Source organism: Aminobacter sp. MDW-2, from assembly GCF_014250155.1.
GTDB classification, from domain to species: Bacteria; Pseudomonadota; Alphaproteobacteria; order Rhizobiales; family Rhizobiaceae; genus Aminobacter; species Aminobacter ciceronei.
Genome location: NZ_CP060197.1, coordinates 2,635,968 through 2,743,957, shown reverse-complemented (window position 1 = coordinate 2,743,957; position 107,990 = coordinate 2,635,968). Strand labels below are relative to the sequence as shown.

The window sequence follows — 107,990 nt, the reverse complement described above, 5'->3', positions numbered from 1 at the left end:
CACTCCGACAGCGCCCGGCAGGAACCGTAGAGTTTCGTCCACGCCTCGCCTGCTTTGGTTGGTGCGCGGTAGTGAGGGTTTTTGCTGGGTTGCTCCGACACACCGGACGCGCCCTGCTTCGCTGCTTCCAGGACGGACTTGCGAAGCTCGGACACCGCCTTCTTTACGTTCGGCTGGGCGACGACTTCGCGCTGAACTTCGGGAGGCTGGTCAACAATCGCGGCTGCGGCGGAAACACTGACCTTGCCTTGCTCGACAGCTTTGGCGAGTTCCGGGGTTCCCCTTTCTTCGACCCTTCGCGCGAATTTTGCGGTGTCGATGCTGACATTAAGCATCTCTGCTGCCTGTGCCTGCGTGATGGAGGATGGCGAAATTTCGCTATGCTGATTGGCCCCCTTCGGAAGTTTGGCCAATTTCGCCGTGACCATGCCGCGCTGGCTTTCGGTGAGATGCCGACGTGTCAGGTTGTGGCTGATGACGAAGCCGAGCGGGTCGGTGCCCTGATACTCGACCACCGGATACTCAATGCCGAGTTCGCGGGCTGCCATGTAGCGGTTGCGTCCGTCGAGGATCGCACCGTCGAGCATAACGATCGGTTCGAGGACACCGTTCTTGCGAATGTCGTCGACCAGCGCGCGATAGGCATCGCCTTCGATCCAAGGGAAGATGTCCGCGTATTCGTGCCAACGAACGCCTACCGGCGGGCAATATTCGCGGCGTGGCTCGGCTTGCTCTACGTGGATCATGCCGCATGCTCCGAGGCAGGAAGATGGACGCGGACGAGCGCGTCGCTGTCCAACGCAGCGCCGGTTGCCTTCGCGTGCTCGATAAGGCTGGGCCAGTATTTGACTGGGATGGACTGGCGGCGGCGCATTTCAGACGCCGCCGAGTGCTTCACGTTGATGATCCTGGCGACAGCGCCAGTCCCGCCGAAAGTGTCGAAGATGTCGTGCACCGTGTTCATGGGCGACATGTACAACACAATTCATGTCGACATGTCAACATGATTAGTGTTGATCGTTCTGCGAATGTCGCCGCCATGAAAACAATGGGCGAACGACTCAGGGCCGCCAGAGAGGCCAAGTACCCTTCTGCAGCGAAGGCAGCAGTTGCCTTGGGCATCCACGCAAGCACATATCGCGCCCACGAAAACGGACAGAACGAGTTCAACCCAGAGGAAGCAGAACGGTACGGCCGCAAGTTCGGCGTGACTGCCGCCTACCTACTGACCGGTGACGGGACGCCCCCGAAGCCAAGGCTCGTGAATAGCTTTGATCCCGACACAGACGGCGATGACAGCGAAGACACTCCGACAATCGGTCGCGAGACTGGTGCGCGGGGCATCCCCGCAGACGCATCAGCCCAAGTCGATGTCACGGCGGGTCTTGGCGCCGGCGGGCTGACCATGACTGCCGAGGGTGTGCCTGGCCGGCACGGCCTTACTTTCTCAGCTGACGTCATCCGCGACTATTGGCGCTTGCCTCCTGTGTTGCTCGGGGCACTGGGCCTGCGAGCGCACGATGTAACTGTTGTCATGGTTCAGGGCGACTCGATGCACCCGACCCTTAACGAGGGTGACTTCGTATTCGTCGACACTCGGCACCGCGTCCCCTCACCTGACGGGATTTATGCCCTTTCGGATGCGTTCGGCGGGATCGTGGTGAAGCGGCTGGAAGTGGCTGGCGGCCCGGACGAAGACGACATGCGAATTCACGTTATCTCAGACAATCCGCGACATCCGCCGAAGTCTCAATCGCTGGGAGAGACCAACATCATCGGTCGAGTGCTCAGGAAGTTTGGTGTTGTTGGCTAGTAGCCACAAGGGCGATTGAGTGAGGCAATGGGCAAGCCACCTGCTAACCCAAAAATCTATCACATTGTGAATGTTGATCGCTTGCCGTCGATCATCAACACAGGCTGTCTTCTGAGCGACGCTGAGATCGTGAAACTCAAGCTCCCAGGGACCACGATTGGCATGGGAACTATCAAGGCTCGACGTCTGACCCTCCCCGTGACGTGCTACGCAGGAGCTACGGTCGGAGAGTTCGTTCCGTTCTACTTCTGCCCTCGTTCGGTGATGCTGTACGTAATCCATAGAGCTGAGAGCCCCGAATTGACGTACAAGGGCGGGCAAGACCCCATCATCCACCTGCAATGCGATTTGAACAAAGTTATTGCGGAACTAGATAGACGACAGCAGAGTTGGGCATTCAGCGGATCGAACGCTGGCGCAGTTTACACAGACTTCTGGCGTGAGGCGGCGAAGCTCGACCAGCTCGACTGGACTCACATTGGTGCCAAGTATTGGCAGGAACATGCCGTGAAACACGCAAAACAGGCTGAATTCCTGGTGTATAACAATTTCCCATGGGAGTTGGTGGATCGAATTGGCGTGAAGAATCTGGCCACCTTCAACCTCGTGACCAATGCGCTCGCGAAAGCTACGCACAAGCCAACCGTCGCTATTGAATCTAACTGGTATTACTGAGGAGGGGAGAATGGTCGAATTCCGTACCGGCAATATCCTCGACGCAGATGTCGACGCTCTCGTTAACACCGTAAACTGTGTTGGCATCATGGGACGTGGCATCGCCTTGCAGTTCAAACACGCCTATCCCGACAACTTCAAAGCCTACGAAGCGGCATGCAAGGTCAAGCTTGTTCAGCCTGGCAGTATGTTCGTTTTCGAGACTGGTCGGCTCTCCCCTCGGTTCATCATAAACTTCCCTACCAAGCGGCACTGGAAGGGGAAGAGCAGGATCGAGGATATTGCCTCGGGACTCGTCGACTTCGTCAAGGTGATCAAGGACAGAGGTATTAAGTCGGTTGCTATCCCCCCTCTCGGGGCTGGGCTAGGTGGCCTTGCTTGGTCCGAAGTCCGCCCGATGATTGAACAGGCAGTCTCGAATCTTCCTGAGGTGAGAACCCTCATATATGAACCAGCTGGGGCGCCAGACGCTGCAGCATTGGCAAGAAATCGGCCTATCCCAACGATGACCGCGGGGCGGGCTGCACTCGTTGTGCTTCTTCAACGATACCTCAACGGGCTGATGGATCCGTTCGTGTCCTTGCTCGAAGCTCACAAGTTGCTCTTCTTCATGCAAGAGGCCGGTCAGCCACTTAAGCTGCAGTTTTGCAAAGCGAACTACGGCCCCTATGCGGTGAACTTACGTCACGTCCTGAATAACATCGAAGGCCATCTCATCGCAGGCTACGGCGATGGTGGCGACGACCCGACGAAGGCGTTGAGTATCATTCCAGGCGCATATGAGGATGCCAATAGGGTTGTGGCCGAGGATATGGCAACACGGGAGAGGTTCGATCGCGTCGCGAAACTGATCGACGGCTTCGAGACGCCCTATGGCATGGAGCTTCTATCCACTGTCTATTGGGCGGCGCAACAGGACGGAGCTCGCGATTTTGGCGAGGTTGTCGACACTGTCTACGCATGGAATGATCGAAAGCGTCAGTTCTCCCCCGAGCAGATTAAGCTCGCCTATCGGACGCTCATTGAGCGCGATTGGTTGGATGCCAAAAAGCCAGCGCTCAATCTCCCGAGTAACGTGACAAAACCACGAGCAGGCGACCGTCTTGTCGTTTGACGATCCCTTCCGACCCCGGCCTAGCGCCGGGGTATTCGTTTCAGCCAACACCCAACCAATCCTCGAGATCGATCTGCGGCGCCTTCCGTCGCCTTGTGACCCTGGCGCTTGCAGCGTGCTGCTTTGCGTCGTGGCGTAGGTGGCACTGCTGGCACCAGAACTGCAGGTTTTCGTCCGAGTGATCAGTGAGATGGTTGTCGACGTGCGCAACCGTGCAAACGATCTTGATGATCCGGAGAAAGATCGGTTCGCCCTCCCCGCACCACCATTCCTCGCCTGGCTTCGGCCAAACAAGGCGCAGGCCATTGTCGCCTTTTGGCTGGGCCGGCAAGAATTTGCCGCTGCTTCGAAGGCGCCCGCCCAAGGCGTGATTGTCGACGCCGCATTTCTCGCAGCGGTTCCCGGCGCGGCCGCGAATGCGCTCGCGGATTTCTTGCCATTCTGGCGATTTGATTGAGCCGCCCGGGTAGAGCTTCATCTTCTCTGCTGAGATAGGCATTCGCTAAATCCTCAGACTGTTGAACATCTCCAGAAATCTTTGGTTTTGAAGGTTGCGAGAGGGAGGGTTTCGGCCACAGCTTCCCCCTACCCCATGAGCTGAGCCCAAGGAGCGGGAGAGCTATGGCCAAGTCCTGAAGGCCGGAGCCGGGATGGGACACGCGCCAGGACGCCTCTCAGCAATCCGTCCTCACTTTCAGGCAGCACGGTAGGACTTTCGCTTCCCGCGCCTGCGGCTTCACCTGCACGGGAATTGCACCCGGTCGCCGCTGACCGGTGTTGTATGGCGTGAACATAAATCGTGTCAATCAACATTATCCGTGTTGACATGTTTCGTGTTGTAATCCATGTTGGGTCCATCAAGCCAGCACGAAGAAGCCCGCCGGGCCGATCTGCTGGCAGAGGAAACCGAGATGAACGCCCTTACCCGCACCTACGCAGACTTCGCTTCGGCCCTGACCGGCTCGGAAAAGTCGCCCCGCGAAGGCCAGCGCCGGCTGTACGCTGCGATTGCCCTGTATGGGTTCAGCGACAGCGTCAGCGTCGACCATGCCTTCGAAGCCTACTTCGAGGACAAGCCGGCCTACTGGACGACGGCGGACTATCATTCGCAGCGGGCAATTGGCCTGATGGATGACCTGAACCGCGGCTGCGAGTTCGGCATCGCATTGGCCGCCAACTATCCGGCGCATTGCACCAAGTACCGCCCGTCGGCGCTGGACACTCTGGTCCCGCTAAACATCAAGGCCGCGAACGCACTGGTGAAAGCCTATGACGCGCTCGGCATCTGGCGCGAGGCGGACGAGCTCGAACAGCGCCGCGAGCGTGACATGCGGAGGGCTGCGTAATGGAAGCGACCTTCCATCGCGTCTGCGCCGAGCATGATCTGAGGTCGGTTTCGGTCATGCTGTTCACCCAGCACAAGTCCAGCCCGATCACCGTCTACATCCACTGGGACGAGCCGGGCGCCGGGAACTGCGCCAGCGGCAACGGCAATACGTTCGACGAGGCAATCGCAGTCGCACTCGTTCAGATGGCCGAGCGCCGCCAGATCACTGAGGCCGCGTAATGCGCCGCTTCATCAACCACACCCACCCATCGGACCTCGTCTGGCTCGCTTTGGCCTTCTCGATCCTCATGGGTCACATCGCAGAGGTGCTGCCATGAACAACTTCGAAACCCTGGGCGACGCTGCAAAGAGCGTCCTGACCGGCCTCCTCGGCGAACGTCACTGGGACGGCAAGCCGATCATCGCCAACGGCGTCTATGCCGGCGTGCCGATCGATACCTATCACCGTGACCCGGCGCTGTTCGGCGGCAAATTCTCCATCTCGTCGAGCGGGCTTCGCACCCTGCTCCGGCGTCCGGCTGAATACTGGTGGACCTCGCCGTACAATCCCAAAGCTGAGGAACCGGAAGCCAAGCAGGCCCTGGACTTCGGCAAGGCAGCGCACATGTTGCTGCTAGGCGAACACGGCTTCGCTGAACAGTACGCCCTCCGCCCGGAGAAGTACGAGGACGACAAGGGCGCGTGGAAGGCTTGGAATGCCAACGCCAACGCCTGCAAGGAATGGCTGCAGAAGCAGGCCACCGCCGGCAAGACTGTCATCACCGAAACCGAGATCGGCCACATCCGCCACATGGCGGAGGCGCTGCAGGTCAAAGAGCCGGTTCGGCTCGGCATCCTGAAGGGCCGGATCGAACGGTCGATCTTCCTCCTGAACAACAACATCTGGACGAAGGCGCGTCCCGACGTCATGCCGAACGCCAGCGGCGACTATGTGGATCTGAAGACCGCCGCGTCGGTCGATGACGAAAGCCTGTCACGGGCGATCTACGCCAACGGCTACCACGTCCAGGCCGGCATGCTCCGCATGATCGTGCGGGAAGTCCTCGGTGCCGACGCATTCGCATCGTTCACCTTCGTCTTCGTCGAGAAGGCTCCGCCCTACGACGTCCGGGTCATGCAGCTGAAGGACAGCGACATCGACCTCGGCGAGCGCCAGGCGCGCTATGGGCTCAAGATTCTGAGCGACTGCCTGAAGCAGAAGGCTTGGCCCGGCTACGACGGCTTCGACCGTGAAATCTCCTACATCGAAATGCCGCCCTGGGCTCGGACCCGGATCGATGCGGCTCTCAACGCCGAGGCTGCATGATGAACGCGATCACTCCTGTCGACGATAAGCCCAAGCGCCAATTGATCGAGGTCGTCGACCCGATCCCGGTGCTCGACACCAGCCGCTTCGAGCACATGCAGCGCATTGCGAGCGTGATGGCGCAGAGCACACTGATACCGGAGTCGCTGTACAAGGAAGGCACTGGCACCGATAAGCGCGAGCTTCCGCTCTCGCAGATCATTTCGAACTGCTTCTTGGTGGTGAACCAGTCCGTCCGTTGGGGGTTGGACCCCTTCGCGGTTGCCCAGAGCGTCGCCGTTGTCCGCGGCAAGCTCTGCTATGAAGGCAAGCTTGTCGCCGCGGTTCTGGATGCCAAACTCGGGGTGCGGCTGCACCACCATTTCACTGGCGAACCGTCGAAGACCGACTATCGGATTTACGTCTCGGACCAGCCTTGGACCGAGGACATGATTGCTCGGGTGAAGCCTGGGATGACGTATCCCGGCGCCCGGATCGTCGACGGCTCGGTTGCCCAATGGTCGACTGGTGACAAGAGCCCATGGGCTCATTCCAAGAACTACCGTCGCATGCTTGTGTATCGCGGCGCGCGTGACTGGGCTCGCTTCTACGAGCCTGCCGTCCTGCTCGGCGTCTACACTCCCGATGAAATGCTGGATCTTGCCGAGAACGCGCGCGCTTCACGATCTCGCGATGTCGACCAGCCATCAGTCATGCAGCGCCTTCAAGCGCAGCTGCAGCCACAGGACGCCACACAGCCGCGCGAAGGCTTCGACGTGGACTTCGTGACCCGCGAGACGGCCGCGCTGTCCAGCGAGGCTGCAATCGATCAAGAACCGTCCGACGCTTCCCCCCCGTCGTCGGGCGCTGGCAGCGGAGCCGCTATCCCCCTCGACGGCTCCGCTGTCGACCAGACCGCCGGTGACGGCGAAGCGGAGGCTGGCGAGAGTGAAGCGCAGGATCGTCCTGACGCGTCGCCGGCCTCCGATCTCACTCAGGAGGATCGCGACTGGCTCAAGCAGACCGCAAAGATGCTTTGGGCGGCGACCGGGCCCGGCGAGGCCGAGGTGCTGACGAACCAGTTCGCCGGCATCCGTGACAACCTCACCCCGGCGACGGTTACAAAGGCTGCTCGAGATAAGGGCATGTCGATCCTGCGGAACTGCTCGGCAGTCTGCGACGGCACCCAGGACATGGCCGACACCCTCGAACTGATCGCCGGCATTGCCGGTATCGAGCCGCGGGAGATTGCGTGATGCCGATCTCTGCCGAACGCATGAAGCTCTACCCGGGCGGCTCGATCAAGTCGAAGGAATGGCTTGGCTTCCGCGCCAGCATCATCGAGCGCGCCGAGAACCGTTGTGAAGGCACGCCGCAGCATCCGCATTGCCGCGCCGAGAATGGGCAGGCTCACCCTGAGACTGGCGGCAAGGTCGTTTTGACGATCGCGCACATGGATCATGACGAGAGCCACGCTGACCCTGACCGGTGCCGGGCACTCTGCCAGCGCTGTCACAATAAATGGGATGCCCCGCACCGCAAGGTGAACGCGGCGCGCACCCGGCGTTCGAAATCCCCGCAACTCGACATGGAGGATTTCGTCTAATGCGCGGCTTCTATCTCGTTGGTACTGGCTGTGGGTCTGGCGTTGGGTCCGGCCCTGGCGGCGTCGGCGGAATTGGGTCGGGGAACGGCTTTGGCGGCGTCCCCGCATGCAAAGGCGGCATTGGATTTTCGTCGGGGTTCGGAAGCGGTTCCTCGTCCGGCAGGCGATCCGGGTCCGGCTCGTCGATCGGTTGCGGGTCGCGTCCCGGCTGCTGGTTCGGCGGCTCTTCGCCGGGCATGGGTCTTCTCGGGTCAGGCATCGCGCGTGCTCCTCGTTGGTTCATAGCCAAACTGGTCACCGCCGGCATCGTTCCCTGCGAACTGGTCGAGGTGGCGTGATGTTCCAGATCGCCCGCCCTTCGACGGCCTTCTCGCTGGACAAATCGTCCAAGGCCACCAAGCGCATGGAAGACCTTGCGCATCTGGCGTTCATCAGGAAGTTGCCGAGTGTCCTCTCTGGACTGTTCGGCTGCGAAGCCTGCCACATCCGCATCGGCAGCGCCGTGCATCGAAAGAAGCACACCGGCATGCAGCAGAAGCCCGACGACAGTTGGACGCTCCCCCTGACGACGGCAGAGCACAAGCAACAGCATTCGGAAAACGAACTGCTGTTCTGGCGCTCGCACGGGATCGACCCGTTCGAATTGGCAATCAAGCTCTATGAAATCAGCGGAGACATTGAGGCTGGCAAGCGCATCGTTCTCGCCTCGCGCCGCTCCCCGGCTGTGGGGGAGAGCGACCGATGAGCACTCTTGCCAATCGATTGGACGAGGCACGTGCAGTGGTCGCCCGCTTAGAGCGAGAAGCCGCACGTGCAACCTGCCGGGAGCTCGGTCGGCACACATGGGTTTCGATAGGTGGTTGCAACGCCGGCTGCAGTCCCGATTGCGGCTGTTCCGTCCCCGTCCTCCAATGCCACGTTTGCGGAGACTGCGACTACGGCGACAACAAGGAGGCCGATGAAACCAGACGCCGCTGTGCCGCTCTCGTCGCCCCTAGTGCCAGCGCGCAAGGGGGTGAGCTGCCATGAGGTTCCTCAGCCTTTGCAGCGGCATCGAGGCGGCATCGGTCGCATTTGCTCCGCTCGGCTGGGAGGCCGCTGCCTTTGCCGAGATCGAGGCCTTCCGGTCAGCCGTCCTCGCTCACCATTATCCGGACGTTCCCAAGCTGGGCGACATCACCAGACGGCGCTTGCAGGCGCAGTCCTGCTGGTCCTGTGCCCTTGCATAAGAGGATATTTGTATGACGCGCTTAGGTCATAGATGTGCCCTTCGCTTGGGCAGCGAAGCTAAATACACTAGACGGTCTCGCGCCGGCAAATGCCTGCGAGGGATTGCCTTCAGCAACCACCTCGATTGCGTGCTCTGTCCGAAAGGTCTTGTCTGCGGAAAAGACAGTACTGTAGTCAACCGTGAAACGGTAGAACAGCCGGTAGCCGGGGCCCAAGCGTTTAGCATCATTGAGCGGCACAGTGAGCGTTGCCACAGCCACATCGATTCCGCTTCCGAGCGCGATCTGGGCATCCTCGCCAACAAGGCTGTGGCCCCAATCGAGCGTTTCGGGTCGGCCGTCCTCTACGATCCTGGTTTGAACAATCGTCTTACGAACCAGAGCGGGTGTTTGCCCGGAATTCACAAACGTCGGCTTAAACACAAAGATCTGCTTTCCTGCGCCGTCGTAAGCAGTCGAGATGTCCATATGCTGAAATTGGACGTATGCGCGCGCCTGAATCTCACCCAGTCGTTCGGAAACACTTATTGCATCTCTGGCGGCGGTGAGTTGGTCCCTGCTTGCCTGCCAAAGCCTGTTGGTCGACCACCAAAGCGTGCCCGTAAATACGGCAGTCAACGCAGTCCCAAGCATGGCAATAGTTGCGGACAGCGATTGCAGCGCGCACCCAGACCTGACTGCCAATTGAAGCAACCACCGAATAGGATGCAATCGCTCGACAACGGAGTCGCAGTTTTCATCGATAGTTTCTGTCAGGTCGAAGTAGTCGACCCCGCCAATGATGATCGCGGCAACTACCGCCAGCGCGCTCAAACCGACCCACATGGCATTCGAACGCAACCAACCCATCATGATGATCCCCCCGGGCCTGTTCTGCAATTTGCGGCTGATTTCTGTCACCGGCAAGTAGCCGGCCATCAACGCGCCTGCTGCGAGGAGGGCGGCGTATGACCGAGCGCCCCGAAGGACGCCCAACGACCTCGCTCCGAGCCCTGACGCGGGGAGACCTTGCACCATATTGGCCGCGGGGCCTCTGTCGCGAGGAGGCCGCTCGCTACGTGGGTGTCGGCGCGACCAAGTTCGATCAGCTTGTGGCCGAAAAGCGCATGCCAAAGCCGAAGCGGATCGATGGCCGCGTCGTGTGGGACCGCATCAAGCTTGATGCCGCGTTCACCGATCTTCCGGGTGATGACGAAGAAAACATCGTCGACTTCCTCTTGCAGGGCAGGCACCGGAAAGCTTAGCGTCCGGGCCATGAACATCAGCGACTATCCAGGCCTTTCGAGCTACGAGGACCGCCACGGGAAAACCCGCTGGCGGTATCGTCACAAGGGCCGGAATGTCGTCATGCCCTCACCCAGCGATCCTGCATTCGAGGAGGCATACCAAGCCGCCGTTGAAGGGCGAGCGCCCAAGAAGGCTGCTGTCGTGCAGATGCCGGGTGCTGCATTGCCTGCCACCTTTGGCGCGGCTTACCGGCTGCTGAAGTTGACCGCAAAATGGATTGCCTTCGACGAAGCTACGCGATCGATGAATGGTCGGCTGATCGAGGAATTTCTGGCGACGCGCATCGTCGATGACAACCCGCTCTCCTGGCGCGATGTTCAGGTGAAGGATTTGCGCCGCGGCCACGTCGAAGAAATCCTTGGCACCTACGTAGCGACGCCGCACAAGGCCAAGCACCTACTGGTAGCCATTCGTAAACTGATCAGGGTCGCAGCCCGAGAGGACTGGATCGAAGCAGACCCAACACATCTGGTTGAATGGCGCCCGGCCTATACAGGCTGGAAGGCATGGCCGCAGGAAGCCATGACGAAGTACGAAGAGCGTTGGCCTCTCGGGTCGGCCGCGCGCACCTGCTATGGGCTCGCCTTGTGGCTCGGCAACCGGCGGGGCGATGTCGCCGGCCTGCGCAAGGACCAGCGGGTTCAAAAGAGGATCATCATTGACGGCGAAGAACGCATCGTCGACGGCTTCGATATTGTTCAAGGCAAGAGCGCCAAGAAGACGGGTGGCAAGCGTATATTCGTCCCGATCACGCCAATGCTGGCCGAGATCCTCGATGCGCTCGACCACGACGGCGAGACGATCTTGGTGACCGCCTATGGCAAACCGTTTTCGGCCAAGTCTCTGACTGGCGCTATGGCCCATTGGACGAAACTGGCAGGTTTGCCGGCGGGCCTCACGCTGCACGGGCTACGGAAGTCGCTGGGCGTTTATCTCGCCGAAGCAGAGGCTTCCACCCGTCAGTTGATGGAGGTGCTTGGCCACGACAATATCGAGCATGCAGAGCTGTATTCGCGCGAAGCTTCGCAAGTTCGGCTTGCAGTCCAGGGCATGGACAGAGTCGCCCGGATGGTGCGCAAGAAATAGCCTTGGCGAACCGGCTGGCTAACCCTTGTGGCTAACCGCCAAATAAGCGATTGATTTCATTAAATATTTGGTGGGCCCGGAGGGACTCGAACCCCCAACCAAGCGGTTATGAGCCGCCGGCTCTGACCATTGAGCTACAGGCCCCACATGCGGGCTGGATAGTCAGTTTTGCGCGCTGGCACAAGCCATCTTCGCGCATCTGTTGCGCGCTGCCGCAATCCACCCATAATCCGCCCCTATCTGACACTCCCGAAGGGCTCAGGACAACGGAGATTATATTATGAATCGCAAATACATGGCGCTTGCACTTGCAGCGGCACTGACACTTCCCGCCGCTGCCGCCCGCGCCGATAACGAACCGTCGCCACGCATCGTCGTGACGGGGGAAGGCGAAGCCTCGGTGGCACCCGATCTGGCTCTGTTGTCGCTGTCAGTGATGCGCGAGGCCAAGACCGCCCGCGAGGCGCTGGACGCCAACAACGAAGCAATGGCTGCCGTGATCGCCGCGATGAAGGCAGCGGGTGTCGCCGAGCGCGACCTGCAGACCGCCGGCATCCAGATCCAGCCGCGCTACAACTACACCAACAAGCCCGATGGCTCGCAGGATGCCGAGCTCGTCGCCTACCAAGTGATCAACACCTTGTCGGTGCGCGTCCGCGACATCGCCAAGACAGGCGAGGTTCTCGACAAGGCCGTCTCCCTCGGCGTCAACCAGGGCGGCGGCATCACCTTTACCAACGAGAAGCCGGAAGGCGTTATCACCGAGGCGCGCAAGCTTGCGGTGGCCGACGCCATCGCCAAGGCGAAGGTGCTGGCCGAGGCCGCCGGCGTCAAAGTCGGCAAGGTGCTCGAGATCACGGACCAGTCCTATGCCCCGCCGCCAATGCCGATGCAGGCCAAGTCGTTCGACCGCGCAGCCGGCGCAGCACCGGTCGAGGCCGGCGAAAACGCCTACCGCGTCCAGGTCAACGTCACCTTCGAACTGAAGAACTGACGATCTGACATCGGGCGCCCTGCCGCGCGTTCGGAAGCGCGGCAGGATCGGGCAAACGGATCGCATCCAGGCAGTCCGACACCCCAACAGCTGGAAAGAATATGAAAAACCCCGGAGGCAAGGCCTCCGGGGTTTTGTTTGGAGCCACCACCCTTCCCCGAGAGGAAAGGGGCTCCCGCTACTGCGATCGGGCTTACCCGACGCTGTTCAGGTCGCGTTTCGACTTACCAGCGGACGACCGGGCAGTTCGGGGCGCGGGCGAAGGTGATCGCGACGCGCTCGCCATATTTGCGGCCGCTCACCGTGATCGAGCGACGGTTGACATCGACGATGCGGGCGCGGCGCAGGCCCATGCGCTCGGCCTTGTCGACAGCACGGTCAGGCGAGCAGGCGCGGTCCCAGCGGCCACCGGGGCGACCCCAGCGATTGTCGTGGCGGTTGTCCCAGCGGTTGTCGCGGCGGCCGTCGCGGTCCTGGATGTAGACGCCGACATTCGGCGAGCCCTGGCCAAGATTGAGATAAAGGCCGTCGGCCTGTGCGGTCGCAGGAATGGCGGCCAGCGTGCTGAAGCCGATGACGGCAGAAAGGGCCGCGATCTTGATCTTGTCGAACATTGTGTCTTCTCCTTGAACCCGAGGCGTCAGGCCATCTCTGCCTGAGCGATGACCAGACAATGCGCCACCCAAGCTGAACCGTTTTCGAACCACGCATTCATTTTCGGTTCATGTATCAAATATTTGATTCTGCTAAGTATTTTTTACGCACTGCAACAATGCGTGAGCCGTCGCGCAGATGGAAGACAGCCACCAGAAGGGCCTTGGCCGTCCACCCGAAGGGCCTTGACCGTATTGTGTCGGGCGAGTTTGGCGCTTACGGCTCTTCGTCCAGCATGTGGTCGAAATAGTCTTCCGGCTCGGCCATATCATCCTCGGAGGCGGTCAGCTTGCCGCGCACCGATACGCCGGCCTCGTGCACCGTCTCGCGGCTGCCCGAAACAAGATGGTGCCACCAATAGAGATCATGGCCCTCACCGACGAGGCGATAGGCGCATGTGCTGGGAAGCCAGGAAATCGTGCGCACGTTCTCAGGCGTCAGCCCGACACAGTCCGGCACGCGCGCAAGGCGATTGGCATAGTCGGCGCAGCGGCAGGTCGCGCCGTCGAACAGCCGGCAGCCAACGCTGGTCCAATAGATCTCGCCGGTATCCTCGTCCTCGAGCTTGGACAGGCAGCATTTGCCGCAGCCGTCGCAGAGTTGTTCCCACTGGCTCGGACTCATTGCCTCCAGCGGCGTCGTTTTCCAATAGGCATCGTCCATGGCTGGCATTTGGCCCCGAAAGGGGGGCGCGTCAAGCCGCCCTTCTCATTCATCGCCAGTTCAGCGAAACCACGATATTGCCATGTTGCCGTCGGGCAATCGCCCCGATGCGATGCGACTGCCACGACAAGCGGAACCATTAACGGTTCCATCTGTTTGGGCCGGGACGGGACCAAACTTCACTTCGAGGAGATTTCCAACGATGAAACGCCAACCACGGATTCTCGCAGGCACGGCAATCGGCCTGTTCATGGCATCCGCGCCGTTGGGCGCCATGCCGTTGCCGAACGGCGCGCTGAACGAAGCGGGGGCTGCGCTGCCGCTGATCCGCGTTCAGTCGGACTGCCAGGAAGGCGAATCGGCGGAAGCTTGTGCAGCACGCCAGGGTGGTGGCCAGCAGGCCCCTGCCCCGGAGGCGCAACCGGAACCGTCCCCGCAGCCTGAGCCTCAGCCCGAACCGCAGCCACAGCCGGAACCCGCGCCGCAGCCGCAGGCAGAGCAGCCGGCACCGCAGGCCGAAGAACCAGCGCCCGAGCCACGCCGCAAGAAGCGCGAGGCGCCGGCGGAAGAACCAGCACCTCAGCAAGATGTCGCACCGCAGGCTGAACCCGAGCCGCAGGCAGAGCCTCAGCCGCAGGCGGAAGAACCCGCCCCCAAGCGTAAGAAGCGCGAGCCCGCCGCCGAACAGCAGCAGCCCCAGGCAGAACAGCCTGCCGCCGAGCCGGAGGCAGCGCCTCAACCGGAACCACAGGCCGAAGAGCCGGCCCAGACGCCTGAGGTGGCACCGCAGCCCGAGGCCCAGCCCGAGCAGAAGCCCCAGGCCGAACAGCCTGCCGAGCAACCGGCGGAGAAGCCTGCAGAAGCGACCCCGGAACAGGTTCCCACCCCTGCTCCGGCGCCCGAAACCACCGCACCCGCAGGTGAAGCGCCAGCGCAGGGCGAACAGCCTGCCGCGCAGCAGCCTTCGACCGAGCAGCCCGCGACTGGCGAGCAGCCGGCGACCGGCGAGCAACCGGCAACTGGTGAACAGCCACAACAGCCTGCCCAGCAGGGCGAAGCACCTGCAAACCAGCCACCGGTGAACCCCAACGAGGCGCCGATGCTTGACAGCCAGAAGGAAGCGCCACCCGCCGAGGCTGGTGGCCGGCAGCCGGCTGCCGAAGGCCAGCCCGCTCAGCCCGCGCCCGAGGGCCAGACTGGCGAGCAGGCGGCGCAGCCGGTACCGGTGCCCGTCGATCCGGGGCCGCCGCCGGTTGACGACAAGACGGCCACCGAGGCAGCCCAGCCTGTCGAGATCCAGGCCGTCACTGCCGAAAAGGGCACCCGCATCGAAAAGATGCCCGAGGTAGACCTGCGCCGCAGGCCGCGACCTGAAGGCAGCGAGTTCCTGCGCGAGATCGGCGATCGGGTGATCATCCAGATCAACAATGAGATCATCGTCGAGAGCAACGACCGGCCGCGTATCACGCGTGATGCGCAGGACGTCTATTACGAGGAACTGCCGCGCGGCCGTACTCGCGAAGTCATCGTTCGCGACAATGGCAACCAGATCATCACCATCCGCAACCGATATGGCGACATCGTGCAGCGCTCGCGCATCACCCCCGATGGCCGCGAATATGTGCTGAGCTATGTCGACGACCAGTATTACGAGGGTATGGACGAGTGGCGCGATCCGGGTCTCGACCTGCCGCCCCTACAGCTCAATATTCCGCGCAACGAGTACATTCTCGACGCGCAATATGTCGAGGATGACGACGCCTATTACGACTTCCTCGAACGTCCTCCTGTGGAACGCGTCAAGCGGCTCTATTCGGTCGACGAGGTCAAGCGTTCGGCCCGTGTCCGCGACATCGCCCGGCGCGTCGATCTCGACACGCTGAGCTTCGAGTTCGGCTCGGCCTCGATCCCCGAGAGCGAGATCGCCAAGCTCGAGGGCGTCGCCAACGCGATGGAGAAGCTGCTCAAGAAGAACCCGGCCGAAACCTTCCTCATCGAGGGCCACACCGACGCCGTCGGTTCCGATGTCGCCAATCTGGCGCTGTCGGATCGCCGCGCCGAGGCCGTGGCGGACGCGCTTACAAACGTCTTCGGCATCCAGCCGGAGAACCTGTCGACGCAGGGTTACGGCGAGCGCTACCTCAAGGTGAAGTCACAGAAGCCGGAGCGTGAGAACCGCCGCGTCGCAATCCGCCGCATCACCCCGCTGGTGGCACCGATCGCCAGCGCCAACTAGCGGCTGAAGACACTGAAACGAAACCCGCCCCGCGCACTGCAGGGCGGGTTTTTGCCGCCAAAGCATCCTTTTCGGACATGAAATCGCCGGTAACAATCACGCGATCACCCGGCTTTGGCCATTGAATCGCTGGATTTTGATGCCACCTTGTGGATGACGTGGTTCCCTGCCCCGTCCCATCTCCGGCGTTCAAGGAGATCAGGCCCGGCCGAATCCCCCTCCAGCGGCCGGGCCTTGTTTTATCCGCCAAGCTGTTGCATTCGTCGGCACCGCCTCATTTTCCAATCGCCATTTTCGGACGTCTCATGAAACGCCTCGAACACGCCGTCGAATCCATCATTCTCGCCTCGCGCTGGCTGCTCGTGGTGTTCTACCTCGGCCTCGCCGTGGCGCTCGGCATCTACGCGCTGTCCTTCGTCAAGAAGCTCTACGAGTTCGTCATGAAGGTGATGGTGCTCGACGACACCGACACCATCCTCAAGGTGCTCGGCCTGATCGACGCGGCCCTTGTCGCCTCGCTGGTGGTGATGGTCATCATCTCGGGCTACGAGAACTTTGTCAGCCGCTTCGACAATCATGACGGCGAGGTCCATTGGCTCGGCACGATCGACATCAGCTCGCTCAAGATCAAGGTTGCCTCGACAATCGTCGCAATCTCGTCGATCCACCTGCTGCAGGTCTTCCTCAACGCCCAGCAATATACCTCCGACCAGCTGATGTGGCTGACCATCATTCACCTGGCCTTCGTGCTGTCGGCGCTGCTGCTTGCCTATATCGACCGCCTGACCGGCCTCTCCAAAGGCGACAAGAAGGCCGCCGGCGAGGACGGCCCGAGCCTCTAGGAGGGAACGTCGGCCGGATTCATTTTCTCAACCGCACCGGCCAAGCCACTGGATTGACTCACCTTCGGCCGTTAGGGCGCCGATTGACATCAATGGACGGAGGTGCTGCACAGGCGCCTCCGTTTTTGTTTGCGCAGGAGGCTCTGCTGCGGCTGTTGGGATATGCACTGCTCGTCCTGGGCGTCCTGGTCTGTTCGGCGACCTTCGGCGGCTGGATCTGGCTGAACGCCCATGGCTGCGGCACCGGCTGCAACGATTTCCGCCTGCGCTGGGAAGACACCGAGGCGCTCGCCGTATTCATCCCGCCCTTCATTGCCGGCGCCGTGCTGACGCTGGCCGGCGCCGGCACGATCCTTTCCCATCGCAGGAAGTAGCCGGACAATACCGGCGCCGCGCGGGACGGCAGTTACAGGCCTGCGATCGTCCCTGGCACCATCGAACAACCGACCATGGCAGTACTGAACATCTGGCACGGTTCTTAATCTTGCTTCCGAAGCGAGGACCATCTCCCCCATCTGGGACGCTTTTTCGGAACGGGCCGAAATCCCACGGGGGCTAATATGCGCACCACTCTTGATCGTGTTCGCCACGCCATCAGCTTCGAACTGATCGGGCTGGCGCTGGTCACGCCGCTTGGCGCCTGGGCTTTCCATATGCCGATGGGCGACATCGGCGCCGTCGCCATCGTCAGCGCGACGATCGCAACGATCTGGAACTACCTGTTCAATCTCGGCTTCGACCACCTGCTTCTGGCGATCAAAGGCAGCGTCCGGAAATCGCTGCCTGTGCGTGTCGCTCACTCTGTCCTGTTCGAGGTCGGGCTTCTCGCCGTCCTGATGCCGTTCATTGCCTGGTATCTCGGCGTGAGCCTTCTTCAGGCGCTGCTGATGGATGCGTCCTTTGCGGGTTTCTACATGGCCTACGCATTCGTCTTCAACCTAGCCTACGACCGGGTCTATCCGGTGCAGGAGCGCCCGGCCAAGGCCTAGATCAGGCGCTGCCAATGGTTCTGGCCTCGCGAAACTGGAAACAGCATGCTCGAGCAGATTGGAATCCCTGCCGCACGCGTTCGCCTCACCTGGTTTGGTGGCGACCCTGAACCGACAGATGGGGTCTATTCAACCACTGCAAGGTTTGAAGAAGACGTGGACTGGCCATCCGGAGAGATCTGGAGCGTCGTGCTCGCGTTCGACAGGGGTAATGTGAGCGCCTATTTCCTGTCAGTTTTGGCGCCACACCAGCGCCTTCGCGCCGGACGGCAGTTTGAAATGTACGAAGGTACGCGGCGCACGGCGCTGGTGGAGGTATTGGGATGATTTTGGCCGTTGTCGAGCGAGGTAGCGTCCGCTGCTCACCAGAGCCCCGCAAGTGGACAAGGCAAGGGTGATAGCCGGTTTTCTGCTGGCAGCTTTTGCGTGGGCATCTTGTCTGGCCGGGCGCCGAACCTTTCTTCAAAACGCCGCATTCATCTTACGTTCAAGCCATGCTCGCTAAGGTCGAGGCCTCCAACGTTTCGAGGACTTCTATCGTGTCAATCGCCCAAACCCTTACGATGCGAACGGCCTTCGCATCGATCTGCGTCGCCGGACTGGCGGCAACCGTCTCCGCCGTCACCCCCACCCCTGCAGAGGCTCAACGGCTGATCCGCTGCGCATCGGAAGGCGGCACCTGCCGCCTGCCCTATCCGGCAGAAGTCGTCTATGGCGCGCAAGGCAGGACCACCTCGCGCTTCATCGACGCGCCCGCGGTCCGCTGCTCGAACCGCAGCTTCGGCGATCCGGCACCGGGCCTGCGCAAGGAATGCTACATCGTCGAGCGCGGCCGGCGCAGCCGCGACTATGGCGATGGCGGCTATGGCGAACCGCGCCGCAAGCGCTGGGTGGCCTGCGCCAGCGAGAACGACTATTGCGATTTCTACGGCCGCAAGCGAGTGCGCTACGGCACGATGAGCCAGTTCGAGGAAGGCGTCTTCCGCGACGGCGTCGATTGCGACAACGAGACCTTCGGCGATCCGGCGCCCGGCATGCGCAAGCGTTGCTACATCCAGGACTGAGCCTGCCGGCCAGGTTGAAGCCATAGTGATAAAGTGACGGAGGCGCCTCGCGGCGCCTCCGTTTTCGTTTGCGTTCAGGCGTCAACCGTACCCGGCGCATACAGCGCCAGAAACTCGGGGCTCGGCGGGATCGGCGTGATGACGTCGATCAACACGCCATTGGGGTCCCTGGTGATGAAGTGGCGCTGCCCGAAGTCTTCGTCGCGCAGCGACCGCAGGATCGGCAGCCCTTCCGCGACGACCCGCGCATGCACGGCATCGACATCCTTGACCTCGAAATTGATCAGCAGGCCGGCAACCCGCCCGCGCCCCTCCTCGGGGATCGTCTCGTGGTCGCCCTGGACGATGGCGAGATTGACGTCCCTGTCTTCCGCCGACCGCAGGTGGACATACCAGCCGGCATCAAACTGTGACTCGAAGCGGAAGTGCTTGACGTAGAAAGCGGCGGTGCCGGCGACGTCGCCGGTCATGATCACGGGATAGTAGCTGGTCGTTTTCATGGCTTTCCTTCTCTCCTCAATCAACATACAGTCTGCATGTAAATTCGAATTAACATACAGGCTGAATGTATGCAAGTGAAAACCGAGCGCCGTTCCAACCGTGACCGCACCGAGGCGACGCGCGGCGACCTGATCGCTGCCGCGCGCAGGCTGTTCACCGAAAAATCCTATGCCGAAACCGGCACGCCGGAGATCGTGGCTGCGGCCGGCGTCACGCGCGGCGCGCTCTATCACCACTTCAGCGACAAGCAGGCGCTGTTTGCGGCAGTCGTCGAGCAGGAGGCGCATGCGGTTGCCGAAGAGATCGAACGCGCGGCACTCGTCTCCCTTGGCGCCCGCGAAGCGCTTCTTGTCGGTACCGAAGCCTATCTCCGGGCGATGCAGATGCCGGGACGGACGCGGCTTTTGCTGCTCGACGGACCCGCGGTGCTCGGCCGTCCAGGCATGGACGCCATCGACGACCGCCATGGCAACCGCACGCTGCGCGAAGGCCTCGCAGCGGCCATGCGTGCCGGCGCAATGCGCAAGCTACCGCTGACCACCCTTACCAGCCTGCTCGCAGCCACCTTCGATCGCGCCGCGCTGGCGATCGATACGGGCGCGCCCTTCGCCGACCAGATGGCGGTCATCTCGGCGCTGATCGACGGGTTGATGACGGCCGCGCAGCCGGCCTGACGCTCACGCCATGCCGGTCGCTGTCTGGCGCTGCGGCTCGAACTCGTTGAAACAGCCAAGCTCGCGCTTGAACTGCTCGATCAGCCAGGCCGCCGCCGGCTTTGGCGTGCTGTCGGCGCGGTGCATGGCAAACAGCGGCGAGCGCTGCTCGCTGTAAGGCTCGAGATTGAGCTCGACCAGGCGGCCATTGGCCAGATCGTCGGCGATCAGCCAGCGCGGCAGACCGCCCCAGCCGAGCCCCTCGCGCATGAGCGCATGTTTGGTGCGCATGTCGGTCAGCCGCCAGGTGCGATAGGCGAACACGCCGAAATCGCGTCCGCGCGTCCGGTCCGACTGGTCCGACACGACAAGCTGGATGTGCTCGCGCATTTCCTCCAGCGGCACCGGTCCTAAAATCTGCGCCAGCGGGTGATCGGGAGCAGCTGCCGGCACCATGGACATGAAGCCAAGGCGAACAAGTTGCACCTCGGCCTCGCCAGTTATGCCGCCCACTCCGAGATCGGCCTGCCCGGTCATGACCTGATCGACGATCAGCCCGAGCGAGCCGACATGCAGGCGCAGCGCCACGGTCGGGAATCGCTCCTCGAACGCCTTCAGCACCGGGACCAGCACCGGCGACGGCAAGGCGACCTCGACCGACATCGCGACCTCCGCCTCGAGTCCCTGCTGATGGCCGCTGGCCCGCGAGCGGATCCGCTGCAGCACGCCGATCATGCGGCGCGCATCTTCCAGCATCGTCTTGCCGACGTCGGTCAGCTGCGGCTCGCGCGTGCCTTCGCGCTCGAACAGCCTGAGACCCAACTGCGCCTCGAGATTGGCAATGGCATAGCTGATGACCGACTGCGCACGGTTGAGCTTGCGGCCGGCGGCGGAAAAACTTCCGGTTTCCGCCACGACGACAAAGACCTGTAGCTGGTCGAGGGTGGGATTGGGCTGCATCTATCCATCCAGATTATCGATGGATAATATATAAAATATGCCAGTTTTTCAAATGGGTTGGCTCGACCATATTCAACGCATCGAACAATCCAACCCCAGGAGAAACCGCCATGTCCGTCCTGCTTGTCACGTCCAGCCCCCGCGGTGCCGCCTCGCATTCGACCCGCATCGCTACCGAATTTGCCCACAAGCTGGTGGCCGCCTATCCCGCGGCCACTCTCGTCGTCCGCGACCTCGTCGCCAACCCGCTGCCGCATATCGATACCGACTACGCCACGGGTATCTACACGCCGGCTGAAGCCCGGACCAAGCGCCAGGCCGAGGTCGTCGGCGTGTCCGACGCCGTGCTCGACGAGTTGTTTGCCGCCGACACCGTCATCCTCGCCACCGGCTTCATCAACTTCAACATCTCGTCGACGCTGAAATCGTGGGTCGACCACGTCGCCCGCTCGGGCAAGACCTTCGCTTATGGCGAAAACGGCCCCAAAGGCCTGGTCACCGGCAAGAAGGTCTATATCGTGCTGGCCTCAGGCGGCATCTATTCGGAAGGTGCTGCCGTCCAGATGGACCACGCCATCCCCTATCTGCGCAGCGTGCTCGGCTTCATCGGCATGACCGACGTCGAGGTCGTCCGTATCGAGGGCGTCGGCATGGGCCCGGACGCAGTCACGGCAGCCCTCGCCAAGGCAACGGCCAAGGTCGATGCGCTGGTTGCATCCTCAGTCCATACGGCCATTGCCGCATAGCACCCTTACGATCGCCACGATTGCCATCGGGCGGACGCAGTCAGCGCTCGCCCGATTCTTATTGTCGGTGCGTGCCGGCACCGTGCTTGCCCACCCTCGTTGATCCAGTTGTCTTTCGATGCCGGACCAGCATCCGCCTCCAATGTCGCAGGCACAGGACGAAGCAAGCGACGACAGGCGAAAAACACCGCCGCTGCAGGCGCAGAGGGCATCACTTTCCCATACTCCCGCCGTCGGCGCCTCACCATAGGTAAGCACCTTCTCAATTACATAAACTTACTTGAGTTATTTTATCTTGCTGGCCATAGTCTGCTTGCTGGCTCCATTGGCCAGCGCAGGCGCCCACGGGAGGGGAGCTGCCACCTCACGGCGCCGCCTGATTACGAGAGGAGATTTCCATGTCCACGATGACCCGGCGATTGTTCATCGCCTCGTTGCCGCCTGCCCTTCTGGCCATGCGCACCGCTGCGCACTCCACGCCCGCCACCGACCTCGAACTGATCGCCAGGCAGAAGCTTGAGCCGGCAATCGTGACCCTGCACCGCCGCCTGGAGCGCCTCACCTCGACGCTCACATTCATGACCACAGGCGCCCATCCCGATGATGAGCCAAGCGGCCTGCTCGCCGCCCTGCGCCACGTCTACGGCATCCGCCCGGTGCTCTACTGCATCACGCGCGGCGAAGGCGGCCAGAACAGCATCGGCGCCGAGCGCGGTTCGGTGCTTGGCGTGCTTCGCACACGCGAAATGCAGTAAGCCTCGCGCTCACTTGACGCTTCGCTCGCCTTCGGCGGCCGCGGCCACTCCGATTCGGTGCACGATTTCGGCTTCTCCAAGGATCCCAACGCCACCATCGACCGCTGGGGCCGCGACCGTGTCGTCGAGCGAATGACCTGGGCGTTCCGCCAGTACAAGCCCGACATCGTCATGAACTGCTTCCTCGACGTGCCTGGCCAGCACGGCCAGCACCGCGCCGCCGTCGTTGCTACCTTCATCTCCGCCGACATTTCGGGCGACGCCAAGGAGTATCCCGAACAGCTCGCCGCCGGCCTCGACCCATGGAACGTGCCCAAGATCTATTCACCGGCCTATGGCGGTGGTGGCGGCGTCTATGACGATGAAACGCCCCCGCCCCCGACCACTCTGACCGTCACTGCGCCCGAGCGCGACAAGATCTCGGGAGCCACCTTCCCGCAGATGGGCGAGTGGTCGCGCTCCTGCCACCTGACCCAGGGCATGGGCAAATGGCGGGAAGAGCCGCAGACCGAGTGGCAGCTGCATCTCGCCCGCGTCGCCAAGGGTGAGCCGGCAAAGACCGAAGGTGACATCCGCGAGGGCCTGATCGCCACCGTCGGCGACATCGCCAAGCTCGACGGCATGCCGGCCTCCTCGGCGGACGCCCTGCGCAACGCCCAGGGCCTGATCGACGAGGCCATCGCCGACTATGGCGACCCCGTCGTGGTGACCGCCAAGGCCGTCGAGATTGCCAAGGCCATATCAGAGGCCCGCAAGCAGCTGCCGCAGGAGCTGCGCGCCGAGGTTGCCCATCGCCTCGACCGCAAGGCGCGCGAAATCGACCTGGTTCTGGCAACCGCCGCAGGCATGCATGTCAGAGCGTTCACCTCAGGCGAAGACCTCAAGCCGGGCGACAGTATCACCATCAAGACCTTGGTCGAAGCCCCTGAAAACGTTGTCGTTGAATCGGCCGAGATCATCGCCCGCAAGGGCCTGACGGCGAGCAATGACCAGCTTTCCGTCGCAGCCGACGCCGAGCTCACCAATCCGCTTACCGAGCAGTTCGACCCGCTCGGCGGCAACGGCGATGCCTTCGTGCGCCTGACTGCCAACATCGGCGGCCATTCGGCGGTGCTCGACGTCGACCTCGAGGACGCGCTCCGGGTGGTGCCCGCGGCATCGCTCGAGCTGAAGCCGGACGCGGTGGTGTTCAATACCGCTGCCGACTTGGCACCCGTCGCCATGACCGCCACCGTCACCAACGCCAAGGTCGGCGACCTCAAGATCGATCTGCCGGAAGGCTGGGCACTCAACCCGTCGGGTGAGGCGTCTGGCAACTCAGGCACCTTCGACCTGCAGCCGCCGGCGAAACCCGGCGAAACCCGCTTTGCCATCGAACCCCAGCTGCTCGGCAAGGACGCCTATGCCATCAACACCTTCACCTACCCACATATCGGCCGCTCCGTCGTGCCGACCAGGGTGTCGGTTCCGGTACAGACGGTGGGCGCCGAGCTGACCGGCCTGAAGGTCGGCTACATCGGCGGCGGCAGCGACAAGGTCGGCCTGTGGATGAAGCGCCTCGGCATCGATGTCGTCGAGCTCAGCCCGGCCGAAGTCGGACAGGGTGCATATCGCGACCTCAAGACCATCGTCGTCGGCATCTTCGCTTTCGGCAAGCGCAAGGACCTCGCCAAAGCCGTGCCCGAACTGCACAAGTGGGTGCAGGATGGCGGCCATCTGGTCACGCTCTACCACCGCCCCAGCGACGGCTGGGATGCCGAGAAAGTGCCACCGCTGTTCCTCAAGATCGGCTCGCCCTCGATCCGCTACCGCGTCACCGACGCTAGTTCCGAGGTCGATATCCTGGAGCCCGAGCACCCGCTGCTCAACAAGCCCAACAAGATCGGGCCGGAGGATTGGGCAAACTGGGACAAGGAGCGCGGCCTTTACTTCGCCTCCGAGTGGGACAAGGCCTATAAGCCGCTGCTGGCGATGAGCGACAAGGGCGAGGACAAGCTGCAAGGCTCGCTGCTGTCGGCCGAGATCGGCAAGGGCCGCCACACCCACACCTCGCTCGTGCTGCACCACCAGCTCGACAAGCTGGTGCCCGGCGCCTTCCGCCTGCTGGCCAACCTGGTCCAGCCCGCCTGACGAAAACGAATGGCCCCGGCAACCGCCGGGGCCCTTTTCTCCCCCAATGCCGCCTAGAGTGGCATCTCCGACGTCTGTTTGATCGTCTGGCTCGGCACGTCGGTCTTGACGTTCTGCACGCCCTTGATGCGGCTGAGATGCTCGGACTGGAAGCGCCGGTAGGCGTCGATGTTGGCGGCCACGACGCGCACCATGGCATCGCAGTCGCCGAGCATCAGGTAGCATTCCAGCACTTCGGGCAGCTTCGCCACCTCGGCGGCGAAGTGCTCGATCGTGTCCTCGTCCTGCGCTTTCAGCCATATCCGGGTGAAAAAAGTCTGCCCCTTGCCGATCTTGGCCGGATTGAGCATGGCGACGTAGCGGTCGATGACCCCCGCCTCCTCCAGCAGCTTGACGCGCCGCAGGCAGGGCGACGGCGACAGTCCGACCTCGCGCGCCAGATCATTGTTGGCCATCCGGCCGTCGCGCTGCAAGGCACGCAGGATGCGCTTGTCGATGTCATCCAGCTTCATTGGCTCAGAATTCCAATTTTTTAGCCATCTGCCGCATCAGATGCCATATCGGCACCAAACTCAACAATCTTCGCAACCAAATTGCGCCCGCCTTGGACTAGATTGCCGTTCGACACCATCACCTCGAACCTTTTGGGAAGGCGCGCCCCGCAAGGCGCGCGGGATGATTGCATGAGTGTTTCACAGGCCACATTGTCCGACCGGGCAGAAGGCGGCAGCGGTTCCGAGTTCTGGCGCGGCATGCGCTCTTGCACGCCGGTGCTGCTCGGCATCGTGCCTTATGCGCTGGTGCTTGGCGCCCAGGCGGCGCAGAAGGGGCTGAGCCCTGTCGAGGTGCCGTTGATGACCGGCCTGAACTTCGCCGGCGGCTCCGAATTCGCCGCGATCCAGCTGTGGACCTCGCCGCCGCATGTGCTGCTCATCGTCGCCATCACCTTCCTGGTCAACAGCCGCCACCTCTTGATGGGAGCGGCCCTTGCGCCGTTCCTGCGCCACCTGCCCAGGCGCAAGGTATTTCCGGCACTTTTCCTGATGTGCGACGAGAGCTGGGCGCTCGGGCTTGCCGACGCCAGGAAACGTGCTGCGGCGGGCTCAGGCCCGGCCTTCAGCCTGCCCTATTATGCCGGCGCATCGATCCCCTTCTACCTCGCCTGGGTCGTCTTCACCGGGCTTGGCGGCGCACTTGGCCCGGTGCTCGGCGACGTCGAGGCCTATGGCTTCGACATGGCTTTCCCGGCGGTGTTCCTTGTGCTGCTCGCCGGCATGTGGAAAGGCGTCGCCGCCGCACGGCCATGGCTGGTCAGCCTCGTCGTTGCCGCCATCGTCTATCTCCTGGTTCCCGGCGCCTGGTATGTCGCCGCCGGCGCATTGTCCGGCCTCGTTGCGGCCTATGTCCTGGCAGGTGAAGCATGATCGACCAGATCAACCTTCTCGCCATCGTCTTGATGGCCAGCGTCACATACCTCACCCGCATCGGCGGCTACGTCATGCTGCGCAACCGGACGCTGAGCCCGCGCGCCACTGCTGTCATGGAAGCAGCACCGGGCTGCGTGCTGATCTCGGTCATCGCGCCTGATTTTGTCTCCGACAATCCGGCCGATCTTCTGGCGCTCGCCATCACCGTGCTTGCGGCGACGCGGCTGTCGATGCTGCCGACCGTCATCGTCGGCATCGCGTCGGCCGGCGTCCTGCGCCACTTGCTCGGTTAGCAAGATGCTTTTGTCTCCGCGCCGCCGGTGCCTGTGACATCGGCGGCCCTTGCGCGCCAAGGTGCGGAGTGCTTTACGGGCGATCTCTTTTGCGGGCGCAACCGATGGCGTGGTGACCCGACCAATCCTCTGGGTCCTACAAATCATGATTCGTCTCGAAAACATCGGCAAGCAGAACGGCAAGCAACTCGTCTTCATCGAGGCCTCGGCGGCCCTGCAGAAGGGCGAGAAGGTCGGCCTCGTCGGCCCGAACGGCGCCGGCAAGACGACACTGTTCCGCATGATCACCGGCCAGGAGCAGCCCGACGAAGGCCAGGTCTCGGTCGACCGCGGCGTCACCATCGGCTATTTCAGCCAGGATGTCGGCGACATGGCAGGCCGCAGCCCGGTCACCGAGGTGATGGACGGCGCCGGTCCGATCAGCGAGCTGATCGCCGAGATGCGCGAGCTGGAAGCGGCGATGGTCGATCCCGACCGCGCCGATGAGATGGACCAGATCATCGAGCGCTATGGCGAGGTCCAGGGCCGTTTCGAGGAGCTCGACGGCTATTCACTCGACGGCCGCGCCCGCGAGGTGCTCGACGGTCTCGGCTTCTCCCAGGAAATGATGGACGGCGACGTCGGCGCGCTCTCCGGCGGCTGGAAGATGCGCGTTGCACTCGCCAAGATCCTGTTGATGCGCCCCGACGCGCTTTTGCTCGACGAGCCGAGCAACCATCTCGACTTGGAAAGCCTGATCTGGCTCGAAGCCTTCCTCAAGAACTATGACGGCGCGCTTTTGATGACCTCGCACGACCGCGAGTTCATGAACCGCATCGTCAACAAGGTCGTCGAAATCGACGGCGGCTCGCTGACCGCCTACACCGGCAACTACGAGTTCTACCAGCAGCAGCGAGCGCTGGCCGACAAGCAGCAGCAGGCCCAGTTCGAACGCCAGCAGGCGATGCTGGCCAAGGAAATCGCCTTCATCGAACGCTTCAAGGCGCGCGCCTCGCACGCCGCCCAGGTGCAGAGCCGGGTCAAGAAGCTCGACAAGATCGACAAGGTCGAACCGCCGAAGCGCCGCCAGACAGTGTCGTTCGAATTCCAGCCGGCACCGCGCTCGGGCGAGGACGTGGTCACGCTCAAGAACGTGCACAAGAGCTATGGCTCGAAAACCATCTATGAAGGCCTCGACTTCCAGGTTCGCCGCAGGGAACGCTGGTGTATCATGGGCATCAACGGCGCCGGCAAGTCGACGCTGCTGAAGCTTGTCGCTGGCGCCTCCAATCCCGACAACGGCACGGTCGCGCGCGGCCCCAGCGTCAAGATGGGCTATTTCGCCCAGCACGCCATGGATCTGCTCGACGGCGATCGTACCGTATTCCAGCAACTCGAGGACACCTTCCCGCAGGCCGGCCAGGCACCGTTGCGCGCGCTCGCCGGCTGCTTCGGCTTCTCCGGCGACGAGATCGAAAAGAAGTGCCGCGTGCTGTCAGGCGGTGAAAAGGCCCGCCTTGTGATGGCGATCATGCTGTTTGATCCGCCCAACCTGCTGGTGCTCGACGAGCCCACCAACCATCTGGATATCGCCACCAAGGAAATGCTGATTACTGCGCTCTCGCAATATGAGGGCACCATGCTGTTCGTCTCGCACGACCGCCATTTCCTCGCCGCCTTGTCCAATCGCGTGCTCGAGCTCACCCCTGACGGCATCCACACCTATGGCGGCGGCTACACTGAATATGTCGAGCGCACCGGCCAGGAAGCCCCCGGCCTCAGGAGCTGACGCTCTGGCGCCAAGGCTTCGTTCGTACGCGGCACACACAGACCCCGGCCCAATGCCGGGGTTTTTTGTTTGAAATTCGATTGCTGCGTGCACGTCCAAGTGTCAGCAAGGCCAGACAGCGCCACTCCTTCGGTCTATTGCTTGTGATGGGGCTTGTGCGACACTGCTGCCGACGGAGGATTGCACATGCGAAAGCTCCAGGCGCAAGGCGTACACCACATCACCCTTGTCGGCGCTGACCGGAACACCTCGATCGACTTCTGGGAAGGCATTTTGGGCATGCCTTTCATCTTCGAGCAACCCAATCTCGACAAGGCAAGCGAGAGCCACCTCTATTTCGATCCCGGCGACGGCCGCCTGATCACCATCTTCACCGACGAGAACCGCAAGCCTGACCCGAAGCGGACGCCGACCGACGTCGGCTGCGTGCACCACATCGCCTTCTCTGTCTCGCGGGTGACGTTCCTGCAGGCCGTCGAGCGCCTCGACGAGCGCGCCATCAAGCACAGCGGCGTCAAGGATCGCGGCTTCATGGATTCGATCTATTTCGAGGATCCCCTCGGCCTCCTGATCGAGCTCGCCTCCTACCGGTTCGAGCCGCCGGCGGGGCATACCCATGCCGACGTTTTGATGGAGGCGCACAAGGTCAGGGTCGCCCGCGGTGACTACAACATCGCCGAAATCCACCTTGCCGACGCCATCGAGGCGCTCACCGAGCGCAGCCGGTCGACCCTGTCGGCCGGGCGGGAACCCAAGGATCCCTATCGCAAGAGCTGAACCCGGGAGAAGCTGACATGGCCGACATCACGCTCAACGTCATCAAGCCAAGCGTCAACAACTTGAGCGCGCGGGTGTTCCTGCGTGCCTCGGGACTCGGCTTCACCGAAAAGGACGTCTACGGCCAGACCCGCACGCCGGAATATCTCGCTGCATGCCCGGCCCATCTCACACCGATGATCGAAAGCGCCGAATTACCAAACGGCGTGTTGTGGGAGAGCTGCGCCATCATGCAGTACCTCTCCAACAAGCACGGACTGGACAACCTCTACCCCAGGGATGCCGAGCGGCGCGCGATGATCGACAGCGCGATGTTCTACCTCATCGGCACATTCTATCCCTATCTCGCGCGCGCCACCTACCCGGCACTCAACTTCCCGCAATATCCCGGCGAAGTCGGCTACAGCGACGCTGACGCGCCGACAAAGGAAAAGGCGCGCCAGGCCGCCGTCGAAGCCCTCGCCGAGCCGCTCGACGTGTTTCGCTCCTTCTACATCAAGGACAAGCCCTTCATCGGCGGCGACAGCCCGTCAATCGCCGACATCCGGCTCGCCGCGACCCTGGAATTCCTCGCCGTCATCGACTATCCGCTGCCGGCCTGGGCAAAGGCCTATGTTGCGGCCATGGAGAAATCGCTGGGCGACGCCTACACCGAACCAGCCAACGACGTGCGCGGCTACATCGGTTATGTCAGGTCGCTCGGCTAGGCTTGGCCACAGCCCTCGGAAACAAAAAAACCCCGGCGCGAGGCCAGGGTTGATATGGCGCGCCTCAGAACTTGTAGTTCAGGCCGATCTTGACGGCGTGGACGTTGAAATCGCCCTCATAGGAGCGAAACGGAATGGGATCGTCCAGCGCCACGTCGCCCGAGAAGTGATAGAACTGGTACTCGCCCTTCACCGACCACTTGTCGTTCAGCGCATGCTCCACGCCGCCGCCAATCGTCCAGCCGGTCAGCGTCTTGGATCCACGTGAGTTGAAGGTGTTCGGGTCCGTGAAGTCGCTCATTTCGAGCCGCGTAAAGCCAATGCCCGCCTTGCCATAGAACAAGGTGCGGTCGACCGCGTAGCCGGCACGGCCGGTGATGCTGGCAAGGAACGAATACTCGTTGTCGTTGCGCGCACCATTGTCCGTCTCGGCGGGAAATTCGTTGATCCTGGAGCTCCCATCCGCCCAGGAGTAGGACAGATCGCCCTCCAGGCCGAGAACCCATGAACCCCACTGATGGTTGTAGCCGACCTGGGCACCCAGCAGGCCGCCGCGGGCCTCGGGATACGCTGTCTCGAAGCGTCCGATGACAGGGTGCGGATAAGCACCGTCACCACTGCCCCAAGAGTAGCCGCCATGAACGCCGGCATAGAAGCCGGTCCAGTTGTAAGGTGCTGCCACCGGGTCAGCTGCGACCGCATCGGCAGCCACGCCGGCGCCGGTTGCGGCGAAGAGGATCGACGAGGCGAGAAGAACGGCTTTCATGAGCATTCCCAGATTCGGATGCGACAACCCTAGGGTTTCATGAATCCGCCACGCAAGGCAGGATCGAACAGAAAGCTCTCATTGCGACAAAAAGTTGCATTAGGGCAACATGATGAAGCGGCACGAGGCGCGCGCTCCGTCAGCCGAACATGCGTTCGCCCTGCTCGTCGACGAGCTGACGGCCCTTGGTCAGCGACACCTCGACCGCGTCGTCGAGCGCTGCGAAACGGTCGGCGCGGATGAACTTGTGTTCCTTGACCACGCCCTCGACATCCTTGGAAACGATGCCGCAGGTCTGGAACTGGCCGCCTTCCTTGTACGGCATCGCCTTGATGGCAAAGCCCTTGTATTCGATCTCCTTGGCCACCGCTGCCGTCTGGGTCTCGACAGAGCTCCCGCCCCCGCCAAAAAGTCTCTTCAGAAACGACATCTGGTTCTTCCCGTTGTTTTTCCGAAGCTTAGACGGTCATCTTGATTCAGTCGAGGCGTTTCGAGCCACGGCGCAGGCAGCGGGCTTGCGCCGTGGCGATCCGCCTAGCCCATCGAAGCGATAATCTCGCGATAGGCAAGTTCGGGGAAGGCTTTCAGCGTGCGTGTCCTGATGTTGCCGGCCTGTCCCAGGATCAGCGCGAAACGCGCCACCACCGCATCGTCGGGCGCCTCCGCGACCGCCACCATGTCGTACTCGCCCATGGTCAGATAGAACTGCTTGAATGAGCCGCCCATTTCACCGAGCAGCTTCTTGGCCGCGTCGAGCCGCTTGGGCGACGAACGAACGTCGCGCACGCCCTGGTCGGTCCAGTTGATCAGCATGATGTATGTCGTCACTGCACACCTCCCTCCGGTGCCACGGAGCACGGCATGAAGGCCGGGGCGGGCATCCGGGTCATCGCCCTAAAATGCATCCACGGAGAGGCAGTATCCTCCCCCGCCGGCCTTCCGGCAAGGTTTTGCGCGGATCAACCCTGCTGCGTTGGCTGGCGCAACCGGACTTCAGCCGGAGACGCGCCATAGACCGCCTGGAAGCGGCGGGCGAAATGCGACCTCGAAGCGTATCCGGCGGCATCGGCCGCATCGGTGATGTTGCTCTCGCCGCGCGCCAGCATCTCATGCGCCAGCTGCATCCTGACCGACGCCTGGACGCCGCGCAACGAGGTGCCCGCTTCGACCAGCTTGCGCCGCAGCGTCGAGGCGCCGACACCGAGCTCTCGCCCGATCTCCTCGGCCGTCCAGCGCCTGGCCGGCGCGCGCGCCACCAGCCATGCTGCGCGCTCGGCCAGCGACTGCGCAAACAGCGGCTGTGCCACCGGCAACTTCCTGAGCAGGATGAGCACTTCGGCGAGGCGATGTTCGGCCAGCACCGCGGCATGATCGGACCCGCCGAGCGATATGGCGGCATGGCCGAGCGCATCGACGAGTTCCTGAGACAGTGGCACGCGCAGGTCGAAGCCGACGACTGGGCGGGCAGCGCCCGGCATTTCCTGCACCCATTTCGGCACCTGGGTGACCTCGAGCAGCAGCGACTCGTAGAGGCCGTTGGCTTCAGAGGGAATGTTGACCGCGTCGAACGGCGTACCCGCCGGCAGCACGAACACATCACCCGCCACGAAACGCTGGCCGGCGTCGCCAAGCCAGAACTCCTTTTCGCCGCTAAGCACGATGCCGATTCTCGGCATTTCCGAAACAACGCTCACCAGTCGCTCGCGCTCGATGCAGCAATAGCTGAACAGTTGGCGGGCGAATGTGTGCAGCCCCGGCCCGCGCGCCGTACGGCTCGACATCGCCAGCGGCCGCAGGAGTTGCAGCAGGCGTCGCGACAATGTGCTTTGGGCGTCTTCGACTGGTTTGAGCATGCCCAACAGTAGCGCCTGCAATGGCGCTGTCGACGTCACATTGAGCGTTTCGGGCACATATCGCCGCCATTCCGGGCACGCTCGCCCTGCGCCAGCAGGCCATTTTGCGCGGCGTCGGCAATCGCCGCAGCCGCATTCAAGGAGATCCCAAGTGAAAACTGCACAATTTCTGGTGGCCGCCATGCTGGCCCTGCCGGCCATGGACACCGCTCAGGCCGCCGAGATCGAACTCTGGCGCCTCGATTGTGGATCGATCAAGATCAGCGATCTCTCCGCCTTCTCCGACACGTTGCGCTATCAGGGCGAACAACGCACGCTGACCGACAGCTGCTACCTGATCCGCCACGACGCATCCTACATGCTGTGGGACACCGGCCTGCCGGCCGCACTGCTCGGCGCATCGCAGGAGGGCAACGGCATGAAGCCGAGCCTGTCAAAGACGATCAAGGACCAGTTGTCCGAGATCGGCGTGGCGCCTGACAAGATCGAAACCGTCGGCATCAGCCACAACCATTTCGACCATGTCGGCCAAGCCACCGACTTCCCGCAGGCCAGGTTGCTGATCGGCAAGGCCGACCTCGACGGCTTCCGCGCCGAACCGCCGGCCTTCGCCGTCGACCCGTCGCTGGTCAAGCCATGGCTCGACGGCAAGGCGCCGGTCAATACAGTCGAAGGCGACAAGGATGTGTTCGGCGACGGCTCCGTCGTCATGCTGTCGACGCCCGGCCACACCCATGGAAGCTACTCGCTGCTTGTCCGGCTCGCCGGCAAGGGAGCCGTGCTGTTGAGCGGCGACACCGTACATTTCGAAGAGCAGTTCACGAACAACGGCGTGCCGCCCTTCAACGTCGACAGGGCACAGTCGCTGGCCTCGATGGGCAGGCTTCAGGACATGGCGAAGGCGCTTGATGCGACGCTCGTCGTCCAGCATGATGCCAACGACATCGCCAAGCTGCCCGCATTCCCGGCGAGCGCGAAGTAAGCGGAAACTCCGGGGCGGCGCTGATCAGGCGGCGGCCGCGCCGAGCTGCTTTTCCATGAACACGCTGAGCGGGTCCTCGCGGTAGTCGCCGAAGGGCCCGCGGCGGGCAAAGCCCTGGCGCTCATAGAGCGCCAGGGCCTCATGATTGTCGATGCCGGTTTCCAGGCGCAACAACGACTGGCCAGCCTCGATCACCCGCGCCTCGAGGTCTGCGAGAACGGCCTTGGAAATGCCCTTGCCCCTGGCTCCAGGTACCACCCACATGCGCTTGAGCTCGGCAAAATCGTCCGACAGCGCGACGGCCCCGGTGGCGAGTGCCGTGCCCTGCCCGTCGCGGGCAACGACGAAGCGCACATTGGGCGCCCGCAACGCCTCCAGCGGCAGGAAGTGGTTGCTTTCGGCAGGATAGAGCGAAGCGCCATAGGCGTCGCCCGCATCCAAAAGCGCGATCACGTCAGGCTTGGCTGGATCTTCCAGGGCAATTTGGAACTGCATTTCGTCAGGCTCGGCTCACAATGGCATCGAACCCGACTAAAGCGCAGCCACGACGGCCGGGCAACCCGGCCCACAGGACCACTTTCAGCGTTCCGTCAGGGCCAGCTTGGCGCCGAGCATGACAAAGGCGGCGGCGAACGTCCGCCGCATCCAGGTCAGGACGCGCGGGCTACCCGTCACCTTGTCGCGCACGGCCGCTGCACACAGGCCGTAGATGGCGAAAATGACGAAGGTCGCCAGCATGAATACACTGGACAGTTCGAGCATGCGTCCCAGCACGTTGGCTTCGTTGGGCGCAATGAACTGCGGCAGGAAGGCAACGAAGAAGATCGACAGCTTCGGGTTCAACACGTTGATCAGGATGCCGTCGACCAGCACCTGCCATGCGCTGCGCGGATCGGCATCGGCCTCGACCTTCAGCGCGCCCTGCTCACGCAGGCTTTGCCAGGCCATGTAGAGCAGATAGGCAACGCCGGCATATTTGACGACCTCGAACAACAGCGCGCTGGTGTGCAGCAGCGCGGCAAGGCCGGTCAGCGCGGCGATCAGATGCGGCACGATGCCGAGCGTGCAGGCGAATGCCGCAAGCATGCTCGCCTTGCCGCCGCGCGACAGCCCCGCCGCCAGTGTGTAGACGACACCCGTGCCAGGCGATGCGACGATGATCAGTGTGGTCAGCAGGAATTCGATCGACACTGGTGTCCTCCCTCAAGGTGCGGCGACCATAAAGCAAGACCTTCACCGGCAAAAGCCACCCGAAAAGCTTTGCCCGGCACCGTTGCATTCCGCAACGGTCAAAGCTATCTAGGCCGCGCTGCGTTCCACGCATGCCGTAAGCGTCTCACGTCAAGCAACGCATTCAACCGGTCGCGACCGGGAGGAATGCCATGACTTGCACTCTCGTGATCGACCGCTTCCAATGAGTAATCCCATGAGCTTACGTTCCCATCCCCACACATGCGGGAAGCTGCCCGCGCGTTATGCCGCCATCATCATGCCACTGGTGCTCTCGGTGCTGATGTCGTCTGTCGTCTCGGCCATCTCGACGCTGAAGAGCCTTGGGCCGACGCCGGCCTTCCTGTCGACCTGGCCCGCCGCCTGGGCTCTGTCCTGGCTGGTGGCGTTCCCGACGCTGCTTCTGGTCCTGCCGCTGGTCAGGCGCATCGTGGCACTTGTCGTCGCGGCACCTAAGGCAAGCTAGAAGCGAAACGCGCCGGGCGGCATGAGCGGCTGCCCCGGCGCGCGGTCTGGCCCAATGGAAAGCCAATTTGCCGCAGCAGTCGGCAACGACCGCTGCGGTCCGGCGCGTGGTCGCCATCTGCCCCAGCGTCCGCAGCGGTTTCTAACAAACGAACCCGGCAACGGCCTAAATTAGCATCAACGCATTGAAACAACAGGAAAAACGTCGTCCACAGGCGACGCCCGTACAGTCTCCGATTTAATCTGGACTCTTCAATTCAGGTATTTTAGCTCACCGACGTTCAATCGGAAATTTGAAGTACCTGCCATGAAATTCCCAAGCCTGTTTGCAGTGGCGCTGGCCTCCGGCACCGCCCTTTCGACCTGCGCCTTTGCGCAAGCCCAGCAGCCGATCCTCGAACTCGAAGGCAACCTTGCCTATGGCGTCGGCAATGGCGGCATCGGTATCTTCATGCCGTTCCTGCTCGACAACGGCAATGGCGTCTTCTTCGACGCCAGCGGCCGCTTCGTCGAAGGTTCGGCACGGCAGGCCTCGTTCGGCATGGGCTACCGCCACCGTGTCGAAGGTGGCTGGCTGCTCGGCGGCTATGGCTATCTCGACGTCTTCAACAGCGAACACGGCAACAGCTTCAACCAGCTGTCATTCGGCGTCGAAGCGCTGGGCCCGGTCTACGAAGCGCGCGCCAACGTCTATCTCCCCCTCGGCGACGACAAGGTCGCAGCAAGCCTGAGCCACGCCTTCGTCTCCGGCAGCGAACTCAAGTTCCAGGCCGGCCGCGAATTCGCCCGCGCCGGCGCCGACACGGAAGTCGGCCTGCGCTTGCCCATCTTCCCCGAAAGCATGAACGCCGAGATGAAGGTTTTCGGCGGCGCCTACTGGTATGATGGCGCGCGCGGCCTCGACGACACGCTTGGCGTCAAGGCGCGCACGGAGGTCAGCTTCTCCGGCCTGCCCGGTGTCTCCGGTTCGACGCTGGCGCTCGGCGCCTCGATTTCCTACGACAATGAGGACCAGACCGAATTCGGCCTCACCGCGCGGCTGCGTGTACCACTCGGCGGATCGAGCCGCACCGGCAAGGCCGCCTTCGATCCGATGTTCCAGCGCGTCGAACGTGCCGATTTCATCCGTACGTATGCCGACAGCGACGGCGTGACCGAGGCCGCTGAGTTTGTCCACGGCGGTCAGGCCGTCGGCAAGGTCGTCTCGATCTCGCAGGCAATGGGTGATGCGACAGCCATCAATGCAGCACTCACCACCGCCGGCACCAACGCGCTGGTGCTCGCCAATGGCGGCATCACGCTCGGCCAGGCGCTGCAGCTCGGCGCCGGCCAGCACATGGTCGGCGGCGGCGGATCGATCGCCGTACGCGGCGCCAACAGTCGCATAGAGGTGGCGTTCCGCAATGGCGGCGACGCAGCTAAGCTGACTGGCACCAACGCCGCCGCCAACGTCGTCAGCATGGCCTCGGGCAGCGAGATCGCCGGACTGACCATCACCGGCGGCCTCGCCGGCATCGCCAGCAGCGGTACCTCCAACATCTCGATCCGCGACGTCGACATCTCGAAGACCGCGGGCGACGGCATCCGCCTCGACAACGTCACCGGCGCCACGATATCAGGCGCCAACATCCACGACCTCTACATCTGCAACAGCAACACCAATTGCGAGTTCGCGGTCGGCCGGCCGAATCGCGCGCCGCACGCCGCGGTCGCCGCGCTCGGCACCAGCGGGCTGACCGTCCGCGATACGGTGATCGACAGCGTCACCTATGGCATCTTCGCCGGCAGCCGCATCGACCAGAGCGACTGGCCGGAGGTGATCACCCACGCCGCCAGCGACATCGTCATCGACAACGTCAAGATCAGCAAGTCGCGCCGCGAAGGCATCCTGCTCGTCGCCGCCAACGACGTGACGATGAACAAGGTCACCGTCGACAATTCCGAACAGGGCCTGGATATGGACTTGGTGGTGCTCCAGGGCACCTCCAATGTCTCCATCACCGACATGACGCTCAAGGGCGGCATCAACGGGCTGATGCTCGTCACCGCCTCGACCCTGCCTGAGAATGCGGTGACGACCAACGTCAATGTCCGCGGCCTCACCATCGACGGCACCCGCAACGCCGGCATCTTCCTCAACCCCGTCTCCGGCATCAGCTTCAAGGACGTCACCATCACCAATGCCGGCACCTATGGTGCCTACATCTACGGCAGCGAGTGGGACTTCCTCGGTGGCCCGGTCAAGAACATCGACTTCGGCAACATGCGCGTCGATGGCGCCAGCAAGGCAGGCCTCTACTTCTCCGGTCCTGCCGAAAACATCCGCGGCGATATCACCGTCGTCGACACGCCGCTCAACTGCCTCGCCGATCAGGGCGCCTGGTCGGGCACTTCGCTGACCCAGACCGACGGCTCGGTGCTGAAGCTCAACGGCACGGCGATCGAAGCGAACAAGCTGAAGACCACCTGCAAGTGACGAACGCGATCCGCGCGGCATCCGTCGCGTGGGTCCCCTCCCGTCATACCCTCTGCCTGAGGCCGGCGACGAAGGTCGTCACCAGAAGCGTGATCTGCTCCGACACGTCCCCTCGCCGGCCCTCGATGGCATCGGTCGCGTAGCCGACCGTCACGATGCCGTGGACGCTTGACCACAAGGCATGCGCGGCCGTTCCCCTCAGACGCGGATCGGTAATCAGCCCGCTCTTTTCCAGGATGTCGGCAATCAGCAAGAAGCTGCTCGAAAGCCGCTCCTCATATGCCCTGGTTTCGTCCGAGGGCTCACCCGCAAGGCCAGTGGCCAGAAGTGACTGCCAGCTTCCCGGGTTCTCAACGACGAAACGCTGATAGACCCCGGCCAGTGCCAGAAGCAGCCGGACCGGATCGGTCACGCCCTGACGCTCCAGGTCGCCAAGCACCTGATTGCCGACGGTATCAAGTCGTTCGAGCAACCTCGTGTTGACCGCCCGCAAGATACCGGTCAGGTCCCCGAACAGATTGTAGATCGAGCCGACCGCGATCCCGGCCTCGCTGGCGATCGTGCGCGCCTGCAGCTTGGCAGCCCCCCCTTCGTTGAGCAGCCTTTCGGCGATGCCGAGCACCCGCTCCTTCGTCTCGTTGCGATCCAGCGCCATCTTGTTTCCTGCCAATGTTGAAGGCCCGCCATTGCCATCCAGATAGCACAACGCCGCCAAAATGAACATCGTTCAAAATACCTCTTGAACAATGTTCATTTTGTGGTAGCCTTCAAATATGAACAATGTTCAAGGGAGGGAAGCATGATAAGGAATGTCTTCAAGTCGTTGCTGGCGGTTGCGGGAGCCCAGGCTGAAACCGGCCTTGAAAACCGCTGTGCCAACGACCTGATCGAACAACACATCAGGAACGCACAATCCGGCCTGAGCGCCGCCAAGCAGACCCTGGCGACGATCGTCATCCGCCACCGCGGTGAACAGTCGGCGCTCTCGCGCCTTGCCCAGCGCCTCAGTGACCTCGAACAGCGGACCGCCAGCGCGCTTCATGCCGGCGCCAATGAACTGGCGCATGACGGCGCAACCGTCATCGCCGAACTGGAGAACGAACGCGCGGTTCGCCAGGCGACGCTGGCAGCGCTGGAGCAGCGGATCACCCGCATGCGGCTCTCGATCGAGAAGGCCCATGCCAAGATTGTCGACCTCAACCAGGGCCTGATCTCGGCCAGGGCGCTCGACGCCGAGCATCGTGCCCAGCGCGGCCTGAATCGCTCGCTGGGCGGCTCCGCCGGCTTCAAGGAGGCAGAGGCTCTCATCGCCCGCATCCATGACCGCAGCGATCCGCTCGAGGAAGCCTTCGTCATCGATGCCATTGACGACGAGCTGAGCGGCGATGCGGTTCGTATGAGACTGGCAAACGCCGGCCACGGCCTGCCCGTCAGGGTCGATGCGACCCAGGTCCTTCAACGTCTTGCAGCCGCCACCGAAATCTCGTCACCCAACTGATCCCTAGATCTCGCCACCCCGCAATGTCGTCACTCAAGGAGGAAAATCATGAGCCCGAACCAGACCTACATCCTGTTCAACGCCGCGTCCGTCGCCGTCGCCTACTTCATGCTCGCCCTGTCGCTGTGGCTGGCGCCGGTCGACCTCTCGACCAAGGGCTACTGGGGCATGGGCGTGCTTCTGCTCACCGGCGCCCTCGTCAATCTGGTCAAGTATCGTATGGACGATCGTCTCGCCGCCGAACTGACCGCCAAGATCGAAAAGGCCCGCAACGAAAAACTGCTCAGCGAGTATGTCGGCAAGGAGTAAGCAAGTAGCCCGACCCGCGCGGCGAAGATCGCGCGGGTCGGAATCTTGATTCTTCAAGGTACGGCCCACGGTTACACACCGCACAGGCCGCCCTTGCATTCTAGGCACTGCTTTCGGCTAAGGTGGGAACGCTTGCATCGGGGACGTGGAAAACAATGCCCTCTCTCAAAATACTCATCCTTGGCGTGGCCGGCACGCTTGTCAGCCTCGGGCTTGCGATTCTCGGCGCGGGCGGCTTCATGGTATTCTTCTCAAACCCGTCCCGCACCGCTGCCGCAATCCTCACCGTCGTCCTGATGGTCGTCGCCCTGCTCAGCGGCGCCAATCTCAGCCCGGGCGAGCAGGAGGACCGCGCCAATCGCTGGGTGCTGCCGGCGCTCGGCGTCATCGGCCTGCTCAGTGCCTTCCTGCCGGCCTATGACGACCGTATCGACTTCTGGACCATCGGCGGCGAAACGATCCGGTGGATCGGCGTCGCGCTGTTTGCCGCCGGCGGCATGCTCCGGCTGTGGCCGTTCTTCGTCCTCGGCAGCCGCTTCAGCGGGCTGGTTGCCATCCAGCCCGGGCACAGGCTGGTCACCTCGGGCATCTATGCGCTCATCCGCCATCCCAGCTATCTCGGCCTGCTGGTCAACGCCCTTGGCTGGGCTCTTGTCTTCCGCTCGGGCGTGGGCGTCATCCTCGTCGGCCTCACCCTAGTGCCGCTGGTCGCCCGCATCCGGTCCGAGGAGCGCCTGCTGCGCACCCATTTCGGCGCGGAATATGACGACTACGCCCGCCGCACATGGCGGCTGGTGCCGGGTCTGTATTGAGTGCCTAATCCTTCGGTGCCACGCATTTCTGGTCGCGGAACAGCGCCCACTCCTCGCAGAGGCTGCCGTCGGGCATGCGGCAATAGCCGGTCTCGTTGCCGCCGGCGTCCTTGCGGATCTCGAGCTTGCCGCCGATGTTGCCGCAATGCACCGAGGCAGGGTTCGCCATGCCGATCGGATTTTGCGGCGGTGCCGCCGCAGCGCCCATCACGGCAAGCGAAATGGCCGCCAATCCCACAGAACTCGCCACCAGCCGCATCGGGCCCTCTCCCTTCAAGCTTCCACCGCTGCATCTAGCGTCGTACCGTCCAAAGGCAATTGCCAAATGAAAAAGCCCGGGGTCATGCCCCGGGCTTTGCGCAATCCGTCAGCATGCTCTCAGGCCGGCATCGGCCCGGTATAGACTGAGGCCGGGCGCAGCAGCCGGCCGGTGCGCTGCTGTTCCAGCGCATGCGCGACCCAGCCCGCCGTGCGGCCGACAGCGAAGACCGGGGTGAACGCCTCGCGCGGGATCTTCAGCGCACCGAGCAGGATGGCGGTGTAGAACTCGACATTGGTGTCGAGACGACGGCCCGGCTTGGCGCGGGCGAGCGCCTCGCGGGCATATCCCTCGACCTCGGCGGCAAGGCCGAGATCCATACCCTCCGAGCCCAACGTGCCCACCGACCGCTTCAGCACGTCGGCGCGCGGGTCGCGCACCTTGTAGATGCGGTGACCAAAACCCATCAGGCGCTCGCCGCGCGCCAATGCCGCGTCGATCCATGGTGCGATGTTGTCGGCCTTGCCGATGGCTTCCAGCATGTCGAGGACAGGTGCCGGTGCGCCGCCATGCAGCGGGCCCGACAGCGCGCAGTAGCCTGCCGTCACCGCCATGAACAGGTCCGCCTGGGTCGAGGCGACAACACGCGCGGCGAAGGTCGAGGCGTTCATGCCGTGGTCGCTGACGGTCACCAGATAGGCGTCCAGCGCCGCCGCTTCTGCGTCGCTCGCAGCCGTGCCGCGCATCATGCGCAGCATGTCGGCCGCCTGGCCGAGGCTGGCATCGGGCGCAACGGGGGCGAGTCCCTCGGCGCTGCGCGCCAGTGCTGCCGCCAGAACCGGCATGGCACCGAGAAGCGCCACCTCGTCGTCGAGACCGTCCTCCCGATCGATCGCGGCGATCGCCGCGCGGAAGCCGGCGCCGAGCGCCAGGCTTTCGGTCGCGGGCAGGATCTTTTCGAGCCGCGCAAAGGCACGGACACGTGCTTCGCCAAGCTCCGCCCTCAATTCGCCGGCTGCGGTTTCCTTGCCGGCGGCCGAAAGCAGGCGGGCGGCAGCCCCCTCGAAATCCGTCTCGGCGGCCAGCTGGGCGACGCGGCTGCCAGCGATGATCAGTTCGCCACCCTCGCCGTCGACATGGGAAAGTGCGGTCATGGCCGCGGTCACGCCGTCCAGTCCGGCGGTGGTCTGATGAAGTGTCATGGGCTTGCTCCTTGCTGCGCTGCAGAAAGATGAAGCTCTTTTCATATTGATCAATCTTGATTAGCTTGATCAATATGAAAAAAGCCTCCGAACCGCTCTATCTCTCGGCCCGCGAGGCCGCGGGCGAGCTCGCCGTTTCGCCGGCTACGCTTTATGCCTATGTCAGCCGCGGCCTGATCCGCTCGGAACCGTCCGAGGACGCCCGTGCCCGGCGCTACCGTGCCGACGACGTCCGAGCCCTTCTGGCGCGGCGTGCCCCGGCCGGCCTCGCCAGCGCCGGAGAGACCGAGGCGCCGGTTCTCGATTCAGCGATTTCGACCATCACCAGCGAAGGGTCGGTCTATCGCGGCGTTCAGGCGGTGGCACTGGCCGAGCACGCGACGCTGGAACAGGCAGCGACGCTGCTGTGGGACATGAACGACGCCGACCCTTTCGCCGCCGCCAACATGCCTGTCATCAGCGACACCATGCGCGCCGTGGCCTCGGTCACCACGGGCGAAGCGCCAATCCCACGTGCCATCGCCATGCTCGCGCTGGCCGGCGGCAACGATTCACGCGCCTTCAATCGCTCACGCCAGGGCCGCGTCGAGGTTGGTGCCCGTGCCGTCCGTTTGCTCACCTCAGGCATCCTTGGCACCACGCCCTCGCCTGCGCCGATCCATCTGCAGGTGGCCAACGCCTGGGCGCCTGGCCATCCCAGTGCCGAGGCAATTTTCCGCCGCGCGCTGGTGCTGCTTGCCGACCACGAGTTCAACCCCTCGACATGGACGGTGCGCTGCGCCGCCTCCACCGGCATCAACCTCTACGATGCGCTGATATCAGGCCTGGTGGCGCTCAAGGGCCCTCGTCATGGCGGCGCCGGCCCGCTGGCAGCGCATATGGTGGCCGATTTCGCCGCCACCGACGTCGCCGCCAACATCCGCGAACGTGTCGCCATAGGCGACCGCATCCCCGGCTTCGGCCACACCGTCTATCGCGACGGCGACCCTCGCGCCGACAGCCTGCTGACAGCCCTGGCCGAGGCGGGCGCCGACAGGCGCCTCGCCGTCGAGGCACCGACGCTGATCACCGAAGCCACCGGCCTGCACCCCAACATCGACTATGCGCTGGCGGTGATGGTGCGCACCTTCGGGCTGCCGATCGGCCATGAGACAGCGTTCTTCGCCATCGCCCGCTCCATCGGCTGGGTCGCGCACGCCATCGAGCAGCTGACGTCAGGTGTACTGATCCGCCCGCGCGCCCGCTATGTCGGACCCGCGCTGGGGCGTGGCGGCAGCTAGGGGCTGAACTGCACACGATATGGCGCGGCCAATGCGATCGGGATAGCGTGCCTGCAGGGGGAGAACAGCGAGATGATGCGCAAGGAAGTGCCAGCGGAGAGCCCGGAGGCCTATATCAAGGCCTTGAGCGACTGGCGCTTCGACATCGTCGAGGCGTTGCGCGCAGCCACTCGTGCCGCGGGCGATCCCGAGGCGCGCATCAAATGGGGCCACATCGTCTGCTTCTCCAATGGCCCGGTCCTGCTCATCCGGGCGGAGGAAGCCCGCGTACTGTTCGGCTTCTGGCGCGGCAAGCGGCTGCGCGGCATCGAGCCAAGGCTGAAGGCCGGCGGCAAATACGAGCTCGCCACCATGGAATATCGCGAGGGTGACACGGTGGATGCAGCGCTTGCCGAAAAACTCGTCCGGGAGGCGGTGCGGCTGAACGCCGAAGTCGGCGACCCGACGAAGAGCAGCTAGGCAAGAATTCCGAGATAGCCGGCAACCGCCCGGCGCAAGCGCGCCTGCAGATCGTCGAAATCGCTCTCGCCGGCCCGGACGGCGGCGTCGACGATGCCCCTGGACAGCGACATCAGATCGAAGGCCGTGCGCTCCGGCTGGTCGACGCCGTGGTCGCGCAGCACGCCGACGATCAGGTCGCGCATGTCGGCCTTCAGCTGCACCGTCTCCTTGTCGAGCTTGAGCTCGAGTTCCTCGTGCTCCAGCGCCTGCGCCAGCGCCGGCCGCCTGAGATGATGGCGCAGGCTCGCAGACACCATCGCATCGACGGCACGGGTAAGCCCCTTGCCCTCGGCCTCGCGCACGGCACCGACGAAATCGGCCAGCATGTCCTGTCGCATCTGGCGGACCAGCTCGGCCAGTATCGCCTCCTTCGCGGGGAAGTACTGGTAGAGCGTACCGACAGAAACGCCTGCCAACATCGCGACATGATTGGTGGTGAGTCCGGCGCTGCCCGACGTCTCCAAAATGCGAGCAGCCGCCTCCAGGATCGCAGCGCAGGTGGCAGCGCTGCGCTCTTGCCGCGGTGTCTTGCGGGGGGTCAGCCGGGACTTTGATGCGTTCATGGGATGCGAGTAGTGGGTGACACGATTATTCGCAATATTTCCCGCACCCAAGTACGGGTCAACAGCCAAGCCCACCAGGTCAGGGAATGCACGACAGTTTCGACTTCAACGACAGGACCGTGCTCGTCACCGGCGGCGCACGCGGCATCGGCCTGGAGCTCTCCCGCCAGCTGGCCGCCAAGGGCGCGCATGTCATCGCGGTCGGACGCGACGCTGCCTCGCTGGATGCGCTGGCGAAGCAACTCCATGGCTCGGTCACCATCCAGCAAGTCGATCCCGGCACATCAGCCAGTGCCGAGGCCCTGTCTCAATGGGTGGCCGAAACGCGCCCGCAGTGCAGCGCGCTGATCAACAACGCAGCAATCATGCATCACACCGATCTGACAGTGGACAGCCAGGCCCGGCTCGACGCCATGTCGGCCGAAATTGCGGTCAACCTGACCGCGCCGCTGCAACTGTCGGTGGACGCTGCCGGTGCTGTCGGCTCATCCCTCCTCGGCCGTCGTCAACGTCACCTCCGGCTTGCCATCGCGCCTAAGCGCGAGGCCGCCGTCTACTGCGCCAGCAAGGCTGCCCTGCGCAGCTTCACCCGTTCGCTGCGCGACCAGTGCCGCGCGGCCAAGCTTCCGATCCAGCTCACCGAAGCCGTCATGACGCTTGTCGACACCACCCTGTCGCGCGCCGGTCCGCTCCGGAAATATCCGCCGGCGCTGGCCGCCGCCGACCTCATAGCCGGCATCGAACGCGGCCTCGACGAGATCTGGATCGAAAAGACCAAGCTCTTGCGCATCGTGCATCGGATTTCGCCCGAGCTTGCCTATTGCATCATGCGCGACCGCTAACCACCTACGCCAAAAGCCAGGACCCGCAAGAATGACCGAATTCAATGCGTTCGCTGCCCAGCTGCTACGCCGGCCCCGTCAGGTGTCGGCCCTTGCCCCTTCGTCGCCGAGTTTGTGCCAGCTCATGGCCAGCCAGCTGCCGCGCTGGGCCCGGTGGGTCGCCGAGTTCGGCCCCGGCACCTGCAACATCACCCGTGAAATCCTGAAGCTCGGCATCGCGCCCGCCGACCTCTTCCTCTACGAGCTCAACCCGGTCTTCTGCCGCATGCTGCGCGACCGCCACCCAGAAGTGACCGTTTTTGACGAACCTGCGGAAAAACTGGCGTCCGTAGGACCGCAGCACGTCGACGCCGTCGTCTCTGGCCTGCCGCTGCTGTCGATGACATCAAGCCAGCAGGAGGCGATCCTGTCCGCCGCCTTCTCGCGGCTCGGGCCCGATGGCGTCTATATCCAGTTCACCTATGGGCTGTTCTCGCCGGTGCGCAGCAACATTGCCGAAAGCCTCGGCCTGGAATTCACCCGTTCGCCCCGCGTCTGGCGCAACCTGCCGCCGGCGGTCGTCTACGTCTACCGGCGCAGGCGCAATTAGGCAGGCTTGCGCAGCACCGATATCCGGCGCCGCAATCGCGCCACAGTGACGGGCGAACCAGTTGGCTGCACAAAAACCCGGGTCGCATGTCGCCTGTCGTGAAACTGGATCCCAGCTGGCCCGTCTCGCTGGCATTGCATGCCCTTTTGCTGGCCGCCCTCTTGCTGTTGCCGAGGCCACAGCCATTCAGGGTTCCGGCCGAGGATGCAGTGCCGGTCGAACTGGTGGCACCGGCGCCCGCACCAGTCCAGTTGCCGCGACAACAGGCAGCCTCCGCCGCACCGCTTGGACGTACCCTTGCGCCTGCCACCACCTCCAAGCCCGAGGCGCCCACCGCTCAGCCCCCCTCTATGGTCAAGGCGCACAGTTTCTACGCGGCAAAGCTGCTCGCCGACCCGCGCAGCCGCCATGCCAGGCAGGCGCTGGCGACCTTTGCTCCCGACGAACGTGCCATCCAGCTGTGCAACATCGAGGCCATGGAGCAGATCCACCGCTGGAAGGCGGAGCTCCGTCCCGATCTTGTCGTCCCCTATGCGACCGGCGATCTCAGGATCGCTGGCGGCTCGTTTCATGCGCAAGGCGGAGCCTTCCGGGCCGGGGGCCGCTGGTACGGCGTAGTCTTCTCTTGCGATGTGACCGCAGGCGCTGTCGCGGCCTTCGAGTTCAGCGTCGGCGAGGCAATTCCCGAGGCCAGATGGGCCGAATACAATCTCGTTGCTGGAAACCCGGAGGACTAGAGGATTTGCAGGAAAAGGGCCTGGCGGTTCTCCGGTTGGAATTGCGCAGGAATATGGGCCCCCCAAACGAAAAAGCCCGGCCAGAGCCGGGCTTTTTGAACGAGATCGCTGCGATCAGCTGTCGAGGAACGAGCGCAGCTTCCTGGAGCGGCTCGGATGCTTGAGCTTGCGCAGTGCCTTGGCTTCGATCTGGCGGATACGCTCGCGGGTGACCGAAAACTGCTGTCCGACCTCTTCAAGCGTGTGGTCGGTGTTCATGCCGATGCCGAAGCGCATGCGCAGCACGCGTTCTTCACGCGGGGTGAGCGAGGCGAGCACGCGCGTGGTGGTCTCGCGCAGGTTCGCCTGGATCGCCGCGTCGATCGGCAGGATCGCCATCTTGTCCTCGATGAAGTCGCCGAGATGCGAATCTTCCTCGTCGCCGACGGGCGTTTCGAGCGAGATCGGCTCCTTGGCGATCTTCAGCACCTTGCGCACCTTCTCGAGCGGCATGGCGAGCTTTTCGGCCAGTTCTTCCGGCGTCGGCTCGCGGCCGATCTCATGCAGCATCTGGCGCGAGGTACGGACGATCTTGTTGATCGTCTCGATCATGTGCACCGGGATGCGGATGGTGCGGGCCTGGTCGGCGATCGAACGGGTGATCGCCTGCCTGATCCACCATGTGGCATAGGTCGAGAACTTGTAGCCGCGGCGGTACTCGAACTTGTCGACGGCCTTCATCAGGCCGATGTTGCCTTCCTGGATCAGATCCAGGAACTGCAGGCCGCGGTTGGTGTACTTCTTGGCGATCGAGATGACGAGACGCAGGTTGGCCTCGACCATTTCCTTCTTGGCGATCGCTGCCTCGCGCTCGCCCTTCTGCACCTGATTGACGATCTTGCGGAATTCCAGGATCGAAATCGCCGTCTCGGTGGCGAGGTTCTGAATCTCGGCGCGCAGGTCGCGGATCGTGTCCTTCTCGTTCTTGGTGAACTCCTTCCAGCCGCGGCTGGACAGGTTCGAGATCGAGCGGATCCAGTTCGGGTCGAGCTCGGAGCCCTGATATTCCTTCAGGAACTCGTCGCGGCGCACGCCATAGCTTTCGGCGAGACGCAAAAGCTTGCCTTCGTTCTGCACCAGGCGCTTGTTGATGTCGTAGAGCTGCTCGACCAGCGCTTCGATGCGGGCGTTGTTGAGCGACAGCGATTTCACGGCCTTGACGAGCTGATCCTTCAGCTCCTTCAGGCGGCGGTCCTGGCTCGGCGACAGGGTGCCGGCGGCGGCGAGACGGTTCTCGACCTGCTGGTCCTGCAGCTTGCGCAGCTTCTTGTAGGTGTCGGCGATGACGTCGAGGGTTTCCATGACCTGCGGACGCAGTTCCGCTTCCATGGCCGCCAGCGACAGGCTGGCCTCGTCCTCGTCTTCCTCGTCGTCCTCGCCACGGGTGTCGCCACCCACATTGGTGATGTCGTCTTCCTCGTCGCCACCGCGGCGGCGGCCCGCCTTCGGCTCGTCCTTGGGCTTTGCGTCTTCCTCGAGGCGCTCGACGATCGGCGCCTGCTTGGCCTCGGGACCGGCATAGGTCGCCTCGAGATCGATGATCTCGCGCAGCAGGATCTTGGCTTCGTTGAGTTCGTCGCGCCAGATGATGATGGCCTGGAAGGTCAGCGGGCTTTCGCACAGGCCGGCGATCATCGTCTCGCGGCCAGCCTCGATGCGCTTGGCGATGGCGATTTCGCCTTCTCGCGACAGAAGCTCCACCGAGCCCATTTCGCGCAAGTACATGCGCACCGGGTCGTCGGTACGGTCGGTCGGCTCTTTCTTGGTCGTGGTCGCGGCAACGGCGGTGCCGGTCTGCTCGGCAAGCTCATTGGCATCTTCTTCGGCGTCGCCTTCGGAAGCCTCGGCCTCTTCGCCCTGCTCGTCGTCCTCGACCACGTTGATGCCCATGTCGGAGAGCATCGCCATGGTGTCCTCGATCTGCTCGGAGGTCACCTCCTCCGAGGGCAGCACCGAATTCAGCTCGTCCATGGTGACATAGCCGCGCTTCTTCGCGACCTTGATCATCTTTTTGACAGCGTCATCGGAAAGGTCGAGCAAAGGTCCGTCTGGGGCGCCTTCGCGTTCAGTCTCGACCTCTTCCTTTTCTTTTGTCGCCATTCTTCGCTTTCTCCAGGCGGCCCGTCAGCCGCTTAAACTCTTGGACAGTGCAAATCAGATGCGCTCATCGAACCTGCGCCTGAACTGCCAGTAGCTGTACCTGTGTTAAGTCCAGATTAACCGTGATATCTGTGGCGGAATATCTTCCTGTCCAGTGACAAGTGCCCCAATCCGCATTTTCAGGCCATCGACACGACTGGCGACCTGGCCGCCGGTTAACTTTTTCGAATCGACCTGATTCCGTCATTCCGTCGGAAGGTCAAGCGCCTCTCGCATGATTCGCGCCAAAAAAGCGAATCAATTGCGGGATAATCGGTCCGCAGCGTCAGTTACGACCGCCCCGGCCCGAAGACACCCCGAAGCCTTCGATAAGCGCTTCGGTGGCCTGCACGTCGTGAAACTGCGCCTGAACTTCCACCAGATGTCGGTAGTTTTCGTCGGTAGGATCTGTAGCCAGCGCAGCTTCGGCCTGTTTCAGCTCCTTATGTAAGGTGCGGGCGCTGCGGTGCAAGTGCAACGCCTGCGCGAAGGCGTCGCGGGCGTCCTCGATCGCCGCGTCTTCCAGCGCCGTCCACTGCCGGGCGCGCCGCGCCAGCATCACCGCCCGCCCCCACATCTCGGCACAGGAGGCGCGCTCGATCGCCGCCACAACTGCTTCACGGGTGTTGGCCTCGCCATGCGCCATCGCATCGATCAGCACCGAATGCAGCTGCTTGAGCTCGCCATGGCTGAGGTCGAGCCGTTCGACATGCTCGAAATTCTCGTCGATCAGCGCGGGGTGGTTGACCAGAGCGACGACGAGTGCCGCCTCGCGCAGAGGCATGATGCCGGCCGTGCGTTTGACCAGCGCCGAACGCGCCAGGCTTTCGGACACGGCAAGCCGACCCGCGGCGGCACCGGCACCACCCTTTTTCCACTGGCCGCGCTCGCCGCTACCCTTGCTGAACGAGCCCCTGCCGCCTTGCCCTTGCTGGCGGCCGCGCTGGCTGCCGAAGAAATTCAGCACCCGCTCGCGCATTTCCTGCTGGTAATGGTAGCGGACGCTCTCGTCCTTGATCCTGCCGGTCAGCTCGCGCAGCGTCTTTTCAAGCTCGGCGCGCCGTTCCGGCGTGTCGAACACCCCGCCCGACGTCTCACGCATCCAGATCATGTCGGACAGCGGTCGCGCCGCGTTGAGCACGGTGCGGAACGCTTCCGGCCCTTCCGCCTTGACCAGGTCGTCAGGGTCCTTTCCCTCTGGCAGCAATGCGAAGCGGGCCGTGTTCCCAGGGGCTACCAGCGGCAGCGCCAGGTCGGCGGCGCGGTAGGCAGCCTTCAAGCCGGCCTTGTCGCCGTCGAAGCACAACACCGGCTCGCCCGACATGCGCCACAACAGTCCGAGCTGGTTTTCGGTCAGCGCCGTGCCGAGCGGCGCCACGACATTTTCAATACCGGCCTGAGCGAGCGCGATCACGTCCATGTAGCCTTCGACGGCGATCACCGTGCCGCCCTTCTGCAGCGCCTTGCGGGCGCGGGCGAAATTGTAGAGCACGTTGCCCTTGTGAAAGAGCTCGGTCTCGGGCGAATTCAGGTACTTGGCCGAAATCTCCGCCGACATCGCACGGCCGCCGAAGGCGATGATGCGCCCGCGGGAATCCGGGATCGGAAACATGATGCGGTCGCGGAAGCGGTCATAGGAAACCGGCACGTCCTCGAAGACGGTCAACCCGCAGGCCTCCATCTGCGCCTTCTCGATGCCCTTGGAGGCGAGGAACTCCTTGAGCGCATTGCGGCTGTCGGGCGCGAAGCCGAGCCGGAACTGCTGCTGCGTCACCTGCGATAACCCGCGGTCGCGCAGATAGGCACGGGCACGGGCTCCGTCGGACGTCTGCAGCCGGTCCTCGAAGAATTTGGTCGCCAGTTCCATGACGTCATGCAGCGAGGCGCGCTCGCGCTCGCGCCGCTCTTCCTGCGCATCGCGCGCCGGCATCGGCACGCCGGCCATCTCGGCGATGCGCTCGACCGCCTCGGGGAAGCTGAGCCCATCCATTTCGGTCAGGAAGCGGAAATGATCGCCCGTCACGCCGCAGCCGAAGCAGTGATAGCGGCCCTTGCGGTCCTCGCAGTGGAACGACGGCGACTTCTCGCCATGGAACGGACAGCAGGCCCAGAAATCGCCCTTCTGGGTGTTGGTCTTCTTGCGATCCCAGGTCACGCGCTGGCCGATCACGGCCGAAATCGGCACGCGGTCACGTATCTCGCTCAAAAATCCGTCGGAAAAGCGCATCGGGTCCTGCTTGTTTCAAACTGATATAGGCGTTCGCCTCGCCGGACACGACTCCTATTCGTTGCCTGCCCGCGGACATGCCCGCTGTTCACAGGGCCTCAGCAGCGCAAACATCCGGCCAGACATCTCGATTGCGCCGTCGGCCGGTCGCTGTCGAACCGGAATTGCCGCCCTACCTGTCACAATATGGATGATCGCATCTTGCGATTGCGTGCACACGTGTGCACTATGGACGAAAAATATTATCCGGCTAATCTAAATGGCATGTTCATGACAGTGATTCGCATCCGCGCCAAGAGCACCGTGGCAGCCTCCCAGACAGTCCCCGGCAGCACGTCCATCAGGTGCTCCCGATGAGTGGCTCCGTCGTCCTGCTGCACCTCGCCGGCGCCGTCGCCCTGCTCCTGTTTGCCACCCGAATGGTGCGCACCGGCGTCGAGCGTGCCTATGGCGACGTGCTGCGCCACAAGCTGCGCAACACCATGCGCAACCCGATCCTGGCGGTGCTTGCCGGAACGGCCCTGGCCATTGCTTTCCAGAGCTCGACGGCCGTCACCCTGCTTGTCGGCTCCTTCGCCGGTGCCGGCATCGTCAGCGGCCTCGCCGGCCAGCTCGCCGTGCGCGGCGCCGAGATCGGCTCGGCGCTGGTCATCAAGATCCTGACCTTCGACCTGTCGCTGCTGGTGCCGCTGTGCCTCGTCGCCGGGACGACAATGTTCCTCGCCACCGACCGGCGCAGCTGGCAGCAGACAGGCCGCATCCTCGTCGGCATCGGCCTTCTCGTGCTGTCGCTCGAAATGGTCGGCCAGGCCTCCGAGCCGCTGCGCGAAAGCAAGCTGCTGCCCGTCATCATCGACTATTTCGCCGGCGACCCCGTCACCGCCTATTTGCTCGCGGCCATAGTCACCTGGCTGTTCCATTCCTCGATCGCCGCCGTGCTGCTGATCGTCACCCTTGCCGGCCGCGGCTTCGTGCCGCCCGAGCTCGGCATCGTGCTGGTGCTCGGCGTCAATCTCGGCAGTTCGATCATCGCCCCCCTGCTCACCCGCAACGCCGAGCCGGGCGTGCGCGTCGTGCCGATCGGCAACCTGCTGATGCGCGGCGCCGGCTCGCTGGTCATGCTGGTGGCGTTTCTATGGATCAAGCCGTCGACCGCGTTCCTCGGCTCGACCGGCCCCGACCAGATCATCAACGCCCACATCCTGTTCAACTGCATCATCCTGGTCGCCGGCATTCCGCTCGCCAAACTCGTCTACAGCGCCTCGGAAAGGATCGTGGCGCTTGGCACCAGGACCGATCCGGCCAAGGAGATGGCGGTCGCCGAGCTCAGCGCGCTCAACGAAGCCGCCCTCGACACCCCCTCGCAGGCCCTTGCCAACGCCACCCGAGAGACGGTCCGCGTCTGCGAGACCGTCGAGATCATGCTCCAGCGCATCATCGAGCTCTATGAGAGCCCCGACGCCGACAAGATCAAGGCACTCGCCTCGCTCGACGACCGCGTCGACCGCAAGCACCAGGCGATCAAGCTCTACCTCGCCAAGGCCACCATCCGGCCGATGACCGAGGACGAGGCGCTGCGCTGCCAGGAGTTGCTCGGCGCCTGCGTCAAGCTTGAGCAGGTCGGCGACATCATCGTCCGCAACATGCTGGCTCATGTGCAGAAGAAGCTCGACCGCGGCCTGGAATTCACGCCCGAAGGCTGGCGCGAGCTGACTTCCTTCCACGCCTCGGTGATGGCCAATGCGCGCCTGGCCTTCAACGTTCTGGTGTCGCGCGACGCCAACACCGCGCGCCAGCTCGTGCTCGAAAAGGACCGGCTGCGCGACGTCGAGAAGCAGACCAGCCAGAGCCATTTCCTGCGCCTGCGCGACGGCACCATCAAGAGCGTCGAGACCAGTTCGATCCACCTCGACACCATCCGCGATCTCAAGCAGATCAACTCCCTGCTCGCCTCGATGGCCTATCCCGTGCTCGAAGAGCAGGGCCTGCTCCGCGGCTCGCGTCTGAAGGCGAGCTGAGCAGCGCACAGTAACGCTTTTCCGCATGCGCACGCCGCGCCTCTTTCCATCGTGCGTTGCGATCCTCCGCACCCCCCTCTGGCCTGCCGGCCATCTCCCCCACAAGGAGGGAGATTAGTCGCGTCGCCGGCGGCGCCCATCCTGCAAGATTGCCAGGCCCCCGCTAACGTCAGTGATTGGGCGTAGCACCGATGACGGCGTGATCTCCCTCCTTGTGGGGGAGATGGCCGGCAGGCCAGAGGGGGGTGCGAAGGATCGCAACGTTGACGATTTGCCTCGTAAGGCGCAACCGGCGCGCTTTTCCCGCACGGCAAAAAGGCTGGCCCCACCAACCGCTCTTGCCTGCCACAGCTAATCCGGGCGACGCTGTTTCCTCCAATCCTAGGGATCAGCACAATGGCCGCGCTCGACCAGAACACCCTCGTCGCCGAGATGACAACCTGGCGGCGCGGCCTGCATGCCCATCCCGAGTTCGGCTTCGAGGAAAAGCGCACCTCAGCCTTCGTTGCAGCCCAACTCCGGGCTTTCGGCCTCGACGAGGTCGTCGAAGGCGTCGGCGGCACCGGCGTCGTCGGCACCCTGCGCCGTGGATCGGGCAACCGGGCCATCGCGCTCCGCGCCGACATGGACGCATTGCGCATCTCCGAGCAGGCCAGCCACGGTCACGTTTCGCAAAATCCCGGTGTCATGCATGCCTGCGGCCATGACGGCCACACCGCGATGCTCCTGGGCGCGGCGAAGCTGCTTGCCAACGAAGGCGGCTTCGACGGCACGGTGCGCTTCATCTTCCAGCCGGCGGAGGAATGGGGCAAGGGCGCGCTCGCCATGCTCGACGACGGGCTTATGGCGCGTTTTCCCTTCGACGAGATCTATGGCCTGCACAACATGCCCGGCCTGCCATTGGGCCATTTCGAGACCCGGCCCGGCCCGATCATGTCGGCGGAGGACAATTTCGAGATCGTGCTGCGCGGCCTCGGCGGCCACGCTGCCCGCCCGCATCTCGGCCGCGAGGTGCTGGTTGCTGCCTGCGCCGTCGTCACCAACCTGCAGACCATCGTGTCACGCCGGCTGAGCCCGGCTGACATCTCCGTGGTCTCGGTCACCGAACTCATCACCGACGGCACCCGCAACGCCCTGCCCGGCTTCGCCCGCATCCTCGGCGATGCCAGGAGCTTCCGCCCTGAAGTGAGCGCCGAGATCGAACGGCAGATGCGCATCATCGCCGAAGGCACCGCACTGACCTACAACTGCACGGCCGAGGTGACCTACAGCAGGGAGTTCGTGCCGCTGGTCAACGATGCCGAGGCCACCGCAGCCGCGCTCGAAGCCGCCAGCTCCGTGTTTGCCGCCGGTGCAGTCAACGGCAAGGGCGAGATCGTCACCGCATCCGAGGATTTCGCCCGTTTCCTCGACCATGTCCCCGGCTGCTTCGCCTATATCGGCAATGGCGAGGCCTCGGCGCCGCTGCACAACCCGTCCTTTGATTTCAACGACGACGCCCTGATCCACGGCACCCGCTTCCACGCGGCCATCGCCCGCCAGCGCCTGCCGGTGACGTGATTTTTGAAAAGGAAAAGCCGCCGCCATCGCAGCCCATTTGAACTTGCCCGAATCGCCGTCCTTGGCGACACTCTCCTTGGGCCGTGCAGCCTGCCGCTCGCTCCCCAGGGATTGGCGAATGCACCGGAGAACATGGTTGACCCTTGGGTGACCGTCGGCAATGCGAGCACTGACGCTGTATGTCACCCTCTTCAAGGGAACATCCCATGCCATCGCTTGATCGCGTGAAATCCATGGCCAAGGAGCTGCGTGCAGGCCTGGCCGCGCAAGACATCCACCTTGCCCACAGCGCCTGTCTCGAGATCGTCGCCCGCCAGTTCGGCTACGACAACTGGAACACCCTCAAGGCGACGTCCGACGCCAAGGCCGAGCTTGCCGTTTCGGTCGTCGTCGAGCATGGCCGTGAGGAAGAGGCAGCCAGTTTCTACCAGAGGGCGTTCGGTGCCATTCGCGGCGGATCCTACCTGTTCGAGGGCGTTCCGATCTCGATCGACCTGCGGATTGGCGGTGTCGCCCTGCAGGTTGGCGGCGCCAATCCCCGCCGAGAACAGGAACCGCGGCGCGGCGGGCCGTTCTTCCCCAAGGCCCATGGTGCGGTCAGCGCCGTCTTCATCCTCGATGTCGCCAACGTGCAAGCCGCGCTGCAACGAGCGATCGGGGTCGGAGCAACCATTCGTGGAAACCTGGCTGCGGCAACCGACGGCCGCCGCGGCGCAACCGTATTCGATCCGTTCGGCCACATCTGGGGCCTGCGTGACAAGGCCCCGGTCAAGCTCCGCCACGCCGCGTGATGACCTTTCCTCCTCCCGCAAGGGCAGAAGGAAAGGCGCGGCTACCCTCGCGCCCCAAACGAAAAACGCCCCGCGCTGCATCGCAGGCGGGACGTTTCTGTTCACATGGCACAAGGCCATGGCTGCCTACTGCAGCAGCTCCTTGACGATGCCGCTGGCCTTGCCGAAATCCATCTGGCCGGGATAGCGCTCCTTGAGCGCGTTCATGCAGCGGCCCATGTCGCGCAAGCCATCGGCGCCGACTTCCGAAATCACCTGCTGTGCCGCGCTGCGCACCGCCCCCTCCTCCATCTGCTTGGGCAGGAAGTCGGAGATGATGGCGATTTCGTCGCGCTCCTGGGCGGCCAGTTCCAGCCGCGAACCTTCCTCGAAGGCCTTGGCCGATTCCTGGCGTTGCTTGACCATCTTGGTCAGGATCTGCAGGATTTCCTCGTCGGTGACAGGGTCCTTGCCGGCACCGCGATGGGCGATGTCGCGGTCCTGGATGGCTGCCTGGATCAGCCTCAGCGTCGAGGTGCGGCGCTTGTCGCCGGTCTTCAATGCAGTCTTCAGTGCCTCGGCGAGTGTCTCGCGCATGGCCGTTACTCCTGAACGTGTCGCAAACAATAGCGCCGACCTGCCACAGTGGCAAACCGAATGACAATGGCCAACTTCCTGTTTTTGCTAGGAAAAATAATTAGCCACGAATCCCGGAACGGTCATTGACCATGTGCCGGCCTTCGCCTATTGTCCGCGCCTTGCAAGGACTTGTTTGTTTTGTGCACGGGGCCCGCCTGACGGTGGTCGTCCGTGCTTTTCGCTGCGCGATATGGCCCCTTGCGAGCCATTTTTCAAGTCGCGGCGCCCGTTACGCAGGAGCATCGCCATGGCCTCAGAGACCGCCCCCTGGGCAACCGAAGTGCCGACCGCCGTTCTGGTTCTGGCCGACGGAACGGTCATCACCGGCCGAGGCCTCGGCGCCACAGGCAGTGCCGTCGCCGAAGTCTGCTTCAATACGGCGCTCACCGGCTACCAGGAGGTCCTCACCGACCCCTCCTATGCCAGCCAGATCGTCACCTTCACCTTCCCGCACATCGGCAACATAGGCACCAACGATGAAGACATTGAGGACCTGAACCCGGCGACGCGCTCGGGTGCCGTGGGTGCGGTGTTCAAGGCCGACGTCACCAACCCGTCGAGCTATCGCGCCGCCGGTCACCTCGACCAATGGCTGAAGCGCCGTGGCATCGTCGCCATGTCAGGTGTCGACACCCGGGCGCTGACCGCGCTGATCCGCGAGAAGGGCATGCCCAACGCCGTTATCGCATATGCCCCCGACGGCAAGTTCGACGTCGAGAACCTCAAGGCTCAGGCCCGCGCCTGGTCCGGCCTCGTCGGCCTCGACCTCGCCAAGGACGTCACCTCGGGCCAGTCCTCCAGTTGGACCGAGACGCCCTGGGTCTGGAACGAGGGTTATGGCGAGCGCGCTGACGAAACTATGCACGTCGTTGCCATCGACTACGGCGTCAAGCGCAATATCCTGCGCCTGCTCGCCGGCCTCGGCGCCAAGGTGACCGTCGTTCCGGCCAAGACCTCGGCCGAAGACATCCTTGCGATGAAGCCGGATGGCATCTTCCTGTCCAATGGCCCCGGCGACCCCGCAGCGACGGGCGAGTATTCGGTGCCCGTCATCAAGGACCTGCTCAAGACCGAGCTGCCGGTGTTCGGCATCTGCCTCGGCCACCAGATGCTGGCGCTGGCGCTTGGCGGCAAGACCGCCAAGATGCACCAGGGCCACCATGGCGCCAACCATCCGGTCAAGGACCACACCACCGGCAAGGTCGAGATCGTGTCGATGAACCACGGCTTCGCGGTCGATGCCGAGTCGCTGCCCGAGGGTGTCGAGGAGACGCACGTCTCGCTGTTCGACGGCACCAATTGCGGCATCGCGCTCACCGGCCGCCCGGTGTTTTCGGTCCAGCACCATCCCGAGGCCTCGCCCGGCCCGCAGGACTCGCACTATCTCTTCCGTCGCTTCGCCAACCTGATCCGCGCACGGCAGGGCGAACCGGCACTCGCCGAGCGCTGAGGTTCGACGTCATCGAACAATGAGAAACAGGCCCCGCACCGCGGGGCCTGTTTGCGTTTTACGTCAAGTTGCGTGGCGACAGCCCAGCCTCACTTCGGCGCCGGAGTACCGAGAAAAGCGTTGGCCGCCACTGCCACCTGTTGTGCTTTTGCCGGGTCGGCGAGGATGCCCATGTGGGTTGTATCAGACAGCACCATGAGCTGGCTGCGCGACGGACCGTTGACGTCGCCATTGGCGTGGCCGCCGAGCGCGGCATGCATTTCGGCGAGATGGCCGAGCGTCACAACGTCGCCGTCACCGGCGACAACAAGCACCGGCTGCGCGATCCTGGCCAGGTCCGCGGTCCAGTCGAACGGCGTCAGCTCAAGCTGCTTGACCTTCTCGACCAACGCCGGGAAGTCCGGCTTGGGCGACAGCTTCTGGTACTCGGCCACCATCGGCGCGCCGGCGAACATGTCGGCGGTCAGGTGCTGCACCATCTCCTTGTGGCCAGGCGCCAATCCCTTGTCGCTCGCCGCCGCCGACACCGCAACGATGCGGTCGACCCGCGCGGGATGGCGCAGGGCCAGTTGCAGGGCGACGTTACCGCCCATCGAGTAGCCCACGACATTGGCCTTCGCGACGCCGAGTTTGTCGAGCAGCCCGGCGACATCGTCAGCCATGGTCTCGTAGCTCAGCCCTTCGTCGCGGTCGGCGGTACGGCCGTGGCCCTGCAGCTCGACGGCAATGACCTTGTTCGACCTGGCGAGTTCGCCGAGGCTGGTCGCCCAGTTGGTCTCGATGGTCATGAAGGCGCCGTGGAGCAGGACGAGCGGCGCGCCCTCTCCGTGGACCTGGTGATGCAGTTCCAGCGGCACTGCCTCCCCGGCCGAGACGGCTGACGGTGCGATGGTGGAAATAAGGGCGAGCAGAGCCGTGCCCGCGATTGCCAGCGTTTTCATTGTCGTTTCCTGTCTTGGGATGAGCGATCCCACCCGGCCGCCGATGCGGCCGCTTGGGTCACGATTGCGGTGGAGAAATTGCCGGCCGGAGCCGGTCTAAGATCAGGCGGAGATCAGTTCGCCGAGCAGCTCTTCGAGCTGGTTCATGCTGTCCTGCGCGCCGGCTTCCATGCCCGAGGCGACCATGCCGTCGCGATCCTCGATGCTGTCGAAGCGGGTGACGCCGCTGTAATGGGTCTTGCCGCCCCTCTCCTCAAAGCGATGGGTCTCGATAACAGTCTTGTCTTCGAACATGCCCTCCAGCGCGAAGGTATTGACCAGCTTCTCCGGCTCGTCGACCTCGATGTACCTGCCGATGAAGGCAAAGACGGTACCATCAGGCGTGGTCTGCTCGAAGCGCCACTCGCCGCCGGGGCGGACGTCGAGCTTGACCACCTTGGTCGCGCCCATGGCACGCGAACCCCACCAGCGCGCCACATGTTCGGGCCGGGTCCAGGCCCGCCAAACCAACGTGCGCGGCGCATCGAAGCTGCGGCTCATGCGGATGATGGGTTCGCCCTCCGGCGTCTCGACAAGCATCTTGTTCATGTCATTCCCTTTCGTATCTCGTGAAATCACTGCTTGTTGGTGTCGTCGCCGCGCTGCATGTCGGCGAGATAGGCGTCGAGCTGATCGAGATTGTCGCGCCACAGGTCGCGATAGGCGCCAACCCAGCCGTCGATGTCCTGAAGCGGGCCGGCCTGGAGCTTGCAGTAGCGATACTGCGCGTCCTTCTCGCGGGAGATCAGGCCGGCGTTTTCGAGCACCTTGATGTGCTTCGACACCGCCGCCAGGCTCATGTCGTAGGGTGCAGCCAGTTCGCCGACGCTCGCCTGCCCCTGGGCAAGCCGGGCCAGGATGGCGCGACGCGTCGGATCTGCCAGCGCGGAAAAGGTAAGGGAAAGAGGATCAGTCATGTCACTATTCAACCAACTAGTTTTTAACTTATTGGTTGAATACAATTCGCTCAAGCGGTTGTCAACCAGTTGGTTAAGAACATCCGGCAAATCTCACCGACGTGAAAAGACGGGTGGCGCGCCCTGCCCGTCGCAAAAATTCTGCACCACCCGGGCATGCGCGAAATGAGCTGTCCAGCCCGCGACACCAGCCAGACGCGAGCGCTCTGGCGCACTCATGGCCACTTCTTTCGACCCGCCAAAGGCCGGTTCTTCCGCCCCCTACGCCGTTCGCCCAAGCCAGCGCTGCGCGTGCGCCGCACCTTCGTCGAGCAGTCGACCCGCGCCGCCGAATGATCGCGCCAGTACCCCGATGAAGCACGCAAGGTGCTGGCATCCATCCTGTCGAAGCGCGGAGAGAACGCCGAGCTGGCCAAATACTGGACCGGCTTCGGCCTCCGCGAAGGCGCGCAGGCGGTTCCCCGCGACCTCGACTTCTGGATCGCCGTGCTCGAACGCGAGGGATCGCTACCCAAGGGCAAGCTCAAGGCCGCCGACCTGCTGTCCAGCCCAACGCCGAAGCCAAATCGAACTGTGCCTGAAAAGGCCTGGCCAAAGACATCGGAGAACAAGCATGACCAGCATCGACAGCGGCCACCGCGGCGAGGTTTCGATCCGCGACCTCTCGAAATCCTTCGCCATCAACGGCCGACCGCTGGCGGTGCTGAAGGGCCTGAACCTCGACATCCGCGCCGGCGAATGCCTTGTCATCGTCGGCGCGTCGGGATCGGGCAAGACCACGCTGCTGCGCGTGCTGGCCGGTCTCGAAGTGGCCGATGGCGGCCGGGTGGCGATCGACGGCGAACCGGTGCATGGCGTCGGCTCCGACCGCGCCGTGATCTTCCAGGAGCCGCGGCTGCTGCCCTGGCTGACGGTGCTCGGCAACGTCGCCTTCGGCCTCGAGGTGCGTGGCGAAAACCGCGCCCGCGCCGAGGAGCGGGCGCGCGACCATATCGGGCTCGTCGGCCTCGGCGACTTCACCGATGCCTATCCCAAACAACTCTCGGGCGGCATGGCCCAGCGCGTCGGCATCGCCCGCGCGCTGACCGTACAGCCCGAAATCCTTCTGCTCGACGAACCGCTCGGCGCGCTCGACGCCATGACCAAGATCACCATGCAGGAAGAGCTCGCCCGCATCTGGAGCGAGGAGAACGTGACCATGGTCATGGTCACCCACGATCTCGAAGAAGCGGTCTATCTCGCCGACCGGGTGCTGGTGCTGCCCAAGGAGAAGGGTGCCGCCGCCCGCCTGATCGACATCGAGCTGCCCCGCCCGCGCGACCGCAGCGAACCTCGCTTCGTCCGATACCGAGAGGAACTGCTGCACGAGTTCGGCCTGCATTGAACGAGGCCGAGGGCGTCGAGCGTTCCGTTCACTTCTTGCCTTGCGGATAGATCGTTTCGCCACGCTTCAGCATGGCGACGAAGGTCTCGATCTTCTTCTTGCGCCCGGCCTCGGTCTTCATGTTGTGGGTGCGGAAGGCGAGCGCAAAGCGGTTCTGCTCGCTGAGCTTGCCGAGCATTGCTTTCGCCTCCGGCTCGGCATCGATCGCCGCCTGCAGGTCGTGAGGGATCAGCATGTCCTTGCCACTCTTGTAAGCCCGGTCCCAGCGGCCGTCAGCCTTGGCCGCCTCGACCTGCTTCATGCCATGCTCGGTCATCCGCCCCTCGGCGACCAGGCGCGCCACGCTGTCGACATTGATCTGGCTCCAGGTGCCCTTCTTGCCGCGCGGCGAATAGCGTTGCAGGAAACTCCTGCCGTCGAACCCCTTGCGCAGGCCGTCTATCCAGCCCCAGCATAAGACGACTTCGATCGCCTCCTTCGGCGTAATCGAGGTCAGCCCCGATCCGACCTTGTGGACCTTGATCCAGACCTCGTCCTGGCTGTCGTGGTTCCTGCTGAGCCAGGCATAAAAGCTCGCGGCATCGGCGAATTCGTGAACCTTGGCGGGATCGACATAGACTGGTGTCATCAGTTGACCTGCTCCGCTTCTACGGCTGTAGCTTTCCTGGCTGCCGGCCGTTCGACCTTGAAAAGGAACACCATCAGCGCCAGGCCGATGAAGACCCCGCCGACGGCATAGGGTGCGCCGGCAAATGTCACCGGCGCGCTCGGCCCGGTGAACCAGGCAAAGATGCCGGTGTAGAGCAGCGGCGTGATGATGCTGGTGATCGAAAACAGGCTGGTCATCGCGCCCTGCAACTCGCCCTGCGCATCCGGCGGCACCTTGGCGGCGGCCAGGCTCCTCAGCGGCGGGTCAGCGAGTGCTTCGAGGCAAGTCGCCACGATCACCGCATAGATCATCCAACCCTGCCATGCTGCGGCATAACCGAAGGCAGCGACGGCCGTGAAACCGAGACCGATGGCTGCCGTACGCCACTCGCCCAGCCTGGGGATGACTCTGGGAAGCACCAGTGCCATGACAAGCGCGCCGCCGAGGCCGAACACGCCGAGCGAGAAGCCGATCTGCCGTTCGCTCCAGCCATAGCGGTAGCTGCTGACGAAGGACCAGACCGCCGGATACATCATGTGGCCGAGCGCCATCAGGAAGAACACCAGCCCGATCCAGCCGATGCCCTTGTATTTGCGCATCTGCTTCAGCGCGCCGAGCGGATTGGCGCGGCGCCATTCGAAGGCGCGCCGGTTGTGGCGCGCCAGCGTCTCGGGCAGGAAGAACAGGGCCACCAGGAAATTGACGAAGGCAAGTGCTGCCGCACCCCAGAACGGTACGCGCGGGCCGAACTCGCCGAGGAAGCCGCCGAGCACCGGCCCGATGATGAAGCCGACACCGAAGGCGATGCCGAGCAGTCCGAAATTCTTGGCCCGGTTGTCGTCGTTCGAGACGTCGGCGATGAAGGCTGCGGCCGTGGAGTAGCTCGCGCCGCTGATTCCGGCGAGAACGCGGCCGACGAACAGCATCGGATAGGACCAGGCGAGCGCGCAGATGACGTTGTCGATGGCGAATGTCAGTACAGAGGCGAGCAGGATCGGCCGGCGCCCGAAACGATCGCTGAGATTGCCCATCAGCGGCGCAAACAGGAACTGCATCGCCGCATAAACGAAGAAGAGCCAGCCGCCCTCGATCGCCGCCTCGCCGACGCCGACGCCGGTCAGCTCCTGCAGGAAGGCCGGCAATACCGGCATGATGATGCCGAAGCCAATGATGTCGAGCAGCAATGTGACGAAAACGAGCGCAAGGCCTCGTCTGGCGGTCTTCTCATCAACCATGTCGAACCCACAGGCGCCGCTTCGAGGCCGCGAAGATCAGTCGAGCTGCGCCGGCATTTTTCACCCGCGAAAGGCGCTCAAATGCCGGCATCGATCCGCCGGGGGCGTGCGGAAACCTTGCTTATAGATCAAGCACTCATCAAGAACAATACGTGAACATATCAATTATCTTCATGCCAGAACGCCATCCGGCGGAACATTACGGGACCGCGCGGCCCTCGCTTGCCTCGAGAATGGCGAACCAGTGCTGGCGGTCGAGCCTAATGTCCAGCGCCTTGACCAGCCCGGCCAGCCGCGCCGCCTTCATCGTGCCCAGCACCGGCACCAGCCGTGCCGGATGCCTGAGCAGCCAGGCAATGGCAATTGTCGAGATGTCGGCGACACCGATCTCCTCGGCGACCGCCCTCAGCGCTGCCCGCACCCTTTGCTCGCGTGCACCCTCGCCGGTGAACAGCGAACCGCCGCCCAGCGGCGACCAGATCATCGGCGCGTAGCGCAGCCTTTGCGCATGGTCGAGTCGCCCGTCGGTCAGGGCCGAGGTCTCCAGCACCGAATGCTCGATCTGGTTGGTGACGAGCGGGAACGGCAGCCGCGAGGCGAGCAGGTCGAACTGGTCCGGCGTGAAGTTGGACACGCCGACGGCCCGCACCTTACCTGCCGCCACCAGCCGCTCGAAGGCGCGCGCCGTGTCGTCGGCGTCCATCAGCGGATCGGGCCGGTGGATCAGCAAGAGGTCGAGATAGTCGGTGCCAAGGTTGTTCAGCGAACGTTCGACCGAGGCCTCGATATGGGCGGCACCGGTGTCATAATGCTTCAGTCGGTTCTGCGGCCGGTTGGACGAGGCCAGCATGATGCCGCATTTGGAGATCAGTTCGATGCCGGCGCGCCGGCCTTTCCAGCGCGCCAGCCCCGCGCCGAACGCCTCCTCGACCGCGTAGCCGCCATAGATGTCGGCATGGTCGAAGCTGGTCAGGCCGAGATCGACTGATGTATCGATCAGCCGTGCAACCTCCTCGGCGCCAGGGTTCTGGCCGTCGAGCAGCCGCCAGGCGCCGAACACCAGCCGCGATAGCGACAGGCCTCCCGGCACCAGTTCGATGCGTGGAGAGACAGTCATCCGATCGGCCATCGTCAGATCGGATTGTTGAAGGTATCGCAGTCCGACAGCTTGCCGCTGTTGAAGCCGGCGGCAAACCAGCGCTGGCGCTGCTGCGAGGTGCCGTGGTTAAAGCTTTCCGGCACGACATAGCCCTGCATGCGCTTCTGCAGCGTGTCATCGCCGATCTGCTGGGCAGCGTTCAGCGCCTCTTCGATATCGCCCTGTTCGAGCAGACCCTTCTGGTCGGTGTAGTGGCCCCAGACGCCGGCGAAGCAGTCGGCCTGCAGCTCGACGCGCATCGACATCTGGTTGGCGTCGGCCTCGCTCATCTGCTGCCGCATCTGGTTGAACTTGGGCAGAATGCCGGTCAGGTTCTGGACGTGATGGCCGACCTCGTGGGCAATGACATAAGCCTGGGCGAAATCGCCGGCAGCGCCAAACTGCTTGGCCAGCTGGCCGAAGAAGGCGGTGTCAAGATAGACCTTCTGGTCTCCAGGGCAATAGAACGGGCCGGATGCCGAGGAGGCGAAGCCGCAGGCCGAGCGCACCTGCCCGGAGAACAGCACAAGCTTCGGTTCCTGGTATTTCAGCCCCTCGGCCTGGAAGATGCCGTTCCAGGTGTCTTCGGTTTCGGCCAACACGGTCGAGACGAACTGGGTCATCTCGTCATTGGCGGGCGCACCGCCCTCGCTCACCTGGCCGCCGCCCGAAACCGGCCCGCCGTCACCGCCGGCCAGGATCTGCATCGGATCGATGCCGCAGGCGCGCAGCGCAAAGAACAGAATGACAAGGATGATGATGCCGGACAGTCCGCCGCCGCCCGTCGACATGCGCGGGCCCATCGGCAGGCGTCCGCCACCGAGGCCTCCGCCAAACCCGCCACCGCCGCCTTGACCGCGCGTATCCTGGACGTTGTCACTCTGGCGGCGGCCTCTCCAGCGCATAGGCGTATCCCTTGATGTTGTCGCAGCCTCGGCCGCTCACTTGAGACAATTAGCTTAACCCCTGCGGCAAGTCACAGGGTTTTTGCTTGGGCCACCCCTCGTCCGGATACCACAATTTCAGCTTTTCTGCTTGCTGCCGGCGCTCTTGCCGTCGGAGCTTTTCGCCCTCTCCTCGAAGCGCTGTTCGCCCTTCTTGAAGTCGCGGCCGGTCTTGGCCTCGACCTTGCTTTCTTCCCTCGCTGCTGCCTTGCGCAAGCCTCTTGCGGCCTCTTTTTCCTTGGCGGTGGGCGCCGGTGTGATCGCCATGTTCGTTTCCTCCCGAAGGTGCCGCACAACTGCGGCGCTCAGGCAAACGCGAACAGGCGGGCACTCGTTCCCTGCCTGCAAAAGCTCGGCCCCGCCGCGATCGACTCACTATTCCGCCGGCGCGGCCTGCGCCTCGAGCACAGCACCATGGCCGCGCCGGCTGGCAAGCCATGCCGTCAGCGCCTTCTGGGAGTGGAACGCAGCGACGCCGGTCACGACGCTCAGCGTGGTCAGCACAGGCCACGGCAGCTGGAGTTGCGGCAGCACGAGCTCCGGCACCAGGCGGTGGAACAGGTAGATGTGATATCCGGCCGCCGCCACCGGCAAAGCCAGTGCCGCGACCGGCCGCGGCACTGTGATACGCGGGACGTAGAGCAGCATGGCGACGCAGGCAAGTTGCAGCATGAACTTGACCCAGGAGCCGGTCCAGTTGCCGCCCCAATAAGCCATAAACGGGAAGGCGACGGCCGCAACGCCAATCACCAGAAGGCGCTGGCACGCCGTCTGCGCATGGAAGACGCACCAGCCGAAAACGGCGAGATAAAATACATCCGACACGGTGAAGATCTGCACCGCGCCGACGGCCCAGACCTTTGGCGCCAGGATCTTGATCGCGATGGTGACGACAAGCGCTGTGATTCCCGTTGCGAACGGCCTGGCCGCTACCTGCTTGCGTACTGCCGGCAACGAGAACAATACCGCGACGATCAGCATCACCTGCGCATAGGCTTCGACGAACCAGTAGAGGTAGGGCAGCATGTGTTTGGGATCGAAAATGCCGAGATTGCCGACCAGGAACACCGAGGGCCACAGCACCTCGCCGCGCGCGATCGAAAAGCCGACGACCAGCGGCGCATAGACGGCGAGATTTGCCGCCACCGCGCGCAACAGCCTCGACGTCTCGCCGCGCATCAGCGCCGCACCATGAAACCGCGCCAGCCCGTAGCCGACAAGCATCACCAGCGCCGCCGCCCCGCCCGGAATGGGGCAGAGTGTGGCGTGATGCAGGACGACGAGAAGGATCGCCAGCGCCCGCATCAGCATGTCGGTGTCGACGATGCGACGGTTTCCCTTCTGGCTGCTCAACCGGGCCAGCGCGCCGACCGGCATCTTCTCCCAGCCCTCGGGGATGCGGCCGAGCTTGCGCTCCAAGGTCAGCGACAGTTGGACATAGAGCAGCGAATCTCCGCCGAGTTCCTCGAAACTGTCAGCCGGCGTCACCCGCCGGGGATAGAAGGCCCGACCAAACGCCTCGATGAGCCCGGCATCGGCCTTCTGGTTTCGCCGCGCAAGCTGCGCCACCGCCTGGTGGTCGACCTTGCCCGAAGCCAGCCGCGGCAAGGTGTCGACCGCCGCCGCCTCGACATGCAGCGCCGTCAGTCCACTCGCTTCGATCATCAGCTTGCAAACATCCTCAGGCGCCTCGCCCGACGAAAACGCCGCGACCAGTCGCCGGTCGTCGCCGGTGACCGCCGCCACGACGCCCCGGCTGGCAAGCGCGTGCTCCACCGCCTCGTGGCTGATCCGCAAGCCCGCGATCTTCGACATGCGCTTGAGGCGGCCGACGACGCGGAAGAAGCCGTACTCGCAACGCTCGGCCAGGTCGCCGGTGCTGAGCTCGCCGATCTCGGCGCCGCGTGCCAGGTCGTTGCGGTCGAGCGCGTAACCCATCATCACGTTCGGCCCGCGATAGACGAGTTCACCCGCCTCGCCGCAGCCGTCGATCCGGCCTCCGTCCTCATAGACAAGCGCCAGTTCGCCGCCCGGAATGGCAATGCCGATGCTATCGAGGTTATCGGCCAGCGCTGCCGGCGGCACATAGGCGATGCGCGCCGTGGCCTCGGTCTGGCCATACATCAGGAACAGCTGCTGCCCCTTGGCTTCGAGCCTGCGCCGGACGGTCTCGGCGAGCCCGGCGGGCATCCGCCCGCCCGCCACCGTCATGAAACGCAGTGACGGCAATTCCTCGGCGCTGAAGCCAGTCTTGTCCATCAGTTCGTAGGAATAGGGCACGCCGCTGATGTTGCTGACACCGGCCGCGCGCAGATCGTCAATGAAGCCTTTGTCGGCCACGCCCTTGGCTGAGACGAACACGCTGGCACCGACTGCCAGATGCGAGTTGAGCACCGAAAGGCCGTAGGAATAATGGAACGGCAGGATCAACGCCGCGCGATCGGCCGGCGCCAGGCCGAGATAACAGGCGATAGTCTCGGCGTTGCTCTCGACATTGGTCCACGACAGCCGGACGAAGCGGCTTCTGCCGGTGCTTCCCGACGTCGCCAGCAGCACGGCAAGGTCCACATGCAGCGTCTCCCCGGCGCCCTCGCCCTCGACAAGACGCCAGCGCCCGTCGACCTGCCTCACGCACACATCAGGGCGAAAATCCTCCTCGAACGCATCGAACGCCTGCGCATCCCCGGGGGCGATGAGCGCCACCACATGCCCGCCGGCCCGCGCGGCGAGATAGGCGATTATCGCATGTTCGGAATTGGACGCTTCCAGCGCCACGAGCTTGCGGCCCGCGCCGAACCCGGCTGCGGTGACTGTGACACGGCGCGCCAGTTCTGCATAGCTGATGGTGGGGCGGCCTGGAAACACCAGTGCCGTCCGTTCGCCATAGCTGGCCAGTCTCTGCAGGAAATCCATTCTTCGCCCGCCCCGCTGCTTCGTTTGCAGCCACATGAACGCGCGAGCCGATAGCGTTATTCCTGACAGTTTGCATCAAGAAAATTCGCGACAGCTAATGTAAGCCGGCTGGGCGGAGCTGACCCGACGGCCGGCGAGGCATTTCAAGCCAGGATGCGCGCCTTGAGCCAGAGGAACAGCGGCACGCGGGCCCTTGCGCAGCAGTTCCGAATCGACCCGATCCGGGATCGGCTCGCGCAATGCCGTGATTGCCAGCCCCGCGCCCTCCAGCACCGCTACATAGTCCTCGAGCGGCTGCGACCAACCGGCAAAATGCATCGTCAGACCGTCACGGTCTTCTTCGCCATCGAAACGCTCGCGGCCGTAATAGCTACCATCGAGCACGAATGGCGCGTCGGCCGCTTCCCCGGCGAAACGTCCGCGATCCCTGAACGGATGGACCAGCGAAATCAACAGCGTGCCGCCGGGCTTCATCACGCGTCGGATTTCCCCGATCGCCGCAGGCACGTCGTCGACGTCCATCAGCACGTTGTAGGCCATGACAAGGTCGAAGCTGCCGCCGTCAAATGGCAGATCGTCGACACCGGCAACGGCATAGGCAGAGTTGGCTTGCCGTGCAGCTTCCACCATCTCCGCCACCACGTCAGTCACGGTAACCCAGCGCCTTCAGTTCGCGCGCCACGCGACCCTCGCCGCAGCCCACCTCGAGCGCGCGGCCGGAGCCCTCGCCGATGAACCGTGTCAGCCCTTCGCGATAGACCCAGAACGCATCATGCGCGGGCGAGCGCGCCCAGGCGATCCATCGGTCGGCAACACGCGTCCAGTGCTCTTTGTCGCCCTTCATCTCACCCACCCCGGCCAGCCAGATGTCGCATCTAGGACAGTTCGACCGGCCGGAAAAGCCGGGATGTGTTGGACCAGCCTCAGCGCGCGGCGGCGAGCCGGATCGACCTGTTGCTCGCCCCAAGTACCGCCAGCGCCACCAGCGGAAAAGCGGCGGCGACGAGGCCGAGGTCGGACGGCCGGGCGAATTCCAGCACGCGGCCGCCGATGACGGTACCGAAGGCAATGCCGAAATAGAGTGCCGAGGCGTTGAGCGACAGGGTCAGGTGCGCGATCTCCGGACCGAAGCCGACGATACGGCTTGCCTGTGCGGGTGGGAAGGCCCATCCGATTATGCCCCACGGCACCATCAGCGCGATCAGCACCGGGCCGGCGACATGGTGCGGCAGCAGCTTCAGGGTCAGTGCAATGGCGATGCAGAAGCCCGACGACATCAAGAGCGAGATCACCACCATGCGCGTCGCGCCGATGCGGTCCGTGAGATAGCCGCTCGACAGGTTGCCGATGACGGCCCCGACGCCGAAGGCCAAAAGCATGCCTGGAAGTGCTATTTCAGGCAGCCCCGCTCCTTCGAGCGCCAGCGGTGCGATGTACGAAATCACGGTGAATCCGCCGGCGAGATAGAGCAGCGTCACCAGGAGCGAGGGCAGGATGCCGGGCCGGGCAATGGCGGTGAAGCGCTCACTGAGCGTCAACTTGATACCGTGCGAGTCCCGGGGCAGCCGCACCCACAATATCGCCGCGCAGGAGATGCCAAGCAGTGCAATGGCAACGAAGGTGCCGCGCCAGCCCCACATGGTGGCAATCAACGATCCGACCGGCGCGCCGAGTGCCACTGCAAAGGTCGTGCCGCCGACGACGACCGCGATCGCCCGTGCTCGGTGCTCGGGGCCGGCAAGTGACACGGCGGTTGCCTGGGCAGTCGCAGCATAAAGTCCGGCCGACATGCCCATCACGATCTGCGCGATCAGAAGCCCGGCAAAGGAGCTGCTCATCGCTGCAATGATGTTGCCGGCGACGAACACCAGCATGGTCGCGGCAAGCACCCGGCGACGGTCGATCTCGCCGGCCAGCGCCGACAAGACTGGCGCGCCGATCGCATAGGCAAGCGAGAACGCCATGATCAGGTAACCCGCGAACGGTATCGACACATGCGCGTCGCCGGCGATTGCCGGCAACAGGCTGGAAAACACGAAGCCGACGGTGCTCATGGCGAACGAACCGACCGCCAGCCAGATAAGGCGCTTGTCCATGACAGTGTCCTTAGTTCAAAATATGTTGAACTATTGAACTTATCCCCCCGTCATGTCAATCTGTGTATTCGACCTCTGCTGCCATCCTCATGTCAGCAGCCAGTCCAAAACCTTGAACCGACCAACAAGCGCCGCTACCTTCCGACCATGTCCTTGCCCCATCCAAATCTCGACCAGATCAGCCTTGCCAACGTGCTGTCAGTGCTTGGCGACCAGACCCGCCTCGCCATTGTCGGTTATCTCGCCTGCAACGAGGGTCTGGCGGTGAGCTGCGGCCAGTTTTCCGAGTTCGGCTCCAAGACGAACCTGTCCTACCATCTGGCCAAGCTGCGCGAGGCCGGCATCACCCACACAGAGGTGGCAGGTACCAGCCGGCTGATCTCGTTGCGCCGCGCCGATCTCGACAGCCGCTTCCCCGGCCTGCTCGATTCGATCATCACCGCGGCCCAGGAACTCCCCGCACTCGAGCGCCTCCGCGACGAGGCCTGAGCATGCGCATTGCCGTCATCGCCGACATCCATGGCAACATCCTTGCACTGGAGGCTGTCGTCGCCGACCTCGCCCGGCGCGGCGGCGCCGATGTCGTCGTCAATCTCGGCGATCTGGTTTCCGGTCCGCTCTGGCCCAGCGAAACGGCAGCGACGCTGCAGGCCCTTGGCTGGCCGACGGTGCGTGGCAACCATGACCGCCGCGTCGCCACCGACCCGCTCTCCGACATGGGCCCGTCCGACCGCTTCGCCTATGATCGCCTGACGCCAGCCCAGCGTGACTGGATGGAGGCAATGCCGCTGACCTTGGAGATCGCCCCGTCGGTGCTCGCCTTCCACGCCCGCCCCGATCACGACGAGCGCTATCTCTCCGAGGTCATCGATGAAGGCCAGCTCATCCGCGCGCCGCTGAGAGTCATCGAAAGCCGCCTCCGGCAGGTCGACCCCAAATATCGGCTGCTGCTCGCCGGCCACAGCCACCGTGCCGATCTCGTCCAGCTCTCCGGCGGGCGTCTTCTGTTCAATCCCGGCAGCGTCGGCGCCCCAGCCTATGACGACGACACTGCGCCTGCCCATGTCTCCGAGCAGGGCTCGCCGCTGGCGCGCTATGGCCTCGTCGAACTCGACGCTGCCGGCATTGTCACCAGTGTCGATGCGCTTGCAGTGACCTATGACTATGAAGCCGCAGCCCACCGCGCCGTCGAGGGCGGCCGCCCGGAATGGGCTCATGCCTTGCGCACCGGCTTCATGCCGGACTGATCCGGCAGTTCGCCCCCACTATCGGCTCTGGCTCCCGGCTAACTGGCCAATTTCCTACGCCGGCCCGGCTTCGACGTCTTCTTGCCGCCACCCGAGCGCGCCGGCTTCGTCGCCGGTTTGAGCGTGCCATCCCTTGCCAAATCCTTCGGCTCCAGTGTCAGCGCCGGCCTGCCGATCGCCTCTTGCCCGGCGCGGACGTCGGCAGCGCGTAGCGTGTCGCCGAAATCAAGCCCGGTAAGGCTCTCGACATGAGCGACGGTCGTCAGGAACTCCGACACCCGCGCCAGTTCCTCGGCATCGCCAAACGCCTCCGCCATGCCTTCGGGCATCACTTCGATCAGCGGCCCCTGGTCGGCGAGCAGTGCTATCGCGCGCAGGTCGTTGCCGTCGTTCCACGCCGCGATTTTCCAGAATTTCAGCGGCACCTTGCTTTCGAAACGATAGGGCGGGTCGCTGTCGGCGAACACTGGCCCGGCAAACACTGTCACCCTTTGGCGCATTGTCACCGCGTTGCGCAGCACATAGGTCTCGACCGCCCGCCAGCGAAGCTTGCCCTTCGAGCCCGGCCGGTTGAGCGCACTGCCCTGGTTGAAGAAGCCGAGCTGCGGTGCCGCATTGGTGTAGAAGAACGTGTCCCGCTCGGCTGCCACCGCCTCCGCATCGGTGCCCCAGGCCGGGTCGCCGCGCAGCGTGATGTGGCCCTTCTGGAAAATCCGCGCCTTGCGTTCGTTCGATGTGGCAATCGGAAAGCCAGCCACTTTCTGTGCGTCATAGAAGGGCTTGTTCATTTGCTCTTCGAGAGCCACGCGGCGGTCCGGTCTGAAATCGTCGCTGGCTTCCGCCCCGCCGATCGACTCGATGCCGAGCTCGCTCAGGCTCGGATCCTCGGTGACCGTCTTGTCGTCGCGGTTGACCGCCTTGATGCGCGAGCCGTCGATGTTGCAGGCGGTGTAGTAGGCAAGCCGCCGCTCGGCGTTCATGACGACGGAAAAATGGTGGTAAGGCAGTTCGAACGGGTCGTCGCCCGGCTTGGCCAGAAGATTCTTGGCCGGCCGCCCAGGCGCGCCGCCGTGCCTGGGCAGCGGCAGCACGAAGCCCGGCACGAAGCCCGGTTCATAGCCGCCACGGTCGTCGAAATTCTCGGTCTTCCAGCTCGCAGCCTCGGCCCCGGGGCCGCCCGTCCTGACCTCCCCGGATTTCGGCGCGGCACCAGTCGATGCCTGTGCCATCAACGGCGCCCGCACGCTGATCTCGATCGGGAATGTCCATATCACCGAGCCGTCGTCGCCCAGGCGGGCCTTGGCCTCGCCATCGCCACCCTTGCCGGCCTTTGCCACCACCCGGTCCGGCTCACCGCCCCCCTCCGGCACAGGCTGCAGCTTCAGTCGCCCCGCCTCCTCCCAGATGTCGAGCAATTGCGTCACCGCAGCCCGGCTGCGCGCGTCCATGCCGGCGAGCCGCGTCTCCAGATCGTTGACGATGGCGCTGATACGGATGCCTTCGTTGATCTCCTTGGCCAGCGGCTTGCCGTCGGTGCCCATCACCTCGTGCCATGGCCCGCCCCAGTGATGCAGGGCGATCGGCTCCCATTCGTTGTTGAACACCGGCGAGCCCGACGAGCCCTGTTCGGTGTCGGCGACATAGTGCAGCACATGCAGCGTCTCGTCCCGCGCCACCAGGTGGTTCTCGCGCAGCACCAGCTCCTTGTGCCGGCCGTCGGGATGCTGGACGACATTGGCGATCTCGCCCAGCATGTGCTTGTCGCCGGCACTGGACAGCACCAGAAAGCCGAATTCGTCGAGCGCGCGCGGGCCGCGCCGGCGCTGGCCGATGCCGATCAGCGTGTAGTCGAGCCCGTCTATGTCGTCGGTGACAAAGCACAGATCCGGGTCGAGGAAGAACGACGTCGGCTGCCTGAGTTCGTTGAACTTGTCGCGCTCATAGTCGAACTGCACCTGGAACCGTGCGGCGTCGGCGGCCGTCTGTATGACGTGATGATTGGTCAGGAAAAGGTTCGGCCCAACAAGGAAGCCCGAGCCCTGCGGCATCTCGTTGAGAAAGGCGACCCGGCCGACGGCATCCGCCGCACGGCGGCCGCGCTCGAGGAAGGCAACACCGACAAAATCCAGCGTCGACCCCTGGATCGCCTCCGGCCCCATCGGCTTGGCGGCGGCCATCGCAGGCTTGCGTCCGGCCTTTGCCGGTTCGCCGACAGTCTCGATCGCCGTGGAGATCATCTCGGCTTGTTCGCGGGTCAGGTCGGCCTTGACCTGCAACCGCTCGACGCGGCGACGGCGCTCCGGCTCAGCCGCCAGCGGATTGCCCTCGGCGATGCGCGCCAGCGACGTGTCTATTTCAGGTCTGGTTTTCTTCAACCGTTCACGAACGACACGTTCAACTTCACCGAAGGTCTGGATATCAACCATGCCCGCCCCCTTTGTTGAAGACCCCAAGTATAACTTGAGAGCCTACGCGGAGGTAGCGACGTTTTGTTGACAGCCTTTACGGGCAATATGCCTGAAATCAGCGGCGAAACCGCTCCAGCGTCGCCGTGAACAGCTCGGTCAACGCTGCAACGGCATCGTCATATGAGATACGCCCGGCCGCCGTATCACGCGACACGGCCTCGGCCGCCCCGAGAAGTCCCGACAAGACGGGTTCGCCGATATCGGCGGGCAGATCGACGAAGCGCGAAACCGCATCGCGATATTCCTTGAGATAGCCGTTGCGCAGCGTCTGGCGAAACTCGTCCATCTCCTCCGTGCCCGAGAGTGCCGAAAACACTGCTCCGGCCTCGGGGCCGGCGCGGCTGGCGCAACGCACATAGGCCTCGCCCAGAATGCCGGCCACATCACGCAACGTCTTGCCGCAGCTGGCAAGGGCCTCGCGCTGCGTCGCCAGCTGCAGCTCGTTGTAGGAGGAGAACAGCGCCATCAGCAGCCCCGCCCTTGTGCCGAAATGCTCATAGGCGATCGGCTTGCTTACCCCTGCCCGTTCAGCGACCCGGGCGAGCGTCAGCGCGTCGGTGCCTTCCTCGCGCACAATCTCCTGGGCTGCTTCCAGCAGCTGCGCGCGGCGTTCGGCCTTCGGCAGTTTTTTCATCGAACTTGCAGTCGTCATCGCCTTCGCATCCGGTCAGAAATTTTTCGGCCCGTGGCTTGAACATCGCCACACGCTACATATGTTACCATTAGTAACTTACAAAGAGTAAGCTACACATGGTAGATGACTACACATATAGGGGAATTCAATGTCCATTGCAGCCCGTGAAATCCACCTGAAGAGTCGCCCGGCCGGCCTGCCGGGCGCCGACAACTTCCAACTTGTCGAACGCAGCTTGCCGGCTCCTGCCGCAGGCCAATTGCTGGTCAAAACGCTGTTCATGTCGGTCGACCCCTACATGCGTGGCCGCATGACCGACAGGCCGAGCTACATCGCCCCCTTCGAGATCGGCCAGCCGCTTGAAGGCTCCGCCGTCGGTATCGTCGAGCAGTCCGCCCATCCCGAGTTCAAGGCCGGCGACATGGTCAGCCACTTCTCCGGCTGGCGCGATCACGTGCTCGTCGACGCTGCCACCGCAAACAAGATCGACACCTCGAAGGCGCCGGCCGAAGCCTGGCTCGGCCCGTTGGGCATCCCTGGTCACACCGCCTATGTCGGCCTGCTCCGCATAGCCGGGCTCAAGGCCGGTGAAACCGTCTTCGTCTCGGCCGCCGCCGGCGCCGTTGGTTCGATGGCGGTGCAGATCGCCAAGCTCAAGGGAGCCCGTGTCGTCGCTTCCGTAGGCTCGGAGGAAAAGGCTCGCTGGGTCAAGGAACTCGGCGCCGACGCCATCATCAACTACCGCACGGCAGGCGACCTGACCGAGGCACTGAAAAAAGCAGCGCCCGAAGGCATCGACGTCTATTTCGACAATGTCGGCGGCGACCACCTCAGGGCAGCGCTCGAAGCAGCCAAGCCCCGCGCCCGCTTCGCCATCTGCGGCATGATCTCCGGCTACAATGACGAAAAGCCCGTTCCCGGTCCCGACAATCTCGCCGCAATGGTCATCAAGAGCATCAGCATGCGCGGCTTTCTCGTGCTGGATCACTTCGACATCCTGCCAGAATTCATCGCCGACATGGCCGGCTGGCTGGCCGATGGCCGCGTGACCTATCGCGACACGGTCGTCTCGGGTCTCGAAAACGCGCCCCAGGCCTTCATCGGGCTCTTCTCCGGCGACAACCTCGGCAAGATGCTGGTCAAGCTCGACTGACATCCGGCGGCTGGTTCGCTCGCCGCCTTCACCTCATTCCAATCCAGACGTTAGAGCGCCGCCTTCGCGCGGCCACGGAGGAGTACTGCCCAAATGACCACGCACAAGCCCGTCCTGATCATCGGCGGTGCCGGTTTCGTCGGCGCGCTCGCCGCCCGCACCCTGCGCAAGCTGCACCCCAAACTCCCCATCGCCATCGGCGGCCGCAATCTTGAGAAAGCCGAAGCCGTCGCCAAGGAGATCGGCAATGCCGAGGCTGTCGTCATCGACCTCAACCGCAAGGACCTCGGCGTAGCGGCAAACAAAGGCTTCAGCGCCATTGCCATGTTCGTCTATGACGACACGCTCAACGCCCTCCACTACGCCCAGACCAACGCCGTGCCCTATCTCAGCGTTTCGACCGGCATCCAGGAGATCGGACCGGAGATAGCGCTTTATGCCCACAAGGCGAACGCGCCGTTCCTGATGGGCAGCAGCTGGCTCGGCGGTGCCGCGAGCCTCGCCGTCGTGCATTTCGCCAGGCAGTTCGAGACCGTGGATTCGATCGAAATCACCGCCCTTCTCGACGAACACGACATGGGCGGCCCCGCCGCCGAAGCCGACTTCACCCGCCTCACAATGATGTCCAGCACCCTGGGCCTCGAAAGCGGCAAATGGCATTGGAAACCCTCGGGCGAACAAGGCCGCAGCGTGACGAGTGTCGACGGCAGGCAGGTGCCAGGTCTGTCCTATGCACCATTCGACGTCTTTAGCCTGCCGGTCACCACCGGCGCCGAGACGGTGCTGTTCGATTTTGCGCTCGGCGAAACCGCAAGCCGCCATCGCGGCGAGCATTTCTCCACCGAGATCACCATCGCCATCTCGGGCAAGAGAAAAGACGGCACAGAGGGCCGTAGCCGCTACGAATTCGTCCATCCCGAAGGACAGGCGCCGGTCACAGCGCTCGCCGTCGCACTAGCGGTCGAGCGGCTGGTAGGCCTCGACGGCAAGGCAGCGCCCGCGCCGGGCCTCTACTTCGCCGAAATGCTCGTGGAAGCGGACCATGCGATCAAGCGTTTCAAGGAATTCGGCGCCAGCATCAAGCAGGCAGCATAGGCCAAAACCCGCTCCAGATGGGCAGTCGCGGACCTCAGCGGCTGCCCTTCCGATATCCGGACACGCACTGTGGGCAACCGACGCGCATCAAAGCCGCATCCCGGCACAGGAAAAGCATTTTTTGGGGTTCCCCCCTCCCCAACCTTCCCCTATAAGGCGCGCCTAGCCTCTAGTTGACTCTCTCTTGCGCACCGGCCGGGATTCTCCCGTCCCGGTTCTTCGCGCAGGCATATCTTACGGACCGTACACAATGGCAAAACGCACCGACATCAAGTCCATCCTGATCATCGGCGCCGGTCCCATTGTCATCGGCCAGGCCTGCGAGTTCGACTATTCCGGCACCCAGGCCTGCAAGGCGCTGAAGGAAGAGGGTTACCGGGTCATCCTGGTCAACTCCAACCCGGCGACGATCATGACCGATCCGGAACTGGCGGATGCCACCTACATCGAGCCGATCACGCCTGAGGTCGTCGCCAAGATCATCGCCAAGGAGCGCCCCGACGCACTGCTGCCGACGATGGGCGGCCAGACCGCGCTCAACACCGCGCTTTCGCTGCGCCGCATGGGCGTGCTCGAGCGCTACAATGTCGAGATGATCGGTGCCGACGCGCACGCCATCGACAAGGCCGAGGACCGCTCGCTGTTCCGCGAGGCCATGGCCAAGATCGGCCTGGAAACCCCGCGCTCGATGCTGGCCAACGCCTCCGACGTCAAGGACGCCGACCGCAAGAAGCATGAGGCCGAGCGCGCCGCGCTGAAGGCCGAGAACCCGGCCAATCTCGACGCAGCCCTCGACGCGCTCGAAACCCAGTGGAACCTCGGCGAAGGCGACCGCAAGCAGCGCTACATCAATCACGGCATGGCGATCGGCGCCCAGGCGCTCGACCATGTCGGACTGCCCGCCATCATTCGCCCGTCCTTCACCATGGGCGGCACCGGCGGCGGCATCGCCTTCAACCGCCAGGAATTCTTCGACATCGTCCAGAGCGGTCTCGATGCCTCCCCCACCACCGAAGTCCTGATCGAGGAATCGGTGCTCGGCTGGAAGGAATACGAGATGGAGGTCGTGCGCGACCGCGCCGACAACTGCATCATCATCTGCTCGATCGAGAACATCGACCCGATGGGCGTGCACACCGGCGACTCGATCACGGTGGCCCCGGCGCTGACCTTGACCGACAAGGAATACCAGATCATGCGCAACGCCTCGATCGCGGTGCTGCGCGAGATCGGCGTCGAGACGGGCGGCTCCAACGTCCAGTTCGCCGTCAACCCGGCCGACGGCCGCCTCGTCGTCATCGAGATGAACCCGCGCGTCTCGCGCTCCTCGGCGCTCGCCTCGAAAGCCACCGGCTTCCCGATCGCCAAGATCGCGGCCAAGCTCGCCGTCGGCTACACGCTCGATGAGCTTGAAAACGACATCACCGGCGGCGCCACGCCCGCGTCGTTCGAGCCGTCGATCGACTACGTCGTCACCAAGATCCCGCGCTTCGCCTTCGAGAAGTTCCCCGGCGCCTCGCCCGTGCTGACCACCGCCATGAAGTCGGTCGGCGAGGTCATGGCGATTGGCCGCACTTTCCAGGAATCGCTGCAGAAGGCTTTGCGTGGCCTCGAAACCGGCCTTACCGGCCTCGACGAGATCGAGATCCCCGGCATCGGCACCGACGGCGACAGCGGCGACGACCGCAACGCCATCCGTGCTGCCTTGGGCACGCCGACGCCCGACCGCCTGCGCATGGTTGCCCAGGCGATCCGCATGGGCACCTCGCTCGAAGACGTGCACGCCATGTGCAAGATCGACCCGTGGTTCCTCGAGCAGATCGCCGGCATCATTGCGATGGAAGCACGCGTCCGCGAGCACGGCCTGCCGCAGGATGCCGAAAACCTGCGCATGCTGAAGTCGATGGGTTTTTCGGACGCCCGCCTCGCCTCGCTCACCAAGACCGAGGCCGAAGCCGTTCAAAAGCAACGCCAGAAGCTCGGCGTCCACCCGGTCTACAAGCGCATCGACACCTGCGCTGCCGAATTCGCCTCGCCGACGGCCTACATGTACTCGTCCTATGAGCTGCCCTTCGCTGGCGCTGTGGCCGACGAGGCCCAGGTTTCGGATCGCAAGAAGGTGGTCATATTGGGCGGCGGCCCCAACCGTATCGGCCAGGGCATCGAGTTCGACTATTGCTGCGTCCATGCCGCCTATGCACTGCGCGAGGCAGGCTACGAGTCGATCATGGTCAACTGCAATCCAGAGACCGTCTCGACCGACTACGACACCTCAGATCGCCTGTATTTCGAGCCGCTGACGGCGGAAGACGTGCTCGAGATCCTGCGCGCCGAACAGGCCGCCGGCACCCTGCATGGCGTCATCGTCCAGTTTGGCGGCCAGACGCCGCTCAAGCTCGCGGATGCGCTTGAAAAAGCCGGCATCCCGATCCTCGGCACCTCGCCCGACGCCATCGACCTCGCCGAGGACCGTGACCGCTTTCAGAAGCTCTTGCACAAGCTCGACCTGAAGCAGCCCAAGAACGGCATCGCCTATTCCGTCGAGCAGGCCCGCACCGTTGCCGGCGAGCTCGGTTTCCCCCTGGTCGTGCGCCCGTCCTACGTGCTCGGCGGCCGCGCCATGCAGATCATCCACAATGAGGGCATGCTGCAGTCCTATTTGCTCGACACCGTGCCGGGCCTGGTGCCCGAGGACATCAAGCAGAAGTACCCCAACGACAAGACCGGCCAGATCAACACACTGCTCGGCAAGAACCCGTTGCTGTTCGACACCTATCTCTCTGGCGCCATCGAGGTCGACGTCGACTGCCTCTGCGACGGCAAGACGACCTATGTCTCGGGGATCATGGAGCATATCGAGGAAGCCGGCATCCACTCGGGCGACTCGGCCTGCTCACTGCCGGTCCACTCGCTGCCGTCCGACCTCGTCGACGAGCTCGAGCGCCAGACTTCGGCCATGGCGCGCGCGCTCAATGTCGGCGGCCTGATGAACGTGCAATATGCCATCAAGGACGGCACCATCTATGTGCTGGAAGTGAACCCGCGAGCGTCGCGCACCGTGCCCTTCGTGGCCAAAACCGTCGGCAAGCCGATCGCCAAGATCGCCGCCCGCATCATGTCGGGCGAGAGCCTCGACGAGGCCTTTGCCCACTATGGCGAAAAGCCCGATGCCCGCAATCCCGGCCACATCGCGGTCAAGGAAGCGGTGTTCCCGTTTGCCCGCTTCCCCGGCGTCGACATCCTGCTCGGGCCTGAGATGAAGTCGACCGGCGAGGTCATGGGCCTCGACCGCGACTACGCGCTCGCCTTCGCCAAGGCTCAGCTCGGTGCCGGAGTCGACCTGCCGCGCTCGGGCACGCTGTTCGTCTCGGTCCGCGACGAGGACAAGGCCGGCATCCTCGGCGCCGTCCAGCGCCTGTCCGGCCTCGGCTTCAAGGTGCTGGCAACCTCGGGCACCGCGCGCTTCCTCAATGAAAACGGCGTGCCGGCCGAGAAGATCAACAAGGTGCTCGAAGGCCGCCCTCACATCGAGGACGCCATCCGCAACCGCCAGATCCAGATCGTCTTCAACACCACCGATGGCCAGAAGGCAGTCTCGGACTCGAAGTCGATCCGCCGCGCCACACTGATGCAGAAGGTGCCTTACTACACCACCCTGTCGGGTGCTGCCGCCGTCGCCGAGGCCATCGCCGCGCTGAAGGCCGGCTCGCTCGAAGTGCGTCCACTGCAGGATTACTTCAAGTAAAAGCCAGGACGTCGCCACAGCTTCTCTTCTCCCCGTTTACGGGGAGAAGAAGCCGGCAGGCAGATGAGGGGCAGCGCAAACGCTGGCACACTTGCCATGTGGCGCATTCATCTGCAGGGCAGAAGAAGAGCTTCACCGGCGCATAACCAGCCCGGGGCGTCCTGCGGCTTCCTGCCGGCAAAGCACTACGGCAGAACTGAAATACGCAGGCGTCGTCTTAACGAAACTGCATGAATTGCCTCGCCCCACCTTCCCACCCGCATAGATTGCAGCTAACTCTTCACCATCAGGTGGGGGGTATTTGCGAATGAAACTGAAAACTATGCGGCTGGCACTGGCACCGGTGCTGGCGGGACTTCTGGTTGCGGCCGTACCGGTCGCGGCAATGGCCAAGGACAAGGGCTCGCTGGCCGGCAACGAAGGCAAGAAGCGGTACGCGGCGCAGTTCGGGAACACGACTGGTCCATGCAAGGACGGTTATAAGAAGTATGTCGCCGCCCCCGGCCACTCGGCCTATGCCCAGACGCATCTTGGTGCCGTCGAAGCCTTTTACTGCGGCGCTTCCCTTAACGCGCCGTCCCAGGCAGCAGCCGAAAAGCAAGCGTTAGAGCGCTGCAATTCGGTCGGCAAGAAGTACAAGATGAAAACCACCGGCAACTGCGCCATCTACGCTTCGAAGTGAGAGGCCGGACTTACCCTCCCCCTTGTGGGGAGGGGTCGATCCGCGACGCGGATCGGGGTGGGGGTGGTCGAAGAAGCGCACGCCGCCCACAGACTGGCACCGCGCCAGACCTCGCCTGCTGTCTGAACAGCCGTTCGGCGAAACCACCCTCGGAAGCCCGTCACCTCACCCCCTCGTCATCCCACCCCCATCCGGCTACCCTGCCCCGCCAGCCAGGAATCGCCGCATGCCATACGCCTACGACCCGTTCGACGAGATCCGCCGCGAGGCATCCGGTGTCAGCCTGATCCCGCCACAGGTGGTCGCCGACAACGCCGCCAGGGGACTCGTATTGAGAAGGCAGTTCGGCCGCGGCGGCACAGAGATCGGCGTCGGCCGCGCCGAGGAGCTTGTCGCCCGTACCGAGCTTACGCCCCATACCATCAAGCGCATGGTCAGCTACTTCGCCCGCCACGAGGTCGACAAGCGCGGCAAGAATTTTGGCAACGAGCAGAACCCGTCAGCCGGCTACATCGCCTGGCTGCTCTGGGGAGGGGATGAAGGGCGCGCTTGGGCTCTGGAGATGAAACGCGCTATCGCTGATCAGGCGTAATGCTGTTCGATTATCTGAATAGCCCAAAATCGAAAACATCCATGATGGCTGCTATTTTCGGCTGCAGAATTTAGCCACCCCAGTCCACCTCGGTCATGCCGAGCCTGAGATAGAGCCGAACAGCAGCCGAGTTGTCGACCAGGTTGGTCTTGAGGTCGATATGGCTCGCGCCCCGCGCAGCAAATATGGCAAAGACATGCCACAGCAAGGCCTCGGCGATGCCCTTGCCGCGACTGTCGGGACGAACGGCAAGGTCTTTCAGGAAGCCGCTGGTCCAGCTCAAGGCAGCGCCCGCCAACCGGCCCTCGTTATCGAAGACCAGGAAACAAAGTTCAGGGTCAAATTCCGAGTCGGCCTCGAGTCGTGGCCACCACTGGTCGAACGGGCCGTTCATGCCGTCGTCGAAGACGAGCTCAAGCAGATCGTAAAGTGCAACCGCGTCGGAGGCCTGAAACGTCCGCATCGAAAAGCCAGCGGGCCAGCGCGGGGGTCGCAGTTCGCCGGGCAGCACCCTGCGCAGGCGGACGTCGTTTTCCCCCTGCGGCGATGGCATCGGCAAGTCTAGCCGCGGTGACGGGCGCGGTCGCGGCCGAGCCCGGTCTCGTCGAGCAGGCCTTTGCGCTTGGCGTGGTAATAATAGCCGCTCTGGTAAAGCTTGTCGGCCTTGTCCTCGTCGCCATCGGCGACCATGAAAGCGCCGCGCAGATATTTGACCGCGTATTTCAGATTGGTCTCGGCATCGAACAGGCCGCGCGCCGGGCCGTCATAACCCATGCCGCGCGCGGTGGCGTGCTTGATCTGCATCAGCCCCCAATGGCCGTTGTTGAAGGCCATCGGGTTGAAGGTGCTCTCGCGGTTGACCACGCGCCGCACAAGCCGCTCGGGCACCTCATAGAGAGCCGCGTATTTCGAGATCAGCTCGTCGATCTTGCCGCGAGAGGCAAGTGCCGGGCTATCGGGCGCGGCATAGGACGAGGTGGCGAAGCTTTCGGGCGCGACATTGCCCAGCGACGCGACCTGGTAGCTGCGCGGCACCGGCGCGCTGGCCGGCAGGGCATCGTCGGCGATCGTCGGCGCGGACGGAAACTCTCCGACAAGCTTGTCGGCTGTGGCAACGATTTCGCCGCCGGCCATCGGCACCGACATCGGGTCGACCGGGCCCTTGGCCAAGGCAGGAGCCTTGGGCGCGGTGGCGGCAACGGCAACAGCTTTTGCGGCATCAGCAGCAGGCGCGATCGGCGCAGCGGCAACTGCCTTTTCGCCACCAGCAGCGCCAGTCGCCTTTTCGGCACCAGCAGCAGGCACCGGCGGCGCGGCAGCAACGGTCACGGCAGCGGCCTCGCTTGTGGCCGGCGTCGCGGCGTCAGCGGCACCCGCGACATCCGAAGCATCGGCAGCGGGCGCTGCGGCAGCGAGCACGGCAGTGGCCGGCGAAGCTTCGGTGGAGGCATATGATGCGGTCGGCAGCACTGCCACGGTTTCCGGCAGCGCGAGATCGGCGACCTCCGTCGAAGCGGGCGCAATCTCGGCGTTCAAGGCCACGTCGGCGGCCGTCGAAAGATCGGTGTTGAGAGCCGCTGTGTTGGTCTGGCAGCCCGACAGCAATGCCGTCGCCAATGCCACCGAGATCAGCAGGTGAGTCTTTATCGCCGGCAAATGCACACTCTGTTAATGATTTCGTCCCGCCCGACCCTCTCTACAACAACGTATGAGCCCCGGCAATCCACAGGTGGATACGGTTTTCGGGTGGCATGCGCACACAGATCATGGCACATTGTTCCTGATTTGTACCGAATTCACGCCAGCTGCCAGGACGAAAGGAACGGTCGTGGACCCCAGCATTTTCCATCCCCTGCCCGGCCGCGCCGTCTTCGAGACGGCCCTCGGCTTCATGGCGCTGGCATGGAGCAAGACCGGGCTTGTCAGGCTTTGCCTGCCGGAAAAAACCCGCGACGCCGCCGAGCGCCGACTGCTGCGACTGGCCGGTCAGGCCACGGCCGCGGGCGACCATACGCCGCCACCATGGATCACCGCGCTGATCGCCGACATCAGGCGCTATGCCGACGGCGAGGACGTCGATTTCTCCGATGTCCCGGTCGATCTCGCCGGCATCGACGATTTCCGCCGCGACATCTATGCCGCCGCCCGAAACCTTCACTATGGCGAGACCACCACCTATGGCGGGCTGGCCGAGAAGGCCGGCCGGAAGGGTCTGTTCCGCGAAACTGGCTCGGCACTGGGGGCGAACCCTATTCCCCTCGTCATTCCGTGTCACCGCATCCTCGCCGCCGGCGGCAAGATCGGCGGCTTTTCGGCAACCGGCGGCTCGAACATGAAGGAAAAGATGCTGGTGCTCGAGGGCGTGCGCGTTGGCCCGCCGCCATCCACCCAGGCATCGTTCGGGTTCTGACAGGGGATGAAAAGAAGAGCACACAACTGCGGGAGCTGCGCCTGACGGCGCGCTCCGGCGCGCAGAAAGCGTTTCAGAGCGAGATCAATTGTCCGCTTGCGTTCAGTCGCTCAGCGGAAACAGCCGGCGCTTGAAGAAATTGCGCTCGATTCGCTTGCAATTGTAGACCGGGCAGGACCGCGCATCGGCCGTCGGTACATATGCCCGGCGCGCCTCTTCGCCGGCCGAGCAGAAATGGTCGTTGGCGACATAACGATCATAACGCGGCACGCCCGACGTCGGCGACGTCCAGCGCAGGATCACCGCGCCCTGGTTGCGCACGACGCTCTGCGTCTGGGCGCAGCTCATTTTCGTCGATACGTAGCGCGACGCGGCCTGCGCTTCGGCTGCCATCAGTGTCAGGCACGCGGCAAGCAAAATGGCTTTCATGAGAACCTCCCGGACTTCGCGCAACGGCTGGCGCCGGCCGAACGTTACAGCGCCTCATCTTGCATCGCTCGCAATGCCATGGGCGCCAGGCAATATAACACCCTGCGCCCGCCATGGTTGCATGGCAATTGAGGCAGGTTTCAAGCGCCACTATTTGCAAGGGCTTGCACTTGCGGCCATTTGCCCTTATATCCGGCACGTTGATATTTCGGCCGACAGATCCGTGCCCCGCGACACTCTCGCGTTTGCAGACGTCTCTCCCCAAAATCTCGATACCACGACTGGGCATGCTCGCTTGGTCAAGAAAAACTGCAAACGACAAGGATATTCAATATGGCTACTGGCACCGTTAAGTGGTTCAACGCAACCAAGGGCTTCGGCTTCATTCAGCCCGACGCAGGTGGCGCGGACGTTTTCGTCCACATCTCGGCTGTCGAGCGTTCGGGCATGGGCTCGCTGGCCGACGGCCAGAAGGTCAGCTTCGAAATCGAGCAGGACCGTCGCACGGGCCGTTCGTCGGCTGGCCAGCTCAAGGCAGTCTGATTTAAGGCGCGCGGGAGCGAAAGCTCCAATCGCGATGCAAGTCACGGATGTACTGGCGGCTGCGCGACAAGCGCGCCGGAATCTCTGACCCGAAGGACGATGCGGCAGATTGCCGTGAGCCCGGGTCAGGTGATCCAGGATCAGCTGCTGACAGCGGAAGGCGGGGTCACACCCCGCCTTTTTCTTTTTGCGCAGACAGGGTCGCGGCTCGAAACTCGCCTCGACGTTATAGAAAGGGGCCCGAAGATCGCATCTTCGGGCCTTCTTGCATTTCAGGATCAGGCGTTCACGGCAGCCAGGTCAGCGGCACATGGCCCTCGTCCGCTGCCACGCGGGCAAGCCAGGCCTTCACCGCAGGGAACGCATCCAGGTCATAGCCGCCGATGGTCGCGTCATGGGTGTAGGCATAGAGTGCAATATCGGCGACGCTCATCGCATCTCCGGCCAGGAACGGCGTCTTCTCGAGCTGCACCTGCATCACCCCAAGCGCCTTGTTGCCGCCGTCGAGCAAAGCCTGCATGCGCTCCGGCGTCGCCTGGGCGGCGCGCTCGGGGTAGAGGAACATCGTCCGCCTGACAGCAACGAAGGGTTCGTGGCTGTACTGTTCGAAAAACAGCCATTGAAAGACCAGCGCCCGCTGGTAGGCGTCTGCCGGCAAAAGCCGTGTCCCTTCGGCCATGTGGAGCAGGATCGCGTTGGACTCGGCAAGGAAGCGGCCATCGTCGAGCTCGAGCAGCGGCACCTTTCCGTTGGCGTTCTTGGCGAGGTAAGCGGGCGTACGTGTGGAGCCGTCGCGCGAGCTGGTCTCGACATGGCGGAACGGCCGGCCGAGCTTGGCCATCAAAAGCCGCGGCTTGTAGCTGTTGCCGCTGTCGCTCATTCCATAGATCGTGATCATCGCATTCACCCCGTTTGGTCAGCGATTATCGTCCCTGAGGTGAGTCGATCCAGCGAATTGTTCTGGTGCGAGGCATCAGCTTTGGTGATCTTTCGTACCGCGTCAGCCGAACAGCGGCACCACCACGCATTCGCCGCGACGATATTGCGACGTTTCGCGCGCCCCTTCGGCAAACACACTGCCAACCAGCTTTGCAGGCTCGAGCAGATCGCCCTGGAACAGGTCGACACCGGCGCCAAGCGCAATTTCCAGGCGGCTCTCATTGTCGATGCCCTCAACGAGCACGTCGACACCAAGCGTCTTGAGTTCCGACACCACCGGACGCAGCAGCCGCCCGGTCGCGGCGTCGGCGCAGAAGCGTTCGAACGAGGCGCGATCGAGCCTGACGATATCGGGCAGCACACGCTTGACGGCGTCGACGTCATGCTGCGCCGAGCCTGGCTGCCCCAGAGCGACACGCATTCCAAGCGCCCGCAGTTCACAGGCCAGCTTTTCGTCGCCGCCGATCTCGCAGATCAGTTGCGACGCCTCGAAACCTTCGCCCTTGAGGCGCCGGACCATGAAACCCAGATCGTCGAGATCGGGTGCATCACCATTGATGTCCTGCCTGAACAGCAGCGCGATGCCCTTGACGCCCATATTGTGGGCGTTGGCAAGCGGCAACACCGCCCAGACACGTGCGACGATCGCGCGTTCCTCATCGACTATCTCGGCGAGGAATTCGCCAACCGCGACCGGCCGTCCCTCGCGATACGGCACCACCTGGGCGTCGGCGGCGACCGGCGTCAGGCGGCCGTCTTCATGCCGGAAGATCGGCTGGATCGCGCAACGCAGGCGAAACTCACCGTGAACGCCGAACTCCAGGCCAATTTCGTCGGCGGCGATCCTTGCCACCAGGTCCCGAGGCAACGCGCCAAACCCGAAAACCACGTCACTCATGCACTGTCCTCTTGCCGAAGCTTCGGCTTGATCGCGGCGCGCGAACGGCAACCGCATCGGCAACTCCGGCGGGCAAAAGCTCCGTCCGGTGATCTCCGGCGGCTTCGGGCGCCACCGGTTCGAAGTGGGAAAAATTCGCCGGCACGATTTCCGGCAGGGCCAGAACGAAGCCCTGCACCATCGAGGCGCCGGAACGCTCGGCCAGTTGCAACTGCCAGCTTTCCTCGAGCCCCTCGAAAACTGTGCGGATGCCCTTGTCCTCGAAATTCGCCACCATCTCCTTGAGCAGCGCGAAACCCGCGCCCGATTCCATCAGCCGGCTGATCCAGTGGGCATCGAACTTGACGATGTCGGGCTTGATGTCGCGGATGCGCTTGATGTCGGAGTCGTCCGAGCCGAAATCGTCGACTGCGATGCGCAGGCCGCTCCCTTTCAGCGCCCTGACAAATTCGAACAGCGCCTCTTCGGAGGCCGGCTTCTTCTCGGTGACCTCGCAGACGATGCGGCGCGGATCGATGCCGGTTTCGTTGAGCACCTGGCGCATGTCGCGCAGCGCATGCTCCGAGATCGAGCTGTCGAGAAATACCGATGGATCGAAATTGATGAAGATCGACGCTTCCTTGGGCAGGAACACGGCGGCGTTCAGGAGGTGCAGCGTCCGGGTCAGCGTTTCGACATGCAGCCGCTCGATGCCTTCCACGGCAGCGAAGAAGATGCCTGGCGGCACGGCCTCAGTCCCGCGAAACGGCCTGATCAGCCCTTCGAAGGCGGTGACCAGCAAGCGGCCCGACTGAAAGGCGTAAATCGGCTGAAACGCGCTGCGCAGGGCATGCACACCCCAGACGCCGGACGCAGATCCGTCGTCGTGCCGGATGATTTGGGCGAGCCCGATGCTCTTCGACACGGTCCGTCCTATTTCCGGAAAGCTGCGAAATTGCCCCGCCAAAATCTCATCGAAGATTTGATCGGCGGTTAACGCGATGGCTCAAACTTGAACGAACGCCGCCCAGCCGACTGTTTATGCACAGCTTCCACCGGCTTCTGGACCATCACATCCAGGCCTCCCGAAACGTCAATCCGCTTGCGATTCCCTGCGTCATGCGACATTACAGCGCCGCGCATTCCGTTGGATGCGCAAAGGCGGTCGAGCGACCGCGCCCTTTCCGAACCGGAGACCTGAAGTCATGGCCTTTCTTGCCGATGCCCTTTCCCGCGTTAAGCCTTCCGCGACCATCGCGGTCACGCAGAAAGCGCGCGAGCTGAAAAACGCCGGTCGCGACGTCATCGGCCTCGGCGCAGGCGAGCCGGACTTCGACACCCCGGACAATATCAAGAATGCAGCGATCGAAGCGATCCGCCGCGGCGAGACCAAGTACCCGCCGGTCTCCGGCATCGCACCGCTGCGCGAAGCCATTGCCGCCAAGTTCAAGCGCGAAAACAATCTCGACTACAAGCCGGAGCAGACAATCGTCGGCACAGGCGGCAAGCAGATCCTGTTCAACGCCTTCATGGCGACGCTAAACCCCGGCGACGAAGTCATCATCCCCCGTCCCTACTGGGTCAGCTATCCCGAGATGGTGGCGATCTGCGGCGGCAGCTCGGTGTTCGCCGAAACGTCGATCGACAACGGCTTCAAGCTGACGGCAGCGGAACTTGAGCGCAGGATCACGCCGAAGACCAAGTGGCTCTTGATGAACTCGCCGTCGAACCCGTCAGGTGCCGCCTACACCGAAGCCGAGCTGCGCGCCATCGCCGACGTCCTGCTCAAGCATCCGCATGTCTGGACGCTGACCGACGACATGTACGAGCACCTGACCTATGGCGACTTCGTCTTCAAGACCATCGCCGAAGTCGAGCCCGCGCTCTATGACCGGACGCTGACGATGAACGGCGTGTCAAAAGCCTATGCCATGACCGGCTGGCGCATCGGCTATGCCGCCGGTCCGATCGCGCTGATCAAGGCGATGGACATGATCCAGGGGCAGCAGACCTCGGGCGCCTGCACCATCGCTCAGTGGGCGTCGGTCGAAGCACTCAATGGCCCACAGGACTTCATCGCCAAGAACAAGGCGATCTTCCAGGCCCGCCGCGACCTCGTCGTGTCGATGCTCAACCAGGCGCGCGGCATCACTTGCCCCTCGCCGGAAGGCGCCTTCTACGTCTACCCGTCCTGCGCCGGCCTGATCGGCAAGAAGACGCAAGGCGGCAAGATCATCGACGGCGACGAAACCTTCTGCTCAGAGCTGCTTGAAGCCGAAGGCGTGGCGGTGGTGTTCGGTTCGGCCTTCGGCCTCGGCCCGAACTTCCGCATCTCCTACGCGACGTCGGAGAAGCTGCTCGAGGAAGCCTGCACGCGCATCCAGCGCTTCACGGCATCGCTCGTCTGAGCAAAGCCCTAAGGCGAAAAAGGGAGCCCGGCTTCGGCCGGGCTTCCTTTGCCGGTTGCATAAGGCAACTTTTACTTGTATGCAGATGCCAACAGAAACCTTCTGAATCTCATACGCTATCATACATTTGCATATTGCCGTGCCGGTACAATCTGTTACTCTAAAGTAACTATATCCGCCCCCATTGGCGGAATCGTGCAGAGGCAGTCAGAGGCAGCAATTGTATCAGCGCAGACAGCAGCAGCAGGGGCGAAGGAGCAGAAGTCTGCTCTCATGCCTGTTGTTGTTGTTGCTATCGCTCTTTGCTGCACTCAGCGTCTCGGTTGCATCGACCCACGCGCACGCGGCCGGCTATCATCCTGAAGCAAATCTCTCGCTCGACGAAGGCACCGATCGGGTCACCGATGACCCCGGTACGCTTCCCGCCTGCAGCGACACATGCCTTGCCCTTGCCGAACTGAACGGGGACGGCAGCGACGACAGCGCCCTGCTGCGTATCGCCAACACCCTTTCGGCCGTCGATCTGACCAGCGGTTCGCTGGCCATCGACCCGCTTTTCAGCTTCCTGCGCTACCGAACCAGCGAGCCGCGCGCGCCTCCGGCTCGCGCCTGAACGGCGCAACGCGCCCCACCTGCGCCGCATGATCGGTCGGCAGCGGCTACTGCATCAAGCTCGCCGTCAGGGCTGGTCACATCTGCCCCTCCGGGACATTCCCGAAACAGTCTCAGGAATCATCATGTCTAAGACTCATCCACTCGGATTCCGTATCGAACGCGACCTCAAGGAGGCGCTCGTCAAGGCAGCCAAGGATGACCACCGCTCGGTGTCATCGATGGTTGAGATCATCATTGCAAGGTGGCTGCGCGATCGCGGCTACCTCGTCGAGAAGGAAGAACGGGCCGCCTGAGCCCGCTTCCCCGCGCCCCTGCCCGGCGCGCAACTTGGCGCCGGGCAGCATCCGCCGGACTTGCCCGGCATACCAGGTCTTCTTCACTGGCAAACGCACAAGTTCAGCCGTCCGCGTTTTCTCGCCAAGCCCTGCATCATCGTTTGCAATGCAGCATAAAAGCCCGCGACGACTTCGCGCTTGCCTCTACGACCAAAGTCATAATCCCAAAGCAGCGATGGATAACGGCCGTATCGCGGCGTTATCAATTCGACGTCGTTTGGTCAGGCGGATTCGTGCGGAGATTGCTCTCCAGGCCCTTGCCGCCGGCACTCTGGGAGGAGATTTTTATGGCAATTTCGGCAACCGCCGGCGCCCGTGCGCGCGGCATGTCGCGAGAAGAGAAGAAAGTCATCTTCGCTTCGTCGCTCGGTACCGTCTTCGAATGGTACGATTTCTATCTTTACGGTTCACTCGCTGCCTTCATCGGTGCGACCTTCTTTGCCTCGTATCCCGAGGCCACCCGCAACATCTTCGCGCTGCTCGCCTTCGCGGCAGGCTTCCTGGTTCGCCCGTTCGGCGCGCTGGTCTTCGGCCGCATCGGCGATCTCGTCGGCCGTAAATACACTTTCCTCGTCACCATCCTGATCATGGGCCTGTCGACCTTCTTTGTCGGCCTGCTGCCCGGCTCGGCCACCATCGGCATCGCCGCGCCGATCATCCTGATTGCGCTGCGCATGCTGCAGGGCTTGGCACTCGGCGGTGAATATGGCGGTGCTGCGACCTATGTCGCCGAGCACGCGCCCGACGACCGTCGCGGCTACTACACTTCGTGGATCCAGACGACGGCGACGCTCGGCCTGTTCCTGTCGCTGGTCGTCATCCTGGTCGTCCAGACTTGGCTCGGCAAGGAAGACTTCGCCGCCTGGGGATGGCGCGTTCCGTTCCTGCTTTCGTTCATCCTGCTTGGCATCTCGGTGTGGATCCGTCTGTCGCTGTCGGAATCGCCGACCTTCCAGCGCATGAAGGAAGAGGGCAAGGGTTCCAAGGCGCCGCTGTCGGAAGCCTTCGGCCAGTGGAAGAACGCCAAGATCGCGCTGCTCGCACTGTTCGGCCTCACCGCCGGCCAGGCCGTGGTGTGGTACTCGGGCCAGTTCTACGCGCTGTTCTTCCTGACAAACGTGCTCAAGGTCGATGCACAGTCGGTCAACATCATGATCGCCGTTTCGCTGCTGCTCGGTACCGGTTTCTTCGTCTTCTTCGGCTGGCTGTCGGACAAGATCGGCCGCAAGCCGATCATCATGGCCGGCCTGGCGCTTGCCATCGTCACCTACTTCCCGCTGTTCAAGGCGCTGACCTGGGCCGCAAACCCGGCACTGGCCACTGCCCAGCAGAACGTTCGTGCCACCGTCACTGCCGCTCCTGGCGACTGCAAGTTCCAGTTCAACCCGGTGGGCACAGCCAAGTTCACCACCTCCTGCGATATCGCGACGTCGTTCCTGACCCGCAATTCGGTTCCTTATGACGTCGTCACCACGGCCGCCGCCGGCACTCCTGCCACGGTCAAGATCGGCGAAGCAACCGTCACCTCCTATGACGCCGTCGCCGCCGGCGATGCCGCCAAGGCGAACGACGCCGCCTTCGTCAAGGCGGTCAACATCGCTCTCCACGACGGCGGCTATCCGCTGGTCCGTGGTGCCGCAAAGGTTGCCGACCAGAAGCTGGACGCCTTCGTCGCTGCCAACCCCGAGCTGAAGCTCGACGCAGCCGCGATCCGCGGTGGCGAAAAGGCAACCATGCCAACCGAACAGGCGATCAAGGACAAGCTTGTGACCGCGGAAGAAGCAGCCGGTGCACCTGAAGTCGGCTTCTTCAACATCCCCGGCGGCGGCTCGTTCTCGATGGTCGCCGATCCGGCTGCCGTCAACAAGCCCATGGTGATCGGCATCCTGTTCATCCTGGTCGTGTACGTGACGATGGTCTATGGCCCGATCGCCGCAATCCTGGTCGAAATGTTCCCGACCCGCATCCGCTACACCGGCATGTCACTGCCCTACCACATCGGCAACGGCTGGTTCGGCGGCCTGCTGCCTGCGACCGCCTTCGCCATGAGTGCCGCGGCCGGCGATATCTACTACGGCCTGTGGTACCCCATCGCGATTGCCGCAATGACGCTGATCATCGGTGTGATCTTCGTCAAGGACACGCTGGGCACCAACCTCAACGCCAAGGACTGATCCGCGGCACCAGTAAGAAGAGCCCGGCAGGTGCAAACCTGCCGGGCTTTTTCTTTTCCTGGTCCGACCCTTCAGTCAGCCTCGAACATCAGCGAGCGGTGCGTGGCAGCCCCTGCCATGGCCCCGTCGCCCACCGACAGCGCCACCGAGCCTGCCGCCCGCGCAATGTCGCCACATGCGAACACGCCCTTCACCGTCGTCTGCTTCATCGCGTCGGTCCTGACGAAATTGCCCATCGGCCCAGCCTCCAGTTCGCAGCCCAGCTGTTCGACCCACGGGATCTGAAGCGATGTCCTGGGCATGGTAAACAGCCCGTCCAGTTCAAACATCCGACCATCGTCGAGCACGAGGTCGGCGCCCTCGCCCCTGACCTCGCGGACGAGTGCGGCCTCGACCGTCGCGCCGCGCGCAGCAAGCTGCCGAAGCTGCTCGGCGTCGGGCGTGAACACGCCATTGGTGAACAGCGTCGTCGTGCCCCAGTCGGGCAGCATCAGGGCGTGATGCATGGAGTGCTCCGAAACGGCGAGCACGCCGATCCGGCCCTGGTTCAGCTCATAGCCATGGCAATAAGGACAATGAAAGACGGATCTGCCCCAGCGCTGGCGCAGGCCGGGGATTTCGGGCAGGCTGTCGGAGACCCCGGCCGCCAGCACCAATCGCCTGGCGCTCGCCACACGGCCAGTGCCGAGATCGACGGCGAAACCACCTTCGATCCGCCGCGCACCTTCTGCCCTGCCCTCCAGCCACGTCACGCCGGGATAACGCTCGAGCTGCTCACGCGCCTCGGCGGCAATCGCGCCCGGCTCGCGGCCATCTTGGCCGAGGAAGCCATGGGAATGCGCGGCAAAGCGGTTGCGCCGCTCGCCCACGTCAATGACCAGAACCTTGCGCCTGGCGCGGGCAAGCTGCAGGCCCGCCGACATCCCCGCATAACTGCCGCCGACGATGATGACGTCGTAGTCCATGGCCAAAAATCCTTTGAAGCGGCCCTGTGGTCGCGCTGTGCTTCCCCAGCGGGTCGAAGAGCTTTCTCATTTTCACGACACTTCATATGTTACATGACTGTGGTCGTCAAGCTTCACGCAACTCCTGTTGTTGCGTGACCGACTATCTGTTAGGCCTGACCAGACGCCGGCAGCGAGCTGAACCGCTCCAAAAAGCCGAAAGAACAGCACGATGAGATCCGACACCCGCCTCTCCCGCATGCTGCATGTGCTGATCCACATGCAGCACCACGAGGGAACCGCGACCTCGGACGCAATCGCCATGATGCTCGGCACCAACCCAGTGGTCGTACGCCGGACCATGGCTGGCCTGCGCGATCAGGGTTATGTCCGCTCGGAGAAGGGCCATGGCGGCGGCTGGCTGCTGGCGCGGTCGCTGGAGGAGATCACGCTGCTCGACATCCACAAGGCGCTAGGCACCCCACAGCTCTTCGCCATCGGCCTCGCCGGCGACAACCCGAGTTGCACCATCGAGCAGGCGGTCAACACCTCGCTCGCCGAAGCGATGGACGCGGCCGAGGCGATCCTTTTGGCCAAATTCGGCAAGGTCACGCTGGCGGAGCTGGCCGAGGGCGCGGCGAAGGTCGCAAACGGCAGGCTGACGATGGAGCACCTTTAGGGTCTTTCTTCGCGATCTCACTGCAGGCGACGATCATCCGCAGGCTGACGGTTAACGAGCTTTCACAAAACCGACGATGGAATTCTCTCTCCAGCAACAACGGGTTCTACGTCGATAGAATCCGGGGTCTTGGGAGGAGCCATCAATGACAATAGCGCAGATGAATTGGGGGCGACTGAAGTGCCCGGCCAACGATCCGCGATTGAAAGAATCTATGGACGGCCTTGGAGACGTCTACCGCTTGGCAGAAGCTCACCCTGGGTTCCTGTGGCGGATGACGCAATAGCTGCGGAAACGAAGGCCTGCGGCTTCGACAATCGCATGTCCGCAACTGTCTCGCTCTGGAGGAGCCTGGACGATCTCCACGATTAAACCTTCAACTCACTGCATGGAATCTACCTCAAGCGAACCTCCGAATGGTTCGAGAAGATAGATGAGCCTCAGCTGGTCACCTGGTTCATTGAGAATAGCAACGTCAGACCAACCTTCGCTGAAGCTTGGGAGCACTGATCTCACTTCAAGAATCCGGATTGTCAGATCGAGTATACGACTGGCGAAAGTAGCGCTGCCGAACCGACTGTCGTCGGGCAGCAACCCTTGTGCATCCGCCCCCTCAGCCGCCTTGCGTGTCGGTCTGCAGCCCGCCGCGGCCACGCAGCAGCAAGCTCAGCACGGCGCCGCAGATGGCGATGGCGCTGCACAGCAATGCGGCGACCTTGAGCGCTTGTCCCAAGGCATCGCGCGCCGCCTCGATCTGCACACCGGCATTGTCCGGCCCAAGTGCTGCGTTCATCGGCAACGCCGCAAGCTGCGGATGGTCCACAAGCGCCAGTTGGTAGAGCATCGTCAGCAGGCTGCCGAGTACGGCGATGCCAAATGCACCGCCCAGTTCGGTGCTGGCCTCGGACAAGCCGGCGGCGGCACCGGCATGTGATGCCGCCACCGAGCCGACAATGACGTCGGTCGTCATGGTGAAGACTGGCGCCAGCCCAAGCGAGAACAGGCAGTAGGCCGCAATCATCAGCGTGAGATCGCCGCTGGCGGCTGCGGCTCCCGCCAGCGCGAAGCCACCGGCTGCGACGAGGAAACCGAGCGCCATCAACGCAACCGTGCCGAGGCGTGATGCAATCGCCGGCGCCGCAATTGCACCGGCGATGAACGCCACGCCCGACGGCGCCGAGGCCACTCCGGCCTGCAACTCCGTCAGGCCGAGGCCGAGCTGGAAATACAGCGCCATCAGCAGGAACATGCCGAAGGCAACGAAAAAACCGAGAATGTTGATCGTCAGCGCTGCCGAAAAGCGCGGCGAGGCAAACATATCGAGGTCGAGGAACGGAACCGCGAGCCGCCGCTGCCGGTGCAGGAACAATGTCGTGGCAACAATGCTCACTGCCAGCGCGAGACCGGCCTCGCCGCTCCAGCCGTCCATCGCCACCTTCTTGATGGCATAGACCAGGCCAAGTACCGCCACCAGCAAGCTGAGCGCGCTTGCGACGTCGGGGCGTGGCGCCGCGCCGTCGCGCGCTTCCGGCAGCATCTTCGGGCCAAGAACCAGAAGCAGGGCCATGACGGGCAGGTTGATCAGGAACACGGATCCCCACCAGAAATATTCGAGCAGCACGCCGCCAACCAGTGGACCGACGGCACCACCGGCGGAGAAGCTGGCGATCCAGACGCCGATCGCCTTGCTGCGATCCTCGGGGTGCGGAAACAGGTTGCGCACCATCGACAGCGTCGACGGCGCAAGCGTCGCTGCGGCAATGCCCATCAGCGCGCGCGCCGCGATCATCATCGGCGCCGAGCTCGCGAAGGCAGCGATCAGAGACGCCACGCCGAAGGCGAATGCGCCCCACAGCAACAGGCGCCGGCGGCCGATGCGGTCGCCGACGACGCCCATCGGGATCAGCGCGGCGGCCAGGATGAAGCCATAGATGTCCACCATCCACAACAGCTGAGCTGGCGTCGGGTCGAGATCGGCCGCCAACTCCGGCAGTGCAAGGTTCAGCACCGTCAGATCCATCGAGTACAGCAGGCACGGCAAGGCGAGGATCGCCATCGCCAACCATTCACGGCGCCCCGCCCGGGGCAAATCGCCATGCTCTTCCATCTTCGCCTCTCCTGGAGCGCTTGATCGACAGGTACGCGCGTGACAATGTGGATATGTGTGAACTAACTACTCCTAAAAAGCAACTACTTGGTTTTTAATGAGAACTGAAAAGAGCAGAAGCTACGACGACGGCTGTGCGACGGCGCATGCGCTTGACCTGATCGGTGAGCGCTGGGCGCTGCTTGTCGTCCGCGAGTTGCTCTTCGGGCCCAAGCGTTTCACCGACCTGCGCACCGACCTGCGCACCATCAGCCCCAACGTGCTGACCCAGCGCCTGGAAGCGCTGGAGGCAACAGGCATCGTGCGCCGGCGCAAGCTGCCGCCGCCTGCCGCGTCCTGGATCTATGAACTGACCGAGTGGGGCAGCGAGCTCGAGGACACCATCGTCACTCTGGGCAAATGGGCCGCCCGTTCGCCGTTCCTGGAACAGGGCCTGCCGATCAGCCGGGCCGGGTTGCTGCTGGCCATGCGGGCGATGTACAGACCACAAGACGACGGCGGCTTCTGCATTAGCCTCGACATGCCCGACGGCACGGCTGTCGTCTCCGGCACAGCTGAAGGCTTCGACATCCAGTTCGGCGACGAGGCCTTGAAGTCAGCGCAAGCCATGTTCTCCGGCACCTCAAGCGTTCTCGACAGCATTCTGTTCGGCGGCGTCTCCGTCGAGGCGGCGCTGAAGGCGGGCGATGCCAGGATCACCGGGGACATGTCGGCCATGGCCAAGCTGCTGCGGGCATTCCCGATGCCGCCGGCAGCGACCGGCCTGGCGCCCTAGCGGCGTGCCGGCGCGCTGAGGGCACTGGCTTGGTCATTTCCCGCACCTGCTTTCTGGCGCAGGTCCTGGACTTGGCTCATAAGCACCAGACATCTTTCCCCGAGGTCGCCACTCCATGCCCCTGCACATCAACACGCCGCTGCTCGAATCCCGGCCGCTGAGCCTCGCCGCCGGGCGCTCGATCTGGCTGAAGATGGATGCGCTGCAGCCACCGGGCTCGTTCAAGATTCGCGGCATAGGTGCTGCCTGCGAACATCATGCCAAGGCGGGCAAGCGCCGCTTCGTCTCGTCCTCCGGCGGCAATGCCGGCATCGCGGTCGCTTACGCCGGCCGCCGGCTTGGCATGCCGGTGTCGGTCTTTGTCCCGGAAACGGCAACGGAATTGGCCAAGGCGCTGATCCGCCAGGAGGGCGCGGAGGTCATCGTCCATGGCGCGTCATGGCAAGAGGCCAACGAACGCGCCATGTCGGCGCTCGATGCCGACACGGCCTTCATCCACCCCTTCGACGACCCGCTGCTCTGGACCGGCCACGCGACGATGATCGACGAGGTCGTCGCGGAAGGTTTGTCCTTCGACGCGGTTGCCCTGTCGGTCGGCGGCGGCGGGTTGATGTCGGGCATTGTCGAGGGCCTGGCCCGCAACAGCCTCGCGCATATCCCGATCATCGCGGTCGAAACAGAGGGCGCTGCCTCGCTTGCTGTCGCCATGGAGGCCGGCCAGCGGGTGCAGTTGCCGGCCATTACCAGCATCGCCACCTCACTCGGCGCCCGCATTGTCAGCGAGCGCGCCTTCGAAGTGACGCAGACCCAGTCCGTCGACAGCGTCGTGGTCAGCGACCATGCTGCCGTCGAGGCCTGCCTGCGCTTCCTCGACGATCACCGGGTACTGGTCGAACCGGCCTGCGGCGCAACGCTTGCTCTCGCCTACAGCCATATGGATGCGCTCTCGCGCTACAACCGCGTACTGATGATCGCCTGCGGCGGCGCCACCGCGTCGTTGGCCCAGTTGCAGGCGTGGCACACTGCCTGATCCTTCGGCATCGGCCTTGGTGCGCGACGAGCTACCAGGGCGAGCGCGCGGCCAGGCGGCCGATGGCGACGAAGATCGCCAGCGCGACCAAGCCGAGCAGGATGGTAAAGGACAGCGCCCAGGAAATGCCGATGGTGGCCATGGCGAAGGCCAGCGCGAAGGGGGCGACGGCAGAGACGATCAGCCGGGCCGACATGGCGCGGCCCTGCAGCCGGCCGTAGCCGTCGCTGCCGAACAGCGCCAGCGGCAGCGCGCCGGTGACGATGCTGAACAGACCATTGCCCATGCCGAAGATGACGGCGAAGGTCATTGCACCCGCTATCGACGGAGCGGTTGCCAGCAACACGCCCACGCCAGCGGTCATCAGCACAGCCGAGATGATCGCGAGTGTCAGTGGCGCGAGGTTGATGCCGGCCACCATGTTGATGAAGCGGCTGAGCACCTGGGCGGGTCCGAACAGCGTGCTGACGACAGCAGCCGTGGCGCCGAGCCCAAGGCCTGAGAGCAGCGGCACCATGTGGACCAAAATTGCCGCGCTCACCAGGTTCTGTACCGAGAGCGCAATCACCATCAGGGCGAAACCGAGCGGACGCACGGCAGCGGCAAGCGAACCCTCGACATGTTGGTGCGGCTCGGTGGCAATCTGGCCTTGCCCCGTCCGCCGAAACGACAGCCAGGCATGCAGCGGCAGGCAAACGACCAGGTTGAGGACGGCGAAGACGAGATAGACCGCCTGCCAAGACATCTGCGCGTGCAGTGCCGTGGTGATTGGCCAGAAGGCAGTCGAGGCGAAGCCGGCGATGAGCGTCAGATAGGTGATGTTGCGCTGGGCGTCGCGAGGCGATATCTGGACGAGCAGCGCAAAGGCCGCGCCATACTGGACGAGGTTCGAGGCGACCTGGATCGCCACCAGCGCGATGACGAAACTGATCGCTTCAGGAGCTGCCGCACAGGCGACCAGTGCTGCGGCCGCGACAGCCGAACCGGCCGTCATGATGCGGCCGGCGCCATAGCGGTCAATCCAGTTGCCAAGCCAGGGCGCGGTCAGTCCGCCGACGAGCAGTGCCGCCGACAGCGCGCCGAATAGCCACTCGACCGGCCACGACAAGTCCTTGGCCATGTCGTGGGCAAGAATGGAAAAGCTGTAGTAGAGCGTGCCGTATCCGACGATCTGGGTGATGCCGAGCGCGATGACGGCGGCAATCGGCGAACGCACGGCGGTCATCGGGAAATCGGCTCGTTCTCGGTCTTTGCTGCCGCCTCCTTCCGATGTCCGCCGCATCAGGTCAAGCGGCGTGAGGCCCTGGCACAACTCATGCGCCCTGGCAAAAGCCAAGCCTTGCCGGTGATCGAAGCAACGTTCGAAGCGTGCGCCCACCCAACCGCAAGCAGGTTGGGCGCGTCGTCCAGAGAAACTGCGCAGTCCAAACAGCAGACAACGCCTGCTCCAGCGTTACCGGAGCAGGCGAAGCGCCCTCGCCTATGCATTCACCCAGCATTTGGTCAGCGCATGGCCGCCCATCAGCTCGCCATTGGGATCGTCGACCCAGCCGCCGACCTTGGTGCCGGTCGCGTCGATGTAGTTGTTGAACATCGGCACGATGACGCCGCCCTCGTCGCGCAGGATCACGGCTGCCTGACGGTAGAGGTCCTTGCGCCTGGCCTGGTCGAGCTCGCCGCGCGCCGACAGGATCAGCTTGTCGAAATCGTCGCGGAAGAAGCGGGTGTCATTCCACTCGGCCTTGGACAGATAGGCGATGGAATAGACCTGGTCCTGCGTCGGCCTGCCGGTCCAGTAGGACATCGAGAAGGGCTGCTTGTTCCACACTTCCGACCAGTAGCCGTCGCCCGGCTCGCGCTTGACCTCGAGCGTTATGCCGGCCTTGGCCGCACTCTGCTGGTAGAGCTGGGCGGCATCGACAGCACCTGGGAAGGCGACGTCGGAGGTCCGCAGCAGCACCGGGCCGCTATGACCCGACCTCTTGTAGTGGAACGCCGCCTTGTCAGGATCGTAGGCGCGCTGCTCGATGTCGTCGGAGAACATCGCATAGGCCTTGGTCACCGGCATGTCGTTGCCGATCAAGCCGTAGCCGCTCAGCACCTTCTTGACCATCTCCTCGCGGTCGACGGCATATTTCAGCGCCAGCCTCAGATCGTTGTTGTCGAAGGGTGCGGTGTTGCAATGAGCGATGAAGACGTAGTGGCCCTTGCCCGGCACGTTGCGGATCTCTACGCCCGGCACGCGCTTGATCAGGTCGACGATCTTCGGTTCGACCCGGTTGATCAGATCGACCTGGCCGCCCTGAAGTGCGGCAGTGCGCGCTGTCGCGTCGTTGATCACAACGATCTCGATCTGGTCGGCATGGCCGCGCTTGTCGGAACCCCAGTAGTTCTTGCTCAACTCGCCGACATGGCGCACGCCCGGCTCGTTGACCATCACCTTGTAGGGGCCGGTGCCGATGCCTTCGGTCGGATTGTCCTTGCCGCCATTTGGCTGAATCATGAGGTGATAGTCGCTGACCACGTAAGGCAGGTCGGCATTGGCCTCCTTGAGCTGGATGACGACATAGTCGCCGTCGACCTTCATGCTTTCGAACTGGCTGACGAAGGCAAGTGCCGCCGATTTCGAATTGGCGTCGGCATGGCGCTCCAGCGTCGCCATCACGTCATCAGGCGTAAGCTCCTTGCCATTGTGGAAGGTCACGCCCTTGCGGATCTTGAAATGCCAGGTCTTGGCGTCGTCGGAGGCTTCGTAGCTTTCGGCCAGGCGCGGCTCGATCTCGCCCGCCGGCGACACTTCCAGCATCTGCTCGCCCCAGCTGCGGCCAAGCGTGTAGGGCACCTGGCTCGCCCATGTCGCCGGGTCGAGGCTGTCGGTGGCGGCACCGCCGACCATGCCGGCCTTGAGCACGCCGCCCTTGACCGGCGCTTGCGCTTGTGCGGCACCGGCCAGCAGCGTGTTGGCCGAAAGGCCCATGACTCCAAGGGCTGCGGCACGGCCGAGAAAGTCGCGGCGCGACATCCGTCCACTGACGACGAGACGGCTGAGATGGTCGAGTTCACGAGACATTGGACTGCGTTCCTCCAGATGGGCGCGACTTGATGTCGTCATGGTTCCCCAACGTAATATTGAGTGGCGGGCCGCTTCACGCTGCCCGCCGGACGCGACATCTGATGGCGCTTTTGGAATAGCTGGCTTTTCTGCTGCCGCCGCATCAACCCTTGCCTTGCAAGGCTCTTGCCCTGCCTTCAAAGCCGTGTGACGATGTCGCCAACGGGGAGGAAGTTCTCAGACGAATTTGCCCGCGACGGCCGCACAGGCCGGCCGCCGCATTCAGGGAAAAATGCCTGAGTGGAGGTCAGCTCTCATGGGTAGTCGCGCCGGAGGAAGACGCACGGGACCGAAGTGCATCGCCATCGTCGGTCCCTTCGCCAGCGGTAAAACCACACTTCTCGAAGCCCTTCTCGCCCGCTCGGGCGCCATTTCCAAGCAGCACCCGGTCGCCTCCGGCAACACGGTCTCCGACCACTCGGCCGAGGCCAAGGCGCATGCCATGAGCGTCGAGGCGGTCTTCGCCACCACCCAGTTCATGGGCGAGGCCATCACCTTCGTCGACTGCCCCGGCTCGGTCGAGTTCGCCTTCGAGGCCGAGCCCATCCTTGCCGCCTGCGACCTCGCCGTCGTCGTCGCCGAGCCCGACGAGAAGAAGATCCCAGCCTTGCAGTTGATCATGCGCAAGCTCGACGATCTCGGCGTGCCGCGTATCCTGTTCCTCAATAAGATCGACAAGGCAGCCGCCGGCGTCCGCGACACGCTGAAGCTGCTGCAGCCGGTCAGCCGCACGCCGCTGCTCCTGCGTCAGATCCCGCTGCGCAAGGACGGCGTCGTCGTCGGTTCGATCGACCTCGCGTTGGAGCGCGCCTACATCTACCGCGAATATGCCGAGAGCGAGATCGCCGACATCCCAAGCGACGACAAGGCGCGCGAACTCGAAGCCCGCTTCGCCATGCTGGAAACCCTCGCCGACCATGACGACCAGTTGATGGAGCAGTTGCTCGAGGAGATCGAGCCGCCCAAAGATGAAATCTTCGATGACCTTGCCGCCGACCTGCGCGACGGCGCGGTCACGCCGGTGCTGATCGGCTCGGCCGAAAAGGGCAATGGCGCGCTGCGCCTGCTCAAAGCGATCCGCCACGACGCCCCCGACATCGAGGCAACGCGCAAGCGCCTCGGCATATCCGACGGCAGCGCTGCGGTCGTCCAGGTCATGAAGACCATCCACACCTCCCACGCCGGCAAGCTGTCGGTGTCGCGCATCCTGTCCGGCCAGGTCGCCGATGGTACGGAGCTCTGGCTCAACGCCACCGACACCTCGAAGGTCTCGGGCATTTACCGCTTGCTCGGCAAGGACCAGTCCAAGCAGTCGGGCGCCGGCGCCGGCGACACCGTCGCGCTCGGCAAGCTCGAACATGCCGCGACCGGCCAGACGCTGACCACGGCCAAGGGAGGCATCAAGCCGCTGGTCAAACTGGAGCCGCCCAAGCCGGTCTATGCCTTTGCGCTGCGCCCCAAGGAGCGCAAGGACGAGGTCAAGATGTCGGCGGCGATCCAGCGCCTGGCCGAGGAAGATCCCTCGCTCACCTTGCACCACAACCAGGACTCGGCGGAAACTGTTCTATCCGGCCATGGCGAGATGCATCTGAGGGTGGTGCGCGAGCGGCTCGAAGGCCGCAATCAGATCGCCGTCGAGGGTCACGCGCCAGCGGTGCCCTATCGCGAGACCATTCGCAAATCGGTCCAGCAGCGCGGCCGCCACAAGAAGCAATCGGGCGGTCACGGCCAGTTCGGTGATGTCGTCATCGAGATCAAGCCGCTGCCGCGCGGCTCGGGTTTCGAGTTCACCGACACCATCACAGGCGGCGTCGTGCCCAAGCAATACATCCAGTCGGTCGAAGCAGGCGCGCGCGACTTCCTCAAGACCGGCCCGCTCGGCTTCCCCGTCGTCGACATCGCCATCAACCTGTCTGACGGTTCGTTTCACTCGGTCGATTCCTCCGACATGGCGTTCCAGATGGCGGCGAAGATCGCGATGAAGGAGGGTATGCCGAGTTGCTCGCCGGTGCTGCTCGAACCGGTCATGAAGGTCGAGATCTTCACCCCCTCCGATGCCACGGCGCGCATCATCGCACTGGTGCCGCAGCGCCGCGGCCAGATCCTCGGCTACGACGCCCGCACCGATTGGCCCGGCTGGGATGTCGTCGAGGCGACGATGCCGCAATCGGAGATCGGCGACCTGATCATCGAGCTGCGCTCAGCCACCGCCGGTGCCGCCACCTACCGCGCCGAATTCGACCACATGGCCGAACTCACCGGCCGCCTCGCCGACGAAGCGATGCAGTCGGGCGGCAAGGCCGCGTGAGATCAGCAGCCGGGCGGTCCACGCGGGTCGTCCGGCAGCTCTCCTCACGCTCTGTTGATCTCCCATCCGGGACGGCGCTGTAACGCGACGACGTTTCCACGCGTATGTGAACGTGACAGCGTTGATTTCGCCGTCCGCAGGGGCGACCTTGCGGCCAGCCTATTGGAGAGCAAGCATGGCATTCATTCACCGCCGACCGTCCTGGGCAATTCCGGAAGCGCTGGCGACACCCGAGCACATCTTCCTCAACCGCCGCAGCATTCTGGCCGGCATGGGGCTTGGGCTCGCGGCCGCAGCCCTGCCCCGCAAGGCGCGCGCCGAGGAGGCCGATCCGACCGCCGATCTCTATCCGGCCAAGCCGAATGCCACCTACAAGCTCGACCGTGCGCTGACGCCCGAAGCGATCAACGCCAACTACAACAACTTCTACGAATACGGCACCTACAAGGAAATCGCGGCCAACGCCCAGCAGCTCAAGACGCGGCCGTGGGACATCCAGATCGGCGGCCTTGTCGACAAGCCGATGACGCTTGCCATCGACGACCTGATCCGCAAATTCCCGCTCGAGACGCGGCTCTACCGCCACCGCTGCGTCGAGGCCTGGTCGATGACCATCCCGTGGAGCGGCTTCCCGCTGAAGGCGCTTGTCGCCATGGCGAGCCCCAAGACGGATGCAAAATTCATCCGCTTCGAGACCTTCCTCGATCCGTCCATGGCGCCCGGCCAGAACGACTTCGTCTATCCCTGGCCCTATGTCGAAGGCGTCACCATCGAGGAAGCGGCGCTCGACCTGCCTTTCCTCGTCACCGGCGCCTATGACAAGCCGCTGGCCAAGCAGTTTGGCGCGCCGATACGGCTCGTCCTGCCGTGGAAATACGGCTTCAAGTCGATCAAGTCGATCCGCAAGATCGACTTCGTCGCCGAACAACCGGTGGGCCTGTGGGAAGCGATCCAGCCGAGCGAATACGGTTTCTGGGCGAACGTGAATCCCGAGGTCCCGCACCCGCGCTGGAGCCAGGCCAAGGAGCGCGTGCTCGGCACCGGCGAACAGGTGCCGACACAGCTGTTCAACGGCTATGCCGCCGAAATAGGTCAGCTCTACGCAGGCAAGGATCCCGCCAAGCTTTACATGTGATCCCACCTGCATGCCCTCGAAAAATCGAAGCGATTGTCGAGAGGGATCATGCAGTGAACTTGGGAGGTGTCCGCGCGCCAGTTTGTGCGCGCGGTGCCCTATTCCGCTTTCGCCTCGACATGCCACCATTTTAGCCGACCACCCTTGAACGAGTGGCTCTTCGGCATGAGCTCAATCGCGCCGGGCTTGTCGAACACGCCGAGCAGCAGTGCGACCACGGGCGCGTCGTCGATAGCGCCGAATGAGCTGCCGCAGGCCGGGCAGAAGGCGCGACTGGAATAGTCGGACGAGCGATAGACCGATGGCGCGCCGCCCGGCCCGGTCCACGTCACGCGGTCGCTTGGAAATTCGACCCATGAAGCGGTCAGCGAACCTGTGTGGCGCTGCCACATGCGGCACGAGCATGTATGCGGCTTCCCGGCCGGTCCGGTCGCCTCGAAGCGGACTGCGCCGCACAGGCAGCCGCCACAAAAGACCTTGGCCTTGGCCACACCCGCCTTGCTCGCGCCCTTGGCCGCATCTGTCATGCTCATGAATGTCCCCCCAAATGATCCATCTGGCCGCGCCTGGCAAAATATGGATTCGCAGCAATGTCGCCCAGCCTTGACCGGCCGCCGACAAAACAAAAGCGGCGCCCGAGGATATCCTCGGACACCGCTTTTTGCGGACCGTTCCGCGGGAGGCGGGACGGCAGGTCCGCCGCTACGTGGCCAACGTCTTGGGTCGTCGGCAATCTGCTGGACGCGGCGCGTTGCCTGAACCTGGCGCGCACGGGTGATGCCCCCATCTCCCGACGCACCATCACCGCGTCCATGTAAAAACTAGGCGCGTCCCGGGGTACGGGGAATGTTACCGGGGGTTACATGTCACTGTTACGCGGGAGGTTTGGCCTGTTTCAGGCAACAAAAAAGCCGGATCCAAGAAGATCCGGCTGAGTTTGTTTGGAAGTGCCGATTAAGGCTAACCTCCAGAGGGGAACACTCAAGGGCGCTAATGGGAGGAGGAACGCGCCCTGGAGATGAACAATATATGTGCTCTCCTTGCCCAACAAACAAGCATCTATTTTGCAATGCACGCATGCAAAAACATACAGGCTGTGGTCTAACGACGTTAGAAGCCCGATAGGACCAGTTTTCGCCCCGAAAATCGCAGCCTGAGCATGCTGCAACGCACAACAAACAGCCGTGGCGACGCCAAGGATGACCTGAAATGCCCCGTGCCGGGAGATGCTGGCAAATCGGGCACGGCACGCTCATTGTTGCGGCGAAAGCCAAGCCAATAGGCAACATGCGGAATTTTCGACCTGAGAGATCAAGAGGAGTGCAGGCCTCGCGCAAACCGTCCGCCATCCTCGGCAGCGCCATCTTCTTCATCACGGCACCTGGTGTCGTCGCCGGCCTCGTGCCGTGGCTCGCGAGCGGGCGCTATGGCCTGCCGGTGGCGTCGTGGCCACTCGCCATCCTGGGCGCCGCGCTGGTCGCTGTCGGCCTCGGCGTGCTGCTGCACGCCTTCGCCCGTTTCGCGCTGGAAGGGCTCGGCACCCCTGCCCCGATCGCGCCGACGGACAGGCTGGTGGTCGGCGGCGTCTACCGCCACGTGCGCAACCCGATGTATGTCGCGGTGCTGTCGATCATCCTCGGCCAGGCGCTGATCTTTGCATCCTGGCAGCTTGCCGCCTATGCCGTCATCATGGGCGCTGTGATGGCGACCTTCGTCCGGATCTATGAAGAGCCGGTTCTGCTGCGGCAATACGGTGCCGACTACGAAGCTTACCGCCAAAACGTTCCCGGCTGGATGCCCCGGCTCACGCCCTGGCGTGGAGCCTAGGCCGGAACAAGATCGGCCAGCCGGGAACGATGTCGGCAGGCGAAGGTTCAGCCGCTCGGCATGCCCGCGAAGGCCACGAGATCGGGATCGATCCTGTCCCAGGCGTGGCCTCGGGCACTGTAGGTCAGCACCTGAGGCTGGAACTGGCCCGGATCATCCAGGCTGCCGGCATGGATCGCGATCGCTTCCGGCGCTGCGGCGAAGGTCACGAACACAGGCGTTCCGCACTCAGGGCAGAAGCCATGAATCTTGTCCTTGCCGCTGTCGGCCACGACCCGCCAATGCTTTGCTTCGCCCGTCATCGCCATCTCGGCGCGCCGGGCAAAGGTCAGGTACGAGCCATGCCCGGTGCCGCTACGCTTCTGGCAATCCAGGCACTGGCAGTGGTTCTGGAAGATCGGCTCGTTTTTCGTCTCGTAGCGGACAGCACCACAGGCGCAGCCGCCGGCATAAAGCTTGGTCGTCATTGGGGTTCTCCGGGATGCGGGCAGCCGATCATGCCGTTTTTGGCTTGGCGAAAACGTCGAGGGGACGTCCCGTTTCGAGGAAGGATTTCAGGCTGGACAGAACGATCGGCCAGCCCTTGCTGATTCCTTTCGCCATGCCACTACCGGCTTCGAGTTCGTCATGGGTAACGGTCAGCCGAACCATGGTGTCGTATTCATCGATGTCGAACGTCACCCGACTGTAGCTTGCAGGATTTGCAGCCTCGGACGGGTCTGCCCAGGTCATGACGAGGCGGCTCGACGGAACGGTCTCGACGACCTTGCCGACAACCTTGACGGCCCGCTCGCCATGGGCCTGGACGTGCTCCCACGTCGAACCCGGATTCCAGTCGGAAATGTTTTCGTGGCCCCAGTAGCGCCTTGCGACATCCGGCTTGGTGATTGCCTCGAACACCTTGTCCGGTGTCGAGACGATGTAGGTCACGTAGACGAAGCTCGTCTTTTCCTGGCTGGTCATTGTTATTCTCCTTCGAGTTCTTTCTTCAGGTCATGCAGCAGGCTGAGCCGCTGGACCTCGAACTTGCGCACCCACCGCTCGTAAACCTCGTGGATCGGAACGGGGTTGATGAAATGCAGCTTCTCGCGGCCGCGCCGAACCGATGTGACCAGGTTGGCCGCCTCCAGTATTCCGAGATGCTGGGTGGCCGATTGCCGAGCCATATCGAGGTTTGCACACAACTCACCCAGCGACTGTCCGTTCTTTTCGAAGAGAAGATCGAGCAGCTTCCTGCGGGTCGGGTCGCTCAAGGCCTTGAATATGTCGTCGGCGTCCATCGTCCTCACTCACTGACCGCTATAGATATGCAGGCAAATACCTGCATGTCAAGTCATGCAGGTATTTACCTGCATATTAATGTGAACACCTTCGTCCGCTCGGGTTGTCGAGCGGTACAGCCTGCCCGGTCCACGCACAGGCGCCAGGTAGCCGGGAACAGGCCGATCAACGCAGCCGCATTGTCGCTTGGAACGGAAACCGATTGTCGGGGCGCGCCTGCGTCCACGCGTGGGAAAGCCTGCCCTCGCCGAAACGAGGGCTTTTCGCAGCGGGCGTGATCGGAGTGGGAGCCTAGTAGGCCCAGCTCCTGGCCTTGGCGATGACGAAGTCGCGGAAGACGTGCAGCTTGGCCTGCTCGCGCATGGCGTCGGGATAGGCGAAATAGGTGTCGAAGGACGGCACCTCGGTTTCGGGCAGGAGTTGCACCAGTCCGGCATCCTTGCCGATGACATAGTCGGGCAGCATGGCGATGCCGGCACCCGTCTGCACCGCCTTCTTGATCGACAGGATGTCATTGATCTGCAGCGTCGGCACACGCTGGCCGCCCTCGAAGTCGCCGACGGTTTCCAGCCAGTTGAGCTCGCTCAGATGCGTCGGCACCGGCACGCCGAAGGTAACGATACGGTGGTTCTTGAGGTCGGCGATGGATGTCGGCTTGCCGTATTTGTTGACGTAGGCCGGCGACGCATAAAGGTGGAAATGCACCGTGAATAGCCGGCGCTGTATCAGGTCCGGCTGCTGCGGCTGACGCAGGCGGATTGCGCAATCGGCCTGGCGCATGGTCAGGTCCAGCTCCTCATTGGCGAGGATCAGCTGGATCTGGATATCGGGATAGAGCTCGAGAAACTCCTGGATGCGCTCGGTCAGCCAGCCGGCGCCGAGGCCGACGGTCGTCGTCACCTTGAGCACACCAGACGGCCGGTCCTTGGTTTCGGTCAGCCGCGTCTTGATCGTCTCGAGCTTCATCAAGACGTCATGCGCCGTGCGGAACAGCATCTCGCCCTGCTCGGTCAGCACCAGACCGCGCGCATGCCGGTGAAACAGGGGCACGCCGATGTCGTGTTCGAGCGCGCTCACCTGACGCGAAATCGCCGACTGCGACAGCCTCAGCGTCTCCGCCGCGTGCGTGAAAGAGCCAGCCTCCGCCGCTGCGTGGAACACGCGCAACTTATCCCAATCCAACGCCATTTTTCCCCTCGTTTATAAGGCGTTTGGTCGGCCTATTCGGCCGCTTCGCGATGCACTTCAACTCCCGCCAGATACTTCTCGGCTTCAAGCGCTGCCATGCAGCCAAGACCTGCCGCCGTCACCGCCTGGCGATAGATGTCGTCGGTCACGTCGCCGGCGGCGAACACGCCCGCAACGTTGGTCCGCGTCGAATT

117 protein-coding genes, 1 tRNA gene and 1 pseudogene (2 of these 119 cut by a window edge) are annotated in these 107,990 nt (G+C 63.7%); 67 read left to right on the top strand and 52 right to left on the bottom strand.

Translation table 11 applies throughout. The annotated features are described in order from the left end of the window. Both H5P29_RS13455 and H5P29_RS32935 read right to left on the bottom strand, forming a co-directional pair. Window positions 1-746, bottom strand: the 5' portion of a protein-coding gene (locus H5P29_RS13455; RefSeq protein WP_154384874.1) for a ParB/RepB/Spo0J family partition protein. 136 nt of this gene lie to the left of the window's left edge; the window shows 746 of its 882 coding nt (coding positions 1-746); the start codon lies at window positions 744-746; its stop codon lies off the left edge, out of view. Further along, window positions 743-964, bottom strand: coding sequence for a carph-isopro domain-containing protein (locus H5P29_RS32935; RefSeq protein WP_371818654.1), 222 nt, complete (start codon window positions 962-964; stop codon window positions 743-745). The genes H5P29_RS13455 and H5P29_RS32935 overlap by 4 nt, the downstream gene beginning before the upstream one ends. Window positions 965-1,003: 39 nt before the next feature. Here H5P29_RS32935 and H5P29_RS13450 point away from each other — a divergent pair, with 39 nt between their 5' ends. The 11 genes from H5P29_RS13450 to H5P29_RS13400 all read left to right on the top strand — a co-directional run bounded on the left by H5P29_RS13450 (window position 1,004) and on the right by H5P29_RS13400 (window position 9,070). Continuing rightward, on the top strand, window positions 1,004-1,813 hold the full coding sequence (locus H5P29_RS13450; RefSeq protein ID WP_154384966.1) for a LexA family transcriptional regulator: 810 nt from the start codon (window positions 1,004-1,006) through the stop codon (window positions 1,811-1,813). 27 nt (window positions 1,814-1,840) lie between these two features. Next, the gene (locus H5P29_RS13445) at window positions 1,841-2,488 is read left to right on the top strand and encodes a DUF4433 domain-containing protein (RefSeq protein ID WP_154384873.1); all 648 of its coding nucleotides are present in this window, start codon (window positions 1,841-1,843) and stop codon (window positions 2,486-2,488) included. Between the two features lie 10 nt (window positions 2,489-2,498). Next, window positions 2,499-3,602 carry a macro domain-containing protein gene (locus H5P29_RS13440; RefSeq protein ID WP_154384872.1) on the top strand — a complete coding sequence of 368 codons (1,104 nt, stop codon included), beginning with the start codon at window positions 2,499-2,501 and terminating at the stop codon, window positions 3,600-3,602. A gap of 139 nt (window positions 3,603-3,741) precedes the next feature. Next, window positions 3,742-4,059 carry a hypothetical protein gene (locus tag H5P29_RS13435; RefSeq protein ID WP_154384871.1) on the top strand — a complete coding sequence of 106 codons (318 nt, stop codon included), beginning with the start codon at window positions 3,742-3,744 and terminating at the stop codon, window positions 4,057-4,059. 454 nt (window positions 4,060-4,513) lie between these two features. Then, entirely contained in the window at window positions 4,514-4,948 is a 435-nt protein-coding gene (locus tag H5P29_RS13430) for a hypothetical protein (protein WP_154384870.1), read from the top strand. Beyond that, the gene (locus tag H5P29_RS13425; protein WP_154384869.1) at window positions 4,948-5,169 is read left to right on the top strand and encodes a hypothetical protein; all 222 of its coding nucleotides are present in this window, start codon (window positions 4,948-4,950) and stop codon (window positions 5,167-5,169) included. The genes H5P29_RS13430 and H5P29_RS13425 overlap by 1 nt, the downstream gene beginning before the upstream one ends. A 94-nt stretch (window positions 5,170-5,263) precedes the next feature. Beyond that, window positions 5,264-6,256 (top strand): PD-(D/E)XK nuclease-like domain-containing protein, encoded by a 993-nt coding sequence (locus H5P29_RS13420; RefSeq protein ID WP_154384868.1) that lies wholly within the window; start codon window positions 5,264-5,266, stop codon window positions 6,254-6,256. Then, window positions 6,253-7,491, top strand: coding sequence for a hypothetical protein (locus H5P29_RS13415; RefSeq protein ID WP_154384867.1), 1,239 nt, complete (start codon window positions 6,253-6,255; stop codon window positions 7,489-7,491). The genes H5P29_RS13420 and H5P29_RS13415 overlap by 4 nt, the downstream gene beginning before the upstream one ends. Continuing rightward, entirely contained in the window at window positions 7,491-7,841 is a 351-nt protein-coding gene (locus tag H5P29_RS13410; protein ID WP_154384866.1) for a hypothetical protein, read from the top strand. The genes H5P29_RS13415 and H5P29_RS13410 overlap by 1 nt, the downstream gene beginning before the upstream one ends. Before the next feature lie 337 nt (window positions 7,842-8,178). Continuing rightward, a complete protein-coding gene (locus tag H5P29_RS13405) occupies window positions 8,179-8,586 on the top strand; it encodes a hypothetical protein (RefSeq protein WP_246670742.1) in 408 nt (135 codons plus the stop codon). A gap of 280 nt (window positions 8,587-8,866) precedes the next feature. Beyond that, window positions 8,867-9,070: a hypothetical protein gene (locus tag H5P29_RS13400; RefSeq protein ID WP_154384865.1), complete on the top strand. Its 204-nt coding sequence runs from the start codon at window positions 8,867-8,869 to the stop codon at window positions 9,068-9,070. 21 nt (window positions 9,071-9,091) lie between these two features. Here the strand turns inward: H5P29_RS13400 and H5P29_RS13395 are convergent, their stop codons facing one another. Next, entirely contained in the window at window positions 9,092-9,988 is an 897-nt protein-coding gene (locus H5P29_RS13395; protein WP_154384864.1) for a hypothetical protein, read from the bottom strand. Between the two features lie 29 nt (window positions 9,989-10,017). On the opposite strand from H5P29_RS13395, the gene H5P29_RS13390 reads away from it, so the two are divergent. Both H5P29_RS13390 and xerC read left to right on the top strand, forming a co-directional pair. After that, window positions 10,018-10,314, top strand: a complete 297-nt coding sequence (locus tag H5P29_RS13390) for a hypothetical protein (protein WP_246670741.1) — start codon at window positions 10,018-10,020, stop codon at window positions 10,312-10,314. A gap of 10 nt (window positions 10,315-10,324) precedes the next feature. Further along, entirely contained in the window at window positions 10,325-11,443 is a 1,119-nt protein-coding gene (gene xerC / locus H5P29_RS13385) for a tyrosine recombinase XerC (RefSeq protein ID WP_154384863.1), read from the top strand. Window positions 11,444-11,511: 68 nt separating this feature from the next. On the opposite strand, the gene H5P29_RS13380 is transcribed toward xerC, so the two are convergent. Beyond that, a tRNA-Ile gene (locus H5P29_RS13380) sits at window positions 11,512-11,587 on the bottom strand. 136 nt (window positions 11,588-11,723) lie between these two features. On the opposite strand from H5P29_RS13380, the gene H5P29_RS13375 reads away from it, so the two are divergent. Next, window positions 11,724-12,437, top strand: coding sequence for an SIMPL domain-containing protein (locus H5P29_RS13375; RefSeq protein ID WP_067959916.1), 714 nt, complete (start codon window positions 11,724-11,726; stop codon window positions 12,435-12,437). Between the two features lie 224 nt (window positions 12,438-12,661). Here the strand turns inward: H5P29_RS13375 and H5P29_RS13370 are convergent, their stop codons facing one another. Continuing rightward, a complete protein-coding gene (locus H5P29_RS13370) occupies window positions 12,662-13,051 on the bottom strand; it encodes a hypothetical protein (RefSeq protein ID WP_067959914.1) in 390 nt (129 codons plus the stop codon). Between the two features lie 256 nt (window positions 13,052-13,307). Further along, complete coding sequence (locus H5P29_RS13365; RefSeq protein WP_067959912.1) at window positions 13,308-13,754, bottom strand: YcgN family cysteine cluster protein; 447 nt, start codon at window positions 13,752-13,754, stop codon at window positions 13,308-13,310. A 202-nt stretch (window positions 13,755-13,956) separates the two neighbouring features. Here H5P29_RS13365 and H5P29_RS13360 point away from each other — a divergent pair, with 202 nt between their 5' ends. From H5P29_RS13360 to H5P29_RS13335, 6 genes are all read left to right on the top strand, one after another. Further along, on the top strand, window positions 13,957-15,990 hold the full coding sequence (locus H5P29_RS13360; RefSeq protein ID WP_067959910.1) for an OmpA family protein: 2,034 nt from the start codon (window positions 13,957-13,959) through the stop codon (window positions 15,988-15,990). 305 nt (window positions 15,991-16,295) lie between these two features. After that, window positions 16,296-16,832, top strand: a complete 537-nt coding sequence (locus H5P29_RS13355; protein WP_067959907.1) for a TIGR00645 family protein — start codon at window positions 16,296-16,298, stop codon at window positions 16,830-16,832. A gap of 155 nt (window positions 16,833-16,987) precedes the next feature. Further along, window positions 16,988-17,206: a hypothetical protein gene (locus H5P29_RS13350; protein WP_157097055.1), complete on the top strand. Its 219-nt coding sequence runs from the start codon at window positions 16,988-16,990 to the stop codon at window positions 17,204-17,206. A gap of 186 nt (window positions 17,207-17,392) precedes the next feature. Continuing rightward, window positions 17,393-17,821, top strand: a complete 429-nt coding sequence (locus H5P29_RS13345) for a PACE efflux transporter (protein ID WP_154384861.1) — start codon at window positions 17,393-17,395, stop codon at window positions 17,819-17,821. A 45-nt stretch (window positions 17,822-17,866) separates the two neighbouring features. Further along, window positions 17,867-18,148 carry a hypothetical protein gene (locus H5P29_RS13340; RefSeq protein WP_154384860.1) on the top strand — a complete coding sequence of 94 codons (282 nt, stop codon included), beginning with the start codon at window positions 17,867-17,869 and terminating at the stop codon, window positions 18,146-18,148. Between the two features lie 212 nt (window positions 18,149-18,360). Next, entirely contained in the window at window positions 18,361-18,885 is a 525-nt protein-coding gene (locus tag H5P29_RS13335; RefSeq protein ID WP_083948758.1) for a hypothetical protein, read from the top strand. Between the two features lie 74 nt (window positions 18,886-18,959). Here H5P29_RS13335 and H5P29_RS13330 read toward each other — a convergent pair whose 3' ends face one another. Further along, window positions 18,960-19,385, bottom strand: coding sequence for a VOC family protein (locus tag H5P29_RS13330; RefSeq protein WP_067959892.1), 426 nt, complete (start codon window positions 19,383-19,385; stop codon window positions 18,960-18,962). Between the two features lie 69 nt (window positions 19,386-19,454). On the opposite strand from H5P29_RS13330, the gene H5P29_RS13325 reads away from it, so the two are divergent. Further along, on the top strand, window positions 19,455-20,060 hold the full coding sequence (locus H5P29_RS13325; protein WP_154384859.1) for a TetR/AcrR family transcriptional regulator: 606 nt from the start codon (window positions 19,455-19,457) through the stop codon (window positions 20,058-20,060). 3 nt (window positions 20,061-20,063) lie between these two features. Here the strand turns inward: H5P29_RS13325 and H5P29_RS13320 are convergent, their stop codons facing one another. Then, entirely contained in the window at window positions 20,064-20,999 is a 936-nt protein-coding gene (locus H5P29_RS13320) for a LysR family transcriptional regulator (protein WP_154384858.1), read from the bottom strand. Between the two features lie 110 nt (window positions 21,000-21,109). Here H5P29_RS13320 and H5P29_RS13315 point away from each other — a divergent pair, with 110 nt between their 5' ends. The 3 genes from H5P29_RS13315 (at window position 21,110) to H5P29_RS13310 (ending at window position 24,630) form a co-directional block, all read left to right on the top strand. After that, a complete protein-coding gene (locus H5P29_RS13315) occupies window positions 21,110-21,745 on the top strand; it encodes an FMN-dependent NADH-azoreductase (RefSeq protein WP_067959884.1) in 636 nt (211 codons plus the stop codon). 398 nt (window positions 21,746-22,143) lie between these two features. Beyond that, the gene (locus H5P29_RS32565) at window positions 22,144-22,500 is read left to right on the top strand and encodes a PIG-L family deacetylase (RefSeq protein WP_246670740.1); all 357 of its coding nucleotides are present in this window, start codon (window positions 22,144-22,146) and stop codon (window positions 22,498-22,500) included. A 57-nt stretch (window positions 22,501-22,557) separates the two neighbouring features. Beyond that, the gene (locus tag H5P29_RS13310; RefSeq protein WP_246670739.1) at window positions 22,558-24,630 is read left to right on the top strand and encodes a PIG-L family deacetylase; all 2,073 of its coding nucleotides are present in this window, start codon (window positions 22,558-22,560) and stop codon (window positions 24,628-24,630) included. A gap of 53 nt (window positions 24,631-24,683) precedes the next feature. Here H5P29_RS13310 and H5P29_RS13305 read toward each other — a convergent pair whose 3' ends face one another. After that, entirely contained in the window at window positions 24,684-25,142 is a 459-nt protein-coding gene (locus tag H5P29_RS13305; RefSeq protein ID WP_067959879.1) for an Lrp/AsnC family transcriptional regulator, read from the bottom strand. A 171-nt stretch (window positions 25,143-25,313) separates the two neighbouring features. On the opposite strand from H5P29_RS13305, the gene H5P29_RS13300 reads away from it, so the two are divergent. The 5 genes from H5P29_RS13300 (at window position 25,314) to H5P29_RS13280 (ending at window position 29,602) form a co-directional block, all read left to right on the top strand. Next, the gene (locus H5P29_RS13300; protein ID WP_067959875.1) at window positions 25,314-26,054 is read left to right on the top strand and encodes an AzlC family ABC transporter permease; all 741 of its coding nucleotides are present in this window, start codon (window positions 25,314-25,316) and stop codon (window positions 26,052-26,054) included. Continuing rightward, entirely contained in the window at window positions 26,051-26,350 is a 300-nt protein-coding gene (locus tag H5P29_RS13295) for an AzlD family protein (RefSeq protein ID WP_067959871.1), read from the top strand. The genes H5P29_RS13300 and H5P29_RS13295 overlap by 4 nt, the downstream gene beginning before the upstream one ends. A 145-nt stretch (window positions 26,351-26,495) precedes the next feature. Next, the gene (locus H5P29_RS13290) at window positions 26,496-28,118 is read left to right on the top strand and encodes an ABC-F family ATP-binding cassette domain-containing protein (protein ID WP_067959867.1); all 1,623 of its coding nucleotides are present in this window, start codon (window positions 26,496-26,498) and stop codon (window positions 28,116-28,118) included. Window positions 28,119-28,304: 186 nt separating this feature from the next. Further along, window positions 28,305-28,895 (top strand): VOC family protein, encoded by a 591-nt coding sequence (locus H5P29_RS13285; RefSeq protein WP_067959863.1) that lies wholly within the window; start codon window positions 28,305-28,307, stop codon window positions 28,893-28,895. A 17-nt stretch (window positions 28,896-28,912) separates the two neighbouring features. Beyond that, on the top strand, window positions 28,913-29,602 hold the full coding sequence (locus H5P29_RS13280; protein WP_067959860.1) for a glutathione S-transferase family protein: 690 nt from the start codon (window positions 28,913-28,915) through the stop codon (window positions 29,600-29,602). 64 nt (window positions 29,603-29,666) lie between these two features. Here the strand turns inward: H5P29_RS13280 and H5P29_RS13275 are convergent, their stop codons facing one another. From H5P29_RS13275 to H5P29_RS13260, 4 genes are all read right to left on the bottom strand, one after another. Further along, window positions 29,667-30,368, bottom strand: a complete 702-nt coding sequence (locus H5P29_RS13275) for an outer membrane protein (protein ID WP_169808325.1) — start codon at window positions 30,366-30,368, stop codon at window positions 29,667-29,669. Between the two features lie 139 nt (window positions 30,369-30,507). Continuing rightward, on the bottom strand, window positions 30,508-30,798 hold the full coding sequence (locus tag H5P29_RS13270; RefSeq protein ID WP_067959855.1) for an HlyU family transcriptional regulator: 291 nt from the start codon (window positions 30,796-30,798) through the stop codon (window positions 30,508-30,510). A 104-nt stretch (window positions 30,799-30,902) separates the two neighbouring features. Next, a complete protein-coding gene (locus H5P29_RS13265) occupies window positions 30,903-31,196 on the bottom strand; it encodes a GYD domain-containing protein (RefSeq protein WP_067959851.1) in 294 nt (97 codons plus the stop codon). Between the two features lie 131 nt (window positions 31,197-31,327). Next, complete coding sequence (locus tag H5P29_RS13260) at window positions 31,328-32,221, bottom strand: helix-turn-helix domain-containing protein (RefSeq protein WP_185910355.1); 894 nt, start codon at window positions 32,219-32,221, stop codon at window positions 31,328-31,330. A 151-nt stretch (window positions 32,222-32,372) separates the two neighbouring features. Here H5P29_RS13260 and H5P29_RS13255 point away from each other — a divergent pair, with 151 nt between their 5' ends. Beyond that, window positions 32,373-33,203 (top strand): N-acyl homoserine lactonase family protein, encoded by an 831-nt coding sequence (locus H5P29_RS13255; protein ID WP_185910354.1) that lies wholly within the window; start codon window positions 32,373-32,375, stop codon window positions 33,201-33,203. Between the two features lie 24 nt (window positions 33,204-33,227). On the opposite strand, the gene H5P29_RS13250 is transcribed toward H5P29_RS13255, so the two are convergent. Together H5P29_RS13250 and H5P29_RS13245 are read right to left on the bottom strand one after the other, a co-directional pair. Continuing rightward, window positions 33,228-33,698: an N-acetyltransferase gene (locus tag H5P29_RS13250; protein WP_154384855.1), complete on the bottom strand. Its 471-nt coding sequence runs from the start codon at window positions 33,696-33,698 to the stop codon at window positions 33,228-33,230. A gap of 84 nt (window positions 33,699-33,782) precedes the next feature. Continuing rightward, window positions 33,783-34,394, bottom strand: coding sequence for a LysE family translocator (locus H5P29_RS13245; protein ID WP_067959840.1), 612 nt, complete (start codon window positions 34,392-34,394; stop codon window positions 33,783-33,785). Between the two features lie 235 nt (window positions 34,395-34,629). Between H5P29_RS13245 and H5P29_RS13240 the strand changes: the two genes are divergently transcribed. Both H5P29_RS13240 and H5P29_RS13235 read left to right on the top strand, forming a co-directional pair. Then, window positions 34,630-34,899: a DUF2798 domain-containing protein gene (locus H5P29_RS13240; protein ID WP_154384854.1), complete on the top strand. Its 270-nt coding sequence runs from the start codon at window positions 34,630-34,632 to the stop codon at window positions 34,897-34,899. Between the two features lie 306 nt (window positions 34,900-35,205). Further along, window positions 35,206-37,374: a right-handed parallel beta-helix repeat-containing protein gene (locus H5P29_RS13235; protein WP_154384853.1), complete on the top strand. Its 2,169-nt coding sequence runs from the start codon at window positions 35,206-35,208 to the stop codon at window positions 37,372-37,374. A gap of 43 nt (window positions 37,375-37,417) precedes the next feature. On the opposite strand, the gene H5P29_RS13230 is transcribed toward H5P29_RS13235, so the two are convergent. Then, complete coding sequence (locus tag H5P29_RS13230) at window positions 37,418-38,029, bottom strand: TetR/AcrR family transcriptional regulator (RefSeq protein WP_154384961.1); 612 nt, start codon at window positions 38,027-38,029, stop codon at window positions 37,418-37,420. A gap of 144 nt (window positions 38,030-38,173) precedes the next feature. On the opposite strand from H5P29_RS13230, the gene H5P29_RS13225 reads away from it, so the two are divergent. From H5P29_RS13225 to H5P29_RS13215, 3 genes are all read left to right on the top strand, one after another. After that, window positions 38,174-38,872: a PspA/IM30 family protein gene (locus tag H5P29_RS13225; protein ID WP_154384852.1), complete on the top strand. Its 699-nt coding sequence runs from the start codon at window positions 38,174-38,176 to the stop codon at window positions 38,870-38,872. Window positions 38,873-38,920: 48 nt separating this feature from the next. After that, window positions 38,921-39,181, top strand: a complete 261-nt coding sequence (locus tag H5P29_RS13220) for a YiaA/YiaB family inner membrane protein (protein ID WP_115731274.1) — start codon at window positions 38,921-38,923, stop codon at window positions 39,179-39,181. Window positions 39,182-39,336: 155 nt separating this feature from the next. Further along, on the top strand, window positions 39,337-39,993 hold the full coding sequence (locus tag H5P29_RS13215) for an isoprenylcysteine carboxylmethyltransferase family protein (protein WP_154384851.1): 657 nt from the start codon (window positions 39,337-39,339) through the stop codon (window positions 39,991-39,993). A 4-nt stretch (window positions 39,994-39,997) separates the two neighbouring features. On the opposite strand, the gene H5P29_RS13210 is transcribed toward H5P29_RS13215, so the two are convergent. Both H5P29_RS13210 and H5P29_RS13205 read right to left on the bottom strand, forming a co-directional pair. Then, window positions 39,998-40,252: a DUF333 domain-containing protein gene (locus H5P29_RS13210; protein ID WP_154384850.1), complete on the bottom strand. Its 255-nt coding sequence runs from the start codon at window positions 40,250-40,252 to the stop codon at window positions 39,998-40,000. A gap of 119 nt (window positions 40,253-40,371) precedes the next feature. Then, a complete protein-coding gene (locus tag H5P29_RS13205) occupies window positions 40,372-41,454 on the bottom strand; it encodes a citrate synthase (protein ID WP_067959832.1) in 1,083 nt (360 codons plus the stop codon). Window positions 41,455-41,528: 74 nt separating this feature from the next. On the opposite strand from H5P29_RS13205, the gene H5P29_RS13200 reads away from it, so the two are divergent. Next, window positions 41,529-42,734 carry a citrate synthase family protein gene (locus H5P29_RS13200; protein ID WP_154384849.1) on the top strand — a complete coding sequence of 402 codons (1,206 nt, stop codon included), beginning with the start codon at window positions 41,529-41,531 and terminating at the stop codon, window positions 42,732-42,734. A gap of 72 nt (window positions 42,735-42,806) precedes the next feature. Next, window positions 42,807-43,193 carry a DUF1801 domain-containing protein gene (locus H5P29_RS13195; protein ID WP_154384848.1) on the top strand — a complete coding sequence of 129 codons (387 nt, stop codon included), beginning with the start codon at window positions 42,807-42,809 and terminating at the stop codon, window positions 43,191-43,193. Here H5P29_RS13195 and H5P29_RS13190 read toward each other — a convergent pair. Further along, window positions 43,190-43,798: a TetR/AcrR family transcriptional regulator gene (locus H5P29_RS13190; protein ID WP_154384847.1), complete on the bottom strand. Its 609-nt coding sequence runs from the start codon at window positions 43,796-43,798 to the stop codon at window positions 43,190-43,192. The genes H5P29_RS13195 and H5P29_RS13190 overlap by 4 nt on opposite strands. A gap of 86 nt (window positions 43,799-43,884) precedes the next feature. Between H5P29_RS13190 and H5P29_RS13185 the strand changes: the two genes are divergently transcribed. From H5P29_RS13185 to H5P29_RS13175, 3 genes are all read left to right on the top strand, one after another. Further along, window positions 43,885-44,640, top strand: a complete 756-nt coding sequence (locus H5P29_RS13185) for an SDR family NAD(P)-dependent oxidoreductase (RefSeq protein ID WP_067959821.1) — start codon at window positions 43,885-43,887, stop codon at window positions 44,638-44,640. 31 nt (window positions 44,641-44,671) lie between these two features. Continuing rightward, window positions 44,672-45,229 carry a class I SAM-dependent methyltransferase gene (locus H5P29_RS13180; RefSeq protein ID WP_067959817.1) on the top strand — a complete coding sequence of 186 codons (558 nt, stop codon included), beginning with the start codon at window positions 44,672-44,674 and terminating at the stop codon, window positions 45,227-45,229. A 98-nt stretch (window positions 45,230-45,327) separates the two neighbouring features. Further along, window positions 45,328-45,966: a DUF930 domain-containing protein gene (locus tag H5P29_RS13175; RefSeq protein WP_185910353.1), complete on the top strand. Its 639-nt coding sequence runs from the start codon at window positions 45,328-45,330 to the stop codon at window positions 45,964-45,966. A 114-nt stretch (window positions 45,967-46,080) separates the two neighbouring features. On the opposite strand, the gene rpoD is transcribed toward H5P29_RS13175, so the two are convergent. Together rpoD and dnaG are read right to left on the bottom strand one after the other, a co-directional pair. Further along, complete coding sequence (gene rpoD / locus H5P29_RS13170) at window positions 46,081-48,105, bottom strand: RNA polymerase sigma factor RpoD (RefSeq protein ID WP_067959812.1); 2,025 nt, start codon at window positions 48,103-48,105, stop codon at window positions 46,081-46,083. Window positions 48,106-48,430: 325 nt separating this feature from the next. Beyond that, entirely contained in the window at window positions 48,431-50,371 is a 1,941-nt protein-coding gene (gene dnaG, locus H5P29_RS13165; RefSeq protein WP_067959808.1) for a DNA primase, read from the bottom strand. A gap of 353 nt (window positions 50,372-50,724) precedes the next feature. Between dnaG and H5P29_RS13160 the strand changes: the two genes are divergently transcribed. From H5P29_RS13160 to H5P29_RS13150, 3 genes are all read left to right on the top strand, one after another. Beyond that, window positions 50,725-52,389: a Na/Pi cotransporter family protein gene (locus H5P29_RS13160; RefSeq protein ID WP_154384845.1), complete on the top strand. Its 1,665-nt coding sequence runs from the start codon at window positions 50,725-50,727 to the stop codon at window positions 52,387-52,389. Between the two features lie 396 nt (window positions 52,390-52,785). After that, window positions 52,786-53,949: an amidohydrolase gene (locus H5P29_RS13155; protein WP_154384844.1), complete on the top strand. Its 1,164-nt coding sequence runs from the start codon at window positions 52,786-52,788 to the stop codon at window positions 53,947-53,949. Between the two features lie 206 nt (window positions 53,950-54,155). Next, window positions 54,156-54,740 carry a glyoxalase superfamily protein gene (locus H5P29_RS13150; protein ID WP_182573270.1) on the top strand — a complete coding sequence of 195 codons (585 nt, stop codon included), beginning with the start codon at window positions 54,156-54,158 and terminating at the stop codon, window positions 54,738-54,740. A 126-nt stretch (window positions 54,741-54,866) separates the two neighbouring features. Here H5P29_RS13150 and H5P29_RS13145 read toward each other — a convergent pair whose 3' ends face one another. Continuing rightward, entirely contained in the window at window positions 54,867-55,316 is a 450-nt protein-coding gene (locus H5P29_RS13145) for a GatB/YqeY domain-containing protein (protein ID WP_115733732.1), read from the bottom strand. 289 nt (window positions 55,317-55,605) lie between these two features. Here H5P29_RS13145 and carA point away from each other — a divergent pair, with 289 nt between their 5' ends. Beyond that, window positions 55,606-56,808, top strand: a complete 1,203-nt coding sequence (gene carA / locus H5P29_RS13140) for a glutamine-hydrolyzing carbamoyl-phosphate synthase small subunit (protein WP_067959797.1) — start codon at window positions 55,606-55,608, stop codon at window positions 56,806-56,808. Window positions 56,809-56,897: 89 nt separating this feature from the next. On the opposite strand, the gene H5P29_RS13135 is transcribed toward carA, so the two are convergent. From H5P29_RS13135 to H5P29_RS13125, 3 genes are all read right to left on the bottom strand, one after another. Beyond that, window positions 56,898-57,749, bottom strand: a complete 852-nt coding sequence (locus H5P29_RS13135; protein WP_154384843.1) for an alpha/beta fold hydrolase — start codon at window positions 57,747-57,749, stop codon at window positions 56,898-56,900. Between the two features lie 102 nt (window positions 57,750-57,851). Then, complete coding sequence (locus H5P29_RS13130) at window positions 57,852-58,337, bottom strand: SRPBCC family protein (protein WP_154384842.1); 486 nt, start codon at window positions 58,335-58,337, stop codon at window positions 57,852-57,854. A gap of 26 nt (window positions 58,338-58,363) precedes the next feature. Continuing rightward, window positions 58,364-58,705 carry a helix-turn-helix transcriptional regulator gene (locus tag H5P29_RS13125; protein WP_154384841.1) on the bottom strand — a complete coding sequence of 114 codons (342 nt, stop codon included), beginning with the start codon at window positions 58,703-58,705 and terminating at the stop codon, window positions 58,364-58,366. Between the two features lie 297 nt (window positions 58,706-59,002). Here H5P29_RS13125 and H5P29_RS32930 point away from each other — a divergent pair. Both H5P29_RS32930 and H5P29_RS13115 read left to right on the top strand, forming a co-directional pair. Then, window positions 59,003-59,257 (top strand): annotated as a pseudogene (locus H5P29_RS32930) (ABC transporter substrate-binding protein); the annotation flags it as partial. 61 nt (window positions 59,258-59,318) lie between these two features. Further along, window positions 59,319-60,089, top strand: coding sequence for an ABC transporter ATP-binding protein (locus H5P29_RS13115; RefSeq protein ID WP_154384840.1), 771 nt, complete (start codon window positions 59,319-59,321; stop codon window positions 60,087-60,089). Window positions 60,090-60,117: 28 nt separating this feature from the next. Here H5P29_RS13115 and H5P29_RS13110 read toward each other — a convergent pair whose 3' ends face one another. From H5P29_RS13110 to H5P29_RS13075, 9 genes are all read right to left on the bottom strand, one after another. Beyond that, a complete protein-coding gene (locus tag H5P29_RS13110; RefSeq protein WP_154384839.1) occupies window positions 60,118-60,717 on the bottom strand; it encodes a YdeI family protein in 600 nt (199 codons plus the stop codon). Further along, window positions 60,717-61,973 carry a TCR/Tet family MFS transporter gene (locus tag H5P29_RS13105; protein WP_154384838.1) on the bottom strand — a complete coding sequence of 419 codons (1,257 nt, stop codon included), beginning with the start codon at window positions 61,971-61,973 and terminating at the stop codon, window positions 60,717-60,719. The genes H5P29_RS13110 and H5P29_RS13105 overlap by 1 nt, the downstream gene beginning before the upstream one ends. Before the next feature lie 199 nt (window positions 61,974-62,172). Beyond that, window positions 62,173-63,090, bottom strand: a complete 918-nt coding sequence (locus tag H5P29_RS13100) for an aldo/keto reductase family oxidoreductase (RefSeq protein ID WP_154384837.1) — start codon at window positions 63,088-63,090, stop codon at window positions 62,173-62,175. A 14-nt stretch (window positions 63,091-63,104) separates the two neighbouring features. Continuing rightward, a complete protein-coding gene (locus tag H5P29_RS13095) occupies window positions 63,105-64,016 on the bottom strand; it encodes a neutral zinc metallopeptidase (protein ID WP_067959768.1) in 912 nt (303 codons plus the stop codon). Window positions 64,017-64,133: 117 nt separating this feature from the next. Continuing rightward, entirely contained in the window at window positions 64,134-64,322 is a 189-nt protein-coding gene (locus H5P29_RS13090; RefSeq protein WP_154384836.1) for a hypothetical protein, read from the bottom strand. A gap of 108 nt (window positions 64,323-64,430) precedes the next feature. Continuing rightward, window positions 64,431-66,968, bottom strand: coding sequence for an AMP-binding protein (locus H5P29_RS13085; RefSeq protein WP_185910352.1), 2,538 nt, complete (start codon window positions 66,966-66,968; stop codon window positions 64,431-64,433). 75 nt (window positions 66,969-67,043) lie between these two features. Next, window positions 67,044-67,619 carry a class I SAM-dependent methyltransferase gene (locus H5P29_RS13080; RefSeq protein ID WP_210252517.1) on the bottom strand — a complete coding sequence of 192 codons (576 nt, stop codon included), beginning with the start codon at window positions 67,617-67,619 and terminating at the stop codon, window positions 67,044-67,046. Beyond that, entirely contained in the window at window positions 67,612-67,812 is a 201-nt protein-coding gene (locus H5P29_RS32335; protein ID WP_210252516.1) for a hypothetical protein, read from the bottom strand. Before H5P29_RS32335 ends, H5P29_RS13080 begins: the two co-directional genes overlap by 8 nt. Before the next feature lie 79 nt (window positions 67,813-67,891). Next, window positions 67,892-69,064, bottom strand: coding sequence for an MFS transporter (locus H5P29_RS13075; protein ID WP_154384834.1), 1,173 nt, complete (start codon window positions 69,062-69,064; stop codon window positions 67,892-67,894). A 147-nt stretch (window positions 69,065-69,211) separates the two neighbouring features. Here H5P29_RS13075 and H5P29_RS13070 point away from each other — a divergent pair, with 147 nt between their 5' ends. Next, on the top strand, window positions 69,212-69,553 hold the full coding sequence (locus H5P29_RS13070) for a helix-turn-helix transcriptional regulator (RefSeq protein ID WP_067959756.1): 342 nt from the start codon (window positions 69,212-69,214) through the stop codon (window positions 69,551-69,553). A gap of 2 nt (window positions 69,554-69,555) precedes the next feature. Further along, the gene (locus H5P29_RS13065; RefSeq protein WP_154384833.1) at window positions 69,556-70,311 is read left to right on the top strand and encodes a metallophosphoesterase; all 756 of its coding nucleotides are present in this window, start codon (window positions 69,556-69,558) and stop codon (window positions 70,309-70,311) included. A 38-nt stretch (window positions 70,312-70,349) separates the two neighbouring features. Here H5P29_RS13065 and H5P29_RS13060 read toward each other — a convergent pair whose 3' ends face one another. Both H5P29_RS13060 and H5P29_RS13055 read right to left on the bottom strand, forming a co-directional pair. Continuing rightward, window positions 70,350-72,737, bottom strand: coding sequence for a DNA/RNA non-specific endonuclease (locus H5P29_RS13060; RefSeq protein WP_154384832.1), 2,388 nt, complete (start codon window positions 72,735-72,737; stop codon window positions 70,350-70,352). A 97-nt stretch (window positions 72,738-72,834) separates the two neighbouring features. Next, window positions 72,835-73,431 carry a TetR/AcrR family transcriptional regulator gene (locus H5P29_RS13055; RefSeq protein WP_067959746.1) on the bottom strand — a complete coding sequence of 199 codons (597 nt, stop codon included), beginning with the start codon at window positions 73,429-73,431 and terminating at the stop codon, window positions 72,835-72,837. 130 nt (window positions 73,432-73,561) lie between these two features. Here H5P29_RS13055 and H5P29_RS13050 point away from each other — a divergent pair, with 130 nt between their 5' ends. The 5 genes from H5P29_RS13050 to H5P29_RS13030 all read left to right on the top strand — a co-directional run bounded on the left by H5P29_RS13050 (window position 73,562) and on the right by H5P29_RS13030 (window position 80,680). Further along, a complete protein-coding gene (locus tag H5P29_RS13050) occupies window positions 73,562-74,566 on the top strand; it encodes an NADP-dependent oxidoreductase (RefSeq protein WP_083948523.1) in 1,005 nt (334 codons plus the stop codon). Window positions 74,567-74,659: 93 nt separating this feature from the next. Further along, window positions 74,660-75,661: a saccharopine dehydrogenase gene (locus H5P29_RS13045; protein ID WP_067959743.1), complete on the top strand. Its 1,002-nt coding sequence runs from the start codon at window positions 74,660-74,662 to the stop codon at window positions 75,659-75,661. A 250-nt stretch (window positions 75,662-75,911) separates the two neighbouring features. Beyond that, a complete protein-coding gene (gene carB, locus H5P29_RS13040; RefSeq protein ID WP_067959741.1) occupies window positions 75,912-79,406 on the top strand; it encodes a carbamoyl-phosphate synthase large subunit in 3,495 nt (1,164 codons plus the stop codon). Window positions 79,407-79,713: 307 nt separating this feature from the next. Further along, window positions 79,714-80,088: a hypothetical protein gene (locus H5P29_RS13035; protein ID WP_246340509.1), complete on the top strand. Its 375-nt coding sequence runs from the start codon at window positions 79,714-79,716 to the stop codon at window positions 80,086-80,088. Window positions 80,089-80,314: 226 nt separating this feature from the next. Then, window positions 80,315-80,680 (top strand): hypothetical protein, encoded by a 366-nt coding sequence (locus tag H5P29_RS13030; RefSeq protein ID WP_067959738.1) that lies wholly within the window; start codon window positions 80,315-80,317, stop codon window positions 80,678-80,680. 70 nt (window positions 80,681-80,750) lie between these two features. Here the strand turns inward: H5P29_RS13030 and H5P29_RS13025 are convergent, their stop codons facing one another. Together H5P29_RS13025 and H5P29_RS32555 are read right to left on the bottom strand one after the other, a co-directional pair. After that, the gene (locus H5P29_RS13025) at window positions 80,751-81,239 is read right to left on the bottom strand and encodes a GNAT family N-acetyltransferase (protein ID WP_371818636.1); all 489 of its coding nucleotides are present in this window, start codon (window positions 81,237-81,239) and stop codon (window positions 80,751-80,753) included. Window positions 81,240-81,241: 2 nt separating this feature from the next. Then, window positions 81,242-82,336 carry a lytic transglycosylase domain-containing protein gene (locus H5P29_RS32555; protein WP_246340510.1) on the bottom strand — a complete coding sequence of 365 codons (1,095 nt, stop codon included), beginning with the start codon at window positions 82,334-82,336 and terminating at the stop codon, window positions 81,242-81,244. A 235-nt stretch (window positions 82,337-82,571) separates the two neighbouring features. Here H5P29_RS32555 and H5P29_RS13015 point away from each other — a divergent pair, with 235 nt between their 5' ends. After that, window positions 82,572-83,090, top strand: a complete 519-nt coding sequence (locus tag H5P29_RS13015) for a methylated-DNA--[protein]-cysteine S-methyltransferase (RefSeq protein WP_067966283.1) — start codon at window positions 82,572-82,574, stop codon at window positions 83,088-83,090. A gap of 102 nt (window positions 83,091-83,192) precedes the next feature. Here H5P29_RS13015 and H5P29_RS13010 read toward each other — a convergent pair whose 3' ends face one another. Further along, window positions 83,193-83,519: a hypothetical protein gene (locus tag H5P29_RS13010; protein ID WP_154384829.1), complete on the bottom strand. Its 327-nt coding sequence runs from the start codon at window positions 83,517-83,519 to the stop codon at window positions 83,193-83,195. Window positions 83,520-83,852: 333 nt separating this feature from the next. On the opposite strand from H5P29_RS13010, the gene H5P29_RS13005 reads away from it, so the two are divergent. Continuing rightward, window positions 83,853-84,062, top strand: a complete 210-nt coding sequence (locus tag H5P29_RS13005) for a cold-shock protein (protein WP_067959730.1) — start codon at window positions 83,853-83,855, stop codon at window positions 84,060-84,062. A gap of 286 nt (window positions 84,063-84,348) precedes the next feature. Here H5P29_RS13005 and H5P29_RS13000 read toward each other — a convergent pair whose 3' ends face one another. The 3 genes from H5P29_RS13000 to H5P29_RS12990 all read right to left on the bottom strand — a co-directional run bounded on the left by H5P29_RS13000 (window position 84,349) and on the right by H5P29_RS12990 (window position 86,803). Beyond that, entirely contained in the window at window positions 84,349-84,960 is a 612-nt protein-coding gene (locus H5P29_RS13000) for a glutathione S-transferase family protein (protein ID WP_067959727.1), read from the bottom strand. A 102-nt stretch (window positions 84,961-85,062) separates the two neighbouring features. Continuing rightward, a complete protein-coding gene (locus H5P29_RS12995) occupies window positions 85,063-85,899 on the bottom strand; it encodes an EAL domain-containing protein (RefSeq protein ID WP_169808323.1) in 837 nt (278 codons plus the stop codon). Continuing rightward, complete coding sequence (locus H5P29_RS12990) at window positions 85,892-86,803, bottom strand: EAL domain-containing protein (RefSeq protein ID WP_067959720.1); 912 nt, start codon at window positions 86,801-86,803, stop codon at window positions 85,892-85,894. The genes H5P29_RS12995 and H5P29_RS12990 overlap by 8 nt, the downstream gene beginning before the upstream one ends. 280 nt (window positions 86,804-87,083) lie before the next feature. On the opposite strand from H5P29_RS12990, the gene H5P29_RS12985 reads away from it, so the two are divergent. The 4 genes from H5P29_RS12985 (at window position 87,084) to H5P29_RS12970 (ending at window position 91,410) form a co-directional block, all read left to right on the top strand. Continuing rightward, window positions 87,084-88,286, top strand: coding sequence for a pyridoxal phosphate-dependent aminotransferase (locus H5P29_RS12985; RefSeq protein ID WP_067959717.1), 1,203 nt, complete (start codon window positions 87,084-87,086; stop codon window positions 88,284-88,286). A gap of 220 nt (window positions 88,287-88,506) precedes the next feature. Continuing rightward, window positions 88,507-88,899, top strand: coding sequence for a hypothetical protein (locus tag H5P29_RS12980; RefSeq protein WP_154384827.1), 393 nt, complete (start codon window positions 88,507-88,509; stop codon window positions 88,897-88,899). Between the two features lie 124 nt (window positions 88,900-89,023). Further along, window positions 89,024-89,194: a hypothetical protein gene (locus H5P29_RS12975; RefSeq protein ID WP_018428911.1), complete on the top strand. Its 171-nt coding sequence runs from the start codon at window positions 89,024-89,026 to the stop codon at window positions 89,192-89,194. A 329-nt stretch (window positions 89,195-89,523) separates the two neighbouring features. Continuing rightward, the gene (locus tag H5P29_RS12970; protein WP_067959711.1) at window positions 89,524-91,410 is read left to right on the top strand and encodes an MFS transporter; all 1,887 of its coding nucleotides are present in this window, start codon (window positions 89,524-89,526) and stop codon (window positions 91,408-91,410) included. Window positions 91,411-91,481: 71 nt separating this feature from the next. On the opposite strand, the gene H5P29_RS12965 is transcribed toward H5P29_RS12970, so the two are convergent. Beyond that, entirely contained in the window at window positions 91,482-92,375 is an 894-nt protein-coding gene (locus tag H5P29_RS12965; RefSeq protein ID WP_154384826.1) for an NAD(P)/FAD-dependent oxidoreductase, read from the bottom strand. Window positions 92,376-92,586: 211 nt separating this feature from the next. Here H5P29_RS12965 and H5P29_RS12960 point away from each other — a divergent pair, with 211 nt between their 5' ends. From H5P29_RS12960 to H5P29_RS32920, 3 genes are all read left to right on the top strand, one after another. Continuing rightward, a complete protein-coding gene (locus H5P29_RS12960) occupies window positions 92,587-93,033 on the top strand; it encodes an Rrf2 family transcriptional regulator (protein WP_067959707.1) in 447 nt (148 codons plus the stop codon). Between the two features lie 145 nt (window positions 93,034-93,178). Beyond that, window positions 93,179-93,319, top strand: coding sequence for a DUF3291 domain-containing protein (locus H5P29_RS32925; RefSeq protein WP_154384825.1), 141 nt, complete (start codon window positions 93,179-93,181; stop codon window positions 93,317-93,319). 98 nt (window positions 93,320-93,417) lie between these two features. Next, window positions 93,418-93,543: a DUF3291 domain-containing protein gene (locus H5P29_RS32920; protein ID WP_083948756.1), complete on the top strand. Its 126-nt coding sequence runs from the start codon at window positions 93,418-93,420 to the stop codon at window positions 93,541-93,543. Between the two features lie 103 nt (window positions 93,544-93,646). Here the strand turns inward: H5P29_RS32920 and H5P29_RS12945 are convergent, their stop codons facing one another. Then, complete coding sequence (locus tag H5P29_RS12945) at window positions 93,647-95,140, bottom strand: MFS transporter (protein WP_067959704.1); 1,494 nt, start codon at window positions 95,138-95,140, stop codon at window positions 93,647-93,649. 97 nt (window positions 95,141-95,237) lie between these two features. Here H5P29_RS12945 and H5P29_RS12940 point away from each other — a divergent pair, with 97 nt between their 5' ends. Continuing rightward, window positions 95,238-95,915: a helix-turn-helix domain-containing protein gene (locus H5P29_RS12940; protein WP_154384824.1), complete on the top strand. Its 678-nt coding sequence runs from the start codon at window positions 95,238-95,240 to the stop codon at window positions 95,913-95,915. A gap of 115 nt (window positions 95,916-96,030) precedes the next feature. After that, window positions 96,031-96,945 (top strand): pyridoxal-phosphate dependent enzyme, encoded by a 915-nt coding sequence (locus tag H5P29_RS12935; RefSeq protein WP_154384823.1) that lies wholly within the window; start codon window positions 96,031-96,033, stop codon window positions 96,943-96,945. Window positions 96,946-96,976: 31 nt separating this feature from the next. On the opposite strand, the gene arsK is transcribed toward H5P29_RS12935, so the two are convergent. After that, on the bottom strand, window positions 96,977-98,170 hold the full coding sequence (gene arsK, locus H5P29_RS12930) for an arsenite efflux MFS transporter ArsK (protein ID WP_154384822.1): 1,194 nt from the start codon (window positions 98,168-98,170) through the stop codon (window positions 96,977-96,979). Window positions 98,171-98,425: 255 nt separating this feature from the next. After that, entirely contained in the window at window positions 98,426-100,015 is a 1,590-nt protein-coding gene (locus H5P29_RS12925; RefSeq protein ID WP_182573285.1) for an ABC transporter substrate-binding protein, read from the bottom strand. A 298-nt stretch (window positions 100,016-100,313) separates the two neighbouring features. Here H5P29_RS12925 and H5P29_RS12920 point away from each other — a divergent pair, with 298 nt between their 5' ends. Then, entirely contained in the window at window positions 100,314-102,365 is a 2,052-nt protein-coding gene (locus H5P29_RS12920) for an elongation factor G (protein ID WP_154384821.1), read from the top strand. A gap of 175 nt (window positions 102,366-102,540) precedes the next feature. Further along, complete coding sequence (msrP, locus tag H5P29_RS12915) at window positions 102,541-103,500, top strand: protein-methionine-sulfoxide reductase catalytic subunit MsrP (protein ID WP_067959687.1); 960 nt, start codon at window positions 102,541-102,543, stop codon at window positions 103,498-103,500. Between the two features lie 98 nt (window positions 103,501-103,598). Here the strand turns inward: msrP and H5P29_RS12910 are convergent, their stop codons facing one another. Further along, window positions 103,599-104,033: a GFA family protein gene (locus H5P29_RS12910; RefSeq protein ID WP_246670737.1), complete on the bottom strand. Its 435-nt coding sequence runs from the start codon at window positions 104,031-104,033 to the stop codon at window positions 103,599-103,601. A 754-nt stretch (window positions 104,034-104,787) separates the two neighbouring features. Here H5P29_RS12910 and H5P29_RS12905 point away from each other — a divergent pair. Then, window positions 104,788-105,327 carry an isoprenylcysteine carboxylmethyltransferase family protein gene (locus H5P29_RS12905; RefSeq protein ID WP_154384820.1) on the top strand — a complete coding sequence of 180 codons (540 nt, stop codon included), beginning with the start codon at window positions 104,788-104,790 and terminating at the stop codon, window positions 105,325-105,327. 47 nt (window positions 105,328-105,374) lie between these two features. Here the strand turns inward: H5P29_RS12905 and H5P29_RS12900 are convergent, their stop codons facing one another. The 5 genes from H5P29_RS12900 to trxB form a co-directional block, all read right to left on the bottom strand. Next, window positions 105,375-105,794, bottom strand: a complete 420-nt coding sequence (locus H5P29_RS12900; protein WP_154384819.1) for a GFA family protein — start codon at window positions 105,792-105,794, stop codon at window positions 105,375-105,377. A 28-nt stretch (window positions 105,795-105,822) separates the two neighbouring features. Next, entirely contained in the window at window positions 105,823-106,290 is a 468-nt protein-coding gene (locus tag H5P29_RS12895; RefSeq protein WP_154384818.1) for an SRPBCC family protein, read from the bottom strand. 2 nt (window positions 106,291-106,292) lie between these two features. Then, window positions 106,293-106,607, bottom strand: a complete 315-nt coding sequence (locus H5P29_RS12890) for a helix-turn-helix transcriptional regulator (protein ID WP_067959677.1) — start codon at window positions 106,605-106,607, stop codon at window positions 106,293-106,295. 292 nt (window positions 106,608-106,899) lie between these two features. Continuing rightward, on the bottom strand, window positions 106,900-107,796 hold the full coding sequence (locus H5P29_RS12885; RefSeq protein WP_067959672.1) for a LysR family transcriptional regulator: 897 nt from the start codon (window positions 107,794-107,796) through the stop codon (window positions 106,900-106,902). 32 nt (window positions 107,797-107,828) lie between these two features. After that, window positions 107,829-107,990, bottom strand: partial view of a thioredoxin-disulfide reductase gene (gene trxB, locus H5P29_RS12880; protein ID WP_154384817.1) — the 3' portion only. The gene runs 813 nt beyond the window's last position; only the last 162 of its 975 coding nucleotides appear in the window; its start codon lies off the right edge, out of view; its stop codon occupies window positions 107,829-107,831.

What these genes read in the sequence shown, in the direction of transcription:
- H5P29_RS32935 (WP_371818654.1), bottom strand. Translation starts at nt 964, where the DNA reads ATGAACACGGTGCACGACATCTTCGACACTTTCGGCGGGACTGGCGCT.
- H5P29_RS13450 (WP_154384966.1), top strand. Translation starts at nt 1,004, where the DNA reads ATGATTAGTGTTGATCGTTCTGCGAATGTCGCCGCCATGAAAACAATG.
- H5P29_RS13445 (WP_154384873.1), top strand. Translation starts at nt 1,841, where the DNA reads ATGGGCAAGCCACCTGCTAACCCAAAAATCTATCACATTGTGAATGTT.
- H5P29_RS13440 (WP_154384872.1), top strand. Translation starts at nt 2,499, where the DNA reads ATGGTCGAATTCCGTACCGGCAATATCCTCGACGCAGATGTCGACGCT.
- H5P29_RS13430 (WP_154384870.1), top strand. Translation starts at nt 4,514, where the DNA reads ATGAACGCCCTTACCCGCACCTACGCAGACTTCGCTTCGGCCCTGACC.
- H5P29_RS13425 (WP_154384869.1), top strand. Translation starts at nt 4,948, where the DNA reads ATGGAAGCGACCTTCCATCGCGTCTGCGCCGAGCATGATCTGAGGTCG.
- H5P29_RS13420 (WP_154384868.1), top strand. Translation starts at nt 5,264, where the DNA reads ATGAACAACTTCGAAACCCTGGGCGACGCTGCAAAGAGCGTCCTGACC.
- H5P29_RS13415 (WP_154384867.1), top strand. Translation starts at nt 6,253, where the DNA reads ATGATGAACGCGATCACTCCTGTCGACGATAAGCCCAAGCGCCAATTG.
- H5P29_RS13410 (WP_154384866.1), top strand. Translation starts at nt 7,491, where the DNA reads ATGCCGATCTCTGCCGAACGCATGAAGCTCTACCCGGGCGGCTCGATC.
- H5P29_RS13405 (WP_246670742.1), top strand. Translation starts at nt 8,179, where the DNA reads ATGTTCCAGATCGCCCGCCCTTCGACGGCCTTCTCGCTGGACAAATCG.
- H5P29_RS13400 (WP_154384865.1), top strand. Translation starts at nt 8,867, where the DNA reads ATGAGGTTCCTCAGCCTTTGCAGCGGCATCGAGGCGGCATCGGTCGCA.
- H5P29_RS13395 (WP_154384864.1), bottom strand. Translation starts at nt 9,988, where the DNA reads ATGGCCGGCTACTTGCCGGTGACAGAAATCAGCCGCAAATTGCAGAAC.
- H5P29_RS13390 (WP_246670741.1), top strand. Translation starts at nt 10,018, where the DNA reads ATGACCGAGCGCCCCGAAGGACGCCCAACGACCTCGCTCCGAGCCCTG.
- xerC (WP_154384863.1), top strand. Translation starts at nt 10,325, where the DNA reads ATGAACATCAGCGACTATCCAGGCCTTTCGAGCTACGAGGACCGCCAC.
- H5P29_RS13375 (WP_067959916.1), top strand. Translation starts at nt 11,724, where the DNA reads ATGAATCGCAAATACATGGCGCTTGCACTTGCAGCGGCACTGACACTT.
- H5P29_RS13370 (WP_067959914.1), bottom strand. Translation starts at nt 13,051, where the DNA reads ATGTTCGACAAGATCAAGATCGCGGCCCTTTCTGCCGTCATCGGCTTC.
- H5P29_RS13365 (WP_067959912.1), bottom strand. Translation starts at nt 13,754, where the DNA reads ATGGACGATGCCTATTGGAAAACGACGCCGCTGGAGGCAATGAGTCCG.
- H5P29_RS13360 (WP_067959910.1), top strand. Translation starts at nt 13,957, where the DNA reads ATGAAACGCCAACCACGGATTCTCGCAGGCACGGCAATCGGCCTGTTC.
- H5P29_RS13355 (WP_067959907.1), top strand. Translation starts at nt 16,296, where the DNA reads ATGAAACGCCTCGAACACGCCGTCGAATCCATCATTCTCGCCTCGCGC.
- H5P29_RS13345 (WP_154384861.1), top strand. Translation starts at nt 17,393, where the DNA reads ATGCGCACCACTCTTGATCGTGTTCGCCACGCCATCAGCTTCGAACTG.
- H5P29_RS13340 (WP_154384860.1), top strand. Translation starts at nt 17,867, where the DNA reads ATGCTCGAGCAGATTGGAATCCCTGCCGCACGCGTTCGCCTCACCTGG.
- H5P29_RS13330 (WP_067959892.1), bottom strand. Translation starts at nt 19,385, where the DNA reads ATGAAAACGACCAGCTACTATCCCGTGATCATGACCGGCGACGTCGCC.
- H5P29_RS13325 (WP_154384859.1), top strand. Translation starts at nt 19,455, where the DNA reads ATGCAAGTGAAAACCGAGCGCCGTTCCAACCGTGACCGCACCGAGGCG.
- H5P29_RS13320 (WP_154384858.1), bottom strand. Translation starts at nt 20,999, where the DNA reads ATGCAGCCCAATCCCACCCTCGACCAGCTACAGGTCTTTGTCGTCGTG.
- H5P29_RS13315 (WP_067959884.1), top strand. Translation starts at nt 21,110, where the DNA reads ATGTCCGTCCTGCTTGTCACGTCCAGCCCCCGCGGTGCCGCCTCGCAT.
- H5P29_RS32565 (WP_246670740.1), top strand. Translation starts at nt 22,144, where the DNA reads ATGTCCACGATGACCCGGCGATTGTTCATCGCCTCGTTGCCGCCTGCC.
- H5P29_RS13305 (WP_067959879.1), bottom strand. Translation starts at nt 25,142, where the DNA reads ATGAAGCTGGATGACATCGACAAGCGCATCCTGCGTGCCTTGCAGCGC.
- H5P29_RS13300 (WP_067959875.1), top strand. Translation starts at nt 25,314, where the DNA reads ATGAGTGTTTCACAGGCCACATTGTCCGACCGGGCAGAAGGCGGCAGC.
- H5P29_RS13295 (WP_067959871.1), top strand. Translation starts at nt 26,051, where the DNA reads ATGATCGACCAGATCAACCTTCTCGCCATCGTCTTGATGGCCAGCGTC.
- H5P29_RS13290 (WP_067959867.1), top strand. Translation starts at nt 26,496, where the DNA reads ATGATTCGTCTCGAAAACATCGGCAAGCAGAACGGCAAGCAACTCGTC.
- H5P29_RS13285 (WP_067959863.1), top strand. Translation starts at nt 28,305, where the DNA reads ATGCGAAAGCTCCAGGCGCAAGGCGTACACCACATCACCCTTGTCGGC.
- H5P29_RS13280 (WP_067959860.1), top strand. Translation starts at nt 28,913, where the DNA reads ATGGCCGACATCACGCTCAACGTCATCAAGCCAAGCGTCAACAACTTG.
- H5P29_RS13275 (WP_169808325.1), bottom strand. Translation starts at nt 30,368, where the DNA reads ATGAAAGCCGTTCTTCTCGCCTCGTCGATCCTCTTCGCCGCAACCGGC.
- H5P29_RS13270 (WP_067959855.1), bottom strand. Translation starts at nt 30,798, where the DNA reads ATGTCGTTTCTGAAGAGACTTTTTGGCGGGGGCGGGAGCTCTGTCGAG.
- H5P29_RS13260 (WP_185910355.1), bottom strand. Translation starts at nt 32,221, where the DNA reads ATGCTCAAACCAGTCGAAGACGCCCAAAGCACATTGTCGCGACGCCTG.
- H5P29_RS13250 (WP_154384855.1), bottom strand. Translation starts at nt 33,698, where the DNA reads ATGCAGTTCCAAATTGCCCTGGAAGATCCAGCCAAGCCTGACGTGATC.
- H5P29_RS13240 (WP_154384854.1), top strand. Translation starts at nt 34,630, where the DNA reads ATGAGCTTACGTTCCCATCCCCACACATGCGGGAAGCTGCCCGCGCGT.
- H5P29_RS13235 (WP_154384853.1), top strand. Translation starts at nt 35,206, where the DNA reads ATGAAATTCCCAAGCCTGTTTGCAGTGGCGCTGGCCTCCGGCACCGCC.
- H5P29_RS13230 (WP_154384961.1), bottom strand. Translation starts at nt 38,029, where the DNA reads ATGGCGCTGGATCGCAACGAGACGAAGGAGCGGGTGCTCGGCATCGCC.
- H5P29_RS13225 (WP_154384852.1), top strand. Translation starts at nt 38,174, where the DNA reads ATGATAAGGAATGTCTTCAAGTCGTTGCTGGCGGTTGCGGGAGCCCAG.
- H5P29_RS13220 (WP_115731274.1), top strand. Translation starts at nt 38,921, where the DNA reads ATGAGCCCGAACCAGACCTACATCCTGTTCAACGCCGCGTCCGTCGCC.
- H5P29_RS13215 (WP_154384851.1), top strand. Translation starts at nt 39,337, where the DNA reads ATGCCCTCTCTCAAAATACTCATCCTTGGCGTGGCCGGCACGCTTGTC.
- H5P29_RS13210 (WP_154384850.1), bottom strand. Translation starts at nt 40,252, where the DNA reads ATGCGGCTGGTGGCGAGTTCTGTGGGATTGGCGGCCATTTCGCTTGCC.
- H5P29_RS13205 (WP_067959832.1), bottom strand. Translation starts at nt 41,454, where the DNA reads ATGACACTTCATCAGACCACCGCCGGACTGGACGGCGTGACCGCGGCC.
- H5P29_RS13200 (WP_154384849.1), top strand. Translation starts at nt 41,529, where the DNA reads ATGAAAAAAGCCTCCGAACCGCTCTATCTCTCGGCCCGCGAGGCCGCG.
- H5P29_RS13195 (WP_154384848.1), top strand. Translation starts at nt 42,807, where the DNA reads ATGATGCGCAAGGAAGTGCCAGCGGAGAGCCCGGAGGCCTATATCAAG.
- H5P29_RS13190 (WP_154384847.1), bottom strand. Translation starts at nt 43,798, where the DNA reads ATGAACGCATCAAAGTCCCGGCTGACCCCCCGCAAGACACCGCGGCAA.
- H5P29_RS13185 (WP_067959821.1), top strand. Translation starts at nt 43,885, where the DNA reads ATGCACGACAGTTTCGACTTCAACGACAGGACCGTGCTCGTCACCGGC.
- H5P29_RS13180 (WP_067959817.1), top strand. Translation starts at nt 44,672, where the DNA reads ATGACCGAATTCAATGCGTTCGCTGCCCAGCTGCTACGCCGGCCCCGT.
- rpoD (WP_067959812.1), bottom strand. Translation starts at nt 48,105, where the DNA reads ATGGCGACAAAAGAAAAGGAAGAGGTCGAGACTGAACGCGAAGGCGCC.
- dnaG (WP_067959808.1), bottom strand. Translation starts at nt 50,371, where the DNA reads ATGCGCTTTTCCGACGGATTTTTGAGCGAGATACGTGACCGCGTGCCG.
- H5P29_RS13160 (WP_154384845.1), top strand. Translation starts at nt 50,725, where the DNA reads ATGAGTGGCTCCGTCGTCCTGCTGCACCTCGCCGGCGCCGTCGCCCTG.
- H5P29_RS13155 (WP_154384844.1), top strand. Translation starts at nt 52,786, where the DNA reads ATGGCCGCGCTCGACCAGAACACCCTCGTCGCCGAGATGACAACCTGG.
- H5P29_RS13150 (WP_182573270.1), top strand. Translation starts at nt 54,156, where the DNA reads ATGCCATCGCTTGATCGCGTGAAATCCATGGCCAAGGAGCTGCGTGCA.
- H5P29_RS13145 (WP_115733732.1), bottom strand. Translation starts at nt 55,316, where the DNA reads ATGCGCGAGACACTCGCCGAGGCACTGAAGACTGCATTGAAGACCGGC.
- carA (WP_067959797.1), top strand. Translation starts at nt 55,606, where the DNA reads ATGGCCTCAGAGACCGCCCCCTGGGCAACCGAAGTGCCGACCGCCGTT.
- H5P29_RS13135 (WP_154384843.1), bottom strand. Translation starts at nt 57,749, where the DNA reads ATGAAAACGCTGGCAATCGCGGGCACGGCTCTGCTCGCCCTTATTTCC.
- H5P29_RS13130 (WP_154384842.1), bottom strand. Translation starts at nt 58,337, where the DNA reads ATGAACAAGATGCTTGTCGAGACGCCGGAGGGCGAACCCATCATCCGC.
- H5P29_RS13125 (WP_154384841.1), bottom strand. Translation starts at nt 58,705, where the DNA reads ATGACTGATCCTCTTTCCCTTACCTTTTCCGCGCTGGCAGATCCGACG.
- H5P29_RS13115 (WP_154384840.1), top strand. Translation starts at nt 59,319, where the DNA reads ATGACCAGCATCGACAGCGGCCACCGCGGCGAGGTTTCGATCCGCGAC.
- H5P29_RS13110 (WP_154384839.1), bottom strand. Translation starts at nt 60,717, where the DNA reads ATGACACCAGTCTATGTCGATCCCGCCAAGGTTCACGAATTCGCCGAT.
- H5P29_RS13105 (WP_154384838.1), bottom strand. Translation starts at nt 61,973, where the DNA reads ATGGTTGATGAGAAGACCGCCAGACGAGGCCTTGCGCTCGTTTTCGTC.
- H5P29_RS13100 (WP_154384837.1), bottom strand. Translation starts at nt 63,090, where the DNA reads ATGACTGTCTCTCCACGCATCGAACTGGTGCCGGGAGGCCTGTCGCTA.
- H5P29_RS13095 (WP_067959768.1), bottom strand. Translation starts at nt 64,016, where the DNA reads ATGCGCTGGAGAGGCCGCCGCCAGAGTGACAACGTCCAGGATACGCGC.
- H5P29_RS13090 (WP_154384836.1), bottom strand. Translation starts at nt 64,322, where the DNA reads ATGGCGATCACACCGGCGCCCACCGCCAAGGAAAAAGAGGCCGCAAGA.
- H5P29_RS13085 (WP_185910352.1), bottom strand. Translation starts at nt 66,968, where the DNA reads ATGGATTTCCTGCAGAGACTGGCCAGCTATGGCGAACGGACGGCACTG.
- H5P29_RS32335 (WP_210252516.1), bottom strand. Translation starts at nt 67,812, where the DNA reads ATGAAGGGCGACAAAGAGCACTGGACGCGTGTTGCCGACCGATGGATC.
- H5P29_RS13075 (WP_154384834.1), bottom strand. Translation starts at nt 69,064, where the DNA reads ATGGACAAGCGCCTTATCTGGCTGGCGGTCGGTTCGTTCGCCATGAGC.
- H5P29_RS13070 (WP_067959756.1), top strand. Translation starts at nt 69,212, where the DNA reads ATGTCCTTGCCCCATCCAAATCTCGACCAGATCAGCCTTGCCAACGTG.
- H5P29_RS13065 (WP_154384833.1), top strand. Translation starts at nt 69,556, where the DNA reads ATGCGCATTGCCGTCATCGCCGACATCCATGGCAACATCCTTGCACTG.
- H5P29_RS13060 (WP_154384832.1), bottom strand. Translation starts at nt 72,737, where the DNA reads ATGGTTGATATCCAGACCTTCGGTGAAGTTGAACGTGTCGTTCGTGAA.
- H5P29_RS13055 (WP_067959746.1), bottom strand. Translation starts at nt 73,431, where the DNA reads ATGACGACTGCAAGTTCGATGAAAAAACTGCCGAAGGCCGAACGCCGC.
- H5P29_RS13050 (WP_083948523.1), top strand. Translation starts at nt 73,562, where the DNA reads ATGTCCATTGCAGCCCGTGAAATCCACCTGAAGAGTCGCCCGGCCGGC.
- H5P29_RS13045 (WP_067959743.1), top strand. Translation starts at nt 74,660, where the DNA reads ATGACCACGCACAAGCCCGTCCTGATCATCGGCGGTGCCGGTTTCGTC.
- carB (WP_067959741.1), top strand. Translation starts at nt 75,912, where the DNA reads ATGGCAAAACGCACCGACATCAAGTCCATCCTGATCATCGGCGCCGGT.
- H5P29_RS13035 (WP_246340509.1), top strand. Translation starts at nt 79,714, where the DNA reads ATGAAACTGAAAACTATGCGGCTGGCACTGGCACCGGTGCTGGCGGGA.
- H5P29_RS13030 (WP_067959738.1), top strand. Translation starts at nt 80,315, where the DNA reads ATGCCATACGCCTACGACCCGTTCGACGAGATCCGCCGCGAGGCATCC.
- H5P29_RS13015 (WP_067966283.1), top strand. Translation starts at nt 82,572, where the DNA reads ATGGCGCTGGCATGGAGCAAGACCGGGCTTGTCAGGCTTTGCCTGCCG.
- H5P29_RS13010 (WP_154384829.1), bottom strand. Translation starts at nt 83,519, where the DNA reads ATGAAAGCCATTTTGCTTGCCGCGTGCCTGACACTGATGGCAGCCGAA.
- H5P29_RS13005 (WP_067959730.1), top strand. Translation starts at nt 83,853, where the DNA reads ATGGCTACTGGCACCGTTAAGTGGTTCAACGCAACCAAGGGCTTCGGC.
- H5P29_RS13000 (WP_067959727.1), bottom strand. Translation starts at nt 84,960, where the DNA reads ATGATCACGATCTATGGAATGAGCGACAGCGGCAACAGCTACAAGCCG.
- H5P29_RS12995 (WP_169808323.1), bottom strand. Translation starts at nt 85,899, where the DNA reads ATGAGTGACGTGGTTTTCGGGTTTGGCGCGTTGCCTCGGGACCTGGTG.
- H5P29_RS12985 (WP_067959717.1), top strand. Translation starts at nt 87,084, where the DNA reads ATGGCCTTTCTTGCCGATGCCCTTTCCCGCGTTAAGCCTTCCGCGACC.
- H5P29_RS12975 (WP_018428911.1), top strand. Translation starts at nt 89,024, where the DNA reads ATGTCTAAGACTCATCCACTCGGATTCCGTATCGAACGCGACCTCAAG.
- H5P29_RS12970 (WP_067959711.1), top strand. Translation starts at nt 89,524, where the DNA reads ATGGCAATTTCGGCAACCGCCGGCGCCCGTGCGCGCGGCATGTCGCGA.
- H5P29_RS12965 (WP_154384826.1), bottom strand. Translation starts at nt 92,375, where the DNA reads ATGGACTACGACGTCATCATCGTCGGCGGCAGTTATGCGGGGATGTCG.
- H5P29_RS12960 (WP_067959707.1), top strand. Translation starts at nt 92,587, where the DNA reads ATGAGATCCGACACCCGCCTCTCCCGCATGCTGCATGTGCTGATCCAC.
- H5P29_RS32925 (WP_154384825.1), top strand. Translation starts at nt 93,179, where the DNA reads ATGACAATAGCGCAGATGAATTGGGGGCGACTGAAGTGCCCGGCCAAC.
- H5P29_RS12945 (WP_067959704.1), bottom strand. Translation starts at nt 95,140, where the DNA reads ATGGAAGAGCATGGCGATTTGCCCCGGGCGGGGCGCCGTGAATGGTTG.
- H5P29_RS12940 (WP_154384824.1), top strand. Translation starts at nt 95,238, where the DNA reads ATGAGAACTGAAAAGAGCAGAAGCTACGACGACGGCTGTGCGACGGCG.
- H5P29_RS12935 (WP_154384823.1), top strand. Translation starts at nt 96,031, where the DNA reads ATGCCCCTGCACATCAACACGCCGCTGCTCGAATCCCGGCCGCTGAGC.
- arsK (WP_154384822.1), bottom strand. Translation starts at nt 98,170, where the DNA reads ATGACCGCCGTGCGTTCGCCGATTGCCGCCGTCATCGCGCTCGGCATC.
- H5P29_RS12925 (WP_182573285.1), bottom strand. Translation starts at nt 100,015, where the DNA reads ATGTCTCGTGAACTCGACCATCTCAGCCGTCTCGTCGTCAGTGGACGG.
- H5P29_RS12920 (WP_154384821.1), top strand. Translation starts at nt 100,314, where the DNA reads ATGGGTAGTCGCGCCGGAGGAAGACGCACGGGACCGAAGTGCATCGCC.
- msrP (WP_067959687.1), top strand. Translation starts at nt 102,541, where the DNA reads ATGGCATTCATTCACCGCCGACCGTCCTGGGCAATTCCGGAAGCGCTG.
- H5P29_RS12910 (WP_246670737.1), bottom strand. Translation starts at nt 104,033, where the DNA reads ATGAGCATGACAGATGCGGCCAAGGGCGCGAGCAAGGCGGGTGTGGCC.
- H5P29_RS12905 (WP_154384820.1), top strand. Translation starts at nt 104,788, where the DNA reads ATGCGGAATTTTCGACCTGAGAGATCAAGAGGAGTGCAGGCCTCGCGC.
- H5P29_RS12900 (WP_154384819.1), bottom strand. Translation starts at nt 105,794, where the DNA reads ATGACGACCAAGCTTTATGCCGGCGGCTGCGCCTGTGGTGCTGTCCGC.
- H5P29_RS12895 (WP_154384818.1), bottom strand. Translation starts at nt 106,290, where the DNA reads ATGACCAGCCAGGAAAAGACGAGCTTCGTCTACGTGACCTACATCGTC.
- H5P29_RS12890 (WP_067959677.1), bottom strand. Translation starts at nt 106,607, where the DNA reads ATGGACGCCGACGACATATTCAAGGCCTTGAGCGACCCGACCCGCAGG.
- H5P29_RS12885 (WP_067959672.1), bottom strand. Translation starts at nt 107,796, where the DNA reads ATGGCGTTGGATTGGGATAAGTTGCGCGTGTTCCACGCAGCGGCGGAG.